99 protein-coding genes and 3 pseudogenes (2 of these 102 only partly in view) are annotated in these 115343 nt (G+C 47.0%); 52 read left to right on the forward strand and 50 right to left on the reverse strand.

The features are described from left to right. From AOT11_RS18505 to AOT11_RS18515, 3 genes are all read right to left on the reverse strand, one after another. Positions 1–272: the 5' portion of a heavy metal sensor histidine kinase gene (locus AOT11_RS18505; protein WP_017421442.1), read on the reverse strand. It extends 1120 nt beyond the left edge of the window; only the first 272 of its 1392 coding nucleotides appear in the window; its start codon is at positions 270–272; its stop codon lies beyond the left edge, outside the window. Next, the gene (locus AOT11_RS18510) at positions 223–918 is read right to left on the reverse strand and encodes a heavy metal response regulator transcription factor (protein WP_017421443.1); all 696 of its coding nucleotides are present in this window, start codon (positions 916–918) and stop codon (positions 223–225) included. The genes AOT11_RS18505 and AOT11_RS18510 overlap by 50 nt, the downstream gene beginning before the upstream one ends. 71 nt (positions 919–989) lie before the next feature. Further along, positions 990–1370: a DUF3316 domain-containing protein gene (locus tag AOT11_RS18515; RefSeq protein ID WP_017421444.1), complete on the reverse strand. Its 381-nt coding sequence runs from the start codon at positions 1368–1370 to the stop codon at positions 990–992. A gap of 239 nt (positions 1371–1609) precedes the next feature. Here AOT11_RS18515 and AOT11_RS18520 point away from each other — a divergent pair, with 239 nt between their 5' ends. Together AOT11_RS18520 and AOT11_RS18525 are read left to right on the forward strand one after the other, a co-directional pair. Continuing rightward, positions 1610–3577 (forward strand): alkyl/aryl-sulfatase, encoded by a 1968-nt coding sequence (locus AOT11_RS18520; RefSeq protein WP_017421445.1) that lies wholly within the window; start codon positions 1610–1612, stop codon positions 3575–3577. 13 nt (positions 3578–3590) lie between these two features. After that, on the forward strand, positions 3591–4055 hold the full coding sequence (locus AOT11_RS18525; RefSeq protein WP_017421446.1) for a hypothetical protein: 465 nt from the start codon (positions 3591–3593) through the stop codon (positions 4053–4055). A 65-nt stretch (positions 4056–4120) separates the two neighbouring features. On the opposite strand, the gene AOT11_RS18530 is transcribed toward AOT11_RS18525, so the two are convergent. Next, positions 4121–6181 (reverse strand): sensor histidine kinase, encoded by a 2061-nt coding sequence (locus AOT11_RS18530; protein ID WP_026050522.1) that lies wholly within the window; start codon positions 6179–6181, stop codon positions 4121–4123. A 138-nt stretch (positions 6182–6319) separates the two neighbouring features. Between AOT11_RS18530 and AOT11_RS18535 the strand changes: the two genes are divergently transcribed. The 4 genes and pseudogenes from AOT11_RS18535 to lhgO all read left to right on the forward strand — a co-directional run bounded on the left by AOT11_RS18535 (position 6320) and on the right by lhgO (position 12686). After that, entirely contained in the window at positions 6320–7696 is a 1377-nt protein-coding gene (locus tag AOT11_RS18535) for a sigma-54-dependent transcriptional regulator (protein ID WP_080586441.1), read from the forward strand. A 515-nt stretch (positions 7697–8211) separates the two neighbouring features. Continuing rightward, positions 8212–9224, forward strand: a pseudogene (locus tag AOT11_RS18545) (TAXI family TRAP transporter solute-binding subunit). 73 nt (positions 9225–9297) lie between these two features. Further along, positions 9298–11418 (forward strand): TRAP transporter permease, encoded by a 2121-nt coding sequence (locus AOT11_RS18550; protein ID WP_026050526.1) that lies wholly within the window; start codon positions 9298–9300, stop codon positions 11416–11418. Positions 11419–11483: 65 nt separating this feature from the next. Beyond that, the gene (lhgO, locus tag AOT11_RS18555) at positions 11484–12686 is read left to right on the forward strand and encodes an L-2-hydroxyglutarate oxidase (RefSeq protein WP_017421449.1); all 1203 of its coding nucleotides are present in this window, start codon (positions 11484–11486) and stop codon (positions 12684–12686) included. Positions 12687–12870: 184 nt separating this feature from the next. On the opposite strand, the gene AOT11_RS18560 is transcribed toward lhgO, so the two are convergent. Together AOT11_RS18560 and AOT11_RS18565 are read right to left on the reverse strand one after the other, a co-directional pair. Then, positions 12871–13218 (reverse strand): DUF3316 domain-containing protein, encoded by a 348-nt coding sequence (locus tag AOT11_RS18560; RefSeq protein ID WP_017421450.1) that lies wholly within the window; start codon positions 13216–13218, stop codon positions 12871–12873. A gap of 185 nt (positions 13219–13403) precedes the next feature. Beyond that, complete coding sequence (locus AOT11_RS18565) at positions 13404–14498, reverse strand: HD-GYP domain-containing protein (protein WP_017421451.1); 1095 nt, start codon at positions 14496–14498, stop codon at positions 13404–13406. A gap of 113 nt (positions 14499–14611) precedes the next feature. Here AOT11_RS18565 and AOT11_RS18570 point away from each other — a divergent pair, with 113 nt between their 5' ends. Then, positions 14612–18607, forward strand: coding sequence for a response regulator (locus AOT11_RS18570; RefSeq protein ID WP_017421452.1), 3996 nt, complete (start codon positions 14612–14614; stop codon positions 18605–18607). Positions 18608–18727: 120 nt separating this feature from the next. Further along, positions 18728–20464, forward strand: a complete 1737-nt coding sequence (locus AOT11_RS18575) for a methyl-accepting chemotaxis protein (protein ID WP_026050527.1) — start codon at positions 18728–18730, stop codon at positions 20462–20464. Positions 20465–20557: 93 nt separating this feature from the next. On the opposite strand, the gene AOT11_RS18580 is transcribed toward AOT11_RS18575, so the two are convergent. The 4 genes from AOT11_RS18580 to AOT11_RS18595 form a co-directional block, all read right to left on the reverse strand. Then, positions 20558–20890, reverse strand: coding sequence for a cupin domain-containing protein (locus AOT11_RS18580; protein WP_017421454.1), 333 nt, complete (start codon positions 20888–20890; stop codon positions 20558–20560). 30 nt (positions 20891–20920) lie between these two features. Then, on the reverse strand, positions 20921–21577 hold the full coding sequence (locus tag AOT11_RS18585; RefSeq protein WP_017421455.1) for a Qnr family pentapeptide repeat protein: 657 nt from the start codon (positions 21575–21577) through the stop codon (positions 20921–20923). A 226-nt stretch (positions 21578–21803) separates the two neighbouring features. Further along, the gene (locus AOT11_RS18590) at positions 21804–22052 is read right to left on the reverse strand and encodes a Rho-binding antiterminator (RefSeq protein ID WP_026050528.1); all 249 of its coding nucleotides are present in this window, start codon (positions 22050–22052) and stop codon (positions 21804–21806) included. Between the two features lie 84 nt (positions 22053–22136). Beyond that, positions 22137–23123, reverse strand: a complete 987-nt coding sequence (locus tag AOT11_RS18595; protein ID WP_017421457.1) for a D-2-hydroxyacid dehydrogenase family protein — start codon at positions 23121–23123, stop codon at positions 22137–22139. Between the two features lie 348 nt (positions 23124–23471). On the opposite strand from AOT11_RS18595, the gene AOT11_RS18600 reads away from it, so the two are divergent. Continuing rightward, positions 23472–25301 carry a M4 family metallopeptidase gene (locus tag AOT11_RS18600; RefSeq protein WP_026050529.1) on the forward strand — a complete coding sequence of 610 codons (1830 nt, stop codon included), beginning with the start codon at positions 23472–23474 and terminating at the stop codon, positions 25299–25301. Positions 25302–25383: 82 nt separating this feature from the next. On the opposite strand, the gene AOT11_RS18605 is transcribed toward AOT11_RS18600, so the two are convergent. Beyond that, the gene (locus AOT11_RS18605) at positions 25384–25920 is read right to left on the reverse strand and encodes a DUF924 family protein (protein ID WP_017421459.1); all 537 of its coding nucleotides are present in this window, start codon (positions 25918–25920) and stop codon (positions 25384–25386) included. A 138-nt stretch (positions 25921–26058) separates the two neighbouring features. On the opposite strand from AOT11_RS18605, the gene AOT11_RS18610 reads away from it, so the two are divergent. Together AOT11_RS18610 and AOT11_RS18615 are read left to right on the forward strand one after the other, a co-directional pair. Beyond that, on the forward strand, positions 26059–26961 hold the full coding sequence (locus tag AOT11_RS18610) for a transglutaminase-like domain-containing protein (protein WP_017421460.1): 903 nt from the start codon (positions 26059–26061) through the stop codon (positions 26959–26961). 552 nt (positions 26962–27513) lie between these two features. Next, a complete protein-coding gene (locus AOT11_RS18615) occupies positions 27514–28398 on the forward strand; it encodes a hypothetical protein (RefSeq protein ID WP_017421461.1) in 885 nt (294 codons plus the stop codon). 99 nt (positions 28399–28497) lie between these two features. Here the strand turns inward: AOT11_RS18615 and AOT11_RS18620 are convergent, their stop codons facing one another. After that, positions 28498–29334: an alpha/beta fold hydrolase gene (locus AOT11_RS18620; RefSeq protein WP_017421462.1), complete on the reverse strand. Its 837-nt coding sequence runs from the start codon at positions 29332–29334 to the stop codon at positions 28498–28500. Positions 29335–29408: 74 nt separating this feature from the next. On the opposite strand from AOT11_RS18620, the gene AOT11_RS18625 reads away from it, so the two are divergent. Beyond that, entirely contained in the window at positions 29409–29618 is a 210-nt protein-coding gene (locus tag AOT11_RS18625; RefSeq protein WP_011152674.1) for a hypothetical protein, read from the forward strand. Positions 29619–29664: 46 nt separating this feature from the next. On the opposite strand, the gene AOT11_RS18630 is transcribed toward AOT11_RS18625, so the two are convergent. Together AOT11_RS18630 and AOT11_RS18635 are read right to left on the reverse strand one after the other, a co-directional pair. Beyond that, positions 29665–30861, reverse strand: a complete 1197-nt coding sequence (locus AOT11_RS18630) for a DEAD/DEAH box helicase (RefSeq protein WP_026050530.1) — start codon at positions 30859–30861, stop codon at positions 29665–29667. Positions 30862–30942: 81 nt separating this feature from the next. Beyond that, positions 30943–32241 (reverse strand): alpha/beta fold hydrolase, encoded by a 1299-nt coding sequence (locus AOT11_RS18635; protein WP_017421464.1) that lies wholly within the window; start codon positions 32239–32241, stop codon positions 30943–30945. 264 nt (positions 32242–32505) lie between these two features. On the opposite strand from AOT11_RS18635, the gene nfsB reads away from it, so the two are divergent. Continuing rightward, a complete protein-coding gene (gene nfsB, locus AOT11_RS18640) occupies positions 32506–33159 on the forward strand; it encodes an oxygen-insensitive NAD(P)H nitroreductase (protein WP_017421465.1) in 654 nt (217 codons plus the stop codon). Between the two features lie 16 nt (positions 33160–33175). Continuing rightward, positions 33176–33466, forward strand: a complete 291-nt coding sequence (locus tag AOT11_RS18645) for a putative quinol monooxygenase (RefSeq protein ID WP_026050531.1) — start codon at positions 33176–33178, stop codon at positions 33464–33466. On the opposite strand, the gene AOT11_RS18650 is transcribed toward AOT11_RS18645, so the two are convergent. Together AOT11_RS18650 and AOT11_RS18655 are read right to left on the reverse strand one after the other, a co-directional pair. Further along, the gene (locus AOT11_RS18650; protein WP_017421467.1) at positions 33449–34396 is read right to left on the reverse strand and encodes a LysR family transcriptional regulator; all 948 of its coding nucleotides are present in this window, start codon (positions 34394–34396) and stop codon (positions 33449–33451) included. The genes AOT11_RS18645 and AOT11_RS18650 overlap by 18 nt on opposite strands. A 255-nt stretch (positions 34397–34651) precedes the next feature. Beyond that, positions 34652–35086, reverse strand: a complete 435-nt coding sequence (locus tag AOT11_RS18655) for an acyl-CoA thioesterase (protein ID WP_017421468.1) — start codon at positions 35084–35086, stop codon at positions 34652–34654. A 194-nt stretch (positions 35087–35280) separates the two neighbouring features. On the opposite strand from AOT11_RS18655, the gene AOT11_RS18660 reads away from it, so the two are divergent. Further along, entirely contained in the window at positions 35281–36060 is a 780-nt protein-coding gene (locus tag AOT11_RS18660) for a ferredoxin--NADP reductase (RefSeq protein WP_017421469.1), read from the forward strand. Here AOT11_RS18660 and AOT11_RS18665 read toward each other — a convergent pair. The 6 genes from AOT11_RS18665 to AOT11_RS18690 all read right to left on the reverse strand — a co-directional run bounded on the left by AOT11_RS18665 (position 36038) and on the right by AOT11_RS18690 (position 42006). Further along, positions 36038–36901, reverse strand: a complete 864-nt coding sequence (locus AOT11_RS18665; RefSeq protein WP_017421470.1) for a DMT family transporter — start codon at positions 36899–36901, stop codon at positions 36038–36040. The two genes, AOT11_RS18660 and AOT11_RS18665, sit on opposite strands and share 23 nt — an antisense overlap. A gap of 216 nt (positions 36902–37117) precedes the next feature. After that, entirely contained in the window at positions 37118–37765 is a 648-nt protein-coding gene (locus AOT11_RS18670) for a DUF2057 domain-containing protein (protein WP_026050533.1), read from the reverse strand. Positions 37766–37922: 157 nt separating this feature from the next. Then, a complete protein-coding gene (locus AOT11_RS18675) occupies positions 37923–38453 on the reverse strand; it encodes a DUF2799 domain-containing protein (RefSeq protein WP_017421471.1) in 531 nt (176 codons plus the stop codon). 89 nt (positions 38454–38542) lie between these two features. Further along, positions 38543–39439, reverse strand: coding sequence for a DMT family transporter (locus tag AOT11_RS18680; protein ID WP_017421472.1), 897 nt, complete (start codon positions 39437–39439; stop codon positions 38543–38545). Positions 39440–39590: 151 nt separating this feature from the next. After that, positions 39591–40643 (reverse strand): acyltransferase family protein, encoded by a 1053-nt coding sequence (locus AOT11_RS18685; protein ID WP_017421473.1) that lies wholly within the window; start codon positions 40641–40643, stop codon positions 39591–39593. A gap of 205 nt (positions 40644–40848) precedes the next feature. After that, complete coding sequence (locus tag AOT11_RS18690) at positions 40849–42006, reverse strand: multidrug effflux MFS transporter (protein ID WP_017421474.1); 1158 nt, start codon at positions 42004–42006, stop codon at positions 40849–40851. Between the two features lie 95 nt (positions 42007–42101). Here AOT11_RS18690 and AOT11_RS18695 point away from each other — a divergent pair, with 95 nt between their 5' ends. The 8 genes from AOT11_RS18695 to nqrM all read left to right on the forward strand — a co-directional run bounded on the left by AOT11_RS18695 (position 42102) and on the right by nqrM (position 46719). Further along, a complete protein-coding gene (locus AOT11_RS18695; protein ID WP_017421475.1) occupies positions 42102–42881 on the forward strand; it encodes an AraC family transcriptional regulator in 780 nt (259 codons plus the stop codon). 279 nt (positions 42882–43160) lie between these two features. Then, positions 43161–43487: a hypothetical protein gene (locus tag AOT11_RS18700; RefSeq protein WP_017421476.1), complete on the forward strand. Its 327-nt coding sequence runs from the start codon at positions 43161–43163 to the stop codon at positions 43485–43487. 123 nt (positions 43488–43610) lie between these two features. Further along, complete coding sequence (locus tag AOT11_RS18705) at positions 43611–43958, forward strand: GlpM family protein (RefSeq protein WP_026050534.1); 348 nt, start codon at positions 43611–43613, stop codon at positions 43956–43958. Positions 43959–44238: 280 nt separating this feature from the next. Continuing rightward, positions 44239–45225 carry a cytochrome-c peroxidase gene (locus AOT11_RS18710; protein ID WP_011152659.1) on the forward strand — a complete coding sequence of 329 codons (987 nt, stop codon included), beginning with the start codon at positions 44239–44241 and terminating at the stop codon, positions 45223–45225. Between the two features lie 211 nt (positions 45226–45436). Continuing rightward, complete coding sequence (locus AOT11_RS18715; protein ID WP_017421478.1) at positions 45437–45631, forward strand: hypothetical protein; 195 nt, start codon at positions 45437–45439, stop codon at positions 45629–45631. A gap of 137 nt (positions 45632–45768) precedes the next feature. After that, positions 45769–46071 carry a DUF134 domain-containing protein gene (locus AOT11_RS18720; RefSeq protein WP_026050535.1) on the forward strand — a complete coding sequence of 101 codons (303 nt, stop codon included), beginning with the start codon at positions 45769–45771 and terminating at the stop codon, positions 46069–46071. Then, positions 46068–46520 carry a NifB/NifX family molybdenum-iron cluster-binding protein gene (locus AOT11_RS18725; protein ID WP_017421480.1) on the forward strand — a complete coding sequence of 151 codons (453 nt, stop codon included), beginning with the start codon at positions 46068–46070 and terminating at the stop codon, positions 46518–46520. Before AOT11_RS18720 ends, AOT11_RS18725 begins: the two co-directional genes overlap by 4 nt. Position 46521: 1 nt before the next feature. Further along, positions 46522–46719 (forward strand): (Na+)-NQR maturation NqrM, encoded by a 198-nt coding sequence (gene nqrM, locus AOT11_RS18730; protein WP_011081850.1) that lies wholly within the window; start codon positions 46522–46524, stop codon positions 46717–46719. A 184-nt stretch (positions 46720–46903) separates the two neighbouring features. On the opposite strand, the gene fusA is transcribed toward nqrM, so the two are convergent. From fusA to AOT11_RS18755, 4 genes are all read right to left on the reverse strand, one after another. After that, the gene (gene fusA, locus AOT11_RS18735) at positions 46904–48922 is read right to left on the reverse strand and encodes an elongation factor G (RefSeq protein WP_017421481.1); all 2019 of its coding nucleotides are present in this window, start codon (positions 48920–48922) and stop codon (positions 46904–46906) included. Positions 48923–49231: 309 nt separating this feature from the next. Beyond that, positions 49232–49687, reverse strand: a complete 456-nt coding sequence (locus AOT11_RS18745; protein ID WP_017421482.1) for a GNAT family N-acetyltransferase — start codon at positions 49685–49687, stop codon at positions 49232–49234. Further along, positions 49671–51494 carry a GGDEF domain-containing protein gene (locus AOT11_RS18750; RefSeq protein ID WP_017421483.1) on the reverse strand — a complete coding sequence of 608 codons (1824 nt, stop codon included), beginning with the start codon at positions 51492–51494 and terminating at the stop codon, positions 49671–49673. The genes AOT11_RS18745 and AOT11_RS18750 overlap by 17 nt, the downstream gene beginning before the upstream one ends. Further along, positions 51491–52654, reverse strand: coding sequence for a substrate-binding protein (locus tag AOT11_RS18755; RefSeq protein WP_017421484.1), 1164 nt, complete (start codon positions 52652–52654; stop codon positions 51491–51493). The genes AOT11_RS18750 and AOT11_RS18755 overlap by 4 nt, the downstream gene beginning before the upstream one ends. Positions 52655–52971: 317 nt before the next feature. Between AOT11_RS18755 and AOT11_RS18760 the strand changes: the two are divergent. After that, positions 52972–53502 (forward strand): annotated as a pseudogene (locus AOT11_RS18760) (glucose PTS transporter subunit EIIB); the annotation flags it as partial. Between the two features lie 96 nt (positions 53503–53598). Here the strand turns inward: AOT11_RS18760 and AOT11_RS18765 are convergent. Continuing rightward, positions 53599–54822 carry an MFS transporter gene (locus AOT11_RS18765; RefSeq protein WP_017421486.1) on the reverse strand — a complete coding sequence of 408 codons (1224 nt, stop codon included), beginning with the start codon at positions 54820–54822 and terminating at the stop codon, positions 53599–53601. Positions 54823–54932: 110 nt separating this feature from the next. On the opposite strand from AOT11_RS18765, the gene soxR reads away from it, so the two are divergent. Continuing rightward, positions 54933–55400 (forward strand): redox-sensitive transcriptional activator SoxR, encoded by a 468-nt coding sequence (gene soxR / locus AOT11_RS18770; RefSeq protein WP_017421487.1) that lies wholly within the window; start codon positions 54933–54935, stop codon positions 55398–55400. On the opposite strand, the gene AOT11_RS18775 is transcribed toward soxR, so the two are convergent. The 6 genes from AOT11_RS18775 to AOT11_RS18800 all read right to left on the reverse strand — a co-directional run bounded on the left by AOT11_RS18775 (position 55395) and on the right by AOT11_RS18800 (position 61754). Beyond that, the gene (locus tag AOT11_RS18775) at positions 55395–56945 is read right to left on the reverse strand and encodes a cryptochrome/photolyase family protein (protein ID WP_026050536.1); all 1551 of its coding nucleotides are present in this window, start codon (positions 56943–56945) and stop codon (positions 55395–55397) included. The genes soxR and AOT11_RS18775 overlap by 6 nt on opposite strands. An 86-nt stretch (positions 56946–57031) precedes the next feature. After that, positions 57032–57826, reverse strand: coding sequence for a helix-turn-helix transcriptional regulator (locus tag AOT11_RS18780; protein WP_026050537.1), 795 nt, complete (start codon positions 57824–57826; stop codon positions 57032–57034). Positions 57827–57843: 17 nt separating this feature from the next. Then, positions 57844–58383, reverse strand: a complete 540-nt coding sequence (locus tag AOT11_RS18785) for a YbhB/YbcL family Raf kinase inhibitor-like protein (RefSeq protein WP_011081841.1) — start codon at positions 58381–58383, stop codon at positions 57844–57846. 188 nt (positions 58384–58571) lie between these two features. Continuing rightward, positions 58572–58973 (reverse strand): NUDIX hydrolase, encoded by a 402-nt coding sequence (locus AOT11_RS18790; RefSeq protein ID WP_017421490.1) that lies wholly within the window; start codon positions 58971–58973, stop codon positions 58572–58574. Positions 58974–59070: 97 nt separating this feature from the next. Beyond that, entirely contained in the window at positions 59071–61221 is a 2151-nt protein-coding gene (locus AOT11_RS18795; protein WP_017421491.1) for an ATP-binding protein, read from the reverse strand. 8 nt (positions 61222–61229) lie between these two features. Beyond that, on the reverse strand, positions 61230–61754 hold the full coding sequence (locus AOT11_RS18800) for a putative pterin-binding protein (RefSeq protein ID WP_017421492.1): 525 nt from the start codon (positions 61752–61754) through the stop codon (positions 61230–61232). Positions 61755–62152: 398 nt separating this feature from the next. Between AOT11_RS18800 and AOT11_RS18815 the strand changes: the two genes are divergently transcribed. From AOT11_RS18815 to AOT11_RS18835, 5 genes are all read left to right on the forward strand, one after another. Next, a complete protein-coding gene (locus tag AOT11_RS18815; RefSeq protein ID WP_017421494.1) occupies positions 62153–63313 on the forward strand; it encodes an efflux RND transporter periplasmic adaptor subunit in 1161 nt (386 codons plus the stop codon). A gap of 11 nt (positions 63314–63324) precedes the next feature. Continuing rightward, positions 63325–66462, forward strand: a complete 3138-nt coding sequence (locus AOT11_RS18820) for an efflux RND transporter permease subunit (protein WP_017421495.1) — start codon at positions 63325–63327, stop codon at positions 66460–66462. Between the two features lie 346 nt (positions 66463–66808). After that, positions 66809–67078: a hypothetical protein gene (locus tag AOT11_RS18825; RefSeq protein WP_017421496.1), complete on the forward strand. Its 270-nt coding sequence runs from the start codon at positions 66809–66811 to the stop codon at positions 67076–67078. 519 nt (positions 67079–67597) lie between these two features. After that, complete coding sequence (locus AOT11_RS18830) at positions 67598–69211, forward strand: mechanosensitive ion channel family protein (protein WP_017421497.1); 1614 nt, start codon at positions 67598–67600, stop codon at positions 69209–69211. A gap of 399 nt (positions 69212–69610) precedes the next feature. Then, positions 69611–71830 carry an esterase-like activity of phytase family protein gene (locus AOT11_RS18835; protein ID WP_017421499.1) on the forward strand — a complete coding sequence of 740 codons (2220 nt, stop codon included), beginning with the start codon at positions 69611–69613 and terminating at the stop codon, positions 71828–71830. A gap of 94 nt (positions 71831–71924) precedes the next feature. On the opposite strand, the gene AOT11_RS18840 is transcribed toward AOT11_RS18835, so the two are convergent. The 6 genes from AOT11_RS18840 to kdgR all read right to left on the reverse strand — a co-directional run bounded on the left by AOT11_RS18840 (position 71925) and on the right by kdgR (position 78578). Beyond that, on the reverse strand, positions 71925–72521 hold the full coding sequence (locus AOT11_RS18840) for a mechanosensitive ion channel family protein (protein ID WP_017421500.1): 597 nt from the start codon (positions 72519–72521) through the stop codon (positions 71925–71927). 98 nt (positions 72522–72619) lie between these two features. Then, complete coding sequence (locus tag AOT11_RS18845) at positions 72620–73018, reverse strand: ACT domain-containing protein (RefSeq protein WP_017421501.1); 399 nt, start codon at positions 73016–73018, stop codon at positions 72620–72622. Positions 73019–73185: 167 nt separating this feature from the next. Then, complete coding sequence (locus AOT11_RS18850) at positions 73186–74640, reverse strand: DUF3360 family protein (protein ID WP_017421502.1); 1455 nt, start codon at positions 74638–74640, stop codon at positions 73186–73188. Positions 74641–75335: 695 nt separating this feature from the next. Beyond that, a complete protein-coding gene (locus AOT11_RS18855) occupies positions 75336–76958 on the reverse strand; it encodes a methyl-accepting chemotaxis protein (RefSeq protein ID WP_017421503.1) in 1623 nt (540 codons plus the stop codon). Positions 76959–76976: 18 nt separating this feature from the next. Continuing rightward, positions 76977–77249 (reverse strand): hypothetical protein, encoded by a 273-nt coding sequence (locus AOT11_RS18860; RefSeq protein ID WP_017421504.1) that lies wholly within the window; start codon positions 77247–77249, stop codon positions 76977–76979. A gap of 546 nt (positions 77250–77795) precedes the next feature. Further along, positions 77796–78578, reverse strand: a complete 783-nt coding sequence (gene kdgR / locus AOT11_RS18865) for a DNA-binding transcriptional regulator KdgR (protein ID WP_026050539.1) — start codon at positions 78576–78578, stop codon at positions 77796–77798. A 261-nt stretch (positions 78579–78839) separates the two neighbouring features. On the opposite strand from kdgR, the gene kduD reads away from it, so the two are divergent. From kduD to AOT11_RS18885, 4 genes and pseudogenes are all read left to right on the forward strand, one after another. Then, complete coding sequence (gene kduD / locus AOT11_RS18870; RefSeq protein WP_011081824.1) at positions 78840–79601, forward strand: 2-dehydro-3-deoxy-D-gluconate 5-dehydrogenase KduD; 762 nt, start codon at positions 78840–78842, stop codon at positions 79599–79601. Positions 79602–79616: 15 nt separating this feature from the next. Further along, positions 79617–80038 (forward strand): annotated as a pseudogene (locus AOT11_RS18875) (YgjV family protein); the annotation flags it as partial. 45 nt (positions 80039–80083) lie between these two features. Continuing rightward, positions 80084–80404 carry a cupin domain-containing protein gene (locus tag AOT11_RS18880; protein ID WP_017421507.1) on the forward strand — a complete coding sequence of 107 codons (321 nt, stop codon included), beginning with the start codon at positions 80084–80086 and terminating at the stop codon, positions 80402–80404. A 40-nt stretch (positions 80405–80444) separates the two neighbouring features. Further along, a complete protein-coding gene (locus tag AOT11_RS18885) occupies positions 80445–81080 on the forward strand; it encodes an RpiB/LacA/LacB family sugar-phosphate isomerase (RefSeq protein ID WP_017421508.1) in 636 nt (211 codons plus the stop codon). A gap of 136 nt (positions 81081–81216) precedes the next feature. On the opposite strand, the gene AOT11_RS18890 is transcribed toward AOT11_RS18885, so the two are convergent. After that, on the reverse strand, positions 81217–82653 hold the full coding sequence (locus AOT11_RS18890; protein ID WP_017428762.1) for an IS1182 family transposase: 1437 nt from the start codon (positions 82651–82653) through the stop codon (positions 81217–81219). 441 nt (positions 82654–83094) lie between these two features. Between AOT11_RS18890 and AOT11_RS18895 the strand changes: the two genes are divergently transcribed. Next, positions 83095–84801: an autotransporter assembly complex protein TamA gene (locus AOT11_RS18895; RefSeq protein ID WP_026050648.1), complete on the forward strand. Its 1707-nt coding sequence runs from the start codon at positions 83095–83097 to the stop codon at positions 84799–84801. Between the two features lie 58 nt (positions 84802–84859). On the opposite strand, the gene AOT11_RS18900 is transcribed toward AOT11_RS18895, so the two are convergent. The 6 genes from AOT11_RS18900 to AOT11_RS18925 form a co-directional block, all read right to left on the reverse strand. Continuing rightward, the gene (locus AOT11_RS18900) at positions 84860–86311 is read right to left on the reverse strand and encodes a phospholipase D family protein (protein ID WP_017421510.1); all 1452 of its coding nucleotides are present in this window, start codon (positions 86309–86311) and stop codon (positions 84860–84862) included. Between the two features lie 101 nt (positions 86312–86412). Further along, positions 86413–88452 carry a carboxylesterase family protein gene (locus tag AOT11_RS18905; RefSeq protein WP_017421511.1) on the reverse strand — a complete coding sequence of 680 codons (2040 nt, stop codon included), beginning with the start codon at positions 88450–88452 and terminating at the stop codon, positions 86413–86415. A gap of 235 nt (positions 88453–88687) precedes the next feature. Then, the gene (locus tag AOT11_RS18910; RefSeq protein WP_017421512.1) at positions 88688–90340 is read right to left on the reverse strand and encodes a hypothetical protein; all 1653 of its coding nucleotides are present in this window, start codon (positions 90338–90340) and stop codon (positions 88688–88690) included. 302 nt (positions 90341–90642) lie between these two features. After that, the gene (locus AOT11_RS18915; protein ID WP_017421513.1) at positions 90643–91998 is read right to left on the reverse strand and encodes an FUSC family protein; all 1356 of its coding nucleotides are present in this window, start codon (positions 91996–91998) and stop codon (positions 90643–90645) included. 13 nt (positions 91999–92011) lie between these two features. Next, positions 92012–92872: an HlyD family secretion protein gene (locus tag AOT11_RS18920; protein ID WP_017421514.1), complete on the reverse strand. Its 861-nt coding sequence runs from the start codon at positions 92870–92872 to the stop codon at positions 92012–92014. 10 nt (positions 92873–92882) lie between these two features. Next, positions 92883–93095 carry a DUF1656 domain-containing protein gene (locus AOT11_RS18925; RefSeq protein ID WP_017421515.1) on the reverse strand — a complete coding sequence of 71 codons (213 nt, stop codon included), beginning with the start codon at positions 93093–93095 and terminating at the stop codon, positions 92883–92885. 424 nt (positions 93096–93519) lie between these two features. Here AOT11_RS18925 and aspT point away from each other — a divergent pair, with 424 nt between their 5' ends. The 7 genes from aspT (at position 93520) to AOT11_RS18960 (ending at position 102186) form a co-directional block, all read left to right on the forward strand. Continuing rightward, positions 93520–95235 (forward strand): aspartate-alanine antiporter, encoded by a 1716-nt coding sequence (gene aspT / locus AOT11_RS18930; RefSeq protein WP_017421517.1) that lies wholly within the window; start codon positions 93520–93522, stop codon positions 95233–95235. Positions 95236–95328: 93 nt separating this feature from the next. Further along, positions 95329–96924, forward strand: a complete 1596-nt coding sequence (locus tag AOT11_RS18935) for a bifunctional aspartate transaminase/aspartate 4-decarboxylase (RefSeq protein WP_017421518.1) — start codon at positions 95329–95331, stop codon at positions 96922–96924. 124 nt (positions 96925–97048) lie between these two features. Next, positions 97049–97906, forward strand: coding sequence for a pyridoxal kinase PdxY (gene pdxY / locus AOT11_RS18940; RefSeq protein WP_017421519.1), 858 nt, complete (start codon positions 97049–97051; stop codon positions 97904–97906). 201 nt (positions 97907–98107) lie between these two features. Continuing rightward, positions 98108–99277, forward strand: a complete 1170-nt coding sequence (locus AOT11_RS18945) for a patatin-like phospholipase family protein (protein ID WP_017421520.1) — start codon at positions 98108–98110, stop codon at positions 99275–99277. Between the two features lie 17 nt (positions 99278–99294). Beyond that, positions 99295–99723 (forward strand): hypothetical protein, encoded by a 429-nt coding sequence (locus AOT11_RS18950; protein WP_017421521.1) that lies wholly within the window; start codon positions 99295–99297, stop codon positions 99721–99723. A gap of 133 nt (positions 99724–99856) precedes the next feature. After that, positions 99857–100768, forward strand: coding sequence for a LysR family transcriptional regulator (locus AOT11_RS18955; RefSeq protein WP_017421522.1), 912 nt, complete (start codon positions 99857–99859; stop codon positions 100766–100768). Between the two features lie 251 nt (positions 100769–101019). After that, positions 101020–102186 (forward strand): BamA/TamA family outer membrane protein, encoded by a 1167-nt coding sequence (locus tag AOT11_RS18960; RefSeq protein WP_026050650.1) that lies wholly within the window; start codon positions 101020–101022, stop codon positions 102184–102186. Between the two features lie 539 nt (positions 102187–102725). Here AOT11_RS18960 and AOT11_RS18965 read toward each other — a convergent pair. Then, positions 102726–103604, reverse strand: coding sequence for a DMT family transporter (locus AOT11_RS18965; RefSeq protein WP_017421524.1), 879 nt, complete (start codon positions 103602–103604; stop codon positions 102726–102728). A gap of 213 nt (positions 103605–103817) precedes the next feature. On the opposite strand from AOT11_RS18965, the gene kdgK reads away from it, so the two are divergent. The 3 genes from kdgK to AOT11_RS18980 all read left to right on the forward strand — a co-directional run bounded on the left by kdgK (position 103818) and on the right by AOT11_RS18980 (position 107784). After that, complete coding sequence (kdgK, locus tag AOT11_RS18970) at positions 103818–104747, forward strand: 2-dehydro-3-deoxygluconokinase (RefSeq protein WP_026050651.1); 930 nt, start codon at positions 103818–103820, stop codon at positions 104745–104747. Between the two features lie 12 nt (positions 104748–104759). Beyond that, positions 104760–105383: a bifunctional 4-hydroxy-2-oxoglutarate aldolase/2-dehydro-3-deoxy-phosphogluconate aldolase gene (locus tag AOT11_RS18975; protein ID WP_017421526.1), complete on the forward strand. Its 624-nt coding sequence runs from the start codon at positions 104760–104762 to the stop codon at positions 105381–105383. Positions 105384–105720: 337 nt separating this feature from the next. Beyond that, a complete protein-coding gene (locus AOT11_RS18980; protein ID WP_017421527.1) occupies positions 105721–107784 on the forward strand; it encodes an alpha-amylase in 2064 nt (687 codons plus the stop codon). 30 nt (positions 107785–107814) lie between these two features. Here the strand turns inward: AOT11_RS18980 and AOT11_RS18985 are convergent, their stop codons facing one another. Beyond that, on the reverse strand, positions 107815–108204 hold the full coding sequence (locus AOT11_RS18985; protein WP_017421528.1) for a DUF302 domain-containing protein: 390 nt from the start codon (positions 108202–108204) through the stop codon (positions 107815–107817). Between the two features lie 408 nt (positions 108205–108612). On the opposite strand from AOT11_RS18985, the gene AOT11_RS18990 reads away from it, so the two are divergent. From AOT11_RS18990 to AOT11_RS19005, 4 genes are all read left to right on the forward strand, one after another. Then, a complete protein-coding gene (locus AOT11_RS18990) occupies positions 108613–109362 on the forward strand; it encodes a nucleoside recognition domain-containing protein (protein WP_017421530.1) in 750 nt (249 codons plus the stop codon). Then, positions 109359–109826: a YjiG family protein gene (locus tag AOT11_RS18995; RefSeq protein WP_011081810.1), complete on the forward strand. Its 468-nt coding sequence runs from the start codon at positions 109359–109361 to the stop codon at positions 109824–109826. The genes AOT11_RS18990 and AOT11_RS18995 overlap by 4 nt, the downstream gene beginning before the upstream one ends. A gap of 9 nt (positions 109827–109835) precedes the next feature. Beyond that, complete coding sequence (locus tag AOT11_RS19000) at positions 109836–110960, forward strand: M20 family metallopeptidase (RefSeq protein WP_017421531.1); 1125 nt, start codon at positions 109836–109838, stop codon at positions 110958–110960. A gap of 168 nt (positions 110961–111128) precedes the next feature. After that, positions 111129–111518, forward strand: a complete 390-nt coding sequence (locus tag AOT11_RS19005; protein WP_017421532.1) for a hypothetical protein — start codon at positions 111129–111131, stop codon at positions 111516–111518. 67 nt (positions 111519–111585) lie between these two features. Here AOT11_RS19005 and AOT11_RS19010 read toward each other — a convergent pair whose 3' ends face one another. After that, the gene (locus AOT11_RS19010; RefSeq protein ID WP_017421533.1) at positions 111586–112371 is read right to left on the reverse strand and encodes a substrate-binding periplasmic protein; all 786 of its coding nucleotides are present in this window, start codon (positions 112369–112371) and stop codon (positions 111586–111588) included. 349 nt (positions 112372–112720) lie between these two features. Here AOT11_RS19010 and AOT11_RS19020 point away from each other — a divergent pair, with 349 nt between their 5' ends. The 3 genes from AOT11_RS19020 to AOT11_RS19030 all read left to right on the forward strand — a co-directional run bounded on the left by AOT11_RS19020 (position 112721) and on the right by AOT11_RS19030 (position 115199). Beyond that, positions 112721–113002, forward strand: coding sequence for a PepSY domain-containing protein (locus tag AOT11_RS19020; RefSeq protein WP_017421534.1), 282 nt, complete (start codon positions 112721–112723; stop codon positions 113000–113002). Beyond that, positions 112995–113495, forward strand: a complete 501-nt coding sequence (locus AOT11_RS19025; protein WP_017421535.1) for a cytochrome b/b6 domain-containing protein — start codon at positions 112995–112997, stop codon at positions 113493–113495. Before AOT11_RS19020 ends, AOT11_RS19025 begins: the two co-directional genes overlap by 8 nt. A gap of 63 nt (positions 113496–113558) precedes the next feature. Then, positions 113559–115199: a phosphoethanolamine transferase gene (locus AOT11_RS19030; protein ID WP_017421536.1), complete on the forward strand. Its 1641-nt coding sequence runs from the start codon at positions 113559–113561 to the stop codon at positions 115197–115199. 20 nt (positions 115200–115219) lie between these two features. On the opposite strand, the gene AOT11_RS19035 is transcribed toward AOT11_RS19030, so the two are convergent. Next, positions 115220–115343 carry the end of a LysR family transcriptional regulator gene (locus tag AOT11_RS19035; RefSeq protein ID WP_017421537.1) on the reverse strand. 773 nt of this gene lie beyond the right edge of the window, so only the last 124 of its 897 coding nucleotides appear in the window; the start codon falls outside the window, past its right edge; its stop codon occupies positions 115220–115222.

Here is a 115343-nt window from a genome sequence, read left to right on the forward strand (position 1 = left end):
AACCAGAGTTTGGTGTCACCTCTTTCAAAGAAAGGGCCGTATTGGCTGATGAAATCGCCTCGCACTCTTAGTTCGTTAATCGTGTTGAACTTTTGCTGTAAGTTGTAGCGATCTTGCTCATAAAGATGATGTTTGACTGCCCACAAAACCGCGGCACTCAGTGAAACGAGCACCAACAGAGAGGCAAAAAAGTAGGAGAATGTCAGCCGAGTGGTGATCGATCTAAATCCCATAACCAAGCTCTCGCTCCTCAAGTACGTAGCCCATGCCACGTTCAGTGTGAATCAATTTTGGCTCAAACGGTTTGTCGACTTTGTTGCGCAGCCGCCGCACGGCCACGTCGATGACGTTAGTGTCACTGTCGAAATTCATATCCCAAACGGAAGAGGCGATTTGGCTGCGTGACATCACTTCCCCAGTCTTGCGCATAAACAGCTCCAATAAGGCAAACTCTTTAGCAGTGAGGGCGATGGGTTCTTTGTCACGAAATACTTTGCGCCGCAGCAGATCCAAATGGAGATTGGCGATGGAAAGCTGAGTCGTGCTTTGGGTTGTGGGTTGCTGGCGTTTGAGTACGGTGCGAATGCGCGCCAACAGTTCGACAAAGGCGAAGGGTTTAACGATGTAATCGTCGGCGCCGAGTTCTAAGCCTTTGACTCGATCTTCGACTTGATCGCGTGCGGTGAGCAGAATCACCGGGGTGTCTACTTGGTTACTGCGCAGAGCGCGCAACACTTGCCAACCATTGAGATTAGGAAGCATCACGTCGAGGACGATTAAATCGTAACGTGTACTGGTGGCGAGATAGAGGCCGTCCACCCCATCGTGGGAAAGATCAACGATGTAGCCCGCCTCTGAAAGTCCTTTTTTAAGATACGTCCCGGTTTTCTTTTCGTCTTCAATGATCAGAAGTTTCATAACTGCCTTAACCGAGTGGAGAATGACACCCAAAATAATGCAGAGCGAGGGGGGCGCTCTGCATTGCTGGGTTAGTCGTTTTGGTCACGTTTCAAATATTGGTAACCCACGTTGACGACACCTTGATAGCGGGTGTCGCCTTGCTCATCGATGATCACTTTGGTGCTGATTTCTGCGCCATCTTTAAGCTCAATGCTGTTGGTTTCCGTTGGGTCATAGGCTATGACATTGAATTTGGCCTTTAGTTCTTGTGGCGATGCGGCCTGCAAGTTGGCAAGCAGCACTACACCCGCGTCGTAAGCCGCTTGCTGGCTGCCATACAACTCAGTGGTTTTGCTGTAGTGCTTAGCGGTAAAGGTGTAGTTTGGCGGTGGCGTTTGCAGCGCCGCCCAACTGGTTGAGGTGAAAAATAAGCCAGCAGAAGCAAGAAGAGTGGTGGTTACTTTTTTCATTGTTGTTTCCTTAACTCTAGTTATCTAGGGGTTAAGCAAAGTGTATCGATCGGCGCTGACGAGAAGGGGTCGTTGAGATGACAAATCTGTCATGTTGTTTTGTTGCGTGGATGCAATGGCTCTCATTCGCAAGATAAGTTTGATTCTGTGCCCGATATCTCAATGAAAAAACAGTAGAAAATGGCGAACGCGATGAGCGTGGTCTACGTTGTTTTAGTGCAGTTAGGTTCATAAAAGGAATGACAATGAAACCACTCTCTTTGTATATCGCGCTCGCGCTCACATCAGGGGCCGTTCTGGCCGAACCCATCCCATCCAAACCCGCGACACAAGCCACGATTGAAGCCAATCAGGCGGTGTATCAAGCGTTAAATTTTAAGGATGAAACCGATTTTAAGAATGCCCAACGAGGTTTGATTGCCAAACAAGATGTGGTCACCATCAAAAACGCCAATGGCGATGTGGTGTGGGATCTGGAAGCGTATAAGCAGTTCATCTCGCTGGAAAATAAAGCCCCAGATAGCGTGAACCCCAGTTTATGGCGTAACGCTCAGCTCAATATGATCAATGGTCTGTTTGAGGTGACTGAGGGCATTTATCAGGTGCGCGCTTACGATCTTTCCAACATTACCTTTATTAAAGGGGACAAAGGGTGGATCGTCTTCGACCCGTTGATTTCCCAAGAAACGGCCAAAGCCGCGCTGGATTTTGTTAATGCCCAGCTTGGTGAACGCCCAGTGACAGCGGTGGTTTACTCGCACAGCCACATTGACCACTTTGGCGGCGTTCGCGGCATCGTGGATGAAGAAGATGTGAAAGCGGGCAAGGTGGAGATCATTGCTTCACACGGCTTTACGGAACACGCAGTGTCAGAAAACGTGATTGCAGGCAATGCAATGGGCCGACGCGCTATCTATATGTATGGCGCTTTGCTGCCGCGTAATGAACGTGGTGGGGTGAATGGCGGTTTAGGCCAAACCACGTCAACGGGTTTACCAACCTTGATTGTGCCTACTCGCATTATTGAAAAAACCGGTGAAGAAGTGACGGTGGATGGCGTGCGCATGGTGTTCCAATACACCCCAGGCACAGAAGCGCCAACCGAGATCAACACATGGTTCCCCGATAAAAAAGCATTGTGGATGGCGGAAAACTCCACCAACACCATGCACAACATTCTCACGTTGCGCGGAGCGCAGGTGCGTGATGCGCTGAAGTGGTCCTCTTACCTCAATGAAACCATTGAAATGTGGGGCGATGAGGTGGAAGTAAAATTCCAAAGTCACCACTGGCCAATGTGGGGCAGCAAAGAGATTGTCGCTTACTTTAAAGGCCAACGTGACATGTATAAGTACACGCACGACCAAACCGTACGCTTGATGAACCAAGGGTATATCGGCTCTGAAATCTCGGAAGTAATTCAGTTCCCAGAGGAGTTGGAGAAGAACTGGAGTACACGTGGTTACTACGGCACCTTGCGCCACAACAGCCGAGCGGTCTATCAGCGCTACATGGGGTGGTATTCTGGTAATCCTTCCGATCTCAATAACTTACCGCCAACCAACGCGGCAGTGAAATACGTTGAGTACATGGGCGGCGAAAGCGCAACTATCGACAAGGCGCAAGCAGATTTCGATAAAGGCAACTACCGCTGGGTGGCGGAAGTGCTCAAACATGTCGTGTTTGCCAACCCACAAAGTAAGCGCGGCAAAGCGTTGCTCGCTGATACTTATGAGCAGTTGGGGTATCAAGCGGAATCTGGCCCGTGGCGCTCGGTTTACTTGCAAGGGGCTTACGAGCTGAGAAACGGGACGCCAAAAGCGGGAGGCACCAACACGGCCTCGCCCGACATCATCAAAAACATGCCACCAGAGATGCTGTTTGATTACCTAGCGGTGCGTATTTTGCCAGAAAAAGCCGCAGGTAAAACCTTCGCCATCAACATCAACTTCACCGACTTAGACGAGCAGTACACCTTGTATGTGGAAAACTCGGTGCTCAACCACACGCGTAAGCAAGCGAAAAAAGCCGATGTAACGTTGAATTTGACCAAGGCGACTTTGGACGATGTTCAGCTTGGCAACATTACCTTGGAGAAAGCGATTGCCGATGGGGATGTGCAACTCAAAGGCAATAAGCAGGTGTTTAAAGACTTTGTTGGCATGCTGGATAAGTTTGATTTCTGGTTCAACATTGTGACGCCATAGAGAGGGAACCCTTATGGTGCGAAGTAGGCACTTACCTCTCTTGGGTTTGTTGTCCTTAATGGCAAGCCAGCCTGCGCTGGCTTGCTCTTATGATGGTCAATTTAATAACCCGTTTGCGGAGAGTTATCCCGGCGCGTTAGACATCGCGATAGCCACTCGCGAAGCGATTGATGCGCAACACATTACCAAACCGCAGAGATTGGCGGGCAGCAAAGGGTTGGCACGTGCGCAGTGGTGGTTAACCTTGCTCAACAAGCAATGGCCGGATAAGGCCGCAGCGGAAAGCTACATCTATCTGGTGGACAGCCAATTGTGGTCAAAGCGGCAAATGGATGGGCTCACCATTCATGTGCCTCCGCCTGAAAATGCTCAACAGGTGATGCTATTAAGTGAGGCGGCCCTTGGCGCGTTAATCAATAATGAACTCAGCTACGAGCAGGCCCATGAGCTGCAGATTGTGCAGACCATGACGCCGTAATGTGCAAAGTCGTTTGCACAGCAGTTCGCGCAACCGCTTAGCGGCCATAAAGCCTAGAAGCCTATTTAGGATATCGAAGGCTCTGCAAGTAAAAACGTCAGTGTAAAGGTGAGCCCAGCACTGGCGTTTTTGTTGACCGCAATACGCCCTTGCATATCGCGCATGTTGTTGGCGGTAATCGACAGGCCCAAGCCCAGCCCTTCGCCAATTTTTTTGCTTGTCGCAAAGGGTTCAAACATCTGGCTCAGTTGTGCCTCGCTGACGCCACAGCCGTTGTCACTCAAGGTAAGCGTAAGCTCTGTTTCTGAAGTGGTGGCTGAGATCATCAATTGAGGCTGCTCGGTATTTTTCATGGCATCCACCGCGTTGGAGATGAGATTGCCCAGCACTTGTCGTAAACGCTGTTCTTCTCCCAACACATTGGCCAGTGGATGCGGTAAACGCACCCGCACATCAATGGGCGCGAGCTCGGCTTGGTAAATGCGCAAGGTTTCTTGTAACGCATCCGGCAGGGAGACAGGGCAAAGCTGTTCCGGCTTTTGATAGGCGAAGGATTTAAGCTGGCTGGTCATTTTGCCCATGCGATCAATGAGGCGATGGATAAGTCGATTGTTGGCTTGCAACATCGCCATTTCACCACGTTCAAGCAATATCTCGTTACTGGTGAGCAGGGTTTTTAGCCCTGTCAGCGGTTGATTGAGTTCGTGAGTAATCGCGCTCGACATCCTGCCCAGCGCTGCCAATTTGCTGCTTTCGATTAATTCTTGTTGCGCTGAACGCAGCGCCGCGGTGCGCTCTTCCACCCGTTCCGCCAGCTCGTGGTTGGCCTTTTGCAGAGCTTGTTCGGCTTTTTTGCGTTTGCTGATGTCGAGCACTGTGGCGAGGTAGTAAAGCTCGCCATGCCAGGGAAAAGCGGTGAGAGAAAACAGCAATGGAAATTGGCTGCCATCACTGCGCCTGCCCATGGTTTCCACCGCACTCACTTCCGCAAGATCGCGATGTTTGGGTAAGTTTCTCAGCAGTTGCAAGGTGGTGGAGGTGGCATTGCCGGTATCAAACAGTTGCCATGCGGGGGCGAGTTTACTCATCGAATCGGAGAGGCTGAAATAGCGTTTGGCCATCGGGTTGAGATCTTCAATCTCACCATGACCATTGAGCAGCAACAGCCCCACATGAGTTTTGTTGATCATCTGACTCATTCGCTGGCGCGACTCATCCAATAAACGCTGGATGCGTTGGTTGCTGAGTGATTTTTGATGGCGCTGGTAGGCAATTACGCCCACCAACAGCAACACAAAGTTGGCCAGTAGGATCGCCCAACCTGCGCGGTTGCTCGCTTGCTGTATCGGTTGGTAATCCGTGAGGTAGGTGAGCTGCCATTTGAGATCGTCCAGCACAATGGTTTGGGCGAGAAAGCGGCGTTGCTCGAGTTGCCAGAATTGCAAACGCGTGTCATCGCGCAGTGTCGCCTCGCTTTGCTGGATCTCACTTAGGCGATCATTGAGTTCATCGGCGGTGAGTGTCGGGTGGCTGGAAAGAAAATAGTGGCCACGCTGGTTTTGAAACAAAATCGCATCGCTACTGAGCAGCCATTGTTCGGTGAGTAGGCGCAAATTGATTTGCACCACGGCAATGCCTGCGATGCCAAAGTCGAGGTATACCGGCGCCGCCAAATAGAAAAACGGTGACGCACCCTTGGCTTTGCTGACCAGAGCGACCCCTTCTCCTTGCGCGTGAATTTGTTCCACAATGGCATCGAGATCTTGCTCGCTCAATGCTTCGTTTTCCAAGCTGGACACCAGCACATCGCCGCTGGCAGAGAGCAGATACCAGCCTTTGGTATTGGCCGCTTTATCCAATAGAGTCAGCTCTCGTCTAAGTTCAGAATAGAGTGAGCGCTCACCATTGAGAAACCGCTCGCTGTGATTGTTGCTGGTGAGTAGATAGGGCAAGTGATAAAAACGCTGCAAGGCACGACGCACGTCGCCAATGTAATCGAGAAAATGTTGCTGCGCGTCAACCACTGAGCGTGAGGTTTGCCACTGGCGCACCAGCTCCTTCCCCATCCATTGGCTGACAAACAACCACATGACGATAGCGATGAGCACTACCACTCGTTTTTTCATCGCGTTGCCTCCTTGCTTGCTTGGCCCAAGATTGCTCTGCTTGTCGGGTTTGTTAAAGCTTTGTTGTTAAGAAGTGAGATCCAGCTCCTTTTCCCAACGGCGCTTTTTGCTAACGTAGCAGCAGGAAAATTTGACACGATGGACAAGTGGTATTTCTCGATGGATGCAGTTTCTTTCCCCCATATCGCCCTGATTGAAGACGATGAAATCGTCCGCCAAGCAACCGCCCAATGGTTGCAACTGGCTGGCTTCCACGTTGAGGCATTTAGTCATGGCCTTCCAGCCCTTACGGCGATCAAAACCGGCGATTTTGACGGCATTGTCAGTGATGTGCGTTTGCCGGATTTGGATGGTATCGCTCTGCTGGCGGAGTTGCAGCGCGAACAAGTGAGCTGTCCGATCATCTTGGTCACTGGGCATGGCGATGTCGATATGGCGGTTAAGGCGCTGCAAAATGGCGCGTACGATTTCATTGAGAAACCGTTTAATCCCGATCGCCTCGCGTCGACACTGCAGCGCGCGGTGAGTGAATATCAGCAGCAAGCAGACTATGGCAATCGCAGCCATTATCTGCAGCAGCTCAGTGGCATTGAGCAGGTCTTGATTGGTCAAAGCGCGATCATGCGCCAGTTGCGTGAGCAAGTCGCACGCGTTGCCAGCATGGACACCAATGTGATCATCTATGGCGAAACGGGAACCGGAAAGGAGTTGGTGGCGCGCAGTTTACATACTGAAAGCGCGCGACGAGCCAATCCATTTGTGGCGATCAACTGTGGTGCGATTCCAGAAAATCTCTTTGAAAGCGAGCTGTTCGGCCATGAAGTTGGGGCGTTTACGGGGGCCAGTAAGCGCCGCATTGGCAAGCTTGAGTATGCCGATAAAGGCACCTTGTTCATGGACGAAATTGAAAGCATGCCGATGGCGATGCAAGTTAAAGTGCTGCGCAGTTTGCAAGAAAATCAGGTGGAACGCGTGGGTGCCAACCGACCAGTGAATGTGGATTTACGCGTGGTGGCGGCAGCAAAAGAGAACTTGTTTAATCATCCCGCTTTTCGTCAGGATCTGTTTTATCGCCTCAATGTGGCGCAGTTGCACTTGCCGCCATTGCGTGAGCGAGAGGAAGACGCGTTGCTCTTGTTTGAGCACTTTGCCTCGCAAGCGAACCCAAACAAACGTGTACTGAGCACAGCGGAATCACGATCGCTCTTGAGTTATGCGTGGCCGGGTAATGTGCGTGAGCTGCGCAATGTCGCGGTGCGTTTTGCGCTGGATGAGAGCTTGTCGGTGATGGAGATCCTTTCGAGCCGCGCGGCGAGGGTGCAAGAGAGCTTGCCCGTTGGTGTGCCGCTGGCCATCCAACTGCACAATTTTGAGCGCAAGGTGATTCACGATGCTTTAGTGCGCCACCAAGGCAGCATTTTGGAGGTGATGAACGAGCTTGATCTTCCTCGTCGCACCCTCAATCAAAAAATGCAGAAGCTCGGTCTGAATCGCGCCGATTACACCGATAACTGATTAAACAAATCGGTCAGCAGGCAAATCGATAAGCTGACGATCAGATGAGCAAGCAATCAGATACAAGCAATGAGCAAGATTTTGCTCATTGCGAGTGTTAACATTTTTATAACCTTGATCACGAAGCGCGAATACAGATGCGAACGGTTTAAGCTCTTTTTAGTTTAACTGTTTGATTTTAATTTGCTTTTTTGTTTCTTTCTTTCTTTCGCGCGTAATAAGCAAAATCTTGCTCATCTTCAGCAGAGTAAATCAGCCAAATATTGCTCATTCTCCTGGTTTCTTGTCACATATCTTTTATATATCAATCACTTAAAAGTTGGCATCTTGTTTGCTCTAAGGCTGTATACCCAAACAACTTGGAGTTGCAGGTAGGCGGCAAGTGAGTGAATCCCCATGAGCATAGATACGCTATGTGATTGGGGTGAACGAATGCAGCCAACACCGCTGCAGCTTCAAGTAGGAAGGGGATAGGTAACAAAACCATAACAACTACCCTACAACGGAGTGTAACCATGAAAAAGAACCTATTGATGAAATCTCTCGCTGTCGCCATGGTCTGTTTCTCGGCCAGCAATGTCGCCGCCGCAGATAACCGCAGCTATATTTTGGCCACGGCCTCGACAGGCGGGACGTATTATCCAGTAGGGGTGGCACTGGCGACGCTAAGCAAAGTGAAGCTTGAGCCTCAATATAAGTTCTCTCTCTCTCTGCGATCAGCTCGGCGGGATCAGGCGAAAACATCAAGCTGATGAACGACAACGAAGCGCAATTCGCCATCCTGCAAGGTCTTTATGGCGCTTGGGCTTCAACCGGTGATGGCCCATACGCGCAAAGCGGCCCGCAAACCAAATTGCGTTCAGTCTCCATGCTGTGGCAAAACGTCGAACACTTTATTGTGCGCAGTGACCTAACCAGCTCTGGTACCGTAGCCGATCTGAACAATATGAAAGATAAGAAGTTTTCTATCGGTACCAAAAATTCAGGCACGGAAAATTCAGGTCGTCAAATTATGTCGGGTTTAGGTGTCAATCCGGATGAGTTCAATTTGGCATACATGGGCTATGGCGCGAGTGCAAGTGCGATGCAAAATGGCACCATCGATGGTATGAACACCCCGGCTGGCGTGCCAGTGGGCGCGGTAACACAAGCATTTGCTGCGTTGGGGAACGATATCCAGCTCCTCTCGTTTACCGATGAGCAAATCAAACAAGCCAACGGCAAATATCAGCTCTGGACCAAATACGTCATCCCAGCCAACACTTACCCAGGTGTGGATAAGCCAGTGACGACCATCGCTCAGCCTAACTTCCTTGCTGTTCGTGATGACATTTCTGACGAAGACGTTTACCAGCTCACCAAAGCGATTTACGAAAACCTTACCTTCTTACAAGGTATCCATAAAGCAACCAAAGCGATGGCGATAGAAAAAGCGATTGCGGGTCTGCCGCTGCCGCTGCACCCAGGTGCGGCTCGTTACTACAAAGAAGTGGGCATCACCATTCCTGATGCTCTGATGAGCAAGTAACCGACTTCGCCCACCAATGAACGTTGGTGGGCGTGAGGCTTGTTATTGTTTCTTGTTCCCTCGGAGTCTGACCATGAGTGATTCTTTACAACAACAGTTGCAGCAGTTTGAGTTACCGACACGAACGGATTTTCCGTGGGTAACCGCCGCCATCACTGGCATTGGAGTGGTGCTTTCCCTGCTGCATATTTGGTTCAACACCTTATCGACCTTGCCAGAGCTGTGGATCTCTGCGACTCATTTTGCCGGCTTTGCGCTGATATGTTTGCTGTGGTACCCGGCGCACGCCAGTTTGAAGCGCAGCCGTATTGCGTTAGCCGTAGATGTGCTGATTGGCATTGCAGCACTGGCGTGTTTGATTTATATCCCCTTTGCGGAAGATGCTTTATACCAGCGTGGTGTGAAATTTGTCGCCTCGGATTGGGTGGTTTCTATTAGCGCAATTTTAATCGCGATTGAGATCATTCGTCGCACCATGGGCTGGTTTATTCCTGTTTTGATCGTCATCTGTTTGAGCTACGTGGTGTGGTGGGGTAAATGGGCGGGCGGCATTTTCCATTTCCCCGGTTTGAGTATGGAAACCCTGCTCTACCGCAGTTTTTTCTCCTCTGAAGGGATGTTTGGTTCGATTTCACGCATCAGTTGGACCTTCGTATTCATGTTCATCCTCTTTGGCGCGTTTTTGGTGAAATCGGGCGTGGGGGATTACATCATCAATGTCTCGCGTGCGGCGGCGGGTAAAATCATCGGTGGCCCCGGTTTTATTGCGGTGTTGGGCTCTGGGCTGATGGGGTCGGTGTCGGGTTCTAGTGTCGCCAATACCGTTTCGACTGGCGTGATCAGTATTCCGCTGATGCAAAAAGCGGGCTTTCCATCGCGCTTTGCCGCGGGGGTAGAAGCCGCGGCGTCAACGGGTGGGCAATTGATGCCTCCGGTGATGGGCGCGGGGGCGTTCATTATGGCCTCTTACACGCAGATTCCTTATGTCGATATTGTCGCGGTGTCATTTGTCCCTGCTTTGATTTACTTTCTGTCGGTGGCGTTTTTCGTGCGCATCGAAGCCAAACGCAGCGGCGTGCAGAAAATCACCACCAGCGATGAATCATTGGGCAAGGTGCTGCTGTCTGGTTGGCACAATCTGATCCCTCTGGCGGTGCTGGTTACCTTATTGGTACAGGGCTTTACTCCAACCTACGCGGCCGGTTTGTCTATCCTTTCGGTGGTGGTGGCGTCTTGGTTCTCGAAAGACCACAAAATGGGGCCCAAAGAGATCATCGATGCACTTGCCCAAGGGGCAAAGAACATGGCGACGACTGCGGTCTTGCTGGTGGGCATTGGTTTGGTGATCAACGTGATCAGCACCACCGGGATTGGCAATACCTTCTCATTGATGATCAACGGTTGGTCGCAGGGAGATTTGTTGATCATGCTAGTGCTGATTGCATTGGCCTCACTGGTGTTGGGCATGGGCCTGCCAGTTACCGCGGCTTACATCGTGTTGGGCACGCTCTCTGCCCCTGCCTTGTATCAATTGATTGCGGAAAACCAGCTGTTGAGCCTGATGTCGGCGGGGCAATTGCCAGAACAAGCGAAAGCGATTTTTATGCTCGCAGCACCCGATAAGCTCGATTTGCTCAATGCCCCGATGGCCATCGAGACCGCGAAAGAGATGCTGGCTTTGGTGCCCGTCGACTTCAAAGAAACCTTACTTCAGCAAAGTTTGGGTATAGAAGCCGTAGGTTTGGCACTTTTAGCCGCACACTTGATTATTTTCTGGCTTTCACAAGACAGCAATGTTACCCCGCCCGTGTGCTTAACCGCGTTTGCCGCCGCCACCATCGCCAAAACACCGCCGATGCGCACCGGGCTTACCGCGTGGAAAATCGCCAAAGGGCTTTATCTCGTGCCACTGCTGATTGCCTATACCGGCTTGGTAAGTTGGGACGTGACCACGGTGCTGGTGACGGGATTCTTCGCCATTTTTGGTACCTATGCCTTGATTGGCGCACTGGAAGGCTATTTAGAAGGCCAAATCAATTGGCTGCTGCGCCTCGCGCTTGCCGCTTCTGGTGCGTTGATGGTGTGGCATGATGTGCCACTTTGGTTACGTGTGGCATCACTCATCATATTCGCCGTCATTTTCGTGTACAGTGGTCGCCAATATCAGGCGCAACAAGCGGCAGCGGTTTCTTAATTCTCCTGCGCTCATCGTTTGAGCGTAGTGCAAATGCGCATCCTGAATGAGAAGGGAGTAGTGAAGTGTACGATTTTATTGTTGTGGGTGGCGGGATTGTTGGGGTCTCAACGGCTTGGCAATTGCAGCAGCGTTATCCAGAAAAATCGGTGTTGTTGGTCGAAAAGGAATCGGGCTTTGCTCGTCATCAAACAGGGCATAACAGTGGCGTGATTCACGCCGGGGTCTACTATGCGCCGGGCAGTCTAAAAGCGGATTTCTGTAAACGTGGCGTGGAAGCCACCAAGGCATTTTGCACCAAGCATCAGATTCCGGTTGAAAACTGTGGCAAGTTGCTGGTGGCGACGACGGCAGCAGAAGTGGAAAGGATGAATGCGCTTTATGAGCGCTGCCATGTGAATGGCATTGAGGTCGAGCTGCTTGATGCGGCGCAATTGAAACTGGCGGAGCCCAATATCGTCGGTTTAGGGGCCATTTATGTGAAGTCCACCAGTATTGTTGATTACCGTTTGGTGACGGAAAAAATGGCGCAAGAACTGGTGGATTTAGGAGGAGAGGTGCGCCTCAACGCTAAGGTGATCGCGCTTGAAGAGCATGCGGATGAAGTGCAAGTTACCTGTGAGTGTGCGGGGGAAACGGTGCAGCTTAACGGGCGCTTTTTGGTGTCCTGTGGTGGGCTGATGGCGGACCGATTGACCAAGATGCTGGGTATTGAGACTGACTTTCAGATCATCCCTTATCGCGGTGAATACTACCGTTTGCCGACTAAACACAACCAAGTGGTGAAACATCTTATTTACCCGATTCCTGATCCGGATTTACCGTTCTTGGGCGTGCATTTAACGCGCATGATCGACGGCTCAGTGACGGTTGGGCCGAATGCGGTGCAAGGTTGGAAACGTGAAGGCTATGGCCGACTCAACTTCAGCATTCACGACACTTGGCAAATGTTGCGCTTTGCTGGGTTTTGGAAGGTCACCAAACAGCACTTTGCTACCGGGGTGAAAGAGTTGATTAACTCTTGGTGGAAGGCGGGGTATCTCAAACTGGTGAACAAGTATTGTCCGATGATCCAAGTTGAAGACTTGCAGCCTTATCCTGCAGGGATTCGTGCCCAAGCGGTGCTCTCGGACGGTTCATTGGTGCATGATTTTCTCTTTGCCGAAAGTCCACGTAGCTTGCATGTGTGCAATGCGCCCTCACCTGCGGCGACATCGGCGATGCCAATTGGAGAGTACATCTGCAATAAAGTTGACGCCAAGCTTTAAGACGAAAATTCAACATCAAGTTTAAAAGAAAGGGGCGCTCAAATGAGTGCCCCTTTGTTGGAATTAGGGACCTAGGACCTAGGAACTAGGAACTAGGAACCTAGGTACGAGGAATGAGTTTCGAGGTACTAGGAACTAGAAATTAGGAAGTAGATGCTAGTTGCTAGAACCTAGAACCTAGAACCTAGCTATTGCTGCTTTCACGGTATTGGTATTGGTAGTCAACATCGACAATCGCGCGGTAAGCCACTTTGCCGCTCTCTTTCGCAAATTCTTCTACTTTCACTTCAATGTCTGAAATTTTCAGTGAATCGTAAACAGGGCGTTGGCTAAATACGGAAAGCTCGTGAGTCAGTTCAGTTGGCGTCATCGCGCGCAGCTCTTGTGCTTTCATTAAACCTGCATCATAGGCCGCTTGTTTGTTTGCGAACGTATCCGTGTGAAGAGACGTTTCGCCGATTTGAGTTTCAACGGATGCGAATGCGGTTGAGCTGAGCATTAACGTGGTAGCAAGCAGAATGGTCTTTTTCATGGTCATCACCTTCTATGGTTGGTGTTATTGTCTACCCAATCCATACTAGAGATTTCTATGTAAAGAATCCGTCAAGCTACGTAAAGAGCTGTCTAGTTACTGCAAAATATTTGTCAGGACGTCAAAAGCGCGTCATGTCATTGGTGCTGTCAATTATTTCATTGATCTATGTTTTGCTTGGTGAATCATTCATCCGCGAATTCGCTGGCGATTTTGATGAACATATCTTCTTGAGCAAGAAAGGCATCGATCACCTCGGGGTCAAAATGTGTCCCGTTGCCTTCGAGAATGATTGAGCGTGTGGCTTCATGGCTCATCGGGTCTTTATACACGCGTTTGCAGCGCAGCGCGTCATACACATCGGCAATCGCCATTAGTCGTGCACTGAGTGGTATTCTTTCTCCCGCATAGCCATTGGGGTAACCAGAACCGTCCCATTTTTCATGATGACCATAAGCAATCTCTTTTGCCGCAGAGATGAGTTCATTTTGCGCGCCGGAGAGTTTCTCCGCTTTCTCTAGAGCCAATAATCCCAACGTGGTGTGAGATTTCATCTCTTCAAATTCTTCTGCGGTGAGCTTGCCAGGTTTGAGTAGAATGGAATCGACAATGCCCACCTTGCCAATGTCATGCAGCGGTGCGGCTTTAAAGTAGGTATCCACTATTTTTGGGGTGAGAAGGGTTTGGTATTTGGGAAGCAACGCCAACTGTTCCGCCAGTAAACGCACATAATGCTGAGTACGCAAAATATGGTTGCCCGTTTCCGGATCGCGCGTTTCCGCCAAACTGGCTAAGGCAAACACCACCGCATCTTGCATGCGGTCAAGCTCGTGTGAACGTTTGAGAGCCTCTTTCTCTAGGTAGCCATTTTGATCGCGCAGAAAATCTTTCGAGCGTTTATTTTGCAGATGGGTTCTCACTCGCGACCGCAGCAGAGGAATACTAACGGGTTTGTGAATATAGTCAGCCGCACCGAGCTCGAAACCAAGTTTTTCATCTTCGGGCGAATCTTTACCCGTCAAAAAGACCACAGGAATGTCTTGAGTTTTGTGATTGGCTCGAATTTTTCTGATCACGTCATAACCCGACAGCTCGGGCATCACGATATCGAGCAGCACTAAATCAATCTCAAACTGCTCTAAGATATGCAACGCCATCTCCCCAGATTTGGCCGCTTTCACGTGGTAGCGACTGGAGAGTCCTTGAGCCATAAACGCCAGATTGTCTGCGGAGTCGTCGACAATCAAAACGGTGCAATCATCCAGATTTTCAATAGGCATATATCAATCCTGAAAAAGTTTTCCTGCAACTTGCTGAACAATAACTAAACTTATCAGTAACTATAGACAAGCATCGATTTATTGCACTGTTACCTTGCAAAAAGGCCCAGCGAATGCGCTCAATTAGAACTTTATTTATGCTGCTGTTTTTGGCGATGGGGATCTGTTCTATTGCCATGTTGTCTGTCACGCAAAAGGTGGCGGATCTTCGAACCCAAAGTCGGGATTATCAGCAAGACCTTCATCGGTTTTACCGTCTTTCTCAAGAGCTCAAGCAAAGCTCAGATCATTTGACTAAGTTTGCACGAGCTTATGTGGTGACCGGAGATGATGACTGGGAAGCGCTGTTCAACAAGGTGTTGGATATTCGTGACGGCAAATTGCCTTTGCCAGTGGGAAATGAATACGAGTATTGGGACCTCGCTGCCAGCTCTGCCGAATATGTTCCACCGTTTACCAGTGAGACAGGCATTCCGCTACTGCAAAGATTACGTGATTCTGGCATCAGCGCCACCGAGTTTTTAGAGCTGAAAAGCGCCTTAATGCTGTCGGATAACTTGGTCAATATTGAGCGTGAAGCGTTTTTAGCGGTAAAGGGATTTAAGTTAGAGCCCGATGGTAAAGAGCTTTATACGGGCAAACCGGATCTGCCTTATGCGCAATCATTGCTGTACGGCAAAGTCTACTTTGAAGAAAAAGCCAAGATCATGAAAGCGATCGGCTCAGCGCATCAAGCGATCGTTCACCGTATTGAAGGTAACATAGAACAAACCGACACTCAGGAGCTGCAATATCAGTATGTGTATCGAGTGTTGGTGGCCATTTTACTCGCATCGATCGTTGTTTCGTTCACGCTGTTGTGGCGTTTGTACATCAGCCCATTGAGTAAGCTACTGCGTACGGTGGTGAATCAAGTGAAAGCGCAAGATTACGCCTTTACGATTACGCAAACCGCGTATGCCGAGCTGCAAAAATTCATCGACAGTTTGAATGTGGTCTTCCACCATATTTCCGAGCAGCTGAGCCAAAACACTTTAGTGAAAGATTTCAACATCGTGTTGCGAACCAGCCAATCGACGCAGTCTTTGTGCCATGAAGTCACCCAGTTTCTGCTTCATCAATTTCCTGTGCAGCAAGTCAGTATTGCGATCTACCGCGATGACAAACTGATTCGTATCGCCGGGGCGGGTTACGACGACACCATCAGCCGTGAGATCAGCGATCAGAGCTCAACGCAGCTGAGCGTGTTGCTGTCCGATAAAGCCTATAGCATGAAATCATTGCAGGGAAAATACACCACGCACGTCAATGGCGGCGTGCTGGAACTGAATGAAATTTACTATTTCCCGTTGTGTGTGAACAAACAGCCGGTGGCGCTATTGGAAATTGGTACGATCGATACGCTTACTCCGTTACAGTATCAATGGTTATCACAGATGCTGGATGATCTTTCTGTGAGTATTCAGCTGAGCCAAAATGTGGAGCTGCAAAGAAAAGCGGAGCAGAAAGTACTGGAACAGTCACAGCTCAATCAAGAAATCCTCAACGCGACCCCCAATCCGATGTACTGCCTCTCAGCGCAAGGCAAGTATTTAACCGTCAATGCCAAATTCAGTGAGTTGACGGGCTTGGCGATGCACGAAATTGTCGGACGCACCCCGATAGAAGTGTTCAGTCAGCAAGAGGCCTCGCATCATTTTACCAAAGTACATCAAGAGCTTAGCCAAGAGCAGTGCAGTAAAAACTATGAGCTGTCGCTGCTTGATAGCCAAGGTGGATGCCGCGATATGTTGGTTTGCGAAGCGTCGTTCAATAATAGCCAAGGTCGTGTTTCTGGGATCGTCGGGATCTTGTTGGATCTCACCGAGCGCAAGCAGATGGAATCAGAACTGCGAGATGCGAAAGACACCGCAGATGCGATGAGCCGAGCGAAAGGGGATTTCCTCGCCAATATGAGTCATGAAATCCGCACCCCGATGAACGCCATCTTAGGCATGGCGCACCTTGCGCTCAATACTGAATTAGACCCTTCCCAACGCAAGTACCTCACACGCATTAATGAGTCCGCGAAGAACTTACTGGGCATCATCAATGACATTCTTGATTTCTCCAAAATTGAGGCGGGCAAACTGAGTGTCGAGTCGATTGATTTCAGCTTGGATGAAGTGTTTGAAAACTTGACCAACGTCATTTCGTTTAAAGCACAGGAAAAAGGCATTGAGTTCTTGTTGGATATCGACCCAAGAGTGCCTGTCGGCTTGGTGGGTGATCCACTTCGTCTTGGCCAAGTGTTGGTGAATTTGTGTGGAAATGCGGTGAAATTTACCGAAAAAGGCGAGATCTTGGTGTCGGTAATGCCGGAGTCGCAATCCAGTGATGATGTGACGCTTCGCTTCTCGGTGAAAGACACTGGCATCGGTATCGATAAAGAGAAAATAGCCGATCTCTTTAACGCTTTCTCACAAGCGGACACCAGCATTACTCGCGAGTTTGGTGGCACAGGGTTAGGGCTCAGCATCAGCAAGCAGTTGGTGGAACTGATGGGCGGGCAGTTGTCGGTCAGCAGCGCAGTCGGTATGGGTTCGACGTTTACCTTTACGATTCACTGCGGTTTGCAAGAAGCGAAAATGCGTGACATTGCTAAACCAATTAGTGGCTTGGCAGGCAAACGTGCCTTGATTGTCGATGATAACGATTCCGCACGAAACATTTTAATGACGCTACTGAGCGCGATGCAATTTGATGCCAAAGCGGTGAGCAATGGCTTCGAAGCCTTAGATGAGCTCCGTCAAAGCACCTTTGATATGGTGTTTGTTGACTGGAACATGCCGGGCATGAACGGGTTAGAGCTGTTGCAAACGGCCCATCAAGAGCGATTACTCGCAGAAACGAAAAACTTCTTGGTGACCGCCTATGGACGCGAAATTTCCATGGATGAAAACAGCAGTAAGCTGGTGGATTCTTTAATCGTCAAACCGGTGAATCCGTCCAATTTGCTAGATGCCATTATGGACAGCTATGGCATTGAACATGTGACACGAAGCAGCACGACCACGACGTTTGAGAAACCGGTGTTTGATGGACAAACCTTGTTGCTGGTGGAAGACAATGAAGTGAACCAAGAAGTGGCGATTGGTCTTCTTAATGGTACAAATCTCAACATTATCACCGCAGATAACGGCAAGTTAGCCATAGAAGCACTCGAGCATCATCCGATTGATCTTGTTTTGATGGACATGCAAATGCCGGTGATGGATGGCATTACCGCCACCAAAGCGATCCGTGAGCGAGCTGAGTGGGCGACATTGCCGATTGTCGCCATGACGGCCAACGCGATGCAAAGCGATGTAGAGCGCTGCCATGACGCGGGCATGAATGACCATGTCGCAAAACCCATCAATGTGCATAATCTTTACCAAGTGCTTTCTCAGTACTTGTCAGCAAGCAATGTCGCTAATGCAGCGAGTCACACCTCGTCATCATGTTCGACCTCGGGTTCACAGAGCAACCCAGATCGGCCAGCCTCTACCGACGAAGACGATTTACCCACCTTATCCGGTATTAATATAAAAGAAGCGATTTTTAACACTGGCGGGAATAAGGAAAGTTATTTGTCGATTTTAAGTCGTTTTTTAGAGATGCAATTGGAAGAGTTGCCTATGTTTAAAGAGGTAGTGGAAAAAGAAGATTGGGATATGGCGGCGCGTATGGCTCATACCCTCAAAGGCGCTGCAGCCAATCTTGGCGTCACTCCCCTTGCTCAGCTGGCAGTAAAAATGGAAAAGAGCATCGATCATCGCAGTAAAACCGTGATTGGCGAGTTGGAATTAGCAGGCGTCGCGCTCGATAAACTGCACGCACAATTATCGGAATGGCAAAAGCGGCATGTCAATGTGAGTGAGCAAGAATGTGGAGAAGCGGCAGAGCTCTACAAACGGCTGGTCGAACTCGTCGAGCAATACGATGTAGCGGCGGTGGATGTAATTAAGCAAGCCAAAGATTGCGATGTGTGGACGGATGAGCAAAAGCAGCTGCTTATCAATGCCATTGAAAGTTTTGAGTTTGAGCAGGCTAAAGAGATGCTGACGGCATTTCCAAAGCCTGAATAAACGGAGAAAAAGCGCAACGACGAAGAGCGAAGCGTTAATGATAACTGGAGGGATGCTGTTCCCTAATTCCCTATAACAACAACGTAGTTGGCAAAGTTAAATTAACAAGGAATGAACAGTATGAATATCAATAGCACGATGAAACTGGTGTTTGGGGTTATTGGCCTTGGCATCGTAATCAGTGTGGTAACGGTGTTGCAGCTTAACGGATTACTGCAAACAGTAAATCAGATGTCGCAGGTCCGTTATCAATCTTACCAAGCTGCGGATGAGCTACGCCAAAGCTCTGATGACCTAACACGTTTAGGACGTACCTATGTGCTGACAGGTGATGAAACCTACGAAAAAATGTACATGGACATCCTTGCCATTCGAAATGGTGACAAACCGAGACCACAAAACTATCACACCATCTACTGGGATTTGGTGTTGAACTATGGGCAAAAACCCAAAGCCGATGGTGCAAGAATCTCATTGCAGAAAATGATGGAAAATCTGGGCTTCACCCAATCTGAGTTTCAACTTCTTAAACAAGCCCAACAAAATTCCGATGCTTTGGTGAACATGGAAGTCAAAGCGATGAATGCGGTGAAAGGGCTCTATCCGGATAGTTCTGGCAACTACACTCGTCGAGCAGAGCCAGATATGGCAATGGCGGCGAAACTCTTACACAGTAAAGAATATCACCAAGAAAAAGCCAAAATCATGGCGCCGATTGATGAGTTTTTTAAAGAGCTGGAAGCGCGAACTAGCCGTCAATTTGAAGCGGCGGCGCATGATGTAAGAACCACGGTGATGATTGGTAATGTGTCCCTCATTGTGGTGTTTGTGATTGCGATCATCGGTTATGTGTTGGTTAACCGCAAAGTGGTAAAACCCATCGACCAAATGGCCAATATTTTGAAAGAGGTCGACGTCAATTCGGATCTGACCTTGCGTGTCGATGACAAGAGCAATAATGAACTTGGCGTTATCGGCACCACCATTAACAAAGTGCTGATCAGCTATGCGAAAACCATCAATAAGATCAATCAGGTGAACGACACCATTTCCAACATTTCGGAAGCGATTCAAAGCATTACGCATAAAAACATCTCTATGGCGGGTCAGCAGAACCAAGAGATGGAGATGGCGGCAACCGCGATGGAAGAGATGACAGCGGCACTTTCGAATGTGGCACAAAGCACCAACATGGCTGAGCAGTATGCGGGCAGTGCAGAGAAAGAGGCTTCCACGAGTAAATCGGTCTTTGATAAAACCACGCGAGAATTCTCGGTGCTTGAAGGGGAGTTCACCAACACCTCGCAGATCATCCAGCAATTGGCGGAAGAGTCCAATAACGTGGGTAACGTGTTGGATGTGATCAAAGCGATTGCCGAACAAACCAACTTACTGGCACTGAATGCGGCGATAGAAGCGGCGCGGGCAGGGGAACAAGGCCGTGGTTTTGCCGTGGTGGCAGACGAAGTGCGTTCGTTGGCACAACGTACCCAAGATTCCACCGGTGAGATTGAAAGCATCATTATGACATTGCAAGAGAAAGCGAAACAGTCAACGTCGACCATTCAAAGCAGTGCCGATAAGATGCAGTCAACGCGATCCAATATGGGGGTTGCTAACGAGGCCTTAGGTACCATTCAAGGTTCTGCGGTTGAAATTCATAAACTGAACACTTCAATTGCGGCAGCAACCGAAGAGCAATTGGCGGTCAGTGATGAAATCTCCAGTAACTTGGCCAATATCAAAAATCTCTCGTCAGAAATGAATGAGGCGATCAATCAACTTGGTCCGATTGTCGTCGACCTGCAACGTAATGTTGACGATCTCAACGGTGTTATTAAACATATTCGTACCTAACCGCATCCCCCCTTTTGCCAATGGTGTGGCGGGTGAGCCAAGCTCGCAAAGGGGGGCTGTTCGTGGAAGCATTCTGTTTACGAGAAAGCCCGTTTATGAAAAAAACACCGCCAACCAAATGGTTTGTTCGCTGGGCGTTGTCCAGCGAACTTTGTGTTTTTGATGGGCCGGAATAAAAAGATGCTCCCCTTTGGTTAAGTGCACGATATTCCCTGCTTCGAATTCAATCTCCCCTTCACCTTGTAAAATCACGACCCACTCATGTTCCTCTTGATCATACCAGCCGGTTTCTGGGGAATGATGTCCGTGGGACACAATGCGTTCAATACGTACATTATCCAGCTTGAGTAAGTCATCAAATTGTTCTTGGGCTAACGAGCTCGGTAAGTTGTCGAAGAGGTTTTGTATCATCAGTGACTCCTTCATCGTCAAAGAATAATCAGCCAGGTACTACAATCAGCCAGGTACTACAATCAGGCCAAACGACTCCAACAGCTGCGCTTGTTGCCAGTCGCATATCTTTGCACCGTGCAGTGACACGCGGCGAACATCCAGCCCATCGAGTTCGATATGGGTTAAGTCACACTCTTCAACAATGAAGCTGCCCCATTGCTCTGGGGAAAATTCGCCACGTGACAAATCAGAGCCTTTGAGACTGGCGCCCGAAAGATTGGCGCCTCGCCAGCGATTTTCAAACAGATCGCACTTTTCTAACATGGCGCGTTCAAAATTACTGTAGTTCAAGTTGCAGCCAGTGATGTAGGCGGAGCAAAAATAGGCTTTATGACTAATGCGATTCGAGAAGTTGGCTTGGCTGAAATTGGCGCCCTTTAAATCGCATTCGCGAAACTCAATGCCGAAACAGTCTGCGCCAGTAAATTGAGTCATTGCCATCATACAGTGCTTAAAACTGGCCTCTCGCAGTTTGGTGTAGCGGAAACTGCACCCTTCTATGGATGACGCTTCGATAAAACGACAATGGATAAACTGGCTGTCGGTGAGATCGGCTCGGTCAAAGCTACACTCAATGAAATGGCAGTGGTCAAAAATGGCTTGCTGCAAATCTTGGTTTGAGAAATCTTCGCGATGGAAGTTTTGCCCTTGGTACTTCATATCAACTCCTTAGTTGAGCCAAGGCTATCATCTTAAGTTATTGAAAATCCACAAAAATAGTTTATTTAAAAACAAGCGCTTACAGGTGGCTTAAATCGCAAAAATAAGGGGGCTAGAAGCGATTCTAACCCCTTTGTTTTTTTGTTTTCCTATGGGCGGACCTAGAAAAAAGTTTTGTTTCTCCTCGCGCGCAAGAGGGCGAATTTCAAAAAGACATCAATGGCCGCTATTGTTCAAACTCAATCTTAGAAAAATGAGGGTTTTCTGTGAGTGCTTGCATCGTTAAAATCATGTCGGTCGGTACCCACAGAGCATCTCCTCCCGTCTCGACTTCCAAGCACTCCTGCTTATGTTCATTAAAGCCAGTATTGACTGGTACGCCAGAGATCTCGCTGCCATCTTTTAACGTGAGGCAAACCCCGATACGGTAGAGACAAGCGATTTCTAAATAGTCATATTGATTGCAACTGATCATTGAGTTTCCTCTAAAGGGTTGGTCTGTGCTTGTCGGTGATCGAGTTCTGTCTGCCAAATAGCCAACAGGCCACCAGTGGTAACGTCACTCAGAGGGGGACAACACTTCTGGATTGACAATATTTTGCGCTTGGCCATGAGCAAACGCCACAATATTGTCGAACGCATAGCGGAAGTATAGCTCATAACTGTTTTTTTCTACGTAGCCGATATGCGGCGTGCACAATACGTTGGGCAAGGCCAGAATAGGTTCTTGCGTCATTGTTGCGGGTTCATGATGATAGACGTCGATGGCTGCGAACTTGTCTGAGCGGCGCTGCATCTCTTGAAACAGAGCACCCGCTTCCACTAACTCGGCTCGGCTGATGTTGACAAACAAACTGCCCGCTTTCATCGCAGCCAAATCAGAAGCTTTGACAATGGCGTGTGTTGCTGCGTTGAGTCGCAAATGCAGCGAGACAATATCACACTGTTGGAAAAACGCTTCTTTGCTGTCAGCGGCGAGAAAGCCATCCTCTTGCGCTTGGCGACGTGAGGACTCACTGCCCCAAATCATCACTTGAAGACCAAAGGCTTTGGCATAGCCCGCGATACGTTGGCCGATTTTGCCATATCCCCAAATGCCAATGGTTTGACCATGCAGCGTTCGACCTAAACGGTGCGTTTGATTTTGTTGCCATTTACCTTGCTGCAGCTGCTGAGCGTAGCTGACTATCTCTCGGCTTGCTGCCATGATCAGTGCCCAGCAAAGCTCTGATGGAGCAATCGGCGAGCCTACGCCTTCTGCCACCGCAACGTTAGCATGATTGCACGCGTGAAGATCCAGATGATTGCTGATTTTTCCTGTTTGGCTAATGAGTTTTAAGTTTGGCAGCTTCGCTAAGAGGGAGGCGGTGATGGCAGTGCGCTCGCGGATTAACACCAAGGCATCAAATTCAGCCAGCGTGCTGGCAAGGATGGCCTCATCGGTTTCTGTGTGGTGAAACACGGTGACCTCAAAGGGAGCGAGTGCCGCAAAGCACTCAAGCTGACGAACTTGATCTTGGTAGTCGTCGAGAATAGCGATTTTCATAGTTACTTCCCACATGCACGTAACATTAATAAATCAAATTTTTAACTTTATTTCTGAGATGACAGTCCCATTTATCTTATTGATAAATCTGCGTAAAAAAGAAAAAGCACAATTTTATTACTAGTGTTTATCATGCTGATTTATAAAATCAAATTAGAAACGAAATCGCAGTGAGATGGATTCTTTGTATAAGATTGCGTCAGAGTTTCTATACAGGGCGTAAAAACATTTTTTTGGTGAAGTTGGCTGGTGGTTATTTTCTGAACCATGGTTGTTGAGCTCGCAGTGTCTACGAGCCTTCGGGAGGAACCCGAAGAGATAAAATACAACATCAATAGGAAATCGATAATGAAACACAACCAACGTCATCGTCTCGGTCTTATGATTGCCGCAGTCATGTGTTCTCTTCCAGCCACCGCTGCAGAAATGGTGTCCGTCTCCGATAGTGCCGTATTGGAACAGGCTTTATCCGTTCAAGCTCGTAGTCTCGCGCCAGTCGAAAATGGCTTCGAGGCGGTTAAAACGATTCAACTGTCGAATGGCAAAACCAAAGTTCGATATCAACAAACCTATTTGGGCCTGCCTGTGTTTGATACTGCCGTTGTCGCGACAGAAGGACGCTCAGGATTGAGTAATGTGCATGGCATCATGGCACAAGGTTTGGCAGCCGATCTGCCTTCTGTGTCGGTGAATCTTGATCAGCAACAAGCCATCGCCCTTGGGAAGCAGCGCCACCAAGCGAAGCATGCCGATGCTCAAGCGCTCAGCACTGAGAATGAAACCGCGCAACTGATGGTGCGCTTAGACGTAAACAACAAAGCTCAACTGGTCTATTTGGTGAGTTTCTTTGTCGCGGAAGAAGAGCCTTCTCGTCCCTTTATGTTCATAGACGCCAACAGTGGCGAGATATTGCAGGTGTGGGATGGCTTAAATCATGCGCAAGCAGACGGTACTGGACCTGGGGGCAACAGCAAAACAGGTCGCTATGAATTTGGTACTGATTACCCAAGCTTTGTCATCGATAAAGTCGGGACGACTTGTACGATGGAAAACAGCGTGGTGAAAACGGTCGATTTACAAAACCGAACTTCGGGCTCAGCCGCGTATAGTTACAACTGTCCAGGAGCCAGCAATTATAACGATCACAAAGCGGCCAATGGCGCGTATTCGCCTCTCAACGATGCACACTACTTCGGCAAAGTGGTGTACGACATGTACAAAGATTGGATGAATACCGCACCACTGACGTTCAAGCTGACGATGCGTGTCCACTACAGCAGCAATTATGAAAATGCCTTTTGGGATGGCTCTGCGATGACGTTTGGCGATGGCGCTTCTACCTTCTATCCGCTGGTGGATATTAACGTCAGTGCCCATGAAGTGAGCCATGGTTTTACTGAGCAAAACTCAGGTCTGATCTACAGCAATATGTCGGGAGGCATGAATGAAGCCTTCTCCGATATTGCGGGTGAAGCGGCAGAGTTCTACATGAAAGGCAGTGTTGATTGGATCGTTGGCGCTGACATCTTCAAGTCGAATGGCGGTTTACGCTATTTCGACCAACCCTCTAAAGATGGCCGCTCCATTGATCACGCATCTCAATACTATGATGGCCTCAATGTGCATCACTCCAGTGGCGTGTATAACCGCGCGTTTTATCTGTTAGCCAATAAAAGTGGTTGGAATGTACGTAAGGGTTTTGAGATTTTCACCTTAGCCAACCAACTGTATTGGACGGCAAACAGTACGTTTGATGCGGGAGCCTGTGGTGTGGTTAAAGCAGCTCAAGACATGGGTTATAACAGCAACGACGTCGCTGATGCGTTTAACCAAGTGGGCGTGAATGCCAGCTGTGGTGTCACGCCGCCAAGCGGTAATGTGTTGAAAAACAACACGCCAGTGAGCAACTTAACGGGCAATAAAGGTTCGGAAGTATTCTATACCTTTACGGTCGATCGTAATGCGACGGCAGTGGTGTCCATTTCTGGCGGCAGTGGCGATGCCGATTTGTATCTCAAAGCGGGCAGCAAACCGACCACAAGCTCTTGGGATTGCCGCCCTTATCGTTACGGCAACAACGAAAGTTGTTCCGTTAGTGCGGCGCCGGGGACCACTTATCACGTGATGATAAAAGGCTACAGCAACTACAGCGGTGTGACGTTAAAGCTTCAATATTGATCTGACGTTAGAGATACCAATATAAGAAGAGGCACCGTCGTGTGCCTCTGTTTTCGTTCCCGTTTTTAATTAGAAACGGTTGCTAGAATCCTGAACTCGGCTGTTTGAGAAATTCCACCTCTTCCGGTGTGCTCTTGCGGCCTAAAATGGCATTGCGGTGAGGGTAGCGGCCGAACTGATCAATAATGGCTTTGTGACGCAGCTCGAAATCGTAGTTATGCTCCAATCCAGGTTGAGCAAATAAGCGCACCGCTTCTTGATGGATGAACGGTGATTCACTGTGCATGTATGGCATGTAGAGAAAGCTTTTCTCTTGGAGTGAAAGTTCACCATCGGCTCCGAGGGCCACAGCTTCCTGAGCGAGAGCCAGCGCCAGCGGATCCTGAGCGAAGGCTTGTGGCGTGCCACGGAAAACATTTCGAGAAAATTGATCGAGCACGATGATCTCTGCCAACCGTCCTTGAGGATGTTGTCGCCATTCTACTAACTCACACTGAGCCGCTTGCAATAAAAGCGAGCGAAACTTTTCAGTGATCACGCGATCGGTATCGTCGCTGCCAGAAAACCAATCTTTCGGTTGTAGCTGTTCAAACCAAAATGTCAGAACCTCACTGTACATGACTCTCTCCTTAATCATTTTTGTCTAAAAAGCGAACTGTAAATAGTTGGTGTTTTTGCTGCGAGGGAGGCCGCAAGAACCGTCACGTGTTAGCGCAACAAGTCCCATATACTAAAAGAAAAACGTAACAGGGACGTTATGGAAACACCGTTGGCGAAATACACGCAACAAAGCTTTTTTACCCACCCCGGCCAATTTCTCAATACAGGACATCCAATACCAGACGATATTGCCGCAATGGTTCGTTTGGTTCAGCATAACCTGATTCATGCCTACTGGCTTGAAAAATATGGCGTCTCCAAGCCATTCAGCGAGCGGTTTGGTGAGATGCAATTGAGAACGGCGCAAGAGATCTTCGCTGAGTTAGCCAAGCGCACTGAAGGGTGGGTATTAGATGACAAACCGGAAGCCAAACGAGTGATTGGTATCTGTCGGGATTTCTCACTACTACTATGCAGCTTGCTGCGTCATCATGGCATTCCTGCGCGGTTGCGCTGTGGTTTTGCTTGTTATCTACGCCGAGGCAAATGGGAAGATCATTGGATTTGCGAGTATTGGCATACCCAGCAGCAACGATGGATTAAGGTTGACCCACAGCTAGATGGCATTCATCAGCAAGTCTTGAAGTTTGACTTTGACCCCCTCGATCTACCCGATGGCATTTTCCTGACGGCAGGAGAGATGTGGCAGGCTGTTCGAGAAGGCAAAGTGGAAGCAAAGCGATGTGGCATTATGCAGCTTCGTGGCACACCCTATCTGAAAGCCAATCTGGTACGCGATTTGTTTGCGTTGACATCAATGGAACTACTGGCTTGGGACTGCGGTTGGGGGATGATAGAGCAACCGATGCATCCTATTGCGTCGGAAAGCGAATGGCAGTTGTTGGATGAACTTGCGCGGATGAGTGCCAACTCGGATAGTGAGATGGCCCGCTATTGCACGCAACATCATCAAGCGATATGCCTGCCCGAGCAATGGTGTTGGAGCCAAGCTCCAACAATAGCCCAGTTGTTTGACCGCGCCAGTGAAGAGCTCTACTGAGAACACTCAGAGGTATCTAGCTATGGAAGCACGCAGTGGCTTTAATTGATGGTTCAGCCAGGTCAGGTTAAAGCAGAGAGCGAGCGTGAGTGGTGTTTGAAACAACGAAAAGTCAAACTGTCTCGTCATTGCAACCTTTGAGAGTTGCGTAATATTTATTGAGTAAAAACGTATATTTATCTTTCCATACAGTTCAGATTCGTGGTCAGGCTATGGCTGCGATGCAATCAGTTACCGTTTGATATTTCCTATGTGTTTCTGTAGTAACGCTTTGATTTTTAATGCCTAAATATTTAGTATGGCGTTCAGCAATAAGATGAAAGTCAAATTATTGGTGAAGAAAACAGCAGAGACTGGATCAGAATCCAGACATTTGATATGGTCTCTCACCAAATCTAAATTCATAAATTGTTACAACTGCCCAGCATCGTTTTAAACGAGATTCGGTTGTATCGTATTGATATTAGAGCTTTTGTTCTGTTTCTTCCTCTGGCTAAACCAATAAGAAACAGTGTCAGGTGAATGACTGTTGGATGAGTTGTAGACAGAGCGATGAAAAACGGAGCTGAGCGGGTCAACGTAGCGGTTTCTGATCAAGAAATCGAAAAAATGAACATGCTACTAAAAAGCATCGATACCGACATGGCCGTATCGATGTCCTATGTTAGGCGTGCTCAAGGGGTCTCATTTGAACAACTGGAAAGTCGCTTTTCCGGTATCAATGGCTCCACGCTCAAGCGCTACATGCAGCAAAGTTACCCATCAATGCGGCCCATTCACGTCGTCGCGGCACTGACGTGGGTGATGATGGTCCCCATGACGACGTTTTATTATGGCCTGAAAATGAAAGAACAGTATCGTGGCATGGACGACAAAGCCATCGAAGCGTTGCTGTGTATCGGCCGTTTGCCCAGTGATCAGTTCAACCTCTACTTAGAGTTGGTGGCGAATTTAATGGACGAAGCCACACGGCAAGAGTTCCTCGCCTTTAGAGCGGATCTTGAATCACAATACTCGTTATTGGCCAACTATAATGACTTATTACCCCCGCCTGTCTTAGATATTCACGCCTTTGCCATTGATTACTACCGCTCGGTTGCCATCACCGTAAAACGTTTTCGAGAGGAGTACAATATTCCGATCGAAACCATTTCCCGAGTGCTTGGGTTGTCGGAATATCAGTATCATATTCTAGAAGATGTAAACAAAATTCGTGATTTCCCCGTTGCTATCGGCTTTCGAGTTAAGCTCGGTTTCCACTTAAGCTCTCACGTTAACTTTACCAGCGAAATGCGTCAGTTCCCTGAGTTCCATCAACTGCGCCAAGTGCAGCACGTTCGCGATATGCTGATTGTCGAGGCCATGAGCAAGCTGCGTGGAGCCAAGAAAAAGAGCGCCATCGAAATATTGAGTCATTTATCAAAAGTGTACATATAGAACTGTGATCTGTATCGACTGAGTGAAAATAACCAACTCAAATTACACAGTGACTTGAGTTGATTATAAATCACTGAGAATTGAAAATAACCACTGTAATTAGATTAAATTGGCCAGAGTTCTCTTTAAGGAAATTGCCGAAGCGGCTTGTGCGATCATAATAGCTGCGACTGTTTCGGGATGTTGTAAGTGAACAAGGTGGTCCGCATTTTTGATTACCACAAAATGGCTATTTTTAAGTGCGGATGCAAATTCATAAGCGACCTCTTTAGTGACGTAGGGATCATATTCACCCACACAAATTGTGCAGGGGATATTGATGTTTTTAACATTAGTTGGGGTGTGAACTAATAGCCTGACGGAGTTTTCAAAAAATACGTCGATGCGTTCTTGGTGCATTTTAGATATTTCTCGTTCGGTGGCGCGAATAATCGCCTTGTTACGTGGAATATCCGGATGTTGAATGGTCAGAGAATGCGTAAAACTCTGCGCAAAATGGTTCGGGCTGTGCATTGCGGCGGCGATCATCTGTTTGGTGGCGAGGCGCCCTGAAGAGGGGATGCCGGGGACGCCGCCACAGATAGAAAGGCTCAGCACATTTGGCCAAATATCGACAAGCTCCACAGCCACAGCGGTGGCATACGAAAAGCCCATGACATGGGCTCGATTCACACCAAGATGGTCGAGTAACTCTTTGAGCATCAAGGCTTGCTGGCGAATCGATATAGTGGAATCCAGCGGAGTGGTACGACCGGTTCCTGGGACTTCAATGGTGAAAACATTTAAGTGGCGAGCAAACGCAAGGGAAAATTGCTGCACGCTTTCAATGTCTTGCAAAGCGCCAAGCAAGAATACGGCAAATTGGTCACTTTCTTGATGGCGGTAGGCCGCGTAGCGATAGTGATTGCCGTTCAGGACTATTTTATGGATATCCATAGTGTTCTCCTTTTATTAAAGAAGTACACAATATAAATGATGATAAAAATGAGAAGTTTGGGTTAGGTGCTACAATGAAAAACGAAGAATTGGAACAATATCTTTCTCAGGCTGAACAGCCAGTGAAAGATTTTATGGCTGAAGTGCTGGAAACGCTTGGAAAAAAAATAACGAAAGAAGAAGAACCCTTAATTAAGCTCCAGTATTTTGGTGCCAACATAGAAATTAAATTGACCTCATTTGAAGGCGTTTACGAATTAGAGCGCTCACACTTTAATATGTGACTCGTCAATAAAAAAGCCAGCTTTTGCTGGCTTTTTTACATTTAAACTATTCAGGCTGGTTATTTCTTTTGTGTTTTGGCACGTAATTTAATATAGAAATTGGCACAGCTTTCTTCGGTGTAAAACCTTCCACTTCTCGGCGCTCAAGCAAGTGTCCTAGACGACTCTCAATCATGCATAGGTTTTTGAAGTTGTCCTTTGAAACCAATGAAATCGCTTCACCCTTGGCATTGGCACGACCCGTACGGCCAATTCGGTGGACATATTCATCGGCAGGGAAAGGTAAGTCGTAGTTCACCACGCGTGGAAGTGCTTCAATATCGATACCACGAGCAGCCACACCCGTTGACACCAAGTATTTGATTTTTCCTGCTTTAAAATCTTCCAGAAGTTGCTCTCGCACCGCTTGGCTGCGGCCACTGTGAAACGCTTCGGCAACGATGCCTCGCTTTTCTAACTGAGAGACCAGCTTGGCAGCACCATGTTTGGTCTCAATAAAAATTAAGGTTTGATCCCACTGATTTTCTTTGATCAAGTGACTGAGCAAGGCCGATTTTTGGTCTTTGTCTACGGTGATGATCCACTGCTCAATGTTGGATTTAGACGCTTGCTTCGCGGCAATGCTGATCTCGAACGGATTGTGAATGGCGCTTTTGGCCAGATCACGCACTTTATTCGAGAGGGTGGCAGAGAACAGCAAATGCTGAATGTTTTCAGGCAAGCGATCGAGGATCTTATTGATGTCATCAATAAAGCCCATATCGAGCATGCGATCGGCTTCATCAAGCACTAACATCTCGATTTCTTCGAAATAGACGGCGCGTTGACCGTACATATCCAGCAGTCGTCCTGGCGTGGCGACAAGAATATCTAAACCTTCAATTAAGGCTTGTTTTTGCGCTTTTTCGTCAACGCCACCAAACATGGCCAACGAGCGAAGCGCTAGGTTTTGTCCATACTGCTTAATTTTTTCGTCGACTTGGATCGCCAGCTCGCGTGTTGGAACCAAAATAAGAGCGCGAATACGCTTTTTCTTTTGTGTTTGACCATGACGCAATTTCTCAAGCATTGGCAGAACAAAACTGGCGGTTTTACCTGTCCCCGTTTGCGCCGCCGCAATCAAATCTTGGCCTTCAAGAATGACAGGAATGGCTTGGGTTTGAATGCGAGTGGGTTTTGGGTAGCCAAGTGTATCAATGGCGTCAGTGAGCGACGCACACAAGCCGAGTTGAGTAAAGGACATAGTTAATCTCAAACGAATAAAGGTAGCTAGAATGCAAAGGGCTGCATTCTAGCATAGTACAAGTCAAAACGCTGTTTACAATCAATGCTGATTCGCCAAGGTTTGTTCACCCATGGCGATCAGCACATCAAGAATACGTTCTCCATCCGCACGCAGGCCGTTGTGTTCATATTCGTTGGTGATCCAGGCTTTGGCGCTGGGTATTAAGGCCAACGTTTCACGGCTAAAATCCATTTCAACAAACATATCGTCCGCATAGACCGCACAACTCACAGGGACGCGGTTTTGCGCCAGTTGCTCTGCGTCATAGAGTGGCGTCCAATCCACTTTTGTCGCTAACAATTCAGCCGCTTGTTTGAGAGGCTGTAGGGTCGAATATTGTTCAAACATCCAAGGAAACACCATTTCGCCAGTGAAATAAAACGCTTTGCCTTTTTGATAATTAAACGCTTCAAATGATTGGCGCACACGATGCGCACTCCATTGAGAGGCAAAACCTTGGCAATAAATGGATTCGTGCAATAGGGCGTAAATCGGGTTGGTGTGGAAAGATTGCTGCTGCAGCATTTGATGCAAAAATTCGTAGCGCAGTACAGTTTGACCATTGATCTCGATAAAGGCGTTTTCCAACAAGTAATAGGTTGAAAGGAAGGTGTCACTCATGCCGAAATGAATGCCAAGTTGTTGAAACTGTTCAACTGTAAAACGCTGTCCGTTTGGCAGATACTCGTCGTTTTCCAGCAGATGATCCGCAATGCGTTGGCATAGTGCTTGCGCTTGGGGAAATTGCGCGAAAAAGGCTTGGTTTTTGTCCATCGTACGCTTGAACGTCGCCTGATAAACCTCATCGGGATGACGAGAGATTGAAGGCACACCGCCGGTGATATAACTTTGCAGCAAGCTATCTGGATACAAGGAAAGATAGGTCAGAGAGCAGAACCCGCCAAAACTCTGGCCGAGAATTGCCCATTTATCGACGCCAAACTGCAGGCGAATAAACTCCGCATCACGCACGATATTGTCAGCGCGAAACAGGCTGAGGTAGTCAGCTTGCTGCTCAGGCGTGAGATGAGCCAAAGTCTGGTGGCTGATGACGCTGCTGTTTCCTGTTCCACGTTGATCCAGCAACAAAACGCGGTATTGCTGCAGTGCTCGTTTTATCCAGCCACTATTGCCCATCGGTCTCCCCGCAGGAAAACCAGGGCCGCCCTGAAAATAGACCAGCCAAGGTTTGTTTGTTGTATTGTCGCCATGTTGATTCACTTCTCGCGCGAAGATCTCAATGGTGCCTTTGGATGGGTCATCATAATCAAGCGGAACGGTAAAAAAATGAGGGACAAATTTTAATCCTTGATGGACGTAATGAGGGAGCGAGGGCATGGTTTCTTTCCTTGTAGAGTTTCCTGACTGACAACAGCCATAGTGGCGGGAGTATAACGGAAATCGCTGCCCAGTTTAATCGTGCTCGATGCCTGATGTGTGCCAGCTTTGACTTGCTTACGGAGTCCGTGGCTTGATGTATTTTCAAAAAAAATTTGAAAAAGAATTCACTGCTTGATGGTTTTTCACTGTGCTTCAAACGCTTACAGTACTTACAACAACACAGAGTTCTAACCTATTACCGCCATTTTATCGGAGAAAGATATGACTATTGTTCAAGCTGCCCAATCCCGCTATTCCACGAAAGCCTTTGATGCTTCGCGCAAATTGCCTGAAGAAAAAGTCGCGGCAGTGAAAGAGTTAATCCGCATGAGTGCGTCCAGTGTCAACTCGCAACCTTGGCATTTCATTGTCGCGAGCAGTGAAGAAGGAAAAGCGCGCATCGCGAAAGCAACACAAGGTGGTTTTGCTTTTAATGAGCGCAAGATTTTGGATGCCTCTCACGTAGTGGTGTTTTGCGCCAAAACATCGATTGATGAAGCGTATTTACTCGACCTTTTGCAGAGCGAAGATAAAGATGGCCGCTTTGCCGATGTCGAAGCAAAAAATGGTATGCATGCTGGCCGCTCATTTTTCGTCAACATGCATCGCTTTGACTTGAAAGACGCGCATCACTGGATGGAAAAGCAAGTTTACCTCAATGTCGGGACGCTGCTATTGGGGGCCTCTGCGATGGAGATCGACGCAGTGCCAATTGAAGGCTTCGATGCCAAGGTGCTTGATGAAGAGTTTGGTCTGCGTGAGAAGGGCTTTACCAGCGTGGTGATTGTGCCGCTGGGTTACCATAGCGAAGACGATTTTAATGCTAAGCTGCCAAAATCACGTTGGCCAGCAGAGACCGTTTTTACCGAAATCTAACGACAGGTAACGCATGATGATCCATTTAATTGCTGAAATAAAAGCGCATGCGGATCGCGTTGACGAGGTACGCAGCTTGCTGCAATCGCTCTTGGAGCCGACGCGTCAAGAACAAGGCTGTTGCCAGTATGAGCTGTTTGCGGACAACCAAATTGAGGGGCTGTTTTTAATGCAGGAAATTTGGTGCTCACAGCAGAGCCTAGATAGACACATCGCCAGTGAGCATTTTCAACGGTTTAAAGACCGTATTGAAGAGGAAGAATTACTGGAATACTTGCACCTTCGTCCATTAACCTTCGTCGCCTGAATAGTCGCAGAGTTCAATGGCTGCCAGTACTGCCTTGCGCTGCTGGCAGCATTTTTGTTGAACGAATTCCTGAAACTGTCGCATTAACGGTGTGAGTGCTCGGCGATCCGTGCACATCATGTAAATCGGCACCGACCCGCCGTCCCATTCGGGTAAAATGCGAATCAATTTTCCTTCCAAAATATCTTGGCTCACGTCCATCAGCGATTTGTTGGCGACCCCTTTGCCTTTTAATGCTTGTCGATGGACGACTTCACTGTCATTGGTGGTCGGGTTGCCGCTGACCAGAACATGTTCACTTTGCCCTTCGAAATGCAATGTCCATTTGTTGTAAATCGCCCCTGACACCATATAGCACAGGCAGTTGTGTTGTAGTAAATCGCTCGGATGCGAGATAGGGGGCTGGCTGGCTAAATAGTCGGGCGAGGCGCACAAAATACGCTCATTGGAACGACAAAGTGGAATGGCAACCAGATTGGAGTCTGCAGGTTCTCCATAGCGAATCGCCAGATCGACAGGTTTGGAGTACATATCGGTCAGGCTATCGGAGAGGTCGAGTTTGATGGTCACTCGAGGGTGCTGTTCGATGAACTCGTCAATCCACTCCAGCAGCATATTACGACCAAAATCCGAAGGTGCTGTGATGTAGAGTTGCCCGGCCAACTCGCCTCGCGCGCTGTTGATTTCGTCTAGGCCGTCTTGGAGCAAACTCAATGCCGCGGTGGTTTTTTGCAGAAACAACGCGCCGTCGCTGGTTAAGCGCAAGCTTCGGGTTGAACGAACAAACAAGGGAAAACCGACTTGCTCTTCTAATCTTTTGATGGCGGCACTGACCGCAGCCGGAGTGAGATCAAGACTATTGGCGGCCTGCGAGAAGCTACCTTGTCGAGCGGTTTCCACAAAAATATTGAGATCGTTGAGCGCTTTCATACATCGAAGTGAACGGCGAATAATGGGGTACGACTATAGCGTATTGATAAAAAAAATGCCTCATCCAATCGAGAAGAGGCATACAAAAGAAGAGAGCATCATTGCCCGCCGTTCAAGCGTGGCTGCTGTTTGCTGCCACTCTATTGGGGCCGCGGGCGTTAATGCGTTTTCGTCATCAAAACGGCTGGGTAACAAACCGCTTGCCAATAAGTGTAGCGAAACCATCGATGGTTTGTCTGTAAGTCATTGTAAGCGCTATGCCTTTTTAGCTTCGATACTGAAAATGGCATCGCGCAACACGGCGGGTAGCTGTGCTTTGCTTTGATTTTTAAAATCGAACATGACGACGGTTGCACTGCCTGTGGTGGTGACTTTACCCATCTTTTTGCTGACGACTTGATACTCCATGGTGAAGCGGTCTTCCCCTACCTCACTGACGCGAGAACCGATCAATAGCGTATCCGGAAACGTCACCGGAATACGATATCGGCACTGGGTTTCGCTGAGTACAGGGCCAATCTGATTGCGTTTGATTTCATCCATTAGGTTGATTTTATTAAAGTATTCAATCCGTGCTGTTTCGAAATAGCGAAAATACACCACGTTATTGATGTGTTGTAGGGCATCCATTTCACCCCAAGCGACGTTGATTTCGGTAACAACCGGAAAATCTTGCAGTAGTAATTCCATATCGTTGTGATTCCGTGACCTTGATAGCTGTTTTGAGTCTTTATTCTAAATTTTATTAATAGAGTGTGTAATGATGTATTTAACGTTTTGTAAATAAAATGATTAAAAATTGTTGTTTGTTGTGGTGTTTCCACTTTACTTAAAGAGATGTGGCGGTTACTTTTTGCATAACCGTGTCAGAGTGAGAGGTAGATATGGCTGAACTTAAAATCGCTGAACATCGAGATTTTGCTAAGGCCGTGATAGAAAAGCGCACCGATTGGACGGGGGAGCTTTTTAGCCTACGTGTTACTGGCACACATTTGGATTTCAAAGCAGGTCAATTTACCAAGCTGGCTTTACTGGATGAACAAGGCCAAATGGTGAGCCGTGCTTATTCTCTGGTGAATGCCCCTTCGGTGCTGAATGATTGGTTGGAGTTTTTGATCGTCTCTCACCCACAAGGAAAGCTCACACCGAAATTGCAATCGCTCAAAACAGGGGATGAGATTTATGTGGGCAAAAGCGCTCATGGTGATCTCACTTCTGACATCATTCCCAAAACCACCGAAGATCTCTGGCTTTTTGCCACAGGGACTGGCATTGGCCCTTTCCTTTCACTCCTCGATGACATTACCCATCAGCCTCGTTGTGATCGCATCATATTGGTTCATTGCGTACGATATGAAAAAGATCTTGTCTATCGCTATCTGATTGAACAGTTGAAAGAGCTGTATGGTGGCCGTTTAGTTTACGTGCCCATTGTGTCGAGAGAGCAAGTACCGAACACGCTACATGGTCGAATTCCGGCATTGCTCTCTTCTGGGATACTGTTCCATCACCTTGGCATGGAGATGTGTGCCAAAACCAGTTTTGCCATGTTGTGTGGTAATCCGGAAATGATTAAAGACACCTCTGCGGCGCTGCAAAACTTGGGTTTGGAAAAATACCGTCGTCAAACCGGGGGAAATATCATTTTTGAGCGTTACTGGTAAAAATCAGTGCAATGCCGCCAAGCACGAGGGCGCTGGCGACAGTGCTCACGATAGTCAGCGGCTCATTTAACCAAATCACCCCTGCAGCCATCGCAATCACTGGCACCGAGAGTTGTGCAATGGACGCTTGCAGCACCGATAACGACTTCACCGCCATGTACCACACCACATAACCAATCCCAGACGCCAACACGCCAGAAAACAAAGCCCAAACAATGCCATTGATGGATACGGATGAGACATTCAGTAGCCAAAAACCACACAGCAGTGCCAGTAAGGATGCAAAGCTAAAGCCTTGAGCGATGGCTTGTGTGGGCGATTGTGCCTGTTTGCCCAATAAGGTAAAAATCGCCCAGCAAACCCCGGCTATCGCCATCATGAATGCGTCCATCGCATCGGGTGTTTGCGCAGAAGGTGACATTAAAACGATAAACCCGCTGATGGATAGGGCGACGCCGCCCCACTCCAATTTAGAAGGGCGATGGCCAGAAAACAGGTGGAAGGCGATGAGGCTAAATTGCACCACCGCAAACAGAATTAATGCGCCAGTACCGGTAGTGAGCCCGACGTAAGCATAGGAAAAGGCAACGGCGTAACCAAACAACGCGACACCAGCCAGCACACTTGCTCGGCTTAAAAAGGCTGATTTGCTCAACAGTTGGCGCATTTGACTCGCTTGAGTGAACGATAAGATAACCAGTAAAGTGACCGCGCCTGACAACAAGCGAATGAAAGTAAAGCTACCCGGATCAATGCTTTGTTCTGCCAGCGCTAAACGACAAAAAACCGAGTTTGCGGCAAACGCGATCATCGCGATGGCCGTTAGTGGGAATGCAGACATCGTTTTCTCATTTTGGTGTTTTTTCTATTTTAGTTTGAATAAGACCGATGTGTTGCTGCAGAGATTTCACTAAAGAGGAAATAAAAACGCTGCCTGAAGGGGTTGGCTAAAAGGGATCGCGAGAGAGGGTAGAGAGATTGACGATGGATGGCAAGGCAAGGTTAGGTGACAAGAGGAGGTGATGAACACCTCCTAATTGCTTAAGCCACATTACGATTATTGATTGATGTAGGCTTTGAAGCGAGCTTTGGTGGCGTCATCGGCTTTTTCATACCAGAAGTGCAGCATCTCTTCTGCGGTGTTATCTCCCGCCTTCACTTTGGCTTCAACGCCGGCCACCGGCTCGGTCTTGATTGTTGCCACTGACACCGCTGTACCGATTGCCGCGATGCCGCCAGTTTGGTTGTAATCTGCTGCTTCACGGGCGTAGTCTCGGCCAATCTGCATGCCGGATTTCACCAGTTTGTCTTCAGATTTGGTCACAGCTGCGCCTTGTTCATCAACCAACTGCCACTGCATTTGTTTGATTTCCTGCTCTGCTACACGGTGATCTCGATACTTTGGCAGTTCGAAGTTGAGGTCGGTATCGGTGGCGGAAAATTTTGCGATGATCACGTTACTCTCGACGCCAATACGATCATTACCTTGGCTGAAGTAGGGCTCGTATTGAAAGACGATTTGGTTTTCACCATTTGGCAATTCAATGGTTTTTGAAGAGGCAAATAGGCTGCCAGAGAGCTTGGCTTTCTGCCCGTTGGCGACAAACAGAGTGACGTCATCCGGTACATGTAGGGTAACAGCGGCAGTTGCCATACCGCTGATACTCATTGCTAAAAGGCATGTTAACGGTTTGATGATATTCATATTTATTATTCCAGACTACGAGAGGTTGCTTCTGCTTGAGATTGCCCAGTTCAACGAGGCATTGCAACGCTTGTATGTAAGAAGTTTGAAAAATTCATCAAACTTTCATCTCATGCAGCACAATCAACCGAATGTTTCGCGCTCGAGCCCGTCATGCTCAAAACGAAAACTTCAGATTGTAAGAACGTGTTGGCACAATCAATGATGTACGTTCACGAATGAGCTCTTTACGTCGACTTTCCAGTGTTTTTCTCTGCTGTTTGTTCTCGTTGTCGTTTTTGAGTATGCGCAGTTGTGTATCAATATCGCTGATTTCTTTGTTGATCTCATTGAGTCGTTTTTGAACCAGATAATCTTGATAACCTTTCTGATAGTTTTCGAGAAAACGTTCGTTGTTGCAAACACCGTAGTATTCGCGGCCTTGCTTACCGACGCGGTAGCCGTTATCTGCTGAGCAGTAGAGTACGGTGCCTTGCTCAAAGCCACGCTGCCACATCTCTTGATCTGGGTAAACACCGGCGTCACGACAATCTTTCACATAATCGCTGATCACCGTGGGATTGACGCCATTTTGCCCATCTAAATAGCCAATTTGTTGCCAGTTAGCGCTACGGCATTCTTCAGGACTCATGGAAGAACAAGCGGAGAGAATCATAGGGATGAGTAAAAGGAGTAGTGTTTTTTTCATGACAGCGGTAACTAGAATCAAGGAACAGGAGGCTCGATTCTAATTAAACGCTGTTTTATTTCAATGAATCATGACAAAACCATACAAAACTATAATTGTTTTGCTTGCGGAGATGAAAGTGCGGAGCGTAGTGAAAAGCCCGTCACCATCATGGTGCCACTCAAAACCAAAACCGTACCCGCTAAGGTATTGATACCAATAGGTTCATTGAGGATTAAATATCCCCAGAGGATGCCAAATACCGGGATCAAAAAAGTGACAGACAAAGCAGACGCTGGGCCAATTTCACTGATGAGACGGAAGTACATCAAGTAAGCGACACCCGTGCACAAAATGCCGAGCGCAAAGACTGAGAGCCACTCAATCGAGGTTGGCATCGCATTCATCGGCACAAAAGGCAGCAAGGGCAACACAATCAGCACGGCAGCCCACATACTGCCATGTGCATTGGCGAAGGCAGGCACTTGTGGCGCTCCTTTGGTGTAGTTTGTTGCTATGCCGTAGCAACATGCGGCCATGACGCCAGCAGTGATAGGCAGTGCGGCTTGCTGACCAAGATTGATGGCATCCCAACCCACGAGCACCACCACCCCAGTCACCCCTAACATCAAGCCGATCACTCCTTTGGTGGAAATGGGGGTTTTATGCCAGAAAAACCCAATCACAGTGCCCCAAATCGCCGCGGTTGAGTTGAGTACCGCCAGCGTAGAGGCATTCAAGGTTTGCGCCGCGTAGGCAAAACAAAGAAAAGGCAACGCCGTATTGAACAGGCCAATGATAAAAAAGTGTTTTGGATGACTGAGCAAAGCACGAATGTGTTTGCGCAGGTAGAGGGACACCAGCAGTAAACTGATGGCCGCAAACAACACACGAAGCTCAATGAGATACGCAGGACCAAAACTGTGAGCTGCGATGCGCATAAATAGGAATGAACTTCCCCAAATAGCGGCAAGGCAGACGAGACGAAGAAAGCTAGCAGCAGACATAAGTGTATTTTCTTTGTGTTGATATTGTGGTTTTTGTGTAAACGAGAGAAGTATACGTGAATGGAATAAATAAGCTAGCGAGGGAGAAAGGCCACTTCACAGAAGAAGAGAATCAACCTCTGTGAAGTGTATGGAATGATGGTGGATGAGTTTAGTAACCAATAATGTATTTTGTTTTTATTCTTGGCTTTAACAGTTTTTTTAGCATTACAGCTGAGCAAGTACTAATCGTGATCACCAAAGCAAACGTAATGAAATAGTAAATGGGATTATACGAAGATTGCTCGCCATAGAAAGGCAATCTTTTTAAGGTTGTGATAACCCAAGGATGAATGAAGAATATTGCAAAACTTGTATTAGCGATGGTGTTCATGATTTTATTGTTAAATACATATATGTTAGTTAGGTAATAAACAGACAAACAAAGGAAGAATTTTTGGATAAACATAAAATCAATGCCATTAAATTCAAACATTTCCTTTGTATAGTTCCCTTGATGACCTGTGTAAGATTGATAAACGGCAATCAATAGTGCCAATAGAGTAAAAATAAAAGCTTTTGTTTTCGAACGGTCTTCTTGCGGATTACCGTGTAATGAAACATAAATACCCAATAGATATATTGGTGTGAAGTAAATAAACATCTGTATTGGATTAATGTTTTCATAGGATCGATGAACCACAATGGACAATATTGACAATAGAGCGATTGTTATGATCTGCTGGTTTCTGGCCGCATGAATAAACTTTACATGTAGTGGAGAGCAAAGGAAGAGTAAGATAGCGCAAGGAATATACCAATAAGCCGTAATCATTCTGCCGGTTAAGTAGTATTTTAAAATGGTGACGGGATCAGAATCACCTGCGTTGAAAAATGCAATATTGCCGTAATCTGCGGTAGAACTAAAATATCCTCCTTTCATTGCATACAACATGAATATTGCCATGGTGGACAAAAATAAATAAGGTGTAACAACTTTACTAAACTTAGAGCTTATAAATTTTGAGTAACTAAAGCTCTTGTAAAAAACATGATGAAACATATATCCAGATATGAAAACCAGCAAGGCAGTACAACCGCTGAGAATGTTCTTAAAAACACTCGTATAAAATGGCGTATTTTCTAATCCATAAGCGTATACATGAACCATAACTACCATTAAAATGGCGATGGCTCTAAAGTTGTGTATTGATTGAATGAACATAACCTATCTCGTTTTTATTTGTCTGTAGACATATTAATTGTTAGATATGTATGTAGTTCATGCTTGATGATGTTTTTTTTATCCTTGTCGATTTGATCTTGTAATGTTATCGAGGAGATGAAAGTTTTCTATTCAATAAGAAAGCTAGCGCTTTTGATGATTTTTTCATGCTTTGCGCTAGCTTGAGTATTATTTTCTGATGTTTTTACTCATTATTATTCATGGCGACTGATCTGCCAGTGCGGCGTCCAGACAGATGCATGACGCAAAGTATGAGTAAACTACAACCCACGAGTACGATGCCTAAGTGCTGTACGCGAGCGGCGAGCGCAAGGCCAAATCCAATCAACAGATAGTACATTAGCCCAAATAGTGCTCCAGCACTGCCGGCATGCTCTCGGTAGTGAAGCAAAGCCCCACTAAGAACATTCGGAATGGCGATGCCAAAGGCCATGACGACACTCATCATTGGCAGCAAGAACCCAATTGAATTCAAACAGAGAAACACTCCAAGTGAACCAAGCACGAACAATGTGGCAGCAAAGCGCAGCAATGTGGTTTGAGACACTTTTCTTGCGAGCAGGCGCTTATTGATATAGCTGGCACAAAACGTTGCGAGCCCCAGCACAATGCCGCTGTAACCAAACTCACGAGCGCTATAGCCCAGTTGAACAAACGCAAATCCGCCGAGTTGGTAATAGGCAAACAACGCGATGTTATACAGTGCAACCAGTAGGGCGGCGGCCCAAATCTCGCGGTCTTTGACCATTTTTGTTGCCAGCGGCAACAGTGCGGTCGAAGTTCGCTGTTGTTGAGTTTCAGGAAGTCGCGCTGAGGCAAGTGTGAACACGGCCATCGCTGCGACAAACAGGGCGATAAACACTGAGCGATAGCCCCCCAAGGAGACGAGTTGTCCGCCAAGCAGCATGCCCAACACCGGACTAATCGCGATGCCTAATCCCATCAGAGAGAAAACTTTGGCAAGCTCCTCACCTTGAAAGGCGTCTCTCAGCATGGTTTGGGTGACAATGGATCCAACCGCAATGCCAAAAGCACTAAGGATTCTTGCGATCATTAACACAGCAAAACTGTCGGTCACGATGGCCAATAGTGATGCGCCAGCGTAGAGAGTCAGCCCAAGTAGCATGGTTGGTCGGCGTCCCCATCGATCGCATAAAATGCCCCAACACACCACACCAAAGGCAAAAGCCGCAAAATAAACAGACAGGGTTTGCGCGGCAATGTGCTCAGGCACGGCAAAAGAGACAGAGATGGCGGTGAGCGCCGGGCTATAAATGGTTTCTACAACCTGTGGCAGCATCAGCAGTAACACCATGAGCCAAAGTGAAGGCGTTTGTTTCATAAGTTGCTCTCAAAAATAACTTGGTGCCTAGTGTAGTGAGAGACTAATATTTCCAGTTAACAACATTAAAACGAAAAATATCAATATTCGGACATATGGCCATTATAAATCATCAAACTGTATTCAATGCTGATCGACTTCCTGGTCGAGTGATTGGAATTGCCGCAGACGTTGGACAGCACGACTCTGGCATGCACCAACACCAAAAAGGTCAGTTGCTTTATGCGCCAAGAGGTTGCATGAGCTTCGCCTTAGAAGGGGCAATCTGCATCTTACCGCCCACCAAAGCAGTGTGGATCCCTCCTAGGGTGGCACATCAAGCGGTGATGACCAATGTGGTGGCCTATCGTTCGCTCTACTTTGATTGCTCTGAGATAAATAGCCCAGACAAGGTAACGGTGATTGAGGTCAATGAACTGCTGCGCGCGTTGATTGAACGAATGGCTTTTTGGCCTTGGGACAAAAATGAACAAGAGATGACGCACACGCTAGCGCTGTTTTGGGAAGAGTTCTTTGCTGCGCAGCAACACGATTATCGTCTGCCATTGCCCACCGATCGCCGGCTAAAGAAATGGAGTCAGCAACTGGTAAAAAATGATTTCTTAGCGCCCAGTTGTGGCGAGTTGGCGAAGCAAGTGGGCGCCAGCAGCAAAACCATTACCCGTTTGTTTAAACAAGATACAGGCATGTCGTACCAAGAATGGCGGCAACAATGGCGGGTGTTGAAAGCGATTGAATTATTATCTACACCGTTACCCGTGAGCGAAGTGGCGCACCAACTGGCTTTTTCCTCAGACAGCGCGTTTATCGCATTTTTCAAAAAGCAAACGGGGCAGACCCCGCTGGCGTTTGTGATGCAAAAATCGCATGCATAACGCGTGATGCGTTGTTATACCCAAGTAACCTCGAGAGGCGAGTGTCAGCGAGAGTTAACGGGTCATCCAGCGCGCCAGTGTCAGTGTGGCAGTGATCGATCCAGTAAACATCGGCAAGAAGGAGCAAATTTGCATGACAACGCGAGAGCGGGTTTGTTGAGCTGTATCGGAAATCATTGACGGTGCGGCGTTGTCTGATAAATAACTGTGTTATGGTGGAAAAATAACCGAAAAGCTCTGTTGCTGTTCAATCCTTTCAACGCCCATGGAGGATTCGTTATGCCCATTCAATTAAGACGACCTTCTACTCGTCGTATGGTCCTGATTGTTGCGCTGGCTCTGCTCATCGTGCTCAAAGTTAACCTCTATTCGTCACAGCCTGTGGTGCATTGGGGGCAGGTGTCGGAAACGGCAATCGGCTATGACGACGAATTTACTCAGCCGCATACTTTGGTCAATGTCATCTTGCAAAATGGCGATACTCTTCAAATGGAAGTGCCGCGCAAGGGGCAAGTCTTGGTGGGGGATAGGGTTGAGATTGTCGAACATCCCCGATGGCTAAGAAAGCCGTTGTTAACCTTTCGCGTTCATCTCGACGAGGCTTGAAGCCCTAAGACGCTCGATTTTTCAAAGATTCTCATTTGGCGAGAATTTTGCGTTTCTCTTGCTGGTTTCTTGCGCTTGATCTTTTACGATTTGACCAATCAAGATCAAAAAGGGAAGGCATCGGTGATCAGTTTGTTTCTAAAATCTTTGTTGGGCGCGGCGGCTGTGGTCATTATTGCGCTGTTGTCGAAAAGCAAAAATTTCTATATTGCGGGGTTAGTCCCCCTCTTTCCGACCTTTGCTCTGATTGCGCACTTCATTGTAGGCAGTGAAAGAAGCATGGAAGACTTGCGCCAAACCGCGCTATTTGGTCTTTGGTCTTTGTTGCCTTATGCCGCCTATCTTGCTGCTGTTTACTATTTTAGTTACCGCTTTAGTCTGGTTACAACACTTTCTGCAGCGACGGTGATTTGGTTGATGGCGGCTTCGCTATTGATCGTCGCTTGGACCAAAGTGATGATTTCGGTTTGATGTGAATTTGCTCAATTGTGGAATTGATTTGCATCAACAAAGACGTCGATTGCATTCTTTATAAAAATGTAAATAAATAGTAAATCGACGCGCGCGATGAAAGATTGCACAAGCTTTGTACAGATTACGCACTTTTAACATCGATTTTTGTCATAAAAACCATCGTTTTTTTGCGTTATCACCGCAAAATCGTTTGCTTTAAGTTACTTGCCAAAGCGCATCGGTCAAGAAATGCGCAGCTCTAGTGAGGTTGGAATAACTCTCGAGAAAGGAAGTAACGATGAAAAAAATCATTGCAGTGAGTCTCTTATCTGTCGTGTCATTTGCAACCTTGGCAGAACGACAGGCGCAAGAACCGATCAAAGTGATTGATCCGGTTGTTGGGTTGGACGCGAAGAAAGTTGAATTGGGAAAAACCTTATGGTTTGAGCCTCGATTATCAGCCTCTAACACCATTTCGTGTAACTCATGTCATAACGTGGCCAAGGGTGGGGTGGATAACCTACCAAGCTCCATTGGACATAAATGGGCGATTGGACCGATCAATTCACCCACGGTGTTTAACTCGGATCTCAACTTCGTGCAGTTCTGGAATGGTCGCGCCAAAGATCTTCAAGAGCAGGCCGCAGGGCCGATTGAGAATCCGCTAGAGATGGCATTTACCCATCAATTGGCGATCGACACCTTAAAATCGATTCCTCAGTACCGCACTTGGTTCAAACAAGCGTATGGGGTGGAAGAGTTCACCTTAGAGCAAGTTACGGACGCCATCGCGACCTTTGAGAAAACGCTTCGTACCCCCAATGCACCGTTTGACTTGTGGTTAAGAGGGGAAGACAGCGCGCTCACCACGGCCCAAGTGGAAGGTTACGAGCTGTTCAAAGCGAAGGGGTGTACGGCGTGTCATAGCGGCCCTTTAGCCGGAGGGCAGATGTACCAAAAAATGGGGTTAGTGAAGCCTTTTGAAACCGCTAACCCAGATGTAGGGCGCAAGGCGATTACTGGCAAAGAGTTCGATGAGTTTGTCTTTAAGGTGCCGACATTGCGTAATATTGAGCTCACCTACCCCTACTTCCACGACGGCTCTGTGTGGGATCTTCAAGAGGCGGTAGAAGTGATGGCAGACATTCAGTTGGGGCAAAAACTGACCAAAGATGAGTCTGGCAAAATCACCGAGTTTCTCAAATCTCTGACGGGTGAGCAGCCGCAAATCGTCTTGCCGCATTTACCACCGTCTACGATTGAAACGGCTCGGCCACAAATCTAACCGATCTTCAAAGCCTCTTTTGAAGAGGCTTTTTTGCAGCCAATCACAAATTTGATCTTCAAACGACATCGCCAACACGCTGGCGTTTTGAATTTTTTCTCTGCTGGCAAGGGATTAGCGATTTTACTGATAAAACAGCAAACTAAGGCCACTTTGACATCGTGTTGGCCTTGACTACGCTTTAGATTCCAACGTCAGAAAGGAGATCGTAATGGCAAGACTAAAGCAAGACATTCCAAATCGAGTCACCGTGTATCATGACAATCTAGAGCAGGAGCAGGAACTGAAAAATGCCATGCGGCCTGAAAAACCAAGATACTTCAATGGCTCGCCCACCTACAAAGCGGAAAGCCTTGCTGACTTTGAAGCAAGAATTACCCAGTTCGGACTGAGTATCGATAAATAGCACCGAGTTTTTGCTTCCTTTAACCAATTCCAAAAGCCGCCAGCGCGGCTTTTGTTGTTTTTGCAATCTAAGGTTATTGTTATTGGCATATGCCAATTATAAATCTACAGTGCGCTTGTCATATTGAGGAGGCACCGATGCCACGACCGAAAAAGCCCCGCACCATTGGTTGTTTGCCAAAAGCCAGCTGCTTTAAGCCCAATGGGATACCTGCACACAATTTGCCGCGCATTGCTCTAGATGCCGATGAACTTGAAGCCCTGCGACTGGCGGACGTACTGCAACTGCATCAACTTGATGCGGCCCAGCGTATGGGGGTGTCGAGGCAGACCTTTGGCAACATCATCAAGCGAGCGCGAAACAAAGTGGCGTTGTGTTTGGTGGAAGGCAAAGTGCTGACCTTGCCCAATCAAAGTCAAGATAAGGAGAAGGAAGCATGATTGCGATTCCATTACATCAGGACAAAATCTCTGGACACTTTATGAAAGCGGAGCGATTCGCGTTGATCAATTCACTTGGAGAGGTGGTGGCGTATCTTGCCAATCCTGCCTTCAATCAAGCTGAGTGCGCCAAGAAAGCGCGTTGTGTTCAGCAACTTTTAGCCGCAGGCGTGACACAACTGATGGTGAAAAATATCGGTCAGAAATCGTTAGCAAAGTTACTGTCAAAAGGGGTGGCCGTCTATCAACTGGCTGGTCGTTGTTCACTGCACGAGGTAAGCAAGGCTGTAAAAACGCCCATGACTTCTGCAACACAAGGCCGCGAATGTCGGTCTCATTCTCAGTGTGGATCGGCTTGTCGCCAGCAGAGCAAGGTGAACAAGGTGGCCACGCGCGAACCAAATCAAAGGGTTTGTTCACCCATATTACGCATTCGTCCAAGGGGGTAACATGGTGAATTTGTTGGTGACATTCGGCGTTTTTCTATTGGTGATTGGCTTGATGGCGATTGGAGTGATGTTCAAACGCAAAGCGATTCAAGGCAGTTGTGGTGGTTTAAATACGGTCGGGGTGGATAAAGTGTGCAACTGTGAAACTGCCTGCTCGGAACATAAGCTCTATCAAATTGCCGAACCGAAAGAACGTTAGCTAAAAGATGACCGTGAAGGTTGCTTGGCCAGCAAGCAATAAACGAAGAAGTCATTTACGTACAGACAATTTACAAAGAAGCCATTTACAACGAAACAAGTAAAAAGAAGCGATAAACAAGGGAGCGTGATGCTCCCTTACTGTGTTGTTGACGAAAAACATTGATGGTGACTGAATTTGCCGATTAGGAAGTCGTTTCTTCACAGACTCTTTTTTGCACTGCTGGTGGGGCGGGTTCATAGTGGCTGAGCGACATGTTGAAGCTGCCTTCACCGCCAGTCAGTGCGCGCAGTTTTCTTGCATAGTCTTGCAGCTCATTGAGCGGCGACTTGCCTTTGATTAAAGTTAGGTTGTTCGCTTGTGGCTCTGTGCCTTCAATGAGGCCGCGGTTGCCAGACAGATCGCCAGTCACATCGCCGACGTTATTGGTCGGAATGGTCAGCTCCAACTGAACAATCGGTTCCAATACTATCGGGTCTGCTTTCTTGACGGCATCGAGAAACGCCTTCTTACCTGCGATGACAAACGCGATCTCTTTGGAATCGACCGAGTGGTACTTGCCATCGTGTACCGTGACTTCAATGTCGCGGATCGGGTTATTCGAAATCGCCCCTTCTTCAAGTGCTTGATGGATGCCTTTTTCAACCGCTGGAATCAATGAGGTTGGAATCGCTCCGCCTACTACTTTGTTGACGAACTGGAATCCTGCACCTCGCTCAAGAGGTTTCACACTGAGGTGCACTTCGCCAAACTGACCCGCACCACCACTTTGTTTCTTATGGCGATATTGCCCTTCAGCGGGTTTGGTGATGGTTTCAAAGTACTCAACGCTTGGCTGTTCGGTGTCTACCTCCAGCTTGTATACGCTTGCCATTTTTTCCAAGGCAATTTTGAGGTGGAACTCGCCTTGCCCACTTAAAATGGTCTCATTGGTGCGTGCGCGATGCTCCAAGCGCAGCGAAGGGTCTTCACTGACAATACGGTTGAGCACTTCGCCCAGTTTTTGCTCATCGCCACGTTTGGTGGGTTTGAGGCTTAAGCTGTACATCGGTTGGGGGAAATGAAGGGTTTTCAAACACACGTTATCTTCGTCATGTGAGTCGTGAACGATGGAATCGAACTCCAGCTCGTCCACTTTAGCCAATACGCAAAAATCCCCCGCTAACGCGCGTGAAATTTCCGTGCGTTGTTTACCTTGTAATTGATACAGATGGCCGACTTTAAACGCCTTATTACTTTCGCCGACATAGAGTTGGCTACCTGCGTTGATCTCCCCTTGGAACACACGTAAATACGCCAGTTTACCCATGTAAGGGTCCACGCTGATCTTGTAAACGTGGGCGACAGCGTGTTCGAGGGTGTCGCAATTCACCTTGATCATCTTTCCGTTCTTTTGCAGCAACGGAGGGTTGCCTTCGTTGGGCATTGGCATTAATTCGGCTAAGGTGCGCAGCAGCAATTCAATGCCAGCACCGGTCTGTGCGGAGGCAAAACAGATTGGCACAACATGCCCGGTACGTAACGCTTCTTCAAATGGATCGTGTAACTGCGCAGGGGTAAGTTCTGAGCCTTGTTCAAGGTAGAGCTCCATCAGTTCTTCATCGACTTCCACCACTTGGTCTATCAAGGTTTCATGGGCGGCTTCAACACTGCTTAGCAATGTCGATTGTTGGTGTTGAGGTTCAAAAAAGCAGTCGACAACCTTGTTGCCATCGGCTGAAGGAAGGTTAATCGGTAGGCAATTGCTACCAAAATGGTCTTGAATTTCATCCAACAGTTTCTCAAGTTGGTTACCGTGGTTGTCCAACTTATTGATGATGATCATCTGGCATTTTTTCTGCTGCTGAGCAAATTGGAACAGCTTGTCGGTAACTTGGGTCAGCGGCATTTGCGGATCCAGCACCAACACCGACGTTTCAACGGCGGGAAAGACACTCAAACTGCGACCGAGTAACTCAGACAATCCCGGAGTATCGATGATGTTTAGACGATGTTTTTGCCAGCTTAACGCGACGGGAGTGGCTTCGATACTGTGCTGATATTGAATCGATTGGTCATCGAAATCGGTCACGGTATCGCCTTTTTCAATGGATCCAAGATGAGTGGTGGCGTCGCAAGCAAAAAGCAATTTTTCGATCAACGTGGTTTTACCGCTACCAGACTGACCCACAAACGCGATATTGCGAATTTTGTTGATAGGCATAGCGCCTCCTTGCAATAGAGAGGAAGAAGAGAAGGACGATAAATCTCATGATCAGGCGGGGTTACCGCCTGGTCGTCTTCCAGGTCATTTTGCGCGGGGCTCCTTGCATTGCGACCTCATTAGTCGATGAGTACGGATTTCAGTGTGCACCCATATCCATAAATTTTATGTGACTTAATTCATGCTGGTGTAAATCGAGCAAAGAGAAGCGGATTCGATGTCACAAATAAAGCAAAAGAGGCCATGAAGTGACCCCTTATCGGATAGGAAGCGTTAAAAGCGATGAGACAGACTCACATTGGTGCGTGATCAGAGTGTTAATGTCATGAAGCAGCTGTTTGGGTCTTCCTGATAGTCGCCAAAAGGTGCGCAATACTCAAAGCCGAATTTCTCGTAGAGGGCGCGAGCGGGGGCAAAAAAGGCCATGGTTCCGGTCTCTAAACTGATTTGTTGATAACCTTGCTGCCTGGCGTGTTCAATCAAATGCTGCAAAAGCGTGGAGGCCACCCCGTTGCCTCTGGCGGCGTGTGTGGTGCGCATGGATTTGAGTTCACCATGTTGGTGCGTAAGACGCTTCAATGCGGTGCAACCGAGTAAGGTTTCTGCTTGCCAGCCTGTCCAAAAGGTTACATCCGGATGTTGCAATGCACTTAAGTCCAAGGCGTGTACACTCTCCGCAGGCGAGGTGGCGTACATGTCTTGCAGATGTTCTTCGAGCAGCGTAATGACTTGTTTATGCTGTAAATCGTCAGTGGTAATAATCACCGTTATCGTCCTCAGTCAGTGCATGTTGTACTTGGTTTCTGCCTTCATGTTTGGCTCGATAAAGCGCTTTGTCTGCGATGAAGAGTGCGCGTTCAAAGTTGCAGCATTGCCATAACGTGGCACCAATACTCACGGTAACTTTCATATCATCCCCGAGCTCGAGTACGGAACCCAGTACCATCTCCGCACTTAGGCGGATACGCTCAGCAATAAGCAGGGTTTGTGCCAAATTTGCATCTGGCAACACTAAACAAAACTCTTCGCCCCCGACGCGGCCAAACAGATCTTGTTGGCGAATTTCTTGAGAAACTAACTGACAAAATGCTTTCAGAACCTTGTCGCCCGCAGCGTGGCCATATTCGTCATTGATGGTTTTGAAGTGATCCAAATCCATCATGCAGACCCCAATCTTATCGTTGACTCTTCTTTGAATGTTGGCCGCTTCAATCAGAGCTCGGCGGTTCAATACGCCAGTTAATGAGTCTTGCTGTGCCAATACTGTGAGCTGCTGTTCTTTGCCTTTGATTGCCTCGGCCATATGGTAAAACGCGGCAAACAACTCACCAATTTCATCTTTGCGTTCAAGCAACTCACCCTGGATGGATTTGCCTTTTTCCAGTGCTTTGGCTTGGCGACGCAGACGTTCAATCGGCACGCCGACATAACGGGCAAGGTAGAGTGTCAGCAGTAAAAAGACAATCAGCGCGGCGCCGACATAAGCGAGCACTTCGCGCAGAATATGCCGGTTTTCACTGTTCAACTCTTCAATATCAATGAACGCAAGCAAGCATAAGCCCAGCTCATGCTGTGCAACATTGAGCCCGCTGGCTCGGGTAAATCTGTGTCCCCACGAGGAGCTAATATAGATGTCTTGATTGATGAGGACGCCACCGAGATCGGGCCTGAGCCACGGAGAGGATGTGGCGTTGGGGCCATACTCTTTGAGAGCCTCAGCATTAAGATATTTCGTCGGCATCAGCAAACGACGATTCAACTTAGTCATGATCGACACATCCACTTGGTTGATGTTGTCATTGACTAAGGTGCTTTTAATTTCAAAGATCTGATCTTCAATCAAGGTGCGATCGAGCACCGCCGTGTAGTAGCCCTTCAGTTCACCTGCGCAATCGACCAAAGGGCGTGAAAGAAAATAGGTCTCGTTGTCGAAAATGAGCCCTAACTGTGCGATGTACTCCGCGGGCATTAAGCTGACCACGGGTTTTGGTAAACTTTTTATCGCTCTTAAGTTATTGAGTTGGTTACGTAACTCTCGACTCTCGATGGAGTTTTCTTCGCCGCGAGATTTGAGCTTTTGCAGTTTTTCATACACCAACTGCTCTTTGGCTTGATTGATGGGTTGGTCGATAAGCCATTGTTGATAAGAGAGCGATAGCTGCTTTTTAGTGAACTCGTCGTAAGCGATCAACCCCGAAATGTCTTGGCGAAGAATATAGCGGTTGCTTTTGTTGGCGGAAAACACCGAATCGATGATGCTGCCTTTGGTGTCGGTTAACAGCAACATAGAAAAACCAGAAGCAAAACTGATTGCATCCTCCATTCTCTCTGTCACTACATGCTCATCTTGGCACTGAGCAAGATGCGCACTGACCAAATCGAACTCCGAAAACCGACGATCAATATAGTGGCTGATCTCTTTTGCACCCTGTGCAATCGCCAGTTGGCTACTTTGGCGGATATGCTCCACTATCAGGTTGATGCGCGCCTGATAATAGACATAGCCAAATATCGCCACAAATAAGGCGAGAGGAGACAGGATGAGGAACATCTTGAAACTGAGTCGATTCATTCGGTCGCGCTTCTTTGATCCTCAGGTTTTATGATGCCTAAGTTGCGAATCACATTGAGCTCGCCTTGTTGGAACTGAGCAAGGTACATCGGGAGATCAAAATGATGATCATTGCGCAAGTGAACGGCGTCTTCTCCGCTGTAAAGCGTCAATTCAGGTAAGTTGATCAATAACTGCTCTCCATCAACGCGGCCACTTTTTTCGATGGCGGCTTTGATTAAATAAATCAGATCGTAATGCGCTTTACTTGAGTAGGTGACCACTGCATCTGCGCCGTGAAAGCGATGATAATTCTGCACAAACTCGCGAGCGACCGCGTTATCCAACCCGCTGAAAAAGTGCAGGGCGGTCATCACGCCTTGTAACGATTGTGAATCCACATTGCTTAGATAGGTTTCATCGGCCGCAAAAGCGACAACTTGAATCTCTCTTTCAAATTCAAACGCTTTCATCTGTTTGAGGAAGTTGAAACCATCACTGCCGGGCAAGATCAGCATCAGCACATTTGCCCCCGAGCTTTTAATGTGTTCCAGCACTGGGGCGTAATCTTTAACACCAAAGGCGGTAAATTCGATGCCGCTGATTTCGCCTTCCACTTTCTCGACTTCTTCGACAATGCGTTGAGACATGCGGTGTGGCCAAATGTAGTCGTAACCGAAAATGTAGAAGGAACTGCCGACGTTTTCCGCTAAATAAGGGACAATCGGTGCAATATAGTGCTCAGGAATGGTGCTGTAACAGATGAGATAAGGGCTGTAGTGACGGCCTTCGTAGTCGATGCCATAAAACATAGGTGTGCGCAGCTCGGTGGCGATTTCACTCATTGCATAACGCGATGAACTGCTGACCGGGCCTAATAGCGCGAACACATCCTCATTGAGAATCAGCTCTCGACTGTATTTGACCGTCTTGGCAGGGTCCGTGGCATTGTCTCTGATCACCAACTCAAGTGGACGCCCCAAGACACCCCCTTTGGCATTAATCTGTTCAACCGCAAGCTCGGCGCCTCTGACGGCTTGCTCACCATATACCGCAAAGGTGCCAGTCAAAGGCAGCACCGCACCGATTTTTATCGGGGTTTGTGGTTGGGAGCAGCTTACAAGGCTAACGGCCAGCAGTGGCAGAATGAGCGGCAGCAAATAAGAGCGAAGTTTGCCCATATTGTGTGTCCTTTTCGTCAATGAGCGATATCCCTGTCCACGTTTAGCAGCCGATGTGAGTCGCGTGCTATGCGCAGCTGAGCATGAACGTTTACTTATTGCCTTCTGTACGTCGTTCCTCGTGGTTTGGGAATTTTATTGTTGTTTTTATCACTAATTATAAGGGGATGTGCTCCGTAAAGGCGAGCCCGTTTTTTGTACAGAGCTTGGTATAAAGTTCTAAACCAAACACTTACTATGAGAATAGCGTGTTTTATGCCTGTTGGCGGATTTTGACGGTGAAATGGAACGAAGTTGTTATTGGATTCTCTTTTCTTACCTTCCTGTTTGTTGCTCCTGTGTTGTATATCATCCACATTTTCCTGACCGGCATCGCTTTTGCGCTAACCGCTTTTCTGGAGATTAAACACAGTACCGACTTTGCACATGGGGCGATTCAGTTCTTCTTGTACTACCCAATGTCTACCAACGCCTGGATGTTCTTTATCATCGGTCCGATTTGGGCTGCGTTGTATTACGGTTTATTCCGCTTCTTGATCGTCAAGTTGGATCTTAAAACCCCGGGTCGTGAAACGGAGTTGGTGCAAGTAAACATTGCTGGCGCACCTGAAGCGATTGCGGTGGACATTGTTGCAGCGCTAGGAGGCAAGGCCAACATTAAATCGGTAGATGCGTGTATTACACGTTTGAGAGTGTCGGTGAAGGATATTTCACATGTGGATGCCAACAAGCTCAAAGCGCTTGGGGCGCGAGATGTCTTAATTATTGGGGACAGTTTGCAAGCAATTTTCGGTACGCAGTCCGACAATTTAAAAAGTGAGATTCACACGGTATTAGCAACCGCATAGTGATGTGTTCTAACTTGCCAGCTCCTGACATTCCCCCTGTTTGTTTTTCGTCTGGCAAGCTAGCCAACCTCTTAGTTAGGAGGTTGGCTATTTTTGCTATTCGTGCACCAGTTCTCGTGTTAAAGGCCGACTGGTCAAAACAAACAAGCAGGCAGAAGCAACCAGCATGACCAGTGCCGCAATTAGGAAGCCTAACTGCGTTTGGTCTTGCTGAGCCAAAAACGCGATTAATAGGTAACTTAAACTCTGTACCAGTGTTGAAAACATGGCCAGCCCTCCGTCAACACGCCCTCTTTGTTCAATGGCCACGGTGTGATGCATCCAGTTAGTGCGGGTAATTCGGTTGAGTGCATTGAAAAAACCAAAAAGAAACGTCAGTACAATCAACGCCAAAGGCGTGGTGGCGAGTGCCATGCCCGCGAGTGCAAACGTCAGTGCCCCCATCGCCCACAATAACGTTTTTGGGTAATTACCGTTGGCCAATAATCGATGAATTGACAATCCCGTGAGCAGTGAGCCCAACCCGAAAGCAATGCTGTAGCTAGCGAACCAATGCCCTGCGACTTGGTTTTCCGCGAACCAGATCGGCACTAGTTTACCCAAATAGGTGACGATGGGATAGGAAAGGCAGGAGAGAAAAATGATGGCGAAGAAACGTGGTTGCGCCGAGAAAATTACACGACTCTCCACCACTTGGTGCCAAAATTTACCGGATTTTGCGGCGCGAAGTTGTCGGTGATAAGGCGTTAATGTGTAGCTGATGGCGGCGATAAACGATGCACTGGCAGCAAACAACGCAAATTCCAACAATCCCCAATGTTCTAGCAACACTACCCCTAAGCCGCCTGCGCCCAGCGTGGTGGCTTGCAACACAATTTCTTGTTTGCCTGCGATGCTGGCGTATTCGTGCTGCTGATAATTTTCCTGAGTAAAGGCGTTATTGGTGCTCCATGCCAAATTACTTGAGAGCCAGAAGATCAGTTGTGCACCTGCCAGTAGCCAAGGGGAGTGCCATCCCCATAGGCTAGCCAAGGCAACACCAAGTGCAGTCAACGCCTGTAACCATTGATTGAAGAGTAGAATGGCTTTGCGAGAGTGGCGATCAATCAACGTAGCGAAAAAGGGGGTGATCACAAAAGAGAGCGCTGTGCACACAAGGGCAGTGAGAGCAACAAACGTGCCCATATCGGGTGTTTGTAACATCATCCATGGTAACGCCATCATAAACAGTCCCGATGAGATCCCATCAAAAAAGAGGCCGGTGAGGTAAGGCAAGGTACGATTGCGTGTTGCAGGTGGCATATTCATTATTTTCTCCATGTCGACTGACGTATTTGTTGCTACTCTAAAAGCTCAACTTAACTTGAGGTAAAGCACTTTTTTGCTCGAATTCGACAAAGAGACAGCCTCAAAACTCGCAAGGAAGCAAAATGGACATCAGCGTAGGTGAAGTGGCGAAACGATCGGGAGTGAAAGTGTCGACGTTGCACTTTTATGAACAGAAAGGGCTGATCACCAGTTGGCGAAATCAAGGCAATCAAAGACGCTACCATCGCAGTGTGTTACGTCGTATTGCGGTGATCAAAGCGGCTCAGCAGGTCGGACTGTCACTAGAAGAGATTACCCAAGCGTTAGAAGGGCTCCCTAAGCATCAAGCACCGACAAAAGCGCAGTGGGAAACCATGGCCACCGGCTGGCATGCGATGCTAGAGCATCGGATTTTGCAACTGAAAGCGTTGCAGAGCGATTTGGGGGGCTGCATTGGCTGTGGTTGTTTGTCTCTTGAAAGTTGCAATTTACGCAATCCTCAAGATGAAAAAGCGGCTAACCATCAAGGGGAATCGTTACTAACAAACCCGGAGGATGAGGATTTTACCGCGATTGTGAGCCAGCTATAAGCTATCAAGACGCTCTAAATACGCGTTTGCGGTGGCAAGAATACGCGCTTTCTCGTCGTCGGCTTGGTTTTGCCAATTTTTCACCATCAGAGCCATGCGAGGATTACGCAAGAAGCGGTTTTGATGTCGGTCGATGAAATGCCAATAAAGGCTATTCATGGGGCAAGCATCTTGTCCACTGCGCTGTTTGACGTGGTAATGGCACTGTTTGCAGTAATCACTCATTTTGTTGATGTAAGCGCCGCTGGCAGCATAGGGTTTGGTGCCCACGATGCCACCATCGGCGTGCAGAGCCATTCCCCTTGTATTGGGCATTTCTACCCACTCGATCGCATCGATATAAATGCCAAGATACCATTGCTCCACTTCGTCAGGGTCACAGCCCGCAAGCAGTGCAAAATTCCCCGTCACCATCAGACGCTGAATGTGATGTGCGTAGGCAAAGGTGAGTGATTGTGAGATGGCTGCGCGCATGCAAGCCATGTTTGTCTCGCCGGTCCAAAAATAGGAGGGTAATGTGCGTTTGGCTTGCAGTGCATTGAGTGCGGCATAGTGCGGCATCTGGCTCCAGTAAATCCCGCGAACATATTCACGCCAACCTAATATCTGCCGCACAAACCCCTCTATTTGCGCCAGAGAAATGCCATCTTGATTGTGTCGATAAGCCGAGATCGCGGTGTTGATTACTTCTGTAGGAGAGATCAATTTGCTGTTTAAGGCAAAGGAGAGGCGGCTGTGATAGAGGCTCCAAGAAGCCGTATGTTGGTGGATCATGGCATCTTGAAATCGGCCAAAATAGGGTAGGCAGATTTGGCAAAAGTGTGCCAGTAACGTCAATGCTTGTGAGCGATTGATTGGCCAGAGTAGCGGTGTTTGTGCTTCTCCAATACAATGCACCTGGTGTCGCTCTAGCCGCTGAAGAATGGTGTCAACAGGATTGGCAAACATCAGCGGTGTTGGAAGTGCATCTCGATCCTTGTCCGAGAGTTTGTTTCGATTGTCCGCGTCGTAGTTCCATTTTCCTCCCAACGGTTTTTGCTGATCATCCAACAAGACGTTATGTTGCTTACGCATTTGGCGATAAAAATGCTCCATCAAAGGGGGTTTCGCTTGGGAAAATCGCGCTTCGATTTCATCAAAAGGGAGAATGAAGTGTTCGCTATCGACACAAGTAATGGTTGTACCTGGTATGGATAGATTTTGGAGTTGCTGTAAAAGACGATATTCGTCAGGACGTTGATAGTCAAAATGAGTGATTTGGTGTTGCTGGCAGAGAGCCGTAATCCAGTCTGTCAGTGTGGCTCGTTGACACGACTCATCAAGATCGATGTAGCGGACAAGATGACCTTGTTGTTGCAGAGTCACCGAAAAATGCGCCATCGCCGCAAAAAAAGCGCACACTTTTTGTACGTGATGGCGAACATAATCGGTTTCTTGTTTAAGTTCGATGATCAGATATAAGGTGTCATCGCTCACCTGATCGAACCAAGTGTGCTGCGCATTGAGTTGGTCGCCTAAAATGAGTCGTAGCCGAGTGAATGTCATCTTCTTCTCGCGAGTGTTTTTGCTGTTGTATACGATTTGCTGTTGCATACGAAGCGTGGCGAAAAACGATCAAACTGGCGCTATGCTTAATTCGGCAATGTTTTGCAATACTCTCTCGGAGAGAGTCCAAAGCGCTGACGAAAGCGTTGACTGAATTTATCTGGCGATTGGTATCCGCACATCAATGACAACTCTGCGGTTTTACGGTGGCCTTGCTGCATCAGGCTTAGCGCATGGCTAAGCCGTACTTTTGACAATACTTCACGATATTGAGTGCCTTCCTCTTTTAAACGGCGGATCAAGGTCGCTTTGCTGATGGCAAAGTGCTGACAAGCGTCTTCAATTTGATGATCTTTACTCGGCTGTTGGGCGATAAACTCACTAAGCTTTTGCTCAAAGCTTTGGCCCTGTGGCGCAAACATCAAGTGCAGTACCCCTCGTTCTGCTAATTGCTGATAGAGCCCATACAGCCAGAACGTGAGTGTCTCTGCACTCAAATCGCCAAGCGGCAGTCCGGCCAGCAAATTCAACGTATGGTTGAGGGCTTTATCACAGCGAACCACAGGGTGATGAAGGGTGAGATGTGGTGTGGTCGTGCCATTACGTTCACTCAACGACATCATTTCTGACGTGGGTGATAGAGAGAAGCAAAATTGACGAGATGAAAACTGCCCGGCGTGAGGAAGATTCTCGAAATGGAGTGCATGATTGGCACGGCACAGCAACAGGCTGTGAGCATCAATATCCAAGGTGGTTTCTTGCCAATAAAGGCGCTTACTGCCAGTGGTAATTTGGATAATGCTGGGAGTGAGAATCGCCACATTGCGCAATGCTTGCGTGTGAACACCACGATAGTAGGCAAGTTGCATCAATGATTTCATTGTCACTCCCATACGAATTATCGAACGTAAGTTGCGGTTAACGTTGCTTTATCTAACGCCATTGCGTTGAGCATAAAACCCACTAGAGCGGGTGAGCTGTTGCTATCTAAGTCTAACTTGGCTTCAGGTAATGCCCAAACGGTAAATTGATAGCGGTGCATGCCATCACCCTCTGGCGGACAAACGCCGCCGAATCCTTTTGCGCCATAGTCGTTACGGATCTCCGTTGCGCCTACTTTCTTGAGGTCAACGCCACGCGGTAATTCCGATACATTGGCTGGGATATCAATGGTAGACCAATGCCACCAACCACTGCCTGTTGGGGCATCTGGGTCGTACGCTGTGATGGCAAAACTTTTGGTGCCTTTAGGCGCGTTTTGCCAGCTTAGTTGAGGGGAAAGATTATCGCCGCTACAACCAAATCCTGTAAATTCAAAGGTTTTCGCCATGCGTTGCCCTTCCATAATGTCATGGCTAGTGAGGCTAAAATCGCCAGCATAGCTGGTGGATGCGGCAACAGAGCTAAGCAGTAGTAGTGCGATAGATGAGTATTTCATGCTGATGTTCTCCTAATGGTGTATGAGAACCATTGTAAGAACCTCAGGATAGTTTTCTCGCTTGAAAGTGTCACCGTTTTTAATATTTACTTGTAAATGATTCTTTTGGTCTGTTTTTCTGGTTTTTATGTAACGGTGTGATGCTGCGTCGTTTGATGCTCACACGGTGCGCGGAGCACCAATGCGAGCTAGAACAACCCCTCTGCTTGTAAGCGAAGCAGCTCTTTAAGTGCGATCTTATCCACCTCGGTCGCTGGGGCGAAGTCAGTGACTTTGCTCCAAAAGACAGTGTCCGCTTCGTGGCTTTGGATCTCGCCTTGCCATTGGGTCACCACATAATAGTGCAGCAGCTGCAGCTCAGAGGTCGGATGGTAGAGCGAGCAGAGATAGTGATACGCCAACGCATCAACGCCAAGCTCTTCGCTGATCTCTCTTAATAGCGTTTGTGTTTGGCTTTCTCCGGTTTCCATATGCCCGCCGGGAATGGCTACCATATCAGGGTCGCAGCGCTTTTCCTTGCTGCGCTGTTCAAGCAATACCTTGTCTTCATCAATCAATAAAAAGGAGACGCATGGATGTACAGGGGGCATGTTTTTACTCACTGCTTCGGTTGTTACAAGCTCTGTATGACAGAGAGTCGAAGGCTTATAAAAACAGAGAAATGGCGAAACGACGAAAAGTTTGTTGTTAAACTGTGCGGCTTTTCACTGTGTTTGTGAGGCAATGTGTTTCGATCAAGCTCTCTAATGCGTCAACATTAAAAGGTTTTGCGAGAATATCGTCAAAACCCGCCTGTCGATACTTTTTCTCATCTTCTTCAAACACGTTGGCCGTTACCGCAATGATCATCGCCCCTTTGGCGAGTTGCTCTGCTTGAATTACTTTCATTGCTTGCAAGCCATCCATCACTGGCATTTGAATGTCCATCAACACCAAGTCGTAGGCTTGTTTTCTCATCCGTGCTAAGGCTTCTTCACCGTTATTGGCCATATCGGGAACAATGCCTAAGCGAGCCAGAAAGTGCGTCGCGACCAACTGATTAATATGAACATCTTCTACCAGCAAGACCTGCAAATCCAAGTAGGTTTTGTGAGGCATGGTGATGGTGGCTAACGATGGGGTAGGTTTGCCAAGGAGCAGTTCATACATTCGATAAGAAACATACGGCTTGCTCAGGTACTCCACTTTTGCACTGCTTTCGAGATTCTGCTGTTGTTCGATATCGGTGATCACCAGCAGTTTTCGCCCCCCAGCTTCCTCGTATAAGGTAGGAAGAATGTTCGCGATAAGGCGTTGATTGTGATGGTAATACACAAAATAAGGCTGGGTATGATCCGCCAATAAAGCCAATCGGTTCACATCGTGTTGGATAGTGCTGTAATACTCACTGCCATCATTATGGACCAAAATATCACTCGGACATGGTGGTTTAGGCTCAAAGTGCGGTGCATGCAAAAGGGGCAGTGTTAATGATAAGGTCACCTGGGTGCCCCGATTAAGTTCGCTTTCTATGCGTAATGTGCCTTGCATGAGATTGGTCAGTTTTTGGCAAATCGCCAACCCGAGTCCTGTGCCGCCGTATTTTCGTGTGGTTGAATCGTCGGCTTGAACAAACTCGTCAAACACCTTTTGCAACTGCGCTTCTGAAATGCCAATACCAGTGTCAGACACGCAGATTTGCAGCACCGAGTTAGGGCCACGATTTTGCACGGTGAACGCCACTTTGATCTGCCCTTCATGAGTGAACTTGATCGCGTTTGAACAGAGATTGCTGATGATTTGGAACAGGCGCAGTGGATCCCCGTAGAAAATCATGTCGCAATCTTGAGGTGTGATGATAAAACTCTCTACCCTCGGGGTCTGGGTTCGCTCGTGAAACAATACGCGAGTGTCATCAACAATGTCTTTCAGTGAGAATTCCACTTGTTCCAATGTCAGCTTGCCAGAGTCGATTTTGCTGATGTCCAAAATGTCGTTCATCAAAGCAAGCAGATGTTTACCGGAGCGATGGATCAGATCGATGTACTCGCGAATTTGCTCGCTGGCATTGAGATAATGGTCGGTGTCGCTTAAACCGATGATGGCATTCAGTGGCGTGCGTACTTCGTGAGAAATGTTGGCGAGAAATTTTGACTTGGTTTCGGCACTCGCTTCAGCGGCGCGCTTCGCTTCTTGCATATCGAGGGATTGCTGTTGCGTAAAACGGGTGAGTCGCACTTGATCGATATAGAGTTTGAAGACGAGCGCGATGATCAAAATAGAGACAAAGAGGATAGCCAAATAGTACCAATGTTGTTGACGATAAAACTGCTCTCGGCTCAGTAGGAAGTCACTCTGATTGTGTTCAACCCGCAAAATGACTTCTGCGGTGTAGGTATTCCAGCGGTTATAGAGCGTATCGGTTTCGCTAATTAAACTCGGCATCACGGCTTCAGCTGAAGTCACCTCTTTTAACGCGGCGACTCGGGAGGTCAATTGATGCAGCCCTTGGGTCATGGCATCCAGTTGCGCAAAATCACCGTAATCAGAATGAAGCTCAATGGTGGCGTGGCTTTTCAGATCATTTTCAATGCTCGCACGCATGATGCGTGTACGGATTTGAGTTTTCTGCAAGTTGGCAGCAGACGGTTCGACTAAGAAATCTTGCAGCGAACTTTTGATGTGCAGCAGCTTGGTTTTTGCGCCTAAATTGTTGTTCACGATCGACACATACGGCGCCATTGCTTGGCTGGTCATGTTTTGATAAGAAAAAAAGGCGGCGGCGATAAGGAAAAACAGTGCGCAACCTAGCGTCACTAGGAGAATAGCAAGGATGGGTAACTTACTGCTCTGCTTCATCAATTTCCTCATTCCACTTTGATTTCACGGACTTGCCAAACGGAGCGATTGTAGTAAAGGTCAAAGCGTAACTCAGGGTTGTCACTAAAGGGATACACCACAAATAGCGGGCCTTTGTCGTCAATCGTCATGATTTTGCCATTTTCGTGCGTGGCGAGGATCACGGGGTAATTGGTCACATCCTCGATTGGAATAGTGGCGACGTAATCATCCCACGCTATCACAATCAACTCGCTGCCCTTTGCTCCGACATAACTCAGTAGATCTGACAGCCGTGGGCCTTGGTATTGATAAACGGAAGCGGCAACATGATTGTCGGTTTGAATGGTCACTTGCTCAAAAGAAGCGAGCGTTTCTCTATCAAGTACAAAGCCATCCGGAGAGTTTCGGTTGTCAATGTTGCCACTGATGGTCAGTAAAATGTCACCCTGAGGGGGCGGGTAAATTTGTGCCAAACACAATGTTGGGAGCAACGCGAGTATCCCTATTTGCCAAGCAAATTTCATTGTCATCTCCAGCGATGCATAAACCATTCATACCTTTGAAAATAGGTTATAAAAAGCCGCCTTTCAAACCGACTCTGGCGCTTATTGAACGAGAAACGTCCAAAGCCATGGTGGCATCAGCGTCAAGATGTGTTTGGTCAATATCACCAAAAGTGAGCGATATTCGCGCATGTTATTTTTATCTTGAATGCTTTGTTTTGTAAGTGATTGAAAAGTGTGGAAATAACATTTGGCACAAAAATTGTTACAAAAAAGGAATTTCATGGTATTTACGCTGTCTATCTTTTGAGTTTTTGATATGAATCTTGCCTATTGTAGTGTGTTCGGCAAGTGGATTTGAGATCGAATCAAAGAAAGAAACGTAAAACATAACAATACCTCGCTGGCGTGACTTTTTCGCGAGGTCAATAAAACACAGAATAAGGATGCTCATGTTACACAATGTCGCTCGTTGGATTTTACCTGTCGCTCTGTTGGGGGGCGGATACGTTGCTTATCAAGCCATCGCTGCATCGGGGCCGGAAACAGACGATAAAAAAGAGGCTGTGGTCGAAACCATTGTCGAAACGGCCCCACTGCTCCCGACGGAACACAAAGTGATGATCACCAGCCATGGCGAGTTGGTGCCTTTTGAAACGACCCGCTTGTCTGCACAAGTCTCTGGTGAGGTCGTGTCTTGGCACCCAAACTTTGTCACGGGGGGAATTGTAAAGCGTGGAGAGGTGCTGTTTTCCATTGAATCGGACAACTACCAAGCGGCTGTGTTACAAGCCGAAGCGGAGTTAGCGTCGGCAAAAGCGGTGTTGATCGAGGAAAAAGCGAAAGCGAAAGTTGCTGAGCGCCAAGCCAAAAACCTTAGCGACAAACAAGTGTCTGATCTCTATTTGCGTAAGCCACAATTGCTCAGTGCGGAAGCGCAGGTGAAATCAGCACTGGCGTCGCTCAAACGAGCAGAGCGCGATCTGGAAAACTGTAAGGTGGTCGCCCCGTACGATGCGTTAGTCGTCTCACGACAAATAGGGGTTGGCCAATTTATTTCCGCGGGCAGTGAAGTTGCGTTACTCAACAATATTGAAGCGGCTGAAATTCACATTCCTATTGCTGGCTTTGACAGTGCTTTCTTGCCTGAAAAACTGTCGAATATTCGTGCCACCATCCGTTTGCAAGGGCTTCGCCAAGTCGAAAGAGAGGGCAACATTGACCGTGACTTAGCGATGATTGATTCCGCCACACGTATGATCAACGTTGTGGTTCGTATTGATGACCCGTATGGCATTAATTCGCAAAAGCCTGCGATCAAGTTCGGCTCCTACGTGGAGGTGCAATTTGCAGGCAAAGAGCTCAAACACATCTATCGCTTGCCGCAAGAATTGGTTAGCAACCGCACGGTTTGGGTCGTGAACGAAGAAAACCAGCTCTATCCAAGAAGCGTCAATGTATTGCGTTCAGAAGGTGAATTCGTCCTGATTTCAGAGGGTATTGAGCAGAGCGATAAACTGGTGCTCACAGTGCCGGAATATCCACAAAAAGGCATGTCGGTAAAGCTCTCTCAGACAAAAAACGCTGACGCAGAAAATCAAGGCTAAAGGAGCGCAGGATGGAATCTAACCAACAGCGCGGCCTGATCAGCTATTTCGCGCACAATTCAGTGGCGGCCAACTTACTGATGGTGTTCATCATCATCATGGGGATCGTCAGTTTCTTTTTCATTCAACGTCAGATGTTTCCGAACATTGAAGTGAATTACATCAACGTTAGTGCTAGCTATCCGGGTGCTTCTCCTCAAGAGATTGAAGAGAGTATCTTGCTAAAAATGGAAGAGTCACTCAAAGACGTGACGGGTATCAAGCAAGCCGTTTCTACCGCCTCGCGCGGCAACGCGCATATTTCATTGGAGATCAACGTTAAAGCCGACATCAAAGAGGTGTTGGATGATGTGAAGCAGCGAATCAGCACCATTGCGAGCTTTCCGAAAGGGATGGAGCCAGTCAACATCTACCAATATGAGTTCCGCCAAGATGTGATTGAGTTGTCTTTAGTCGGAGATCGGCCATTGGAAGAGCTCAAGCCGATCGCGAAGAAGATCGAAGATGAGCTGCTGCAATTGCAAAACGTCATGCTGGTGGAGTTGAGTGCGCCAGAAGAGGAAATTGCGATTGAAGTGGATCCGCTCGTGCTGCGCAAATATGACCTGACCTTAAACGACGTGACCAATGCGATTCGCCGCTATTCCGCAAACTACTCCGCGGGTGAAGTGAGCACGAGCGCCGGCATGATTGCCGTCAGGATTGAAAACCAGTACTACAAAGGGGAAGAGTTCCGCAATATTCCCGTCAAGTTAGGGGCCAATGGCGCGAAAGTCCTACTGCAAGACATTGCGACGATAAAAGATGGCTTTACCGAAGCTGAGCGTTACTTCCAGTTTTCGGGGCAAAATGCGATTTATCTGTCGGTGAAGGCGACCAAAGATCAGGACATGATCCCAGTCGCTGAATCGGTCAAAGCTTACATTGCGCATAAAAATGAGCAGCTACCCGATGATTTGCAAATCAAAACTCTGGTTGACATGACGTACTACTTGCAAGGGCGTTTGGACATGATGCTGAAAAACCTCCTGCAAGGGGCCGTTTTAGTTGCCATCATGTTGAGTATTTTCTTGCGTGTGCGTTTAGCGCTGTGGGTAATGATTGGCTTGCCCGTTTGTTTCCTTGGCGCGGTGATGGTGATGCCTTTTATTGGCGTGACGATCAACATCGTTTCACTGTTTGCCTTCATCATGGTGTTGGGCATTGTGGTGGATGATGCGATTGTGATAGGCGAAAGTGCCTACAGTGAAATCGAGAAAAAGGGCGGTGGCGTTGACAATGTCATCACTGGGGTGAAAAAGGTGGCAACCCCCGCGACTTTTGGCGTACTCACCACCATTGCGGTGTTCGCCCCATTTTTGATGTCATCAGGCCCTGAGCGTGCGTTTTTTGTCGGCATCGCGGCGGTTGTGATGCTCTGCCTTATTTTCAGCTTGATTGAGTCTAAATTGATTCTTCCGGCTCACTTAGCGCACACCAAATTTAGCCCCATCAAACCAGATGGCTGGCGTGCTCGCTTCAATACACGTTTCTTTGGTTTCGTGAATGGGCCTTACCAGCGCTTTGTGCGCAAATGCACTCATTGGCGTTGGAGTGTGATGGCGTTTTTTGTGGTTTTATTGGTGATCAGTGTTGGTTTGGTCACTTCCAATCATGTTCGGATCATCATGAACCCGAAAGTGCCGACGGATTTTCCTGCGGTGACGGTGAAAATGAACGACAACGTTTCCAGTGAGCAGACCATTGACGCGTTGAAACAGATTGAGCAAGTGATCAACGAGGTTGAAGAGGAGACCATCGCGCAACATGGACGTGGCATGATACGCGACATGCTTTCATACAACCGAGGACGCACCGAAGGGCGCATTGTCGTGCCCTTGGTGGATGAAGAGCTTCGTCCGTTTAATACCTTTGAACTTTCAAGAATGTGGCGTGAAAAACTGCCTACGCTCGCAGGGGTAAAAAGCCTCACTATTCGTGATGCCACCAACAGTGGCGATGATGGCGATGAGTTTGGCTATCGCCTCTTTGGCACGGATATTGAGCAGCTCAATGCCGCGGGGCGTTACCTGATCACACGTTTGCAAGAGCAAAATGGCCTGTTTGATATCTCCTCAAGCATTGATTCAGGAAGTAAAGAAGTATTGCTCTCTCTGGCTCCAGTGGCTTATGACTTGGGTTTAGATCTCACCATGATTGCTGAACAAGTTGGCGGCAGTTTTTATGGCGGTGAAGCACAACGTTTTATCCGCGATGGAGAAGAGCTGAAAGTGATGGTGCGTTATCCGAAATTGACGCGTGAGGCGTTTGCCTCACTTCGTTACGCGGTGATCACCACGCCCACTGGCAAGAAAGTGATGCTTGGTGATGTCGTGACCATTGATGAGCAGCCGGGCGTGAGCAGCATTCGTCGTGAGCAAGGTTACAAAACAGTTTATGTATACGGCTCCATCGATGAGGAAATCGTTGAACCAAATGAAGTGGTGAAAACCGTACGAGAGTCGTTATTGCCTGAATTGAAAGAGAAATTCCCTGGCGTCCGAACGGAGCTTGGCGGCAGCATTGAGGAGCAGCAAGCTCAGCGTAATGAACAGATTATTTTCTTTGTCGCGGGGATGATCATTGTTTATATCTTGCTGGCAGTGCCACTGAAGAGTTATACCCAGCCGTTGATTGTGATGTCGGTTATTCCGTTTAGTCTCACTGGTGCTATTTGGGGTCATTACTGGTTAGGTCTCGATATCAGTATGATGTCCACCTTCGGCCTTATTGCGGCTGCGGGGGTCGTGATCAATGACTCTTTGGTCATGACGGATTACGTTAACCAAGTGCGCCGTGAAGGAATGTCGATCAAAGATGCGGTGGTGCAGGCGGGTTGCGCACGTTTTCGCGCGATCACACTGACCTCGATCACCACCTTTGTTGGGGTGTTACCAATCATGTTTGAAACCAGCTTGCAGGCGAGATTTGTCATTCCAATGGCCGTCGCTCTGGGGTTTGCTGTGCTCTTTGCTACCTTGCTGACGCTGGTGTTAGTGCCATGTCTTTACTTGATCTTGGAAGACATTAAACATCTGCTTGGAAAAGTATGGCGTGGTATCTGCTACCCATGGCGACGCTTCTCCTCACTGCGTAAAGCGAACGCTTAATGCTGATTTATCGTTATCCCATGCCGCTTACGAGCGGCATTTTTTATCCCTTGCGTTTTACGTGAGCGCAAAGTGAGAATTGCCTCTACGCTTTAAATAAACATAAAAAAAGATCATCAAGCATGTGAATCAGCCGGTTGAGCTCGTTGTGAGAATCACCGATGCAAAAGTGATTTGGAAACAATTGGTAAAATTTGCACACAGTTTGTAAATTTCGCCAATACCCCGATCGATATGGATTTTGCATGGATGTAAGTGATTGATATTTAATATTTATAAAATTGGCACGCATAGTGCAATCTAGAATGCAGTTGGTAATAAAAATCCAAAGCGTGAGGAAATAAATATGAAACCTTCAATTCTCTTCGTTCCTAGTCTGATTGCAATCCTTGCAGCATCGTCCGTAGTACAGGCTAATTCCCTTGAAACAACTCAATGGAGTGAAGAACTGAAATACGATATGAGTGCCATGAAAAAAGAAGCGATCGTCAGCATTAACCAAGAGAATGCAAAAGCGATTGAAGAGCGTGACGCTAAACTCGTGAAGCACATTAAAGAAGAGCAAGAGCAGTTAGTGCACATTAAGTGTCAGAAAGTGGATCAAACTAAGTCGTAATGGATTTGGTTGCTTTTCGCCTCTAATGTAATGCGTTTTTGTAAAACGTGAATATTGAGGTACAAACAAAAAGAAAGCCCACGTATAGGCTGTTACGTGGGCAAAAAGGGCACCATATTTGGTGTGTCTATTCATTTTGGAGATGGTCGCCAAAAAATCCATTTTGTTCCTGTCAAGAAGCTTTCAAGGGATTGGACGCTTCGAATCAGTCTGACCAGCGCTGTGTAAAGTAACACCTTTGTTACCTTTGTTAAAATGTAAATTCAGTAATCATAGATTCCAGAATTGTTGAAATTATGCTTACTTTATATGTGGATTTTACGTTTAATCATACGAATATCGCGTTCATATTTTTCAATTTATTTTCATTTTTAATGAAAAGTGCACATTAACTTGCGCGCATTTTGTCTCTTGCGATGCGTGAAGATGGCAATTCATTAACATTGTTAACTATTTCTGGTCAGTGCGAGATTGCAACTATAAAATTCGCCTGTGAATGCTAACCCAAATGGATGTGACATGGTTTTAAACGCGCTTAGAGTGCTACTCCTCGTTATTGGCTTTTTTTCTCCTATTGTTCAAGCGATCCCGAGCAGTTTATTGCTCAATATGACGGAAGAGGCGAGCAGCGCTCCGGCCGCAACAGACGCAAATCTGACGTTGCCTTATCAGTATAAAGATCCTTTACAGCGTGATACGCCCCGTGGTGCTCTAAATGGTTTTTTGGTGGCCGCTTATGCGCAAGATTACGCGAAAGCCGCAAAATACCTTGATATGCGTTACTTACCTTCTCATTTAAATCCTCAGCAAGGGGCAGAGTATGCCCGGCAGTTGCATGCGATAATTGAGCGCAATGTCTGGATCAACTTACAAGACATCAGCGATTCTCCTGCGGGTGCCGATGATGATTTTTTGCCTGAGTATCGTGATTCTTTTGGCGTGATCACCATTAAAGACGCCGAAATCACCTTGTTGTTGCAGCAAGTACCGAGCAAAAGCCTAGGGAAAATTTGGAAAGTGTCGAACGCGACCGTCACCATGGTCCCCAAGTTATATGAAGAGTTGGGTTATGGGCCACTGAGTGAATGGTTCATCGACAACATGCCACGTGGGTACCTTTTCAAACTGAATCTGTGGGAGATTGCGCTGCTTTCGGCTTATCTTGGTGCCTCCTTTTTAGTCATCACGCCATTTGCTCTGCTCGCGAGCTGGCTTGTTCGTCGCAGCAAAATGAAGATGAAAGATGATCTGGCTAATTTGTTGTCCGGGCCTTTGCTGTTTTTCCTTGCGCTAGGGTTGGATCACTCTCTGCTCTCAAATACCACCTTAACCGTGACAGCGCGGGAGTTAATCGATAATGGTTATCTCTTTTTCCTCGCCAGTTTGTGGCTAGGGTGGGCGTTGATTGGTCTGCTGCAATACGCGATGCGTGAGCGGCTAATCGGCAAAGGTAACAAGCAAAGCGCAGCGATGGTCAGGCCATTTCTCACGTTCTTCCGCATTATCTTGTTGGTGTTTGCTGTACTGTCCTGGATGGAATACCACGGCTTCAATGCAACGGCTCTGTTGGCTGGTATGGGGGTTGGTGGCGTAGCACTGGCGCTGGCATCGAAGCAGTCGTTAGAGAACTTCATTGGCACTATGACGCTTTACTCTGCGGCGCCAGTGAAAGTGGGGAACCTGTGCAGTTTTGGTGGCATCCGAGGCACGGTTGAAGAGATTGGTTTGCGCTGTACCCGAGTGCGTACTATTGACCGCACGGTGATTCATGTACCCAACGCGAAATTAGTGGAAATGGAGATCGAAAACATCTCCGAGCGAGAGAAAATTCGCTTTAAAACCGATATTCGTTTGGATTACTGCACCACCACCGCACAGTTGAAAACCATCATCGAAGAGATCAAAGTGCTGCTGGAAAATCACGAAAAAGTGGATAAGAAACCGTTGCGTGTCACCTTTAGAGGCTTTGGTGCACACGGGTTGGAAATTAACGTATTTGCCTACATTGGCAGCAAAAGTTTGCCCGTCTACCAAGTGGCGGCGCAGGAGCTTCATTTAGGCATCATGGAAATTGTTGAAAATAACGGCTCTCGCATCGTGCCTGCCACGTTTGAGGCACAAGCGCTGCCTTAGTTTTTGTTCGCAATAGGGCTTATTGAGGGGGCTCAGTAAGCTCGTTGGACAGGGCATCGGTGTCGATTCACTATCAACTTCATCCCAGTTCTGCTCAGTTGCTTGAGGCACAAGCTCATCTGAACATTTTGGGCGCTTCTCTAATCTGCGCAATCGCGGGTTTTGCATTGATTGGTATTATTTAGCGCTCAGCCATGAGCTTGACACGCTTGCCGTCATGTCGTCATTAACCTACCCTCGTCAACGTATCTCACACTGAACCATCACCGTTTTCATCACAGAGTGTGCCACGCCCTTAAGATTGCAGCGGTTCATCATAAAAATGCCATCAGATGCTCACGCATTTGTCATAAATTCCCGCTACGGTAGCGTCATTTTCTCATTGATAAGGATATTTATATGGCTCATCTATTTTCACGCTCGCTGCTGCGACAAAGTGTCACGGCGGCGATGTTTTTTGGGGCTTCATTGACCGCGTTTTCGAGTGCAGCAGAAGGGGCTAGCACCACTGAAAGCTTTAAGCGTATTGCCAGTTTTGCCGTCGCAGATAACCTACCTGCGGGGTTTGACAAGCAAAAAACAACGTCTGCGGAAATTATTACGGTGACACCGGATGGCAACACGCTGATCTATTCTGACAGCCCACTGGGTGGCATTGGTTTTGTCGATATTAAACAAGCGGATCAGCCCAAAGCGGCGGGTTTTCTTTCACTCAACGGTGAGCCCACCTCGGTGGCTGCGTTTGATCATTGGGTCATCGCTGGCGTGAATACCTCAAAAAGTTATACGCAACCTTCTGGCTACTTAGCGGTGGTATCTGTAAACAGCCGTAAAATCACCGACCAGTGTGATTTAGGTGGTCAGCCAGATTCGGTCGCCGTGTCGAAAGATGGCCAGTTTATTGCGGTGGCGATCGAAAACGAACGCGACGAGGAGCTGAACGATGGCGCTCTGCCACAACTGCCGGCAGGTTATTTGGTCATCTTGCAGACCAAACAAGGCAAACCAGATTGCAAAAGCGCAAAACGCGTTGAGTTGACGGGCTTAGCGACCATTGGCGCTGATGATCCGGAACCAGAGTTTGTTGCATTTAACGACGCCAACCAAATCGCCGTCACTTTGCAAGAGAACAACCATATGGTGATCGTTGATGCGGCAAGCGCAAAAGTGCTGAAACATTTCTCCGCAGGCAGCGTGGATCTCACACAGATTGATGTGAAGAAAGAGGGGGCGCTGACCTTCACGGGTGAGCAAAAAGGGGTACGCCGTGAGCCAGATGCGGTGAAATGGTTAGACAACGAGCGCTTATTGATTGCCAACGAAGGTGATTATCAAGGCGGAGCGCGTGGTTTTACCATCTTTAACCAGCGTGGCGATGTGTTGTTCGAAAGTGGCGCATCGTTTGAGCATCAAGTGATACGTGCGGGCCATTATCCTGAAAAACGTTCCGGTAAAAAAGGCATTGAACCAGAAGGATTGGAGGTCGCGACCTTTAACGGCCAGCGTTATATCTTTGTGCTCTCCGAACGGGGTTCGGTAGTAGGCGTGTATAAAGACACTGGGCGTGAACCGCAGTGGTTACAGTTGTTACCTTCAGGTATTGCGCCAGAATCGGCCATCGCCATTCCGCAGCGCAATCTATTGGTGACCGCCAATGAAGCCGATTTGGTGGAAGACGGCGGCGCTCGATCTCATGTGATGATTTATCAATTATCGTCAGGGGTAGCCAATTATCCACAAATTATCTCAGCCAATGACAAAAATAACGCGCCAATTGGTTGGGGAGCATTATCTGGGCTGGTGGCGGATAGCCAAAAGGCCGCGACTTTCTACGCAGTCAATGACAGCTTTTACTCTGCTCAGCCAACCATCTTCACGATTGATGCCTTTGCTCAGCCTGCCGTGATTAAGAAGGCATTAAGAGTGACGGAGAATGGAAAAGCTGCCGAAAAACTCGACCTCGAAGGGATCACCACCGATGGGAAGGGCGGTTTCTGGTTAGCCTCAGAAGGCAATGAGAAAAAAGCGATTCCACACGCTCTTGTTCATGTTAACGCGCAGGGGGAGGTGATGGAGCGAGTATTGTTCCCTCAAGAGCTACTCAAGCACCAAACGCGCTATGGCGCCGAAGGCATTACACGCGTTGACGATGTGTTGTGGATTGCGTTGCAGCGACCATGGAAAGAGGATGCGAAAAACACCACTAAATTGCTGAGCTATAACACTAAAACTCGCCAGTGGGGCGCGGTGAGTTATCCGCTAGAGCAGAGTGATAAAGGCTGGGTCGGCTTGTCTGAAATTACCGCGTATCAAGGCCAGCTCTATCTCATTGAGCGTGATAATCAGCTTGGCAAGCAAGCGAAGATCAAACGTTTGTACCGTGTCTCACTCACTGATCTTAAGCCAGTAGAACTTGGTTCTCCTTTGCCTGTCGTACAAAAAGAAATGGTGTACGATTTTCTGCCGCATCTCAAAGCCAGCAAGGGGTATGTCACAGATAAAATTGAAGGCTTCGCGATTGATGTGAATGGTCACGGCTATGCCGTAACCGACAACGATGGTGTGGATGACAGCAGTGGCGAGACGCTATTTTTCAAGCTGACCAAGACGTTCAACTAACCCAATCGCACAATGAAAAAGCCCCACTCTAGGCACGATAAATCGGCGACACGAGAATGGGGCTTTATTTTTGGCGTATCGGCAAGGTTGCGCGTTACTTCTTTTTGATTCGTGTGTACAAACGAGCGGTTGATTTGGCGTTTTGTGGCGGTTTTTGCCCTAACTTAAGCACCGCTTTTTGCAGCATCAAGTTATTGGGATAGGTGATCACATGGCCATTATCGTGCTTGATAAGCACATGGAACATACTGATATCGAGAATTTCCCCGCTGATGTCTTCGTCTTTGTCCACCACTTTGATTCGATCGCCCACTTTGTATGGGAAAACGAAAAAAATCAAAAAACTGGCGGTAACATTGCTAAGGATTGACCACTGAGCAATGAAGGCGACCCCTAAGACCGCAAAGATAGAAGAGAGGAACAGCGACACATCGCCGTATCCGATTCCTGCGATCACCGAAAAAATAGAGGCGAACAGGAAGAGCAGTGCGGTATTAAATGCCCGTTGAATAAAGCTTTGCCTTGCCTTATTCACACCCTTTGAGAGGGCTAAATTGGCCACCGCACGGTTGCTGATTTTTTTTACAACCTGATACGCGGCGAGCAGCACCAGCGCCATAAGGAGTTTAAAGAGAAAGGAGTCAGAAGGAATGTACTGACTCCACTGTTCAAAATTAATCCACTGATTCATCGCAAGTTCTTGGCTGAGAAAAACGGTGATCGTTATAGCGTATTTCACTGATGCTGTAACTAGCCCTTTTTTAATTTCATCGGCGCATTGCGACGAGCCTAGTGTGGGGCAAATTCTGCTAAGGCACACATCGCGGCTTGCGCTTTCTCTTTTTGCACAAAAATATGATCGTGATAATAACCTGCAATCACGTTGGCGCTAATACCATAACTGGCTAACTTGTTGGCAAAAGCGGCGGTTAGCCCGACGGCTTCTAAGCTTGAATGGACGGTGAGGGTAATCAAACAAAAGCGGCTGTTTGTATTCAATCCTGCCTTTTCGGCATGCTGTGCTTTGAGCACCAAAGTGAGCCCTTCTTGTTCACGAAACGTTGCGATGGGATCAAGGTGTAGATAGTCCGTAAGTGGGCCATCGACGGTGCAAAAAACATATTCGCCCTCAATCAATTGCGGGGACATTGATTGAAGTAAGCGCTGTAAATCGGTTATGCCGGCCATGAGCTTTCCTTGTATTGCGTGACGGGATATGTGTTCACGCAGCATAGGAAGCAAGAGAGAAGAAGTCCATTGAATCAAACTAATGGCGGATCAGTTTGGCTAATTTGAGTGGGCATTAAAAAAGAAAAAGATCCGCCCTTTGAGCGGATCTTTCGGCAAAGCCAGCATTAAAGAAGTGCAGGGATGCCCGGTAATTGACCCACCGCCGCTAACGCGCCAACACACACCAATACGGTTGCGAGTGGGATGCCTAAACGGTCAGTGCGGTTTAAGGTTTCGCTACGCTCGCGGTTGCCAATCAGGCCCGTATTGTCGAGCAGCATGGTGATTGCCCAACCGAAGACGGGGTTAACCAGCGCACAAGCAAACATACAAATGCCAGCACTTTGCGAGTTACGAGCGTTACGCACCATCTGCATGCCCGCTTCCAGTAGCGGAAGGAATACGCCTACCAACAATGCCACGCGAAGTACTGGTTCCCACATCGCCAGATCCATCGGATACCCCAACACAGCAGCAACGATACAGAGAATACCCGTAAGCAGAGCGCCTCCTGGAATTGGGCGTTTGGCAATCGCCGCAGGGATCATGTACGTTCCCCAAGAAGAGGCGAGGTTACCGCCACCAAGGCCAGCCCCGATGATCTGACGAATAGAACAAACCGTCATGGTGTCATCGACGTCCATCAGTGCATCTTTGGCGGTTTTCGGGTAGTTCAGTTCTTGGAAGACGCGGTGGCCAAGAAAGTCGGGTGACCACATGGCAACCGCCAAAATCGCGAAAGGAATCACCGCAATGTAGTGCTCAAACTCAGGCCAACCTAACTGCCAACCTGTCTCTTCGCCCCACCAGTAGAATGGGCTCATGTTCGGTAAGCCAGGCTCTGTGGTGAACTCAAACGGCACACCCATTAGGTAGGAAACCACGCCTGCAATCAGCGAGCACAATGGGATCGCCAACCAGCGTTTTTCAATTTTCGCCAAATAGGCGTAGATCACAATGGTGGTGGAGATCACCACAAACGAGACCGACTCCATGCCAGAGGCCACCGACCAGCTTTCAAATTTGCTCAGTTGGCTAATCAGTCCCACTGCGCCTAAATAAATTAGCAGACCGCCGCGAACCCCTTCACCCGTTAAGCGAACCAGTTTTGATCCCCCTTTGGTGGCACTGAGGATCAAACCAAACACCCCAACCATGATGCCTAAAGCGAGGGGGTGTCCGCCTGCTGCAGCAACGAGCGGAATTAATGGAATCATGGGCCCGTGTGTGCCAGCTAAGTTGGCTCTAGGGTTTAAAATCGCGGAAAAAAAGATAACAAACAAAAGACCTGCGATGATCAACTCATAGCGGACGTTTTCAGCAACAAATTCAGGGGAGAGGCCAAATTGCGCAGCGAAAGCGGCCACCATCGCGGTGACCATCACCACTTTACCAATAGTGGCTGCAATGGCAGGCACCCAGTCTTCAATTTCAATACCAAAGTCGCGGAAAGGCAGGTGAATACGCCATTTTTTGAACGAAAGAATGTTCAGTTCATGTTCTAAGTATTCCGATCGAGTAGAAAACTCGTTCGCCTTGCGACGACGAGACTGATAGCTAGATGATTCGTGTTGGCTCATGGTTTCTCCATAATAAATCCTTTTTGACTGATTTATTATTAGAGGCCGATGGTAAAATCATTTTTGACATGAATCATTATTTATTTCGCATTCATTTACTGAAGTTAATTAAGTCGAGCCAGTGCACATTTTCAATAAAACAGAGTATGAAACCTATTTTATGGGTGTGTTTTTATATTTCAAATGCATGATATTTAAATTGTTTTTATTATCTCTGTTTCATATTTTTCTAATATTTCGTGCAAACCTAAGGGTTTGTTTTAATTTGACTTTTTTGTTATTTGTGTGATTGTGCATAAACAGTGCGACATTATTGTCAAATAAGAATATATCGCTAGTAATTAATTCATATACGGTATTTAAAACTGAAATTAGCAAATAAATATATTCTTACATATTGTGTGGTTATTTTCTATTTTAGGTAAAATACAATCTATCTAACATATATTCTACTTATTGCGTAATTGGGCAGGTTGCTTATAAAGCGGATCTGCAGCGGTTGAGCGACATTCGGATGTAGGATCGCTAGTTCTATGGTTCGACAATGTTTCTCAATGGTCAAAGGGGATCTCGCTCCTATCAGTAGCGATAATTCTCAGTAGCGATAGGTTGTTTGGCGTCAAAGTAAGGGGCCACTTGAGATTAAAATAAAACAATTTCTCTAATTTTTTACTTTAAAATCAATTGGTTTAAGTTTACATATTACTAACTTTAAAGAGTTGCAGTTTTTGCTGCTGCTCTTCTGCGAGTTTCGCCAGCTCCTCGGTGGCGACTGTGATTTGAGCTATGCTTGTAACATTTTGATTAACAACTTGAGAGACATTATCAATATTGTTCGATATATCTAAGCTAACGGCAGATTGCTCCTCGGATGCGGTGGCAACTAAAGTATTGACGTCTGATATCGCTTTGACAGAATCGGATATTACACGAAAAGAATCAGTCACCATTTCAACCGCTTTTTGAGAGTTGTTGACCAGTTGCAAGTTGTTGTTCATTTCAATGTTTGTTTCTTCTGCTTTGCTCTGAAGCCTTTCAATGAGGCTTTTGATGTTTTCTGTTGATTGTTGGGTTTTTGCAGCAAGATTTCTAACTTCATCCGCAACGACTGCAAATCCCCTTCCTTGTTCTCCTGCTCTCGCGGCTTCAATTGCAGCATTGAGGGCAAGCAGGTTGGTTTGTTCTGAAACATTAGCGATGACTTCTATCACTGAATTAATATCAAGAGAAAAAGTCTTCAGTTGCTCAATAGACTCCGCAGTGGAACTAACCGAGTTTTGAATCTGTTGGGAAACATCCTCAAGAGCAGAAACGGCTTCATTTCCGGAATCAACCGCATTCATTGCGACACTGGCAGACTGTTCAGCATTGGTTGCATTATTGCTAACTTCTTTGGCGGTTGAAGACATTTCAGTAATGGCTGTCGCTATCTGAGTTACTTGCGAGTTTTCTTCCTTTATATTGGCTTCAGATTGAACCATCACGGCACTTAACTCAGTAGAGGCAGAGGAAACACTACTTGCGATAATGCCTAAGTCAGATATTATTTTTGTTAAACTTATCGCGGTTTCGTTGTAGTACTTGGATAGTATTACTGCTTCATTATTTCCATTTGGAACGTCTAGTCTTAGAGCAAGATCTTTCTCTGACATTCTTTTTAGTGCATTGCAAACGATATTAATCTTTTCAGATATTTTAACTGAAATTAAATAACCTAAAGAAAGTACGACTAATAAAACAAAACCAATGGTTATCAGTTGCTGTTTTATTTCTTCTTGCATAGATGCCTCTGCTTCTTTTATTTCATTTACCGTTTTTGATGCAAAGATTTTTGCTCTTTCTTGAAGCTGTTTTCGTACATTGACTGAGAGTGATCTTCCCTTTGAAAGAAATGCGTCCCGTTGCTCTAAATCAATTAGCCTGTCGTCATATTGATTAAATATGACTTCTGCATTTTTATGGTGAGCATAGTATGCTGTCACGTCATCTATTAGGCTATCTGGTATGTCAGAAAGGCTAGAGTATAAACTTAATGTTTTGTTATACCACTCTTCCAGTTGAGAAGGGTATTTACTCCGCCAATCTTTAGAATAGACGGAACGAGTAAAGTTAAGTCTTAACTGCCAAAATTCATCTATTTGATGTTCATAAATATCTACGGTGATGTCGGTGCTTTTTTCTATTTCATCTATTGCCGTTTCCAGCCTACTTTGCATGTCGTTTGCGGACAGTAGTACAGAAGAGAGAATAGAAAATACGACAACAATTAACAATCCAAGTATTTGTTGTTTTATCGTTAATTTATTAAATAAGTTCATTGCGAATCTCTAATTTATTTAGTTATATACTCTGATTAGCTGCGTGAGTTCATCTGTAAGTTCATTTAGTCTAATTTTAGATTGTGGCCTACAAAAATCTTCGTTTTTCAATCGAGTGACTTCATTTGCTAAAAGCTCTGAAAGAGACTGCAATTTCCCAATGTGAAAATTACGCTCCTTTTCGCTGATTTTAACCAGACTGCTTCTCAGTGTTATTAGATCGCTTTCTAACTGACCAATACATTTTTCTAATAGATAAATATCCCTATGGTTACTAAAAAATTCAGCCATAACCAATTCCTTTTTGTAAAAGTTTTTATAAAGGTTACGTTTTTTTATTTATTTCTTCATGTAGGAAGATGCCTACATTTTATTTTTGCAGCCTTTTGGACTGGGATTGAGTCGATGTTTAAATGAAAACGCTTAGCGAATACCATTAGGCAATTGATAGTTCTGCTATTAACCAAAAAAACAAATATTTTTGTTATTAGTGCATATGAATCACTGGCTATGTTGATAAGGCTGTAAAGGAGGGACTCGTCATCGCTACGGACAACGCTGTGATTGAGCCAATGAGGCGTTTAAACACATAGTCTTATGGATCAATAGATCAATAGCGGTCACTTGAGTTATGTAGGAAAGGCATCCGGTGAATCAGTGTTTATCTGGAGAATAAAACGGTATTGAGTGGTCGTTGTTTGTTGAGATCAAGTTTTTTGCTTTGCACCATGAACAGTTCAGCGCAGGCGAGTGCATCGCTCACCTCTAAATTAAAACGGCGTTTCATCATTTAATGTTGCGCCAAAAAAAAGCAGCCCGAGGGCTGCTCGTCAATCATTAAGCAGGGTAGCTGTGGTAGCCAAGCTGCTCAGAAACGTTTTTACCCGCTTGATGAAGCAGACCCACATAGTAATCTTTGCGCTCTTCATCAAAACGGATGGTTGGGAATGAAATCGACACCGCCGCAATGATTTGACCAAAACGATCATAAATCGGAGCCGCAATACAACGTAAACCCGGTTCTTGCTCTTCGTTATCTTCAGCGAAATGTTGCTCACGCACTTTCGTCAGTTCTTCAAGCACTTGTTCCGTGTTTTCTAGTGTTTTTTCTGTGTGTTTGATGAACTCAACATCGGCAAGAGATTCACGGATAAAGCTCTCTTCACGTTCGGAAAGTAACACTTTGCCAATGGCAGTACTGTAAAGAGGGTTGCGACGGCCAATGCGCGATTGTATGCGCAGGTTGTAACCGGAATCTATCTTATGGATATAAATAATGGCATTGTCATCGAGTGCTCCCAAGTGAAGCGCTTCATTGGTCAGTTGAGAGATTTGGCGCATTTCTTTGTCGGCCAGTTCAATCAGATCAACGTATTCCAGTGAGCGAGCACCCAGCTCAAACACTTTTAACGTGAGTGAATACTTATCCGCTTCGCCTTCTTGAGACACATACCCAAGTGACTTCATGGTTTGTAAAAAGCGGTAAGTGGTTGCCTTAGACATCATAAGACGTTGCGACAATTCTGATACGCCAATCGCTTTCTGCTCACCCAGTGCTTGAAGGATGTGGAACACCTTCATCACTGACGAAACAGCTTCTGGCTGTGTCGACTTTTCCATTGTTTTCCCTTCTTTAGTTGTATTTTTTGCCATTATATCGTTGATTTTCTGTATCACCACTATTTTTAAAATGCCTTTTCATAATTTTGAAACCGCTCACTTAGTTTGTTTTAGTAAAACAAGATATTCATCAATATTTTTGAAGCGTATTTTCAAAAATATTTGCGAGCATTGCCATTTTGCTGTTGTGTTTGCCCTACCACAGTGAACAACAACCAGAACGTCGGTTCACTTCTTTCAGTATTCTAGAGGATGCATTACATGATTCTTGATTCATTTAGCTTGCAAGGCAAAGTAGCAGTCGTCACGGGGTGTGATACCGGTTTAGGTCAAGGCATGGCGCTGGGTTTAGCAAAGGCAGGTTGCGATATCGTTGGTGTGAACATCAGTGAACCAACAGAAACCATGGAAAAAATCCAAGCGACGGGACGTAAGTTCGTCGATATCCGCGCTAACCTAATGAAACTAGATGATATTCCTTCAATTGTTGATCGCGCAGTGACTGAGCTTGGCCGCATCGACATTTTGGTGAACAACGCAGGCATCATTCGCCGCAACGACGCGATCGAGTTCTCTGAGCAAGATTGGGATGACGTCATGAACATCAATATCAAATCGGTGTTCTTTATGTCTCAAGCGGTGGCGAAACAATTTATTGCGCAAGGTGAAGGGGGCAAGATCATCAACATCGCATCCATGCTTTCTTTCCAAGGCGGTATCCGTGTTCCTTCATACACTGCGTCTAAGAGTGGTGTGATGGGTGTTACTCGCCTTATGGCAAACGAGTGGGCAAAACACGGCATCAACGTGAACGCGATTGCACCGGGCTACATGGCAACCAACAACACAGCGGCACTGCGCGCCGATGAGCAACGCAACCAAGAAATCCTAGAGCGTATTCCTGCAAACCGCTGGGGCACGCCAGAAGATTTGGCTGGCCCTTGTGTGTTCCTAGCATCAAAAGCGTCTGACTACATTAACGGTTACACCGTTGCGGTAGATGGCGGCTGGCTATCACGCTAATCCAATTGTGAGAAGATGATGGCTGAGATTGATTTGGCACAAGCGTTAGGGTTTCTCAGTTTTGGTTTGGGAATCTCCACCTTTTACCAGAAAAATGACAGGCATTTGAAAATCCTAATGCTGGTGTTCAATCTCAATCATCTTCTCCATTTTTGCTGCTTGGATCGATGCTTTCGGCGCTCAGCGCACTGCTTTCTGCGTTACGAACCACCGCATCGATCTTCACCTCTTCCAAATGGGTGGCAGCCATTTTTATTCTTATCGGTATCGTTAGCGGCCTAGGAATGGCTGAGCACTGGTGGGAACTATGGCCAATTGTTGGGACGGTAATTGGTACATATTCACTGTTCGTATTGAGTGGCATCCGCATGCGGATTGGCTTTCTAGCAGGGGCAACCTGCTGGTTAATCAACAACATACTGGTGGGCTCTATCGGCAACCATTATTGCCGGTAACCCAAAAAACAGGCTAATAGGTGAACCATGTTTGTATTGAATCACGACATCGCGCTGGAAGATCTTGGCCAAGGCATTTCGCGCAAAGTGCTGGCACACAGCGACAACATGATGTCAGTTGAAGTGCATTTTGAAACGGGTGCGATTGGTGCCATGCACTCACATCCTCACGAGCAACTGATTTACGTGCTGTCAGGTGAATTTGAGTTCACCATTGGCGATGAGAAAAAAATCGTCAAAACAGGCGATACTATGTACAAAGAGCCAAACATCGAACATGGCTGTGTTTGTCTGAAAGCGGGTGTACTGATTGATACCTTCACCCCTATGCGTAAAGATTTCGTTTAAGATTTATTTTTGAATTGCGGCTTAACCGCAAGAGTAACCGATGAAAATTGCACTAATGATGGAAAACAGCCAAGCACCGAAAAACGCGATGGTTGCAGCAGAGTTAAACAGCGTAGCGGGTGGCCTAGGCCACGACGTGTTCAACGTTGGTATGAAAGATGAAAATGACCACCATCTGACTTACATCCACCTAGGCATCATGGCAAGCATTCTACTGAACTCAAAAGCGGTAGACTTTGTGGTCACGGGTTGTGGTACTGGCCAAGGCGCAATGATGTCGAGCAACCTACACCCTGGCGTAGTGTGTGGCTACTGCCTAGAGCCGTCAGATGCGTTTTTGTTCAACCAAATCAACAACGGCAATGCGATTGCTCTCGCGTTTGCCAAAGGTTTTGGCTGGGCAGGCGAGCTGAATGTCCGTTACATCTTCGAAAAAGCATTCACTGGTAACCGTGGTGAAGGCTACCCAATCGAACGTGCGGCACCACAGCAAGCGAATGCGGCGATCCTAAACAACGTAAAAGCAGCGGTTGCGAAAGATGTAGTTGAAGGCCTACGCGCAATTGACCAAAAGTTGGTGAAAACAGCGGTTGGCGGTGCACAGTTCCAAGAGTGCTTCTTCGCAAACTGCCAAGTGCCAGAAATCGCCGAGTACGTACGCTCGCTGATCGACTAAGCACTCAGTCATCACTACTTTTTCGGGAACTAATACAAAGCCAGCACTCGCTGGCTCAGATTGATGACGAACCCCGCTTTTTAAGTGGGGTTCTTTTTTGGAAGCGACCGTAGGTCGCGATCGTGATTTTTTTTTGTTATATCGTGCGCAGAAGTTCCCATTCATTACATGGGTATACAGAAGCAAGTATCTGCCTTATTTCTGCCATATTTAAGCCCATTTTTCGTAGATAGTTCACCACCAACGCTATCTTCTTGATGTTTTGGGCTGCCGCTGCCAACCAACATTGCATTTGCACGTTGGCTAGACCTCGGAAGCGAGCATAACGATGACCATGATGTTGCTTGGCATCTGCAAAGCTCCGTTCTACTGTTTCACTTCGACGTCGATAGGTCTTCTTACCATAGGAAGAAAGCCGCATTTGATTTGCTCTCTCTACGGCATCGCTATAGATATGCCGAGTAATCACTTTCTTCATGTTTTTGCTTTGAGTACAGTCATCCCTCATTGGACAGAACGCACACTCTTTCGGGTCTGAGTGGTATTCTCGGTAGGCATCGCGTGACGTGGTTTTATAAAGCAACGCCTGACCATTCGGACACTGGTAGCAGTCTCTTTGCGCATCGTAAGTAAAGTGTTTCTTTTTGAACGCATTTTTCGTTCTCGATGGACGTCGATAACCGAACACGCCAAGAATACCTCGACGTTCAAGTGACTCCGCCACTGGAGCGGTAAAGTAGCCCGCATCCAGTCCAACGGCTATCGGGTTCAATTGGAATGTAGCAAGCGTGTAATCTAAGCGTTGAACGTAAGGCTGTGAGTCATTGATGTTGCCCGCGGTGGTATAGGTATCGAGGATAATTCCATGTTGACCATCAACGGTTCGATGGTCGAGGTAGAAGAAGCCTTGTGGCTTATTATCACGAGTCATGAAGCCACTCTCTGGGTCAGTGGTGCTGGTTTTGGTATTCTTTGTTTTTGACTCTGATTCACGAGCCTTAAGAGGCTTCTTACCCGCTTTTTCTCGGTCTAACGCGACGTCGTCATCCAGCATATCAAGATAGGCACTCGCGCGAACCGCCGTGACTTTATTGGTGTGTTTATTCTTGTTGGCGTTCGCTTTGAGATGAGTACTGTCCGTAAAGAGCTCTTGACCCGCGACCAAGCCTTTCGTCATGGCTTGCTCTACGATATTGATAAAAATACGTTCGAATACATCCGTGCCATTAAAGCGACGAATGCGGTTTTGGCTTAGAGTCGAAGCGTGGATGACTTTCTCTGTTAATGACATCCGTAAGAACCAACGGTAAGCGACATTCACTTCAATTTCTTTAACGAGCTGACGCTCACTTTTTATACCAAAGATATAACCAAGCAAGATGATTTTGAAGAGACGAACAGGGTCAACAGGTGGACGCCCATTATCTTTACAATAAAGATGAGCGACTTCATCACGAATGAATTCAAAGTCGATAGCATTATCGATTTTGCGCACTAAATGGTTTTTAGGAACTAACTGTTCCATCGTCACCATTTCCAGTTCGTATTGTTGCGGAGTCGGTTCTTGAAGCATATCGGAGTATCCATATTTCGATACCCCTATTAGATCAAAGGTCTAGCTCGAAAGCTAGACCTTTGTCAGCAGTCTGAGCCAGCACTCGCTGGCTTTTGTTTTATTTGGGAGATGGGAGTTGGTTTTTCTGAGGTATTTTTCCCCCCAACTTTGCTAGAGTCGGATCGAACTTGATATCAAATTGTGCGTTGTAGATTACTCTTCCTTACGCTTTAAAAGTCGAGCTAAATGGCCAAATGTGCTCATCCATTATAGACGGTGACGAAGGGCGAAATGGTATTTAATCTAAACTGCATCGTCGTAGTGTCTTCTTGCGCCACTACTATCGGCACAAGACATTATTACTTCTACAGTTGTAGGAACTCATCCTACATACACGATTAACGTGCTTTCTTGAGTGCGATTAGCCTAGTTGGGTGTCAAACCCACTAAGGCAGATTTGTGGCTTCTCTCGTTCAAAAACTCGTTGGAATTTCTGTACTCGTCTTCATACCGTTTGGGGACGTATTGGCTGCCGAATTTACTATTCAAGGTTTATCCAAACCGCTTGAGCGGAATCTGGAATATCACCTCATGCCGTTAGCGAATACTTCAGCCAATGACATTCCCGTAAGTCAGCTCAGTAAGTTGGTTAGGTCAGCATTGAACCCTTATGGCTACTACCATTCTAAGCTCAGTGTTCAGAGAGAGCCGAACGATCTCATTGTATTAGATGTGGAGCTTGGTGAGGTCGTGTTGGTAGCAAAATCTAATATCGTCGTGTCTGGTGAAGCCTCAAACGATGAAGATTTCCTCGGGTTAGTCAATCAAGCCCAGCTTAAACAAGGGCAGCCGCTACTGCATTCTGAGTATGATACGCTAAAACGAAACTTGACTTCATTAGCCCAGAAAAAAGGTTACTTGGATGGGCGCTTTATCGAATCGTCTTTGGAAGTCATCCCGAGCATGAATCAAGCAAATGTGAACCTACATTTCTCGAGTGGTTCTCGTTACCAGTTTGGTTCGTTATCGGTACCAACGTCGGGTATTGAGCCAGCTCGAATAGAAATAATGCGAACGTTTGAGCGGGGTGACGATTTCGACACCTTGAAACTGAACCAATATCAAGCAAATCTCTCTGAGACCAATTGGTTTCGTAGTGTAATTGTGAAAGCGGATTTTGATGGGATATCCAATAACCTTGAGGTGCCGATAGAAGTGATTGCAGAGCCAAACGCACGAAATATCGTGCAAGTCGGTGGTGGATATTCGACAGACTTGGGATTACGCGCTTCGTTGAATTGGACCAAACCATGGTACAACACGCGAGGACATAGCTTTGAGACACAGGCGTACGCGTCAAAAGCGGAACAGTCGCTATTGCTTGGCTACAAAATTCCGACCCAAAATGTCCTGACGGATTACTACGGTATTCAGTTTGAATCTAAACATGTCGACTATCGTGATACGTCGAGTTTTTCCAATGATTTGTCGTTTGAAAAGCATTGGCAGCTAGACAGTGATTGGCAAAGCACTATGCACGTTCGTTATTTGCAAGAGCGTTATCAACAAGCGTCGGAAAATAACGACTCACAGATGCTATTGCCGGGAGTAACGTTTTCATTGCTTGATCGCAAGAATGATCAATTAGAAATAAAACACCGTCACGTTTACTCATTGGAATACTCGGATCCGAACTTTTTCTCGGATTCTCGTTTGCTGCGTATTGAAGGCAACAGTGTGCTGTCTTGGGATATCAGCGAAAAACATAAGTTTCACTTTCGTTCGAATGTCGGTATCAATGTCGCTGACGCTCTGAGCGATATCCCCTCATCATTACGCTTCTTTGCGGGCGGTGATGGCAACCTTCGTGGTTATGGTTATGAGTCAATCTCTCCGAGAGATGAAAATGGCGATTTAACGGGTGCCCGTTACATGTTTACTGCTGGTTTGGAATATCAATATCAGGTCTACCACCAACTATGGCTTGGTGCATTTTACGATGTTGGTGATGCCTTCAACGATAGCGTAGATTGGAAAAGTGGAACAGGGTTGAGTTTGATATGGAACTCAAAATACGTGCCCGTTAAAGTGGATTTTGCTTACGGTTTAGATGCTCCTCAAGGAGACCAATTCCGCGTTCACTTCTCACTAGGCACGCAGTTTTAGCGGGCATAAAAAAGGCTCTCATCCATGTAGATAGAGAGCCTTTTTTATGTTTGATGGCTCAGAGTTCGAACTCACCATTCAGTTGCTTGAATATCCAGTTAGGCGCTTTGTGCCATCCACCATAGTTTGGATTCTTAGTATGGGTTTCATTCATTGATTGCCACTGAGTTTGGCCTTGTTCATCTCGAGATACTCGCCAAAACAGTTCATCTTGTTGTCGAGTTAAGTAGTGCATGACATGTTCTGCAAAGGTTTCGCTTTGGATCAACACACCAAATTCCACATTGAGGAAATCCGATCTTGGGTCGAAGTTTGATGAGCCTATATAAGTCAGCCGATCATCGAGTATCACGGTCTTGTTGTGATAATAAGTATCCGCATGGAAGTAGTGGTCGTCATTTTTCGCTTGTTTTTTGTACTCCAGTATATTTACGCCTTTATCCAACAACGTTTGACGATGTTCCTCGTAATAAGCCGGAATAAACCCAGAATCATTAGAAGCAGAGGAGTTCGTCATTAACGTGATGTCCGCTTTTTGCTCCATCAAGGTATCAATAAAGGCAAATTCACCATCACTTGGTACCACGTAAGGGGTTGAAATCACCGCTTTGTTCGCTGTAGTTATTTGTTGCCAAACTTGGCGCTCTGCCCGCTTTCTAAAGTAAGGCTTGTTGTTCTCTAACTTTTTTAATGAATCGAAAACAGGGGTGACTTGCGCAGTGATGAAATTGGGGCTGGTCAGTTGTTTAACCTGTTTTTCAACTTCAGCCAGAATGATGTTTCTGTCTATCTCCTCTTTATTGACTGCTTTGGCAAACGCGGAATAGTTTGGGTTTACTTTAACGATATTTTCTATTGGTGTGACATGCTTGCTGTGCCAAAGCTGTTGGTAGTTTTGGTCGAACGCTTGAATGATGCTGCCTTTAAACAACACATCCATATCAAAGAAGTTGGCTTTGCGGCTGTAACCAAAATAGTCGTTGCCAATGTTGCGTCCACCTATAATCATCCATTGATGGTCGACGTTGAAATACTTCTCGTGTAGACGGTTGTCCAAACGTTGTTGATGAGTAGAGAAGTTGATGGCGCGCCCAATCCAGCCTGACTTACGTGAATCAAACGGATTGAATAAACGGATTTGAATGTTGTTGTGAGCGCTGAGATCAGCAAGCCATTTCTCATTAAACACCAATAAATCATCGAGAGTGAGTCGAACTTGCACGCCTCGATCCGCTGCATGTTTGAGCTCATTGAGTAGCATCAAGCCAAGCGTATCACTTTCCCAAGAAAAGTAGGTCATATCGATGCTTTGTTGAGCATTTCTAACCAGTTCAACTCGACGAGCAAAGGCTTCTGGAGCAGTAGGAATTAAGTAAACATCGGCTTGATGCTGAGTAGTTTGCCAATTGGCTTCAAAATCCGGTTCAACTTCAGGGTAAGGCTGGGCACAGCCGACCAATAGCGTGCTGAAGGTAAAGATCAGCAGAGCACGAAGGGCGTTAGGAAACATGAGTAAACCTTCCTAATTATGTTCAAGGAATAAGGATGAAAAAAGCCAGCGAACTGGCTTTTAGACATTCGGTAATGAGTTTTTAGTGACTGAGGATGACGTTACATGTGACTAAGAATCAGCCCAAGTTCCTCGAGACCGTTGAGGCGGCCTTTGCGCAGTTTCGGATCGACGCCTGAGTGATGAGCATTGTCCCAGTCTTGTGTGGATTGAATACCGCCATCGTTATCGATCAGCAATACTCGGTCAGTCGCGGTGTTGTATTGGAAGTCCTCAAATAGACGTTCGCTAAACCACACGCGAGAGAGTTTGTTCATCATCGCTTTGTCTTTGCTGCTTGGTCGAACACTTGAGCCATCAAGCTTAAATGCTTTGTTAAATACAAATGGTAGTTCCGATGCATTGCAAGCGGCCACAATACAACTGATGCTCTTAAGTAAATCGCCAACATCGAGATCGCCATTTTCACCTTTGGTGTTGTAAGTCCATACGTTGAATCCAGGTGTGTAGTCAAAGTAGTAGAAGCTTGGTGTCGCTCCTGTTGCTTCTTCACGTGAGACCTTATGACGATTTGGACCCGTGAAGAGCAAATCATGCAACACAGTTTTGAATTGCTGCATGTTTTTGGCCGCACCATTCAGTTCGCGTTCATCGTTGGGGAAGAAGTCAGCCAGAGCAAGTAACTCAGTGGTCGAATCAGAGTTCCCCAAACCGAAGAACAACTTAGTCATCGCCTCATATGCTGTACTCGGCAGCAGTTCCAATAAGTCAGAAAGATCGAGTTCAACCGATGCCGAATCGCTGAGTAGTGAACGATATTCCGCGCGTAAGCGATTCAGATTTGTTTCCGATTCTAGCCACTCCACTATGGATTCGACAATTAAGGTCTCATCGCCACTTTCAATGATTTCTGGCGCTTCTTGGCTCAAGATTTCAAGGATAGTAGGGATCAAAAAAGTCAGGCTCGGCAGCATGCCCAGAGTATTGCTTTCTGCACTGTTTGAGCCAATTACAGTCGGTACGATCCAATCACTCTCAATGGCTTGTTCAATAAAGTGATGGCCTGGTACTTCTTTCACTAGAAACGCCGGTGGGCGGTGCTCGATGTAAGGAGCAAATGGCATCAACGTGGCTAATGGGCTGTTGTCTCGTGTTGGACTTATAACCGGAATATTCGCAGCGGTCAGTACCCAGTTCTTAAGGCGTTGAATAGGGTCAAGCATGTCGCTCTGAACTTTCATGACCTCATCAAGTGGTACTAATGCAAGATCTTCAACGCTTTGCTCTGGTCGTTGGCTCTTGGCAACATCGTAACTTTTGTACTCAAAGCCGTAAGCGTTGCTTTGCATGATGGCACGTTGAAAGTGCTCACCAGCGATTGCAGCATCGCCTTTTGATTGCTGCAAAATACCTACCGACATTGCACCTGCCCCCTGACCCATAAGTGTCACGTTTTGCGGATTACCGCCAAATGCCGCTATGTTTTGCTGAACCCATTCAAGCGCGTGTTTTTGATCGCCTAGACCAAAGTTACCACCTTCTGGGTTGTCCAAACCATCGACCCAAACACTGCCCAACAAGCCCAAACGATAGTTAAAAGTAACAGCAATAAACGGGTTACCATCGTCTGCACCTTGTGCAACAACCATATCACCGTGAATCAACGGTTCTGAGCCCGCGCCGTGTTCAAAGTCGCCACCGTGAATAAAGACATAAACGGGTAAATCTGCATACGCTTCTGTCCCGGCTGGTCGCCAAATGTTCAGGTTCAAGCAATCTTCTGATTGCGTTTGGGCCGTGGTTTTTAACTGCGGACACGCATCACCGAACTGAGTTGCATCAATGTTGCCTTCAAGCGGTGCGACAATACTGTGTTGAAAGCGGTCTGCTTGCGCAAACTGGATACCTTTGAACGCTTCTACTGCTGCCAGTTTTTCACCTGAATCAAGAGGCGTGATGACAAGAGACTCTTTGGTGGCTTGAATGGTCGCATCGCCAATTTCCAAAGAGATTTGCTCTGGTGGTGACGGTTGCAACGGCTGTGGATTGTAAGGAACGCTTGGTTTACTTGAATCATCACCACAGGCAGCTAAGGCAAGAGTGATAGTAATAGCTAAAGTTGAGCGATTGAGTAAAGTCATTGTTATGTCCAAAAAGTCATTTGGTGCGTGCACCGAAAATGTTAAACGGCATCGAACAAGCGACGTCCTAACGCTTTGGTATTAATCCGTGAATGATTGGATGGCTTGCTGTATTGATGGCTCAAATGGTAGGGCATTGATGACAAATTCAATAATCGCCTTTGTAGGATTCAGTCCTACCATCCAATGGCCTACCAATGTGTGTTGTTTCTTTGTGTGCTATTTCTTTGTGTGATTAGAAGCGATAACCCAAGTTCAAGGTCAGTGAGTCACGTGTTTCGCCTTTGTTGTAAAGCATGGTCAAGTTGTAGTTCTTACCTATTTGCTTATTGAAACCTGCCAGGAATGCCCACTCGTCAAGCTCGACACCGATGTCGTAATCGAACTCGATATCACCGGTTTTTACTCGGCCATCCATACGAGAGTCCAAACCTTGGTATTCAGCACCCACAAAGAACTGAGTCCGGTAATCCACTAACTGATAGCCAAGCATTGGTTGAACGGTATAAATGCCGTCACCCCAGTCGTCTAAGCCCTTTAAACGTGTTTGAGAGTACGTGCCGGTAACGGAAGCAAAAAACTCTCTGTAACCAACTGATAACGTTGTACCCACACCGCGCAAGTCGTACTCAAGATGAATCGGCACATTGACTCGTCCGCGATTACATAGAGCAGACAATCCATCGCAGAACTTATCCCCCAAGCCTGGTAGACGGTCATTGAGCTTGTCTTTGAGGTATTGGCCTCCTTCGCCTGTGTAAGCTGCATCCACATTGGCATCGACATTGATTTTGCCGACATAACCAAAAACATTCCAAAAGGGAAGAATGTTAACGTCACCACGAATACTGAAACTTTCTGCGTTTACAATACCAACAGTGTCTTCTGGATCGAATAGGTCGTTCAAACGTACGCCATCAATAACGAAATCGTTAAAAGGGATGTTCATATTCTGGTTACGGTAAGCCATCGACACGCCAAACGGCAGAGGCAAATCGATACCTTGACGGCGTACAATATCGCCCATTAACGGGAAAGTGCGGTCAAGCTTTACACCTGTTTCTTGCATGCGTGGGTCAGAAACTTCATTCAAGTGTTTCTCATCCAACACTTGCACACCAATGTCATCCTCATAGATGGCAACAGGCTTAAGAGTGCTGACCACTTTGAGCGGTTTCTTTTTGCTTGAGCCAACGATTTCAGTGTGTTTGCTCGCAATCACAAGCTTGCCAGAATCCAGCTTTTGAAAGCGGATCTCTTGGTGGTACGTATCCACGTTGTATATGTGGTGTGTGAATGGCTTATCGTTGGTAATGACCATGCGCTTTGGTTCGCCGTTGACGATTTGGATATCAACGCTTAAGAAACGAAAATAGGCGATATCTTGCGGAAGGCCGTATTTCGAGTAGTTGAAGCTGACAATGACATTGCCGTTTTTATCTTCTTTTGCTCGTACCGATGAAGGATCAAAGCTCTCTGCGTAGTTGCGTAGACGATATTCTGTACGCGTGAAGGCTTCGATTTCATCGAGCACTTTTTCGTTCTTATCGAGCTCCTTAGGGTTGTATTTGATGCGTAGATCGATATTGCCCTTGCTGTCCGTGTTCTTTACAAGAAACACCGAAGAGTCACGTGCCTCGTTGCCGATTTGAACGGTTCGGTGAACATGCTCAACCAAGTGTTCACCTTGTGCTAGAGAACTGATGGCCAGTTTCGGTAGATCACGGCTGATACCGTATTTGTCGAATAGCTCGCGACCTTGTTCCATAACTTCACGATAAGTTGTCTCTTCTGCGGCGAAGCTAAAAGTGGGGGTAGTAAGCATTAGTGCGCTCGCTAGCACAGTAAGAGAAGATGTCTTGCTAGCGCGTATTTCAAAAAAACTCATGACGATTTCCACTCTGAATAGCCTCAAACCTTTGAGACTCAGACAGTTAATGTGTCACTGAACATCTTGTTCAGTTAGATAGATGCGTTTGCTGTGATTGACATTGTGAATGCAGTGTTTTTAATTGCATTTCGTTAATCAATGAGAGGATTTTATGAGGAGCAGAGAAATCCCGTTAATCGCTTTTGATGGATAGTATCCTCGCTTTATGGGTGAGGTAGGAATCGAGCCCAGCGAAAAAACAAAACGCCCCGCAGAGCAGAAGCAATGCAGGGCTTTAGTGTTAAAAACAGAGACGATAGTTAGGCGATAACGCGAGCACGGAACAGATCAGTAAATACCTTGGCAATCATCAAAATGATCAGAATGTTTACCAGCATCAGCAAAGGTGTTTCGATACGATATACAGGGGTTAAGTTGAGTGCACCCGATGTCAAAACAACCAGTAAATTAACGCCTAAAATTCTGTGCACCATCAGCTTTGGTGTCGCAAAAATTTTCCAAATTACGATGATGTTGATGAAGTAGAACAGTCCAAGTTGCCATAGCTCGGTCATCATTGGCATTAAGAAAATGTATTGCAGAAGAATCACTGTGCCAGTACCTATTACACCAAAAAAAGCATCCTTAATAATGCTTGGTGGCATGGTAGGGACGAGTGACGAGAATATGCCAGCCATCATCGGGAATATGAACCCGCCGGGAACCGGAAGATAAATCCAAATCAATAATGACGTGATGAACATGGAGATACCTTGCAGTACCTTTCTGCCATCTTCATGCCAATGCTGTATGAAAGTACGGTGATCATGATGCCACATGGAGTCTTTATCTGTCTTTACCACAAAAGGTACTTGACCGATTAAGGACGTACTAGGCTTGGCCATATCAAAGCATTGAAGTTGCTGAGCAAGAGTTGGCCAATCGATCTTACTTCGTTGCTGTTTTTCCACTTGTTCAAGCAGTCTCTCTTGGATCTGAGCCATTTCACTTAAGCGTAGGCGCCATAATTGACGATGCTCTTTCAAGTAGTAGGCACCAGTAAGTGGTAAGCTGAGCAGTTGGAACAATTTCTCTATGTTAGCGGTGTTGGTTTCCAGTGCTTTGATATCAATTTGGTTGGGCGTTTTCATGGCGTTAAGCAAAATCTCACGGCTTGCCTCAAAGCGGTGAATGAAGTTCTGTTCGGTGTTAATTGGCCATACTAAACGGTACACCACAGAGAAGGAGATTACGCCAAGAATGGTTTCCTGCATGCGCAGTACAGCGAAGTGGAATGTTGCTTGGTTATCAAATCCCCCCATACAGGCGATGATCGAACACACTGAAAAACCGACGGTAAACACATCACCATATTTTTTGTCACTCGACATATAAATGCACACACCTAGAAACAAAGTGAAAAAGGTGAGAAACAAAAAACGGTCTTGAGAGAACATTGCGATTAGGAAAAAGGCATAACCGGTGCCCAATATGGTTCCACGCAACCTGTTATGGCCTTTGTTTATTGAGTGAGCGAAGCTTTCATTCAACGCCATTACCCCGACAGCGATGGCTGCCCAATAAGGTTTCTCCCATTGAAACCAGAAGGCAAGGGAGATTGCGACAACAATGGATAGCGCAGCTTTGATCGCTTCTTTGGTTGAGGTGTTGAACATAACAATCACCTAATTACTTAATGATTTTAATAGAAGCGGTCATACCAACACGAAGCTGTAGATCGTCTGGCAGTTCATCCAGTTTTACTTTGATGGGAATACGTTGAGCTAAACGAATCCACTGGAAGTTCGGATTGACATTAGGCAGGAGGTCGTTGCCTGTGCTGCCATCTTGCTTCGCAATACCGTAGCCAATACTTTTGATTTCACCTTTCAGTTGCACATCGCTGTGCATCATCAAAGTTACATAAGCGGTGTCTTCAGGATTGACGCCAACCAGATCTGTCTCTTTGAAGTAACCTTCTACCCAGAAACTGTCTTCATCTATTAAAGCAACAATCGGAGAGTTGGCCACAACTTGAGAGCCTACTCGTAAGTTCAAATTAGTGATGTAACCGTTGGTTGGCGCATAAATTTTGGTGTAATCGAGGTTCAACTTCGCTTCTTCAATATTGGCTTTCGCGAGTTCTACGTTGGCGACCGCCGTTTCTACCGCATTGTTTAGGTTATTCAATGTCAGTACCGGAACAGCGCCTGGCGTGCGTTTTTCTAACTCGAGTGCGCGCTTTTCTTCGTTATTTGCTTTTGCTAACAGAGCCACAGCTTGCTTTTGAGTCGCCAACGCTTTGTGGTATGCCGCTTTATAGATGCTAGGGTCGATCTCAAACAGTAAATCACCTTGCTTCACTTGCGAGTTGTCTTCGACATACACGTTAATGACTTGTCCTGTTACACGGGGTGTTATCGAAACGATGTGCGCGCTGACCTGACCATCTCTCGTCCAAGGGTTGTTTGTGTATGATTGGTAGTAGCTGAAAATAACAGTGCCAGCGGAACACAGTAATAACAGAGTGATGAGATAACGTTTAATCACGGGATTTGCCTCAAAAGATGGTAATGAATTGACCAATAACGCCAGTAAAAATCACAGTTAGGCTCAGCTCAGCGAGTGCAGGAAATGCAACGTATTTATGGAACCCCAGTTTTGTCGCAACGGTTCCAACCAAAATGGTGAGCATATAAGCCAATGTGATAACCAGCAACAAGGGTGGGAAGTAGACTTCGCCCCACACGAGTTCATGTGGCATTGAGTTCATGGTGTTTTTCTCTATTAACTTGATGAATGGAAAGATAAGGCAAATGATGATGGCGGTGATAATCGCATTTGTAGGGCCGAACCCATCAAACGAAAGGTGTTATGTGCTATATGGAGTGAATAGTGCAACCAAACAGTTTTTTGGACAGAGAAAATAAAAATAAAATTATTTTTCGATTTACCTGATGTTCATTACAGACCACTAAGTCATTCAATTTTCGATAGTTATTTATCAATGCTTGCTTTTGAATATGCGAAGTGATGGTTTCATCCTTCAAATAGGATTACGAGTTGTGAGTTTTTGTTCCTAATATTCGCTTCGAAGCAAACGAGATGCTTTTAAAATTAAATGATCCAACAAATATGAGTGACAGATTATTCGTTAGATTATTTTGTTTTTCTATTTTTAATAAGAGTAAATTGTCATGGAAATTATTTCTAACCTTTTTGACATGGCACCATTTGTTGCTCTCTTTATTACGCTCTCTCTCGGTTATATGGTAGGTAAAATTACCATTGGTCGATTTGTTCTTGGCGGTGTTGCCGGAACATTATTAATGGGTGTAATTATTGGGCAATTTGGTGTTCATATTGATCCCGGCGTAAAAAGCATTTTCTTTGCGCTCTTTATTTATGCAGTAGGGTATCAGGGTGGTGCGCAGTTCTTCAAAGCATTGAACTTTAGAACTATCAACATTCTACTTTCTGCTGTTGTGATGACGGTTTCTGGCCTGCTTTGTGTATTAGCAGCAGCTTGGATGTTCGACCTAGATAGAGGCACGGCAGCAGGCCTAGCAGCGGGTGGTTTGACTCAATCGGCAATCATAGGTACAGCGGGTGATGCGATCGCACGTCTTGGCGGTGTGACAGAAGAAGCGAAGCACTTAATGCAGACCAATGTTGCAGTGGGCTACGCAGTCACATATATCTTTGGTTCGCTTGGTCCAATTCTTATGGTGACGTGGGTGTTCCCAACATTGATGAAGTGGGATATCCGAGCAGAGGCGATTGCTCTAGAGGAGAAAAATTCGAATGGCAAGCACGAGCTAGCACCGGGTGAATTCAATGCAGTAACGGCATTGGTTACACGAGCATTTAAGGTGAGCAAAGATGGCGGACTAGCAGGTAAAACCTTAGCTCAGCTAAACAAAAAATCGTTGACTGCTTGTATTGAGTTAATTCAACGCGATGGCAAAGTGCTAGAGGCGGATAAATACACCGCACTGAAAGAAGGCGACGTCATTGTTGTCACTGGCCGTCGCCATGCGGTACATCAACTGCAAGCTGGTTTGGCAGACAACGAGGTTGTACTACCAGAAGGCTATGAAATTATTGAAGAAAACCGCCAGCTGATTGCTGACAACCGCAAACTGATTGGTAAGTCACTGCAAGAGATCAAAGAAGCATCAAATCAAGGCTCCATGCGTGGTATCTATGTGACGGATTACATTCGTGAAGGCCGTTCAATCGAAATGACACCGGACCTTGTGGTGAAGAAAAACGACGTCATTCAGCTTACGGGTACTGCAAAAGACATCAATCGCGTTGAGAAAAACATCGGTCAACGCATGGGATCTTCAACCATGACGGACTTCGTTGTCCTTGGTATGGGTATGGTGCTTGGTCTGCTTATTGGTCTTATCAGCTTTAAGATTGCCGGTATCCCCGTCACGATTGGTTCTGGTGCAGGTTGCTTGATCTCTGGATTGATTGTTGGTTGGTTGCGCAGCCGTAATCCACACGTTGCTCAGTTCCCTGTGGGCGCCGCGAACTTTGTTCGAGATTTCGGTTTGGCAGCATTTGTGGGCATTGTAGGCCTTGAGGCTGGCCCTCAAGCGGTCGATACCATTAAAGAACACGGTATGTCCCTGTTGTTCCTTGGCATGGCCGTGACGATTATCCCTCAGATTATTTCGTTCTTCTTCTCATATTTTGTATTGAAGATTAAGAACCCAGTTGAAGCGCTTGGCTGCGTTACAGGTGGACGAAGTGCGAACCCAGCATTTGCTGCTTTGATGGAAAAAACAGGCAACGCAACGCCAGTATTCTCATTCACCGTGACTTATGCAGTCGCCAATGTACTACTCACCCTGTGGGGACCAATTATTGTCGGCATTATTACTTTAAATGCAGGCATGTAATTTAAATAAATTAGAAAATCTTATCGCCTAATTAACTAGGCGATAAGGGAAACATTATCAAAATTTAGTAAATAATAGACTAAGGTAAATATTATGACCACGCAAAATACAACGATTGATTTTTCAAAGTTTGCAGATTTAAGCCCATTTGAATTAAAAGACAAACTCATTGAAGTGGCAAAAACGGTTCCTGACCGCATTTTATTAGATGCAGGTCGTGGTAACCCAAATTTTTTAGCGACACTGCCACGTAAGGCATTCATTCGTTTAGGTGAATTTGCGGTGATGGAAGCAGAGCGTACCTATTCATACCTTGATGGTGGTTTTGGTGGTATTCCAGATGGAATGGGTATCGTTGAACGTTTTGATACGTTTGCGAGCAATAACAAACAAGATCAAGGTGTGCAGTTTATCGAAAAGTCGTTGAGCTACGCAAAAGATCGTCTAGGTCTACAGAAGCAAGCATTCTTGAATGAACTGGTTAACGCATACCTAGCGTGTAACTACCCAGTGCCACCTCGAATGCTGACAAACATTGAAACTGTCGTGAAGCAGTACATCGCGGAAGAAATGTATGGCCCTATGCCAATCACAACAGATTTCGATCTGTTTGCAACGGAAGGTGGCACCGCATCAATGACTTACACGTTCCAAACGATGTTTAACAACGGGCTACTCCAAAAAGGCGATAAGGTTGCGTTGATCACGCCAATCTTTACTCCTTATTTAGAGATCCCGGAGCTTTCTGAATATGAGTTGGAGATTGTTGAGTTACGCCTTGATGAGACCACATGGCAACTACCAATGTCTGAAATCGAGAAACTGGCGGATACAGACATCAAACTGCTTTGTGTCGTTAACCCAGCGAACCCTGCATCAGTCAAATTTTCGGATGAGACGCTAGATAACTTAACGAACTTCGTCAATGAGCAACGCAGTGATTTATTCATCATTACTGATGACGTATACGGCACGTTTGCAGACGATTTTATATCACTGTTTGCGAAACTGCCATACAACACGCTGTGTGTTTACTCGTTCTCTAAATACTTCGGTGCAACAGGTTGGCGCTTGGGCTCGATTGCGATTCAGCACAACAACGTGTTTGACGACGCAATGCGCAGCCTTCCCGAAGCGCGTCAACTTGAGTTGGACGATCGTTACAAAACGCTAACTCCGGAACCACGTGAAATCAAGTTTATTGACCGTATCGTAGCAGATAGCCGCAGTGTTGCACTTAATCACACTGCAGGTTTGTCGCTTCCTCAACAAGTTCAAATGGCACTATTCGCTCTGAATTGCTTAATGGACTCAGAGCAAAACTACAAAGCAGCGTGCAAACGCATCATCCGTGAGCGATACAAAACCCTGTACAAAAACATGGGTGTAGAAATTGAAGAAAACAAAGATCGTGTGGACTACTACACACTGCTTGAGCTCGACACTTTAGGTGGGAAATTATACGGGCCAGCCTTCGTTGATTGGTTCAAAGCGAGCGAAAAGGGCAAAGATTTCCTTTTCCGCCTTGCACATGAAACCGGCGTTATCTTACTTCCGGGCAAAGGTTTCGATGTGGTACACGCTTCTGTTCGAGTATCCCTGGCTAACCTTACTCACCACGAATACGAGCTCATTGGTCGTGCAACGCGCAAAGTGTTGGATGAGTACTTTGCCGAGTTCCAAGGCTAATTAATCTAGCTCAATAAGAATAAGCCTCGGCATTGTCGAGGCTATTCCGACCAAATAAGCACAGTGCGCGGCATTGTGTTTATTTAGTCGCCAAGCTAACTAACTTCCCAACTAAGAGTGACTTATGAAAAGTATTATTTCTATTCAATCTCATGTGGTCTATGGCCACGCTGGTAATAGCTCCGCTGTCTTCCCAATGCAAAGAATGGGGCTTGAGGTATGGCCAATTCATACGGTTCAGTTCTCTAATCACACACAATATCAACAAGGTTGGACGGGGCAAAAATTTGGTTCTGACGATATTCGTTCATTAATGCGTGGTTTAGACAACATTGAAAAGCTCAGTGAATGTGGTGCGATATTGTCCGGTTATCAAGGCAGTGCCGACCAATGCCGCGCTGTCGCCGAAGCGGTAAGTTTGGTAAAGGACCGTAACCACAGCGCACTCTATGTGTGCGATCCTGTTATGGGGGACCCAGATAAAGGCTGTATTGTAGAAGATGGTGTCAAAGAGGCTATCAGACAACACTTGTTGCCCATCGCCGATGTAATAATTCCAAACCAGTTTGAATTGAGTGAGTTGACAGGCGTCAAAATAGACTCAATTTATGATGCGGTCACCGCTTGTAAAAAAGCTTTGGATCTGGGACCGAAAATGGTGCTGGTGAAACACCTTCATGCATTAAAGGATGATGCTTTCAGTATGATTCTAGCGATGCCGAAAGCATGTTATTTGGCCCAGCGTCCAAGCATTGACTTTGATTTACAACCAGTTGGAGTCGGGGATTTGATTTCCGCCATTTTTACTGCTTGTTTGGTGAAAAATATGTCTCCAGTTGCGTCATTTCGTCACGCTCACAATGCAGTTTATGGTGTATTAGAAATCACTAAAGAATATAACGCATGGGAACTGCAGACGATCAACGCTCAATATGAATTTGTCGAGCCGACTCATGAGTTCAATATCGTGAAAATTGCTTAGCGCAACAGCTTAGGAGTTTAGTTAAACACTATAGAAACTAGCCATCATTGCATTGATGGATAGCATCCTACATCCGCGATTACGGTTATTCAATGCGCTTGGCTATAGTACCCTCATACAACGAAACGGACTTCATTTTGACCCCATTAATTTCCAACTGAGTCTCTGGTCATGCACCAGAGACATTAAATGAGAATAATTATGAATCGTTTAATTTCCTCTGGTGTGACTGTTGCGCTCTCGCTATTGGTAGCGGCGTGCAGTTCACCCCATACGCTGGATGTGCGCGTTTCTCAGACCAACTATAAAGATGTTGAAATCGCAAATTCAACACCGAAAGAACCACTTCGAATGTGGGCCAATGAGGCGCCCGATTTTCTCTATTCGGCGCATAACAAAACCACACCGATAAAAGTGACGGGTGACCAACTCAATATTTTGGCGTTGTCAGGTGGCGGCGTAAATGGTGCATACGGTGCAGGTGTTTTGATGGGCTTACAAGAGAAAGGTGAACTGAAAGATTACGCCATCATCACGGGGATCAGTGCGGGAGCCTTGATTGCCCCGTTTGTTTTCACTGGTGGCGAAGCGATGCCAAAGATGAAAGAGGTGATGCTTAACATCAACGATAAAAACGTTCTGGGTAAAAAAAACTTCTTAAACACGCTGTTTAAGGACGCCTTTACAGATGGTAAAACCCTTTATGATTTCATTGCAGACGCGTACCCAGAGCCATTCATTGAAGCGATGGCACAGCAACATCGTAATGGAAAGCGTCTTTTTATCGGCAGTACCCATTTTGATTCCGGTGAACTGGTGATTTGGAACATTGGCGCTATTGCAAACAGTGACTTGGCGAACAAATCTGAATTGATATACAAAGTGCTTGCAGCGAGTGCATCCATTCCTGGAGTCTTCCCACCGCAATTTATCGAGGTTGAGCATGAAGGAGAAACATTAGAAGAGTTACATGTAGATGGTGGTCTCGCGGCTCAAGTGTTCTTTAATCCGTCTAACTTTAACTACCACCAAATATCGGATGCATTGGGGTTAGAAAAAGCGCCGCAGTTAGATGTGATTCGTAATGGTGTACTGAAGGCTCCTTATCGACCACTAAAAGACAAAGGTTTTGACCTTGTATCGAAAAGCGTCGAAAGCCTTACGTTAGCTCAAACTCGGGGTGATCTGTATCGCATGAAATACATTAGTGAAAACAATGATATTGAGATGCAGTTTACCTATATCGACCAAGATTTCGGATACGCAAAAGTGACGAAAGATATGTTCGACCCCCACTACTTGCTGACGATCTACGAATATGGATTCAAAAAAGCCACTCAGGGACACCTTTGGGTGACTGAACTCCCTTAACACAGGAAAACAATACAATGAAAAAAGCCGTTATAACACTAATGATGCTTACTGCTTCCGCTACTGCATTTGCACAAGGTGGCGTCCATGTTGATCAGCAAAAAGTGGATAGTGACATGCAGCAACTTTCTGCAATCAAAGAAGAAGGCGCTGCATTTATCATGATTGATGAGGATTCGAGTTACGTTGCGATCGAGTACGTCGGCAAATGGGAAGAGATCAACAATTATGTGTCACATAAAGAAGCCAAGCAACGCAAACTGGAAAAAGTGAATAAGCGGTTTGTGTATTCGCAAACGGGTGAAACGCTGGCGTCACTAGAGCAGAAGATCGTTGACCACATTCAAGCAGATCAACCTAAATATTTCAGTGTGGATGTCTACCGAGATTACCATGGTGCCTCTGGTGAATTTAACTATTTGGCTCGTGTTGTTGAGTACAACTAAAATGGAGAAAACCTACTAACTTTAGTAGGTTTTTTATGTCGATGAGAAGGAACTCAAACGCAGTTTGTTACCGTTACCAATTAGCAATGCTATTATGTTTTAATTAAATAACTCTAAAATGTAAGCACAACCTATGAACTTTAGTTTTGAACAACTTCTCGCGTTCGTGACCGTTTATGAACAGCTCTCGTTTAGTAAAGCAGCGATCAAACTCAATAAGCACCGAACTACGATAGGGCAGGTGATTACCAACCTTGAAGACCAACTGGCGGTCAACTTGTTTGAACGAGTGGGGCGTTCGGTAGAGCCAACAGAAGATGGTCACCTTCTTTATCACTATGCTAAATTAACCATCGAGCAAGCGCGTACTTTCGATAAATTGGCGCTAAGCCTCTCTTATGGTGGATTAGAAAGCGTCAACATCGCTTATTCTAGTGTGATTCCTCATCGCGCTTTGGTTGAAATCCGCCAGCAACTACTTCGCGACTTTCCGTTAATGCGCGTGAACTTTCTTGTTAGGAATAAACAGGACATCAAAAGAGGCATAGATAGTGGCGAGTTCCATTTTGGTATCGTCAATGTGCATGACCGTCAGGCGATGTATAGCTTTGATGCTACCTTCCTTGGGCATTTCGAATTTTTCCCTTTTGTTCAAAAAGGTGGAGAGCTATCTAGGTTGGAGAAAAGTGCAGTCCTGGTGGCTCTGAAAAACAGCAAGCAATTTGTATTGCGATCTTTTATTGAAGAAGGCATGGCAGAGAAAATCATTTACAGCTCAGATAACGAAGCCGTCGATCAACTTGCTCTAGTGATAAAGATGGTAGAAGCTGGTCTGGGGTGGGCGCTACTTCCTAAAACATTAGCACACACTGAGTTTGCCAATCACGCCATTGAGCCAGTTGAAGCCGATGAGATGCTAGAGGGCTTCAAGTTTGGCTTCGCGCTTTGGTGTCCACATTCCAAACAAATTGTTGATATTAAAAAATCGTTAATCACCGTGATAAACAATTATCGCGAGCGATTTGAAGATGTTCTCCGTCGTTAACTCATAGACTCATCCAATTTCTAACAAGGTTCAATTAGAGCCTTGTTTTCGTTTCAGTTAACCTTAAGTTCGAGTTTTGATGGATTACACCCTCTATACAGGAGTGTGAGGTATTCCTTTTTTGGCTTATTCTAGTCTCGCTCTATGGGGAAGCCCAGAGCAAAAAGTGTTTTTACCATATGACCGCTGCACGGAAGCAGATTTTTCAGCTGGGTTCAGTAACCCGGCTTTTTTATCTGAGGGTTAACTTTATGAATCGCCGATACAGCGGGGCGCTTATTTCTCTTTCTGCATTGTTATCATGCTCGTCACTTGCCTCTTTCTACGATCCGGTTGATGGACAATTCGATATGGGGCATCACATTGCAGAGAATGCTCATGGTTTTTTACCAGTACCTATCCTAATTACCGAGCCTGCTATTGGGTATGGCGGCGGTATCGCTGGTTTGTTTTTGCATGAAACGCAAGAAGAGAAACACAAAAGAAAACAAGCGGCGTTATCAGCAATAGATGGCGGAGCACAGCTCGTACCGAGTGCAATGACTGTCGCAGGCGCATTAGGTACTGAAAATGGTACTTGGTTTGCGTTTGGTGGACACCGACGCTCTTGGCTTAATGACTCCATTCGCTATGTAGGCGGTGGTGGTGTTGGGGTGGCTAACTTGGATTTGTATAAACACATCTCCTTTGGGCCGATTGATAAGGAAATCAAATTTGGAACCAAAACAACGGTCGCAGTGCTGGCTCAAAAAGTGCAATTTCGCCTTGCCGATACACCATTGATGCTTGGTGTAAAACAAATGTTGGCGAAGTCTAAAGTGGAATCGGATAACAAGCTGATAGATAAGGTCATGCAACTTACCCTTGGAAGTGAAGCTGTAACGTCTGGGTTAGGTGTGCTCGCTGAATACGATACTCGCGATAATCTCTTTTACCCTAGCAAAGGGTATAAAGTGACTGCTGACTATATGATTTATGATGATGCTTTAGGCAGTGATTATAATTATCGTACTTTTAACCTTGATGCAGAAGCCTACATCCCGATTGCGGAAAAATGGACGTTAGGTTTGGCTGGCAACTACCAAAATTTTGAGCAGAAAGATTCTATGGTGTCACCGACTGCAAAGCCGTATGTCGCACTGCGGGGTGTTTCTTCATACCGTTACCAAGGTGATGAAATCGAAACCTTGCAAGCTCAACTAACTTACAGCATTAACCATCGTTGGAAAGTGAGTGGTTTTTATGGTGCGGGTCAAGCGACCCAACGGAGTGGCGATGAACAAGACAGCCGAGTTAATGCTGGTGGCGTAGGTTTTCGTTATCAAATTGCTCGTCGATATGGCCTACACATAGGTATGGACTATGCGATGAGTGATGAAGAAAATGCTATTTATTTCAATGTAGGCAGTGGCTTTTGAATAGCCACCAAGCCAGTCAGTCTATATAAAAGGTGTCTATTCACTAACCATTCCGATACTAATGGTTTGCTGCTAAGCCCTGAGGGATCTCCTCATTAATTCCCCCAGAGCATAGCTGCCTTTTTCCAGTTTTATACAAGCTCATCAAACTGTTGCCATACATTATAGAAAAATCAACATCCTTAATGTCGAGCTATATGGGATTTTTATTAATTAACCTGAGATCGGCTTAAGCTATCAAACCCGATTTTCAGTGGTTGTGATGTTAAGTGATGGCTTTTCTGGTTTTAGGTAGTACGCGATTTTAGTTGCTCACAATCCTTCTTGCTCGAAAGCTCTGATCACGAAACCAGCTTTTGGTTCTATTCTATTGTTAACCCGAGTTCAGGTTAATTACGTTGAACAGGGATGTATTGCATAAGTTTTCGCAGTTTTATGCCTGCACCTGGTTACAAAAAAGTAACTAAAATCGTTACAACTAAGCTGTTAGAGCATGCTCCTTGAACTCACCCGTCACTCAACTCCACATAATCATCTGCTTAACCCTTACTCATCGCTGTGCGCCTTTTGCTCTTAAGCCAATGCTTCCAGCGAATGGGCATCATAGGCACAATAATCAGTAGAATGCCTAGAACGGTGTAACTGTCTGGCACTTCATCAAACCAAATCACTCCAAAGAAGGTGACAAACGCTAAGCCAGAATATTCCGCCAGAGCGATCTGGCTTGCCGGGGCTTGCTGAAATGCCTTCACCACCAAAGCATGGTAGGCGAGCACAAACAGATTGATCGCCACAATCCATAAAATATGTTCGAAGCGAATCGCGCTCCATTGCCAGTAGGCGAGGGCAAACGCAAAGGGCAGCGTCATCAAGGTCGTCCAAAAAAGTGTGGAAATCAGTGACTGTTCGGCAGGCACTTTGCGGATCAGAATATTGCCTACCCCCATGGATAACGCGCTGCCCAGCGCGACGATGGCAGCCCAGTGAAACTGCTCGGGGCGCAGCACAATCAGCACACCAACAAAGCCCAATAGCGTTGCAACCATTTTCCCTACGGCAGGGCGCTCCCCCAAAAAGACAAAGGCCAGTGGCAATACCAACAGAGGGCCAACGTAGAACATGGCATTGGCGGTCGCCAGTGGCAAATGGGTGATCGCTATCATGGCGCACGCGCTGCCGAGCAAGATCAGCTGCGCGCGCCAAAAGGTGATCCAGTCGCAGCCCTTTTTCCACTGCGATTTTTCCATGCGCAGCCAGAAAGGCAACAGCAGCACAAGGCTAATAGACTGGCGAATAAACACATATTGAAATGTGGGCACTTCGCCATTGAGTATTTTGAGTGATACATCAGAAAGTGAGGCAAGCAAATTGGCCGCCACCAGTAAAAAGATGGCGCGAGAAACGGTTGGGTTGTTCATGATACGAAGTGCTAATGGCTCGTCTACTGCCAGCGTTGGCGAGTGTGTGAATAAGGTTAGTGGCGTGATGCTATCAGAGAGCAGCAGAACTCGAACCTGCCAAAACCGCAGAGTTGGATCTTGCTCACGATTAATTGAACCGTCGTTTTAAAAATATTGTTTCTGAGTTTTGTTGCTGCAATAATAGCGGCAATTACGTTAAGGAGACATCCTATGAATCACATCAATCGCGTTGCCATCATTGGTGAATGCATGGTTGAACTGAAAAAGGTCAACGGCGCGCTACAACAAGGTTTTGGTGGGGATACGCTCAACACCGCAGTTTACCTTTCCCGTTTGACCCAGCAATCCGGTGTTTCAACCTCTTATGTTACGGGATTAGGACAGGATCCATTTAGCCGAGAAATGCTTGCCGCTTGGCAAGACGAAGGCATCAACACGGATATGGTGTACCTTTCTCAAGACAAATTGCCAGGCATTTATGCCATCGAAACAGCAGACAATGGCGAGCGTAGCTTCTTCTATTGGCGCAACGATTCGGCGGCGAAATACTGGCTGCGTGATCGTGCCATCCTGACGCTGGCGAAAGAGCTGTGTCAGCATCAAATGATTTACCTCAGTGGTATCAGCTTGGCGATATTGTCGCAAGATTGCCGAGAAGCGCTGATCAAACTGCTCGCGCTTTGCCGCAGTGATGGGGTGAAAATCGCGTTTGATAACAACTTCCGACCAGCGCTGTGGAACAACGTGGCGGAAGCACAAGCGTTCTACCAGCAAATTCTGCAAGTCACCGATATGGCGTTTCTCACCTTTGATGATGAGATGCTGTTGTGGGGCGATACCCATGAAGATCAAGCAATTGAGCGCACCAAGGGGTTTGGCGTGAGCGAAATCGTCATCAAACGTGGTGGGGATGCGTGTTTTGTCGTTACAGAAGCGGGCCGTCATGCGGTTGCTCCACTCAAAATTGACCATGTTATCGACACCACAGCCGCAGGAGATTCATTCAGTGCTGGCTATCTTGCAAAGCGTATTCTGGGTGGTGATTGTCAGCAAGCTGCTTTTGCTGGTCACACGGTTGCAGGTCATGTTATTCAACATCGTGGCGCGATTATTCCTCGCGAAGCGATGCCAACTATTTAAGGATTCAAACAAATGAAAGATTTAAATCAAAAGCTTGCTGAAATCAAAGTGGTTCCGGTTATCGCCATCAAAGATGCCAACAAAGCGGCAAAATTGGCGCAAGTGCTGATTGAAAATGGCCTGCCTTGTGCTGAAGTGACGTTCCGCACTGCAGATGCGGCTTTGGCGATCAAAAACATGCGCGAAGCGTACCCAGAAATGCTGATCGGTGCGGGTACGGTACTGACGTCTGCACAAGTGGATGAAGCGATTGACGCAGGTGTGGATTTTATCGTCAGCCCAGGTTTCAACCCAACCACAGTGAAATATTGCCAACAGCGCAACGTGACCATTGTTCCGGGAGTGAATAACCCAAGTTTGGTTGAGCAAGCGATGGAAATGGGCCTACGTACCTTGAAATTCTTCCCTGCCGAGCCATCGGGTGGCGTGAACATGCTGAAAGCGCTGACGGCGGTTTACCCAGTGAAATTTATGCCGACGGGCGGCGTTAGCCCAAGCAACGTCAAAGATTATCTTGCTATCCCTGCTGTGTTGGCGTGTGGTGGCACATGGATGGTTCCGGGTGATTTGATCGACAACGAGCAATGGGATGATCTAGCGAAGCTAGTACGCGAAGTTGCGGGCATTATCGCTTAATTCCCCCTGATTTGGCTCCCTTCACTATCTTCATAAATCGAAGATATTTGCTTTAGAAATCGAAGATATTTGGCTCTTCTTTGCCACGCCTGCACTGGTTGCAGGCGTTTTTTCTACGCCCCTAGTGGCGAATTTGTGACCTCGGCAAAGTTTTAGGGCGTAGGGAGTAAGAAGGATGTGTTTGTTATTCCGTCGTTTTATTCTGAGCGTGATAAAAACGATCAAACGTCTATCTTTTTAAGCCTTCATGGTTCTGAGCATCTGTTGTTTTGAGCATCTATTGTTTTAAGTATCTATGGTGACTTGAGAGGGTAAGGCGTGAACAACGGACTGAACGATGAAACTGAATGCCATAACCCTAACTCTGATCCTCAGCTCGACAGCGGCGATTGCCGAGCCGAATTTAACCATCTCAACCACCACCAACAGCCGAGATTTTCCACTCAGTACCGAGCAGCCATTAGTGGTGCCGCTGGTCAAAGACAGCTATCAACTCAAAGTCACCGGGCTGGAAGGCGATTGCCAAGCGCCCGATGCGCAGGTGATCAAGTTCAACCAACCCATTGCGCTGAATTGCGGTAAAGCGACCGAACTTCCGCTAAAAATTCGCTTTACGGGTGACTACAGCTTTGAACTGGACGCGAACGCCCACACGCTGACATTTAAACGAGAGCCGAAAAAGGTCGCCAAAACCGAGTTCAAACGGCCACTGCCGCAGGTGACTTGTGAAGTCTACCAAGGCGGAGAAGTGACGATTGAACTGGGCGACAGCTTCAAAGACGGCACCTCACTGCGTGACGCCTACAGCGGCCAAGTGGTGAGCGTTAAGCAGGGTAAAGTCAGCTTAACGCCGTCGGCGCAATCGGGTGGTTTGGTGCTGCTGGAACCGGTTAAACAAAACAAAAAAGCGCGCCCTTTCGATTACCGCAACGCGAATATTTACTTCGTGATGGTGGATCGCTTTCACAATGGCGACCCCAGTAACGACCAAAGTTATGGTCGTCAGAAGGACGGCAAAGAGGAAATTGGTACCTTCCACGGCGGAGATCTTAAAGGAGTGACGGAAAAGCTCGATTACATTCAAAGTCTCGGCACCGATGCGATATGGCTGTCACCGATTGTAGAGCAAGTGCACGGTTTCGTTGGTGGTGGCGACAGCGGCTCTTTCCCATTTTATGCCTACCACGGCTATTGGACGCGTGATTTTACCAAGATCGATGAAAACTTTGGCCGCGATGAAGATTTGAAAACATTGGTGGAAGAAGCGCATAAGCGCGGCATCAAAATCTTGCTGGATGCGGTCATCAACCATTCTGGGTACTCAACGCTGGCGGATCTGCAATTTGATGGGATGCAAGTGACGGCAAAAGAAGCGAACTTGCCAGAAAAGTGGGCCAATTGGCAGCCAAAAGAGGGTGAAAACTGGCATAGCTACCACTCTGCGATCGATTATCAAAGCCAAAACTGGTCACAGTGGTGGGGGGCAGATTGGGTGCGCACTGGGCTGCCGGGTTACCAAAAACCGGGCAGCAGCGACATCACTTTGTCTCTCGCTGGGTTACCTGATTTTCGTACCGAGTCGACCCAAGCGGTGACGCCGCCACAGTGGCTGTTAGATAACCCTGGCACGCGCGTGGTGGCGCGTGACAACTACACCGTCAGCGACTATTTGATAGAGTGGCAAACCGATTGGGTGAAACGCTTTGGTATTGATGGTTATCGGGTAGATACGGTCAAACACGTAGAAGGCGAAGTGTGGAAGCGTCTGAAACAAGAAGCGACGAAAAGTCTCGATGCGTGGCGCAAAGCCAATGGTCAATCGGGTGCGCCGTTTTGGATGATGGGGGAAGTGTGGGGCCATTCTGCTTACCGCAGCCCTTATTTTGACGACGGCTTTGACGCGCTGATCAATTTTGATATGCAGAAGAAGCTCGATAAAGGCGCAGCCTGTTTTAGCCAAATGGCTGACACCTATCGCGATTACGCCAACACCATCGCGCAGCAAAGTGACTTCAACCCAGTGAGCTACATGTCCTCACACGATACTGAGCTGTTCTTTAGCCGTTTTAAAGACTATACCGTGCAGCGCAACGCCGCGAACGCATTGCTCCTCAGCCCAGGTGCGGTGCAGATTTATTATGGTGATGAAGTGGGGCGCAATATTGGCCCATATGCCGATGATTTCCATCAAGGCACCCGATCAGATATGGTTTGGACACTGTCTGACGAACAACAACGCTTGCTTAACCACTGGCAGACGTTAGGGCAGTTTCGTCAAGCACACCCTGCCATTGGCGCGGGTGTGCATAAAGAAATCGAACAAACAGGCGCGTACGTTTTTTCTCGCACGCTGGGGGATGACAAAGTGGTGATCGCCTTTGTAGGCAGAACGGAAAAATAACCCAATGCCGCCATCGTTATCGGTGGTGGCTTATTGTGCCAAACCGGCGCAAACGCGTTGCAGTTTTTCTTTCACTTGCCCGGCTAGCCCTTCGATGCCGGGTTGATCCACCATGCTGAGCACCGCAGAGGGGTCCATAAACGCCACCGTCACGCTATCGTCTTCTTCCACCCGCACCACCACATTGCACGGCAGTAATAAGCCAATATCTGGCTCGGCGGTGATGGCTTGATTGGCCAAGTGAGGGTTGCAAGCGCCGAGAATCACATAAGGTTTTCTATCCACATCGATCTTTTTCTTTAAGGTCGCTTTGACATCGATTTCGGTCAAAATACCAAAGCCTTCTTTGGCGAGCTCTTCGGTCACTTTGCTAATCGCTTGTTCATAGCTGCCAGCAAACTGAGTGCTAAATCCGTACATGTTTATCTCCTTGATGGATAAATTCCGTTTGAGTATAGGAGAGAATGTCGGCGTTTGAGCAATGGCACAAGGTGTGCTGACGGCGCGAAAGTTCGATGATCGCTGCAAATCTCTTTTATCTCGCCGAAGAAAAGCGACGTTTGCCGCAAAAGATCCATAAAAATTGCTAGCGCACTGTTATGAAATGTGGGGAATTTGGTTTCCAATTCGCTTGGTTGTGAATGGATTAAAAAACCTAATTTGTGATATTAATTAATATAATATGTTAATTGTGATGGTTATCAAAAAATAATATTTCAATAGTGGCTTATTTAATCGTTTGGCGTGGGGGTTGACCCTGATCAGTATGTAACCCGTCTTCTACGTTCAAGATCCTATGCGTTCAGTTCCACAACCATAGGTGAATTTATGACAACTCCTGTTCAAACAGAACGCAAGGTAACGATTGGGAGCTACATTGCTCTCGCGTTCGCTGTTGTGTTCTTCTCGGGCCTACTGCAATCCAATCAGTGGTATGGCGTTTTTGACTTTACAACGCTAAACGGTGCGTTCGGTAAAGTGGCGTACGGCGTGAACGAAACGGCCGATGGCGTACAAGCCATGACCACCTCTTTCCGTGGTACAGGCGGTAGCGGTGCGCGTGATGGTTTCATCTTCGCGTTAACCTTAATTCCAACGGTGATGTTCGCACTGGGTATGATCAACGTGCTTGAACATTACGGCGCATTGGACGCAGCACGCAAATTGCTGACGCCGCTACTACGCCCATTGATGAACATCCCAGGTAACACGGGTCTTGCATTGATCGCCTCTCTACAAAGTACCGATGCGGGTGCGGCGATGACACGTCAGTTGAAAGACGAAGGCCACCTGACCAAGCGCGAAACCGACATATTCACCATGTTCCAGTTCACTGCCGGTGCCACCATCGTTAACTTCTTCTCTTCTGGCGCGGTGCTCTTCACCCTCACCATGGCAGACGGTTCACCAGCAGTAACATCGTCTATCGGCCTAGCGGTTGCCGTGATGTTCGTCTTCAAAATCGTCGGCGCGAACTTGTTCCGCATCTACCTAAACCTAACGGAAGGTAAAGAAGACAAACAAGACAACGCGGATCAAGACAAACCACAAACGCTAAAAGAAGAGGCAGCAAAATGAGTGAAGTAAAAGCAAAGAAGCCAATTGTGACCGACATTTTTGTTGAAGGCGCGAAAAAAGGCTGGGTTATTGCCACCACCTCGACCGTTCCTAACGTTCTGATGGCGTTTGTGATCATCAAAGCGCTGCAAATCACGGGCACACTTGATTTGATGGGCAGCGTATTCTCACCCGTCATGGCGGTGTTTGGTTTGCCGGGTGAAGCGGCGGCGGTATTGATCGGCGCATGGATGTCGATGGGCGGCGCAGTGGGTGTGGTGATCAGCTTGTTTGACCAAGGCATCCTTAACGGCACTCACATTGCGATTTTGGCGCCAGCGATCTACCTAATGGGCTCACAAGTTCAGTACGTTGGCCGTATCTTGGGTCCTATCGGCACTGAAGGCCGTTACATTCCAGTGATGATCGCAATTTCAGTATTGAACGCCTTTGGCGCCATGCTGGTCATGAACCTGTTTGTCTAGGAGTAAGATATGCAATTTTCTCTCGAGCATTATCTGGAAGAGTTAAAACCGCTGATCAACGTTGATTGTGGTACCTACACCCTAGAAGGCATCGAATGTATTGCCAGCCAGTTTGAGCAAAAGTTTCAAGCGATGAACGGCTGGCAGCTCAAGCGTGTTGACTGCGGTAAAGCCGGTGTCGGCCTTGAAATTCGCAACCAACCGGATGCCGCGCAGATCGATGTGATGATGATTGGTCACATGGATACGGTGTTCCCAGTCGGGACGGCAGCCGCGCGCCCGATGTCGCAAGACGCTGAGAAAGCGTACGGCCCAGGCGTGTCGGACATGAAATCTGGCTTGCTCAACATCGTATACGCGATGCGCAATTTGGACCAAGCCGTGCTGGATAAGCTTTCTATCTGCATTTGCATGAACCCAGACGAAGAAACAGGCTCTGGCGATTCGGTTGAATGGATTCAATCGGTCGCCAAACTGGCCAAAAACGTGCTGGTGGCAGAAGCCGCCCGCGCCGATGGCGGCTTAGTGAAAGCACGTAAAGGTATGGCGGGTTACAAGATCAACTTCAAAGGCATTGCGGCCCACGCGGGTAACGACCCTGAAAAAGGCCGCAGCGCGATCACCGAAATGGCGCAGTGGATCATGGCAATCAATGCGATGACCAACTTTGAATCGGGCACCACGTTAAACGTGGGTGTGGTGTCTGGTGGTGCGGGCGCCAACATTGTGCCGGAACACGCGCAAGCGGTAGTCGACGTACGTTTCTGGAACAACGCAGAATACGATGATGTAGACACCAAGCTCAATGCCATGGCGCAAACACCCTTTGTGGACGGCGTCAGTGTCACCATCGAGCGCGATGCGTACAAGCCGTCTATGGTGCCAAGCGAGCAGACGGAAGGTCTGATGCAGTTGGTGGAAAGCGCCGCGCAAGAGCTGTCGATTGATCTGAACTGGCACGCGGTGGGCGGTGGCTCTGATGCGAACAACACGGCGATTTTGGGTGTTCCTACCCTTGATGGTTTGGGCCCAATTGGCGCGGGTTTCCACAGCGATCAAGAGTATCTAGTGCTGGCCTCGATTGAACCTCGTATCCGTATGCTGATGCGTGTGCTTGAAAAACTGGCAGCTTAAACGTTTAACTGTTTAATAACGCATTAAATTAAAACCCCGTGGTATCGCATGACCACGGGGTTTTTGTTTGGCTGTGAGTTTGTGCCACAGGTTTCAATCTTGAACCTGTCATTTCTACTTGGTCTCTTCTACGCTTTCATCAATGTATCCACAAAGGAAGTACTCACTATGACTATGAAAGCATTATTGATCACTCTGGTTATCGGGCTGGCAACGTCACCACTGGCGTTGGCTGAAAAACCGAACTGGGCAGGGGAAGGCAAACCCAGCAAGGAAGCGGTGGAACAACATGCCGAAGAAATGATGCAAAAACACTGTGACAAGAAAGACAAAGAGTGCCTGAAAAAACGAGAGAAAGAGCAGAAACAAGCCGCCAAAGAAAAAGGCAAGAAAGAAGAAAAAATGGCGATGAAAGAGCAAAAAATGCAGGACAAAGAAGCACGTAAACAGGCGCTGAAAGAGAAAAAGCAAGCGTTAAAAGATCAACGCGAAAAGCTTGAAATGGAAGAAGAAAAGATCGAAAAAGAGCTCAAAAAACTGGAGGAAGATGACGAGTAAATTGTCGCCAATTTCTCATCGCTTACCTCGAGGTGTCTCTCTTTGCCATTCGCGCAAGGAGAGACATTTACTCAGCACCGATTAAGTATTTCTTTATGCTGGTGTCGATCACATCATCCCGAATAAGCCCTATCATTTCCCAAATGTTTTGCACTAATTGCGGATTCTCTTCGGCAAACTCATGGCTGAATATAAGGTAGTAATCCTTAGTCGATATCGGTGGGGAAACGCGTTCAACGTTGGAAAGCTGGTGTTCATTAATGTAACTGCTGGCAATGTTGCTTTGAATAGCAATGGCGCTTAAGCGTCGTTTGCCGAGCATCTCGAAGAGCTTTTCTGTGTTGCCGATTTCGAGGATATTGACGTTACTCTCCTTCAGTCTCTTTGTAATGGAAAAACCAGTATGAGCCCCTACGGGGACGTCTCCAATCGAGCTCAGTTGTAGACCGTCCCATGTGAACGGTTGCTCTTTTAGCTTGTAAAAATAGTAGTCTAGTGTGGCGATGCGCAAGTTGTGATCGGCTTGCTGATCTTTCATCGGATAGCGCGCGTATTGAGCTCGCTCTTGACTGTAAGAAAAAATAAATCCGCCATTCACTTGGTTCGCTTTGATCTGGCTTAACACTCTTTTACCAGGAACCCTGACATAGTTGATTTTGATGTTGAGCAGACGAGCGGCTTGTTCAATGACATCGACGGAGACACCGGGTGGCTCGACAACCAAGTTGCCATTGCCCATTTGAAAGGGGAAAGATTCGACGTCTGAATACGCCAGCGTTATTGTCGTGACGGGCGAAGCGTGTGAGCGGAATGGGCTCAGCAACATACAAAACAGGAACAATAGATAGCGCATTCAGTTTGCTCTGGATTCGATGATTGTTATTTCTCTCAGTATAGAGCTCAGAAGCGCACCATGACCCGATTTGCTGAGAAAATGAGCCATTCGTCAATATGTTGATTCCGGAGCGTGTGCAAACTATTGCCTTCTTATACCATTGCTCGTTTTTACCTCATCAGGCAATAATTTCGATCTGGCGATCGCCGTTTCCATTGCGGTGTTTGGACTCAATTCATATCAAGCGTTTGCTGGCGTGATCTCTTTGTCATCTCGCCTTCGTTATTCATTCATTTTATTTCTTAAGCCAATCTTAAGTTTCGCTCGATATGATTCGCCTTGTTAAAGCACACACAAGGACGCAATCATGAAAAAAACACTTCTCTTGACCACCACCGCATTGATTTCATTGGGCAGCGCAACCAGTGCATTGGCCGATCCACAGTGTACGAATGCACCTGAATCACAATGGATTAACTTTGAGCAAGCCAAATCTCAAGTGGAAGCGATGGGGTACAAAATCAAAGTGTTCAAAAAGACCAAAACCGGTTGCTATGAGTTGTATGGTCACACCAAAGAGAACAAACGCGTCGAAATCTATTTTGATCCCACCGACATGCGCAAAGTGAAGGAAGAGTTGGATGACTAACACCTTTAAATGGGATTGGGTTGTGCAAGCAACCCATTGGATTGTGGCAGTGCTGTTTTTCGCCAACTTTTTTGTCTTGGAAGAGGGCAGCGAATGGCATCACTGGGCGGGGTATTTGATCCTGCTGAGTTTGAGCCTTCGCTTTGCTTGGGGGTTAGTGGTGGAGTCACCAGCACGTTTAACTCGCTTTCTGCCTTCGGTTTCAGCCGCGCTGACGCACTTAAAAGAAGTGGTGAGCGACAGACAAGATAAGCACCTTGGTCATAACCCCGCAGGCGCAGTGATGATTTGGCTATTGTGGGGTTTGATTATCGCAACCGCTGGCAGTGGTTGGTTGACCGAGAGCGATCTTTTCTGGGGAGAAGAGTGGTTAGAGGAAGTGCACGAAGTGCTTGCCAACCTAACCTTAGTAGCCGTTGCAATTCACGTCTCGGCCGTGATTTTTATGAGCAAATGGAATCGCAAAAATTATCTCAAATCGATGCTGCCTTAGCAGCACATTCGCAGGGCTGTGAATGCTCTGCGCTGGTTTTGTTTCACATTGAGTTTAGTTGTTATGCAGCGAATTTTAAAAAATACCCATTTCTCGTACGTTGGCATCACATTGATGTTGGCGAGCTACTTTGCGTTTTTGGTTAACATCCCGATTTACGCCACGTTGCATTCGATCTTAAGTGGCTTAGACAGCGTTAAGATCGGCTTTGTTATTTCTATCCCGCTGTTTTTTCTCGCAGCGTTTAATTTGCTGTTTAATCTGTTTAGCTGGCCTTGGATCACCAAGCCCTTTTTTGTTGTGTTGCTGCTGGTTTCAGCCGCGGTGAGTTATGCGGGCTTTAACTACGGCACCTTGTTTGATTCCGATATGATCGCCAACATTCTTGAAACGGACTCTGCCGAGGCGAGCTCATATCTCAGTGCCTATTCTGTGCTGTGGATCGGTTTGATGGGCGTGCTACCTGCGGTGCTATTGGCGGTGATGCCGATTCGCTCAAGTGGGTCATGGTTGCGATTTGTTGGCCGCAAACTTGTCTCGATGGTGATTTCTCTGGCGGTGATTGTCGCGATTGCAGGGCTTTACTACCAAGATTACGCCTCCGTTGGGCGCAATAACCCTTACCTTCGTCAAGAGATCATTCCCACTCAATTGGTTTACAGCATCGGTAAGTATGTTCACCGCACGTACTTCTATCAGCCTATGGCATACCAAAAGTTGGGTGAGGATGCGCAGCAGTCGTCACAAGCGTTACAACAAGCGAAAACCAAGCCGACGCTGATGGTGTTCATCCTTGGCGAAACCGCGCGCTCAAATAACTTTGAGTTGAACGGTTATCCGAGAGCAACCAACGCGTACACCAAAGATCTGGATGTGATCTCATTTAGCCAAGTCTCGTCGTGTGGAACCGCAACGGCGGTATCGGTGCCTTGCATGTTTTCTGCAATGAAACACGCGAACTATTCGAAGAGCGTAGCGGATAATCAAGATAACGTCATCGACATTCTCAAGCGCGCCAACGTTGATCAATTGTGGCTTGAAAATGACGGCGGTGACAAAGGCGTAGCGCACAACATTCAAAAATCGGTGGTGGATCGCAACGCAAAAAATGCCTTCTGCGATGGCAATACCTGCTACGACATGGCGATGTTGGAAGACTTCTCCCAACGAGTGGACGGCATGCAAGGAAACCGAGTGGTGTTTTTGCATGGTATGGGCAGCCACGGGCCGACCTATTTCCGACGCTACCCAGAGCAGCAGGCGGCGTTTCAACCTGATTGCCCTCGAGCTGACATTGAAAACTGCAGTGTCGAGCAGATCGTTAACAGTTACGACAACACCATCTTGTATACCGACTACGTGATTGCACAGACGATTGAACAGTTAAAAACGCTGCAAAATCAGTTCAACACCGCGCTGTTTTATGTCTCTGATCACGGCGAATCATTGGGTGAAGATGGGCTCTTCTTGCACGGCATGCCGTATGCGCTTGCGCCAGAAAACCAAACCAAAGTGCCCATGCTTTTTTGGGCATCCAACGGCTTTGCCAAGGAAAAAGGGCTAGACAGAAAGTGCTTAGCCAATGAAGCCACACACGGCGCGTTTTCTCACGATAACCTGTTCCACTCCATGCTTGGCATCATGGACGTGAAAACTCAGGTTTATCAAAGCGATCTGGATATTTTTGCCCAGTGCCGCAGTTAACTAGTACTCAGTTAATGTTGTTACTGAGTAAAGTAGCGACTGAGTCGTTCACGAAGCCATTGGTTGGCAGGGCTGTTGATCTCTCGGTTGTGGATGAGAAGTCGATAGGTGATGGGAATGGCGGTCATTGGAGAGTGGAGAACT

This window comes from Vibrio vulnificus NBRC 15645 = ATCC 27562 (assembly GCF_002224265.1).
Lineage (GTDB): Bacteria > Pseudomonadota > Gammaproteobacteria > Enterobacterales > Vibrionaceae > Vibrio > Vibrio vulnificus.

Coding starts and splice junctions, on each gene's coding strand:
- AOT11_RS18510 (WP_017421443.1), bottom strand. CDS start 918: ATGAAACTTCTGATCATTGAAGACGAAAAGAAAACCGGGACGTATCTT.
- AOT11_RS18515 (WP_017421444.1), bottom strand. CDS start 1,370: ATGAAAAAAGTAACCACCACTCTTCTTGCTTCTGCTGGCTTATTTTTC.
- AOT11_RS18520 (WP_017421445.1), top strand. CDS start 1,610: ATGACAATGAAACCACTCTCTTTGTATATCGCGCTCGCGCTCACATCA.
- AOT11_RS18525 (WP_017421446.1), top strand. CDS start 3,591: ATGGTGCGAAGTAGGCACTTACCTCTCTTGGGTTTGTTGTCCTTAATG.
- AOT11_RS18530 (WP_026050522.1), bottom strand. CDS start 6,181: ATGAAAAAACGAGTGGTAGTGCTCATCGCTATCGTCATGTGGTTGTTT.
- AOT11_RS18535 (WP_080586441.1), top strand. CDS start 6,320: ATGGACAAGTGGTATTTCTCGATGGATGCAGTTTCTTTCCCCCATATC.
- AOT11_RS18550 (WP_026050526.1), top strand. CDS start 9,298: ATGAGTGATTCTTTACAACAACAGTTGCAGCAGTTTGAGTTACCGACA.
- AOT11_RS18560 (WP_017421450.1), bottom strand. CDS start 13,218: ATGAAAAAGACCATTCTGCTTGCTACCACGTTAATGCTCAGCTCAACC.
- AOT11_RS18565 (WP_017421451.1), bottom strand. CDS start 14,498: ATGCCTATTGAAAATCTGGATGATTGCACCGTTTTGATTGTCGACGAC.
- AOT11_RS18570 (WP_017421452.1), top strand. CDS start 14,612: ATGCGCTCAATTAGAACTTTATTTATGCTGCTGTTTTTGGCGATGGGG.
- AOT11_RS18575 (WP_026050527.1), top strand. CDS start 18,728: ATGAATATCAATAGCACGATGAAACTGGTGTTTGGGGTTATTGGCCTT.
- AOT11_RS18580 (WP_017421454.1), bottom strand. CDS start 20,890: ATGAAGGAGTCACTGATGATACAAAACCTCTTCGACAACTTACCGAGC.
- AOT11_RS18585 (WP_017421455.1), bottom strand. CDS start 21,577: ATGAAGTACCAAGGGCAAAACTTCCATCGCGAAGATTTCTCAAACCAA.
- AOT11_RS18590 (WP_026050528.1), bottom strand. CDS start 22,052: ATGATCAGTTGCAATCAATATGACTATTTAGAAATCGCTTGTCTCTAC.
- AOT11_RS18595 (WP_017421457.1), bottom strand. CDS start 23,123: ATGAAAATCGCTATTCTCGACGACTACCAAGATCAAGTTCGTCAGCTT.
- AOT11_RS18600 (WP_026050529.1), top strand. CDS start 23,472: ATGAAACACAACCAACGTCATCGTCTCGGTCTTATGATTGCCGCAGTC.
- AOT11_RS18605 (WP_017421459.1), bottom strand. CDS start 25,920: ATGTACAGTGAGGTTCTGACATTTTGGTTTGAACAGCTACAACCGAAA.
- AOT11_RS18610 (WP_017421460.1), top strand. CDS start 26,059: ATGGAAACACCGTTGGCGAAATACACGCAACAAAGCTTTTTTACCCAC.
- AOT11_RS18615 (WP_017421461.1), top strand. CDS start 27,514: ATGAAAAACGGAGCTGAGCGGGTCAACGTAGCGGTTTCTGATCAAGAA.
- AOT11_RS18620 (WP_017421462.1), bottom strand. CDS start 29,334: ATGGATATCCATAAAATAGTCCTGAACGGCAATCACTATCGCTACGCG.
- AOT11_RS18625 (WP_011152674.1), top strand. CDS start 29,409: ATGAAAAACGAAGAATTGGAACAATATCTTTCTCAGGCTGAACAGCCA.
- AOT11_RS18630 (WP_026050530.1), bottom strand. CDS start 30,861: ATGTCCTTTACTCAACTCGGCTTGTGTGCGTCGCTCACTGACGCCATT.
- AOT11_RS18635 (WP_017421464.1), bottom strand. CDS start 32,241: ATGCCCTCGCTCCCTCATTACGTCCATCAAGGATTAAAATTTGTCCCT.
- nfsB (WP_017421465.1), top strand. CDS start 32,506: ATGACTATTGTTCAAGCTGCCCAATCCCGCTATTCCACGAAAGCCTTT.
- AOT11_RS18645 (WP_026050531.1), top strand. CDS start 33,176: ATGATCCATTTAATTGCTGAAATAAAAGCGCATGCGGATCGCGTTGAC.
- AOT11_RS18650 (WP_017421467.1), bottom strand. CDS start 34,396: ATGAAAGCGCTCAACGATCTCAATATTTTTGTGGAAACCGCTCGACAA.
- AOT11_RS18655 (WP_017421468.1), bottom strand. CDS start 35,086: ATGGAATTACTACTGCAAGATTTTCCGGTTGTTACCGAAATCAACGTC.
- AOT11_RS18660 (WP_017421469.1), top strand. CDS start 35,281: ATGGCTGAACTTAAAATCGCTGAACATCGAGATTTTGCTAAGGCCGTG.
- AOT11_RS18665 (WP_017421470.1), bottom strand. CDS start 36,901: ATGTCTGCATTCCCACTAACGGCCATCGCGATGATCGCGTTTGCCGCA.
- AOT11_RS18670 (WP_026050533.1), bottom strand. CDS start 37,765: ATGAATATCATCAAACCGTTAACATGCCTTTTAGCAATGAGTATCAGC.
- AOT11_RS18675 (WP_017421471.1), bottom strand. CDS start 38,453: ATGAAAAAAACACTACTCCTTTTACTCATCCCTATGATTCTCTCCGCT.
- AOT11_RS18680 (WP_017421472.1), bottom strand. CDS start 39,439: ATGTCTGCTGCTAGCTTTCTTCGTCTCGTCTGCCTTGCCGCTATTTGG.
- AOT11_RS18685 (WP_017421473.1), bottom strand. CDS start 40,643: ATGTTCATTCAATCAATACACAACTTTAGAGCCATCGCCATTTTAATG.
- AOT11_RS18690 (WP_017421474.1), bottom strand. CDS start 42,006: ATGAAACAAACGCCTTCACTTTGGCTCATGGTGTTACTGCTGATGCTG.
- AOT11_RS18695 (WP_017421475.1), top strand. CDS start 42,102: ATGGCCATTATAAATCATCAAACTGTATTCAATGCTGATCGACTTCCT.
- AOT11_RS18700 (WP_017421476.1), top strand. CDS start 43,161: ATGCCCATTCAATTAAGACGACCTTCTACTCGTCGTATGGTCCTGATT.
- AOT11_RS18710 (WP_011152659.1), top strand. CDS start 44,239: ATGAAAAAAATCATTGCAGTGAGTCTCTTATCTGTCGTGTCATTTGCA.
- AOT11_RS18715 (WP_017421478.1), top strand. CDS start 45,437: ATGGCAAGACTAAAGCAAGACATTCCAAATCGAGTCACCGTGTATCAT.
- AOT11_RS18720 (WP_026050535.1), top strand. CDS start 45,769: ATGCCACGACCGAAAAAGCCCCGCACCATTGGTTGTTTGCCAAAAGCC.
- AOT11_RS18725 (WP_017421480.1), top strand. CDS start 46,068: ATGATTGCGATTCCATTACATCAGGACAAAATCTCTGGACACTTTATG.
- nqrM (WP_011081850.1), top strand. CDS start 46,522: ATGGTGAATTTGTTGGTGACATTCGGCGTTTTTCTATTGGTGATTGGC.
- fusA (WP_017421481.1), bottom strand. CDS start 48,922: ATGCCTATCAACAAAATTCGCAATATCGCGTTTGTGGGTCAGTCTGGT.
- AOT11_RS18750 (WP_017421483.1), bottom strand. CDS start 51,494: ATGAATCGACTCAGTTTCAAGATGTTCCTCATCCTGTCTCCTCTCGCC.
- AOT11_RS18755 (WP_017421484.1), bottom strand. CDS start 52,654: ATGGGCAAACTTCGCTCTTATTTGCTGCCGCTCATTCTGCCACTGCTG.
- AOT11_RS18765 (WP_017421486.1), bottom strand. CDS start 54,822: ATGGAGAAAATAATGAATATGCCACCTGCAACACGCAATCGTACCTTG.
- soxR (WP_017421487.1), top strand. CDS start 54,933: ATGGACATCAGCGTAGGTGAAGTGGCGAAACGATCGGGAGTGAAAGTG.
- AOT11_RS18775 (WP_026050536.1), bottom strand. CDS start 56,945: ATGACATTCACTCGGCTACGACTCATTTTAGGCGACCAACTCAATGCG.
- AOT11_RS18780 (WP_026050537.1), bottom strand. CDS start 57,826: ATGAAATCATTGATGCAACTTGCCTACTATCGTGGTGTTCACACGCAA.
- AOT11_RS18785 (WP_011081841.1), bottom strand. CDS start 58,383: ATGAAATACTCATCTATCGCACTACTACTGCTTAGCTCTGTTGCCGCA.
- AOT11_RS18790 (WP_017421490.1), bottom strand. CDS start 58,973: ATGCCCCCTGTACATCCATGCGTCTCCTTTTTATTGATTGATGAAGAC.
- AOT11_RS18795 (WP_017421491.1), bottom strand. CDS start 61,221: ATGAAGCAGAGCAGTAAGTTACCCATCCTTGCTATTCTCCTAGTGACG.
- AOT11_RS18800 (WP_017421492.1), bottom strand. CDS start 61,754: ATGGTTTATGCATCGCTGGAGATGACAATGAAATTTGCTTGGCAAATA.
- AOT11_RS18815 (WP_017421494.1), top strand. CDS start 62,153: ATGCTCATGTTACACAATGTCGCTCGTTGGATTTTACCTGTCGCTCTG.
- AOT11_RS18820 (WP_017421495.1), top strand. CDS start 63,325: ATGGAATCTAACCAACAGCGCGGCCTGATCAGCTATTTCGCGCACAAT.
- AOT11_RS18825 (WP_017421496.1), top strand. CDS start 66,809: ATGAAACCTTCAATTCTCTTCGTTCCTAGTCTGATTGCAATCCTTGCA.
- AOT11_RS18830 (WP_017421497.1), top strand. CDS start 67,598: ATGGTTTTAAACGCGCTTAGAGTGCTACTCCTCGTTATTGGCTTTTTT.
- AOT11_RS18835 (WP_017421499.1), top strand. CDS start 69,611: ATGGCTCATCTATTTTCACGCTCGCTGCTGCGACAAAGTGTCACGGCG.
- AOT11_RS18840 (WP_017421500.1), bottom strand. CDS start 72,521: ATGAATCAGTGGATTAATTTTGAACAGTGGAGTCAGTACATTCCTTCT.
- AOT11_RS18845 (WP_017421501.1), bottom strand. CDS start 73,018: ATGGCCGGCATAACCGATTTACAGCGCTTACTTCAATCAATGTCCCCG.
- AOT11_RS18850 (WP_017421502.1), bottom strand. CDS start 74,640: ATGAGCCAACACGAATCATCTAGCTATCAGTCTCGTCGTCGCAAGGCG.
- AOT11_RS18855 (WP_017421503.1), bottom strand. CDS start 76,958: ATGAACTTATTTAATAAATTAACGATAAAACAACAAATACTTGGATTG.
- AOT11_RS18860 (WP_017421504.1), bottom strand. CDS start 77,249: ATGGCTGAATTTTTTAGTAACCATAGGGATATTTATCTATTAGAAAAA.
- kdgR (WP_026050539.1), bottom strand. CDS start 78,578: ATGGAAAAGTCGACACAGCCAGAAGCTGTTTCGTCAGTGATGAAGGTG.
- kduD (WP_011081824.1), top strand. CDS start 78,840: ATGATTCTTGATTCATTTAGCTTGCAAGGCAAAGTAGCAGTCGTCACG.
- AOT11_RS18880 (WP_017421507.1), top strand. CDS start 80,084: ATGTTTGTATTGAATCACGACATCGCGCTGGAAGATCTTGGCCAAGGC.
- AOT11_RS18885 (WP_017421508.1), top strand. CDS start 80,445: ATGAAAATTGCACTAATGATGGAAAACAGCCAAGCACCGAAAAACGCG.
- AOT11_RS18890 (WP_017428762.1), bottom strand. CDS start 82,653: ATGCTTCAAGAACCGACTCCGCAACAATACGAACTGGAAATGGTGACG.
- AOT11_RS18900 (WP_017421510.1), bottom strand. CDS start 86,311: ATGTTTCCTAACGCCCTTCGTGCTCTGCTGATCTTTACCTTCAGCACG.
- AOT11_RS18905 (WP_017421511.1), bottom strand. CDS start 88,452: ATGACTTTACTCAATCGCTCAACTTTAGCTATTACTATCACTCTTGCC.
- AOT11_RS18910 (WP_017421512.1), bottom strand. CDS start 90,340: ATGAGTTTTTTTGAAATACGCGCTAGCAAGACATCTTCTCTTACTGTG.
- AOT11_RS18915 (WP_017421513.1), bottom strand. CDS start 91,998: ATGTTCAACACCTCAACCAAAGAAGCGATCAAAGCTGCGCTATCCATT.
- AOT11_RS18925 (WP_017421515.1), bottom strand. CDS start 93,095: ATGAACTCAATGCCACATGAACTCGTGTGGGGCGAAGTCTACTTCCCA.
- aspT (WP_017421517.1), top strand. CDS start 93,520: ATGGAAATTATTTCTAACCTTTTTGACATGGCACCATTTGTTGCTCTC.
- AOT11_RS18935 (WP_017421518.1), top strand. CDS start 95,329: ATGACCACGCAAAATACAACGATTGATTTTTCAAAGTTTGCAGATTTA.
- pdxY (WP_017421519.1), top strand. CDS start 97,049: ATGAAAAGTATTATTTCTATTCAATCTCATGTGGTCTATGGCCACGCT.
- AOT11_RS18945 (WP_017421520.1), top strand. CDS start 98,108: ATGAATCGTTTAATTTCCTCTGGTGTGACTGTTGCGCTCTCGCTATTG.
- AOT11_RS18950 (WP_017421521.1), top strand. CDS start 99,295: ATGAAAAAAGCCGTTATAACACTAATGATGCTTACTGCTTCCGCTACT.
- AOT11_RS18955 (WP_017421522.1), top strand. CDS start 99,857: ATGAACTTTAGTTTTGAACAACTTCTCGCGTTCGTGACCGTTTATGAA.
- AOT11_RS18960 (WP_026050650.1), top strand. CDS start 101,020: ATGAATCGCCGATACAGCGGGGCGCTTATTTCTCTTTCTGCATTGTTA.
- AOT11_RS18965 (WP_017421524.1), bottom strand. CDS start 103,604: ATGAACAACCCAACCGTTTCTCGCGCCATCTTTTTACTGGTGGCGGCC.
- kdgK (WP_026050651.1), top strand. CDS start 103,818: ATGAATCACATCAATCGCGTTGCCATCATTGGTGAATGCATGGTTGAA.
- AOT11_RS18975 (WP_017421526.1), top strand. CDS start 104,760: ATGAAAGATTTAAATCAAAAGCTTGCTGAAATCAAAGTGGTTCCGGTT.
- AOT11_RS18980 (WP_017421527.1), top strand. CDS start 105,721: ATGAAACTGAATGCCATAACCCTAACTCTGATCCTCAGCTCGACAGCG.
- AOT11_RS18985 (WP_017421528.1), bottom strand. CDS start 108,204: ATGTACGGATTTAGCACTCAGTTTGCTGGCAGCTATGAACAAGCGATT.
- AOT11_RS18990 (WP_017421530.1), top strand. CDS start 108,613: ATGACAACTCCTGTTCAAACAGAACGCAAGGTAACGATTGGGAGCTAC.
- AOT11_RS18995 (WP_011081810.1), top strand. CDS start 109,359: ATGAGTGAAGTAAAAGCAAAGAAGCCAATTGTGACCGACATTTTTGTT.
- AOT11_RS19000 (WP_017421531.1), top strand. CDS start 109,836: ATGCAATTTTCTCTCGAGCATTATCTGGAAGAGTTAAAACCGCTGATC.
- AOT11_RS19005 (WP_017421532.1), top strand. CDS start 111,129: ATGACTATGAAAGCATTATTGATCACTCTGGTTATCGGGCTGGCAACG.
- AOT11_RS19010 (WP_017421533.1), bottom strand. CDS start 112,371: ATGCGCTATCTATTGTTCCTGTTTTGTATGTTGCTGAGCCCATTCCGC.
- AOT11_RS19020 (WP_017421534.1), top strand. CDS start 112,721: ATGAAAAAAACACTTCTCTTGACCACCACCGCATTGATTTCATTGGGC.
- AOT11_RS19025 (WP_017421535.1), top strand. CDS start 112,995: ATGACTAACACCTTTAAATGGGATTGGGTTGTGCAAGCAACCCATTGG.
- AOT11_RS19030 (WP_017421536.1), top strand. CDS start 113,559: ATGCAGCGAATTTTAAAAAATACCCATTTCTCGTACGTTGGCATCACA.